The organism is Streptomyces sp. YPW6 (genome assembly GCF_018866325.1).
Taxonomy (GTDB): Bacteria; Actinomycetota; Actinomycetes; order Streptomycetales; family Streptomycetaceae; genus Streptomyces.
The window spans coordinates 5,538,140-5,653,482 of sequence record NZ_CP076457.1 but is presented as its reverse complement, the minus strand read 5'-3'; the positions used below and the strand labels follow the sequence as shown (position 1 = coordinate 5,653,482).

Genomic DNA, 115,343 nt, shown 5'->3' with positions numbered 1-115,343 from the left:
GTCGCCGCGCACGGGGCCCCGCCCGGGATGGCCAGGACCCTGCACACGGCGGCCGGTCCGGGGACGGCCGTCGTCGCATGGGTCGGCTACACCACTCCGGTGGGCGTCGGCATCGACGCGGCCACCGGCAGCCTCGCGGAGGCGGGCGCCGGGCGGCTGACCCGGTTCGCGCAGGGGCTGAGGGCGGACGGGCTGCCCGAGCCCGCCGTGTTCTGCCACAGCTACGGCTCCGTCGTCTGCGGGATCGCCGCACACCGCCTCCCCGCCACCGACCTGGTGGTCCTCGGCTCCCCCGGCATGCGGGCGGACGATGCCGCGGGGCTGCGGACGAAGGCCCGGGTGTGGGCGGCCAAGGACCCGACCGACTGGATCGACCACGTGCCGAACGTGCGCTTCGCGGGGCTGGGCCACGGCACGGACCCGACCGACCCGGCGTTCGGCGCCCGCCGCGTACCGGCGGACGAGGCCCGGGGGCATGCCGGCTACTTCGCGCCGGGGACGGATTCGCTGCGGACCTTCGCCGCCATCGCCCGGGGCACGGCCCCACCGGAAGGCGCCCGGTCCCCGGCGGACGCACAGGCTCCGGCGAACGCGCAGCCCCCGGCCGGCGCACAGGTTTCAGCGAACGCGACGGTCCCGGCCGGCGCACTGGCTTCAGCGAACGCGACGGTCCCGGCCGGCGCACAGGCTTCCGCGAACGCGACGGTCCCGGAAGGGGCGGCCCGATGAACGCCGTACGGGAGAACGCGCGGCGGCTCGCCGCCCGTATCGACACCGCCACCCCCGCCCACCGTGACCGTGCCGTCGACGGCCTGCGCGCCCTGGCCCTGCTCGCCGTGCCGCTCGGTCACTGGATGCTGGGCGGGTTCCGGCTGGACGCCGACGGCCTGCACAACGCGAGCCCGCTGGCCGCGTTCGGCGCGCTCGCCCCCGCGAGCTGGGTGCTCCAGATGCTGGGGATCTTCTTCCTGGTCGGCGGGTACGCCTCGGTCCTCTCCTACCGCCGCCGGGCCTCGACGACGGCAGCCTGGCTGGGCGGCCGGCTGGCCCGCCTCGGCCGGCCGGTCCTCGGGGTGAGCGCCGTGTGGGCGGTGCTGCTCGCGGCGCTCTCCGCGCTGGGCGTCCCGGGTGACACGCTGCGTACGGGGGCGACGCTGGTGATCCAGCCGCTCTGGTTCGTCGGCGTGTACACCGTGGTCACCGCTCTCACCCCGGTCTGCGTCACGTCGGCGCGCGGACTCGGCGGCTGGGCGGCGCTCCCGCTGACGGCCTTCGTCGCCGTCGTGGACTTCCTGCGCTACGGGCCGTACGCGGAGGCGATGCCCTCCTGGCTCGGCGTGCTCAACGTCCTGCCCGGCTGGCTGTTCGCGTATCAGCTCGGCGTGTCCTGGGGCGAGGGCCGGATCGGGAGGCGCGGGGCCCGGCTGCTGCTGACCGGTGGCGCCGTGCTGTTCGCCGTGCTGCTGCTGGTCTTCCACTACCCGGCGTCGATGGTCGGGGTGCCGGGTGAGGCACGGACGAACTCGCATCCGCCGTCGCTGCTGGTCGTGGCGTTGGCGGCGGCCCAGAGCGGGGCGGCGATCCTGCTGCGCGACCGGCTCGGGCGGCTGCTGCGCAGGCCGCTGCTCTGGGCTCCGGTGGTGGTGATCAACCTGTCGGCGATGACGATCCTGTGCTGGCACCAGAGCGCGATGCTGGCCGCCGCCGTACCGGCCTCGCTCGCGGGGGCCGGTGGCACGGCGGTGGCGGGGCTGACGACGGCGCCGGACACGGTGGGCTGGATTCTCGCCCGGACGGCGTGGCTGCCGGTGTTCACCGGGCTGCTGGTGCTGACCGCCCGGTACGCGCGCCGCTTCGAGGCCCCGTGGGAATCGGGCACCCGCGCCGCGAACGCCCGCCGCGCGCTGGCCGGGGTGCTCGCGGCGGGGTTCGCGGTGTTCGCGCTGGGGCTGGCGTGAGGGGACGGCGGTGTGGCCCGGGGAGGATCGCTCGGTCGTGCTCAGCCACCACGGCCCTCGTGAACCCCGCGAACCCCGTGATTCCCATGAGCTCATGAACGGTATGGACTTCATGAGCCAGGCGATCACCGCGTACGCCTCCGGGCTACTCCTCCCGCGCCGCCGACGTACTGCTCATGTCCGGGTAGCGGTCCCCCGCCACCCGGCCCGCGATCGGCTCCAGCGCGGCCAGTTCGTCCGCCGTGAGGGTCAGCCGGGTCGCCGCGACGTTCTCCAGGAGGCGGCCGCGCTTACGGGTGCCGGGGATCGGGACCACGTTCAGGCCGTGGACCCCGGCGCGCTGCTGGACCCAGGCGAGGGCCACCTGTGCGGCCGTCGCCCCGTGCGCGGCGGCGATCGTGTGGACGGGCTCCAGCAGGGCCGCGTTCGTCCGGGCGTTGTCGCCGGTGAACCGGGGCTGGTGCTTGCGGAAGTCGCCCTCGGACAGGTCCTTGCCCGCGTCGGTGAACGCCCCGGTGAGGAAGCCCCGGCCGAGCGGGGAGTACGGGACGAGGGTGACGCCCAGGTCGGCCGCCGCGCCGACGGCGCTCTTCTCGACGTCCCGGCTGAAGAGGGACCACTCCGACTGGAGGGCGGCGATCGGGTGCACCGCGTGCGCCTCGCGCAGTTCGGGGCCGGTCACCTCGCTCAGCCCGAGCTGCCTGACCTTGCCCTGCTGGACCAGCTCCGCCAGTGCGCCGACCGATTCGGCGAACGGGACGGCCGGGTCGCGGCGGTGCATGTAGTAGAGGTCGATGACGTCGGTGTTCAGCCGGCGCAGGCTCGCCTCGACGGCGGTACGGATGTACGCGGGGTCGTTGCTGATGCCCCGGTAGTGGGGGTCGTCGGTGCGGACGAGGGCGAACTTGGTGGCGAGGGTGATCTCGTCCCGGTGGGCCCCGACGAACGGGGCGAGGAACTCCTCGTTGGCCCCGCGCCCGTAGGCGTCGGCGGTGTCGAAGAGCGTGACTCCGGCCTCCAGGGCGGCGTCGAGGGTGTCGCGGGCGGCGCGTTCGTCGGTGTCGCCGTAGAACTCGCTCATGCCCATGCAGCCGAGGCCCTGGACGCCGACCTGCGGTCCGCCCGCTCCCAGCTCGACGGTGGCGATCGTGTCAACAGTCATCAGGCACTGTGCCTCTCCGGCGCCCGGCGGGCGCCCGCATAGAAATCGATCTTGTGGTCGAGGACGGCGAGGGTGTCGTGGAGCTCCGCGATCCGCGAGATCACATCGCGGCGGGTCGCCTCCAGCAGTTCCTGCCGTGCCTCGAAGGTGGACTCCCCCTCGCGCAGCAGCTCGGCGTACCGCACCATGTCGGCGACGGGCATTCCGGTCAGCCGCAGCTTGCCGACGAAGGCCAACCAGTCGAGGTCGCGGTTGCTGAAGCGGCGCTGGCCGGTGTGCGACCGGTCGACGTGCGGCATCAGGCCGATGCGCTCGTACCAGCGCAGGGTGTGCGCGGTGAGTCCGGTGAAGGCGACGACCTCGCTGATCGAGTAGCTGTCCTGGCCCGCGGGGCGGGGGTGCTCCGTCATGTGTTCCACGCTAGATCCTTGGAGTGCACTCGAAGCAAGCGGAACGGGGGCCGACGCCCCGGACCCCACCGACCGGACGCGCCCTGCCCCTATGTCTCCTTTGTCCAAGATGAAGGAATGTTCATCCTCGCTTCATGTTCGTACCGCCCGGGACCGTCAGGGTGAACGCATGGCTTTCTCACCTCGTCTGGCGGCCCTGGCAGCCGTCGTCGCCGTGCCGCTGGGCATAGCGGCCACCAGCTATGCCATGACCGACACCTCGGAAGCACCGAAGGTGCCGCCCACCGTCCACCTGGAGGAGAGCCCTCGCCCCACACCGTCGCCGGACGGTGCCGCCTCCCCGGGCGGCTTCCCGGCGCCGAGCGGCTCCGCCGCCCCGACCCGTACCCCGGACAGCTCCGTCGTCCCGGGCCCCTCCGCGGCCGACGACGACGATGACGACGACTTCGGTGATGACGGTTAGCCGGTCGCCCCTGGGGTTCTGGAGGATCTCCGCCCGGGTGAGGATCCTGCTGTGGCTGCTGGTCGTGATGGCTCTCGCGCTGGGCGCGGTCGCCGTCACCGTCCGCTCGATCCTCCAGCGGGACGTGGACCACCGCATCAGCCAACTGCTCACGCAGGAGACCGGCGAGTTCGCGAACTTCGTTCCGCAGGGGGTGGACCCGGACACCGGCGGCCGGTTCGCCACCGCCGACCGGCTGCTTCGCGTCTATCTGCAACGCCAGTACGCCGACCCGGACGAGGAGCTGCTGGGGCTGACCGGCCCGGCCGGCGACCGGCCCGACGTCATCCGGCAGCGCCGCGATCTGCCCCGGGGCATCGCCCTGTGGCAGGACACCGGCTCCCTCACCCGCATCCGCGCCTCCGAGGACTCCTTCGGCACTCTGGAGCGCCCTCAGGGCGACGTGCGCTGGGCGAAGGTCGAGATCGGGCCGTCCGCGGGCGGGCGGCCCGGGGCGTTCGTCGTCGCCTTCCACCCGGAGCGCGAACGGGCCGTCGCGGACAGGACGTTCTGGATGCTGCTCGCCCTGTCCGGGGTCGCCCTGCTGATGACGACCGGGATCGGCTGGGCCGTCGCCGGGCGTATCCTCGCGCCCGTCCGGCTCGTGCGGACGACGGCGGCGGAGCTGACCGAGCAGGACCTGACCCGGCGGATTCCCGTGGAGGGCCGGGACGACATCGCGGCCCTCGCCGAGACGTTCAACGCGATGCTGGACCGGCTGGAGCGGGCGTTCGCCGCGCAGCGGGTCTTCGTCGACGACGCCGGGCACGAACTGCGCACCCCGATCACCATCGTCCGGGGCCACCTGGAGCTGATGGGCGACGATCCGGCGGACCGGGAGGAGACGGTGCGGCTGGTCACGGACGAGCTGGACCGGATGAGCCGGATCGTGGAGGACCTGCTGCTGCTCGCGGGGGCCGAGCGCCCCGACTTCGTCACCCCCGAGCCCGTCCAGCTCGCGGAGCTGACCGCCGACGTGTTCGTGAAGGTGCGGACGCTCGGCGAGCGGGAGTGGGTGCTCGACGGGGTCGCGGACCGCGAAGTGCGCCTGGACGCGCAGCGGATGACGCAGGCGATGGTCCAGCTGGCGCAGAACGCCGTCCAGCACACCGCGCCCGGCGGGCGCATCCGGATCGGCTCGCGGGCCGTCGGCTCCCGGGCCGAGGCGGGACGGGACCGGGCGGGCCGGGCCGAGGCCGACCTCGTCGAGCTGTACGTCGCCGACCACGGGCCCGGCATTCCGCCCCAGGACGCCGAGGTCATCTTCGAGCGGTTCCGCCGGGGCACGTCGCGGCGCGGCACCCGCACCAGCGGGGCCGGTCTCGGCCTCGCCATCGTCAGAGCCATCGCGGAGGGCCACCACGGCCACGTCGAACTCCGCCCGACCGAGGGCGGCGGAGCCACCTTCGTACTCACCCTGGAGACCGGCTGATGAACCGCGTCCTGATCGCGGAGGACGAGGAGCGCATCGCCTCGTTCGTCCAGAAGGGCCTGCGCGCCAACGGCTTCACCACGGTCGTCGCCGAGGACGGCGACCTGGCGCTCGGTCACGCGCTGACCGGCGGGTTCGACCTGATGGTGCTCGACATCGGACTGCCGGGCCGGGACGGGTTCACCGTGCTGCGTGAACTGCGCGAGGCACGCGTCACGCTGCCGGTGATCGTGCTCACCGCCCGCGACTCGGTCCGGGACACGGTGGCGGGCCTGGAGGGCGGGGCCGACGACTGGATGACGAAGCCGTTCCGCTTCGAGGAGCTGCTCGCCCGGGTACGGCTGCGGCAACGCACCGCCGCCCGCGCCCCGGAGGTCACCCTGCTGCGCAGCGGCAGCCTCGCCCTGGACCTGCGGACGCGCCGGGCCCGCGCGGAGGACCGGACGGTGGACCTGACCGCGCGCGAGTTCGTGCTGCTGGAGATGTTCCTGCGCCACCCGGGCCAGGTGCTGTCGCGCGAGCAGATCCTGTCGCACGTGTGGGGGTACGACTTCGACCCCGGCTCCAACATCGTGGACGTGTATGTCCGGTCACTGCGCCGGAAGTTGGGGGCCGAACGGCTGGAGACGGTACGGGGCATGGGGTACCGGCTGCCGTAACGGACCGGGCCCCGGCGTGCGCGTGCGGGGCCGCCCCGGTCGTCCGGCGGCGGTCCGGCCGGAGGAAGGGAACACCGGCGAGCGGTCCGGGCCCCGGCGTCCGTGTGCGGGGCTGCTCCGCCCCCGGCGGCGGTCCGCCCCGAGGGCCCGAGCACCGGAGCACCGGAGATGAAGGGTCCTTCACGGGCGGCTCATCGAGCGCTCACCCCGCCTTCCGAGGCTGTACAGCGTGCCTCTCCCTCTCCGGCAGACCGTCGGCCTCTGCGCCGTCCTCGGGCTCTGCGCTCTCCTCGCCGTCCCCGGCGCCACCCCCGGCCTCGGCGCCGACGGGCGGCTCTCGCTCGCCGTCTTCGCCCTGGCCACCGCCGCCTGGATCGCCACCCCGGTGGACGACGCCTACATCGCGCTCGGCGCGGGCCTGGCGCTGACGGTGACGGGGGTGATCAGCAGCGAGACCCTGTTCGCCACCCTGGGAGACGAGACGGTCTGGCTGCTGATCTGCGCTTTCGTCCTCGCCGCCGCCGTGACCCGGACCGGTCTCGCGGGCCGGGCCGCCGTCTTCCTCGTCGGCGGGGCCAGGACCGTACGCCAACTGGTGCACCTCACCACGGCCGGTCTCGTCGTCACCGCGTTCGCCGTGCCGGCCACGTCGGGGCGGGCCGCGCTCGCCCTTCCGGTGTTCCTGGCCCTGGCGGCCGCACTCCGTGAGCGCGGGCGTCTCGTCGTCATGCTGGCGCTGCTCTTCCCCACCGTCATCCTGCTGTCCGCCGTCGCGACGCTGATCGGGGCGGGCGCGCACCTGATCACGGTCGGGGTGCTGTGGGAGCAGACCGGGGAGCGGCTGGGCTTCGTCCCTTGGCTGGTCCTCGGGCTGCCGCTGGCCGTCGTCTCGTCCCATCTCGCCGCCGAGCTTGTGCTGTTGACGACGACCCGGCGGGCCGACCGCAAGGGTCCGGTCACGATCACGGCGGGACAGATCCAGGAGCACTCCGGGACGGCCGTCGAGGGCCCGTTCACGCTGGCGGAGTCCCGGTGCCTGCTGCTCCTGGCGACCGTCGTCCTGCTGTGGTGCAGCGAGCCGCTGCACGGGGTGTCACCCGCCGTGGTCGCGCTGATCGGCGCGCTGGTGGCGACCTCTCCGGCGCTGGGCACGGTCCGCTTCAAGGACGGCCTGCGATCGGTTCCCTGGCCGCTGCTGCTGTTCATGGCCGCCACGATGGCGATGGGCGTCGCGCTCTCCGACTCGGGTGCGGCCGGCTGGCTGGTGGGGTGGATCCCCCTGGGGGCGTCCACGCCCCCGTGGCTGTTCCTGGCCGGCGTGGTCGTCGTCAGCACGGCCGCCCATCTGGCGCTCCAGTCGCGCTCCGCCCGCTCCTCCGTCCTCGTCCCGCTGGTGGTCGCGGCGGCGGTCGGGGCCGGGGTCAACCCGGTGACGGCGGCGCTTGCGTCGACGGCCGCCGCCGGTTTCTGCCACACCCTGCCGTCCTCGGCGAAGCCGGTCGCGCTCTTCGCGGACGTGCCCGGCACCCCCACGTACACCCCGCGCGACCTGCTGCGGCTGTCCGCCCTCCTCGCGCCGCTCACGGCGGCCCTCGTCCTCGCCTTCGCGCTCGTCGTCTGGCCGCTGCTCGGCGTGCCCGTCCTCCTGGAGACCCAGCCATGACCCGTCCCGTCCGTCCCGCTCACCGCATCGCCATCGCCCCCAGCGGGTTCAAGGAGTCCCTGTCGGCCGCCCGGGTCGCGGAGGCCATCGCCACCGGGGTACGCCGGGTGCTCCCCGACGCCGATCTCGACCTCATCCCTCTCGTGGACGGCGGCGAGGGGACGGCGGAGGCGCTGGCCCTGGCCGGCGGCGGCCGCCTGGTGCCGTGCACGGCGACGGGCCCCGTGGGCGAGCCGGTCGCCTCGCACTTCGCGCTGCTGGGCGGACCCGGCCCGCTGACCGCCGTCGTGGAGATGGCGGCCGTCGCGGGCCTCGCCCTGGTCCCGCCGGACCGCCGCCATCCGGGCGCGACGACGACGTACGGTGTCGGCGAGCTGATCCGGGCGGCCCTGGATACCGGGGCGCGGCGCATCCTCGTCGGCTGCGGCGACTCCGGTACGTCGGACGGGGGCGCGGGCGCGCTCCGGGCGCTCGGGGCCCGGCTGACCGACCGGCACGGCCGTGAACTCCGGCCGGGTGGAGGTGCGTTGCACGAACTGGAGCGCATCGATCCGTCCGGCCTCGACCCCAGGCTGGCCGACGCCGGACTGCTGGTCGCCTGCAACCCGTACAACGTGCTGTGCGGGAAGCGCGGCGTGGCCCGGGTGTTCGGGCCGCAGAAGGGGGCGACCCCGGCGGAGGTGGAGCTGCTCTCGGCGGGCCTGGAGCGGCTGGCCGCCGTCCTCACCCGGGATGTGTCCCCGGCTTTCGCCCCGCCGCCCGGGGCCCCGGCCCCCGATCTGCGTACGGCACCCGGTACGGGCGCTTCCGGCGGCCTCGGGGCCGGGCTGGCGGCCGTGGGCGCCCGCCTCCTCCCCCGTTACGACGTCCTGCTCGACGGTCTCGACCTGGACGCCCGCCTGGCCCGCGCCGACTTCGTGATCACGGCGGAGGGGGCGCTGGACCACCAGACCGTGCGCGGGAAGATCCCGGCGGAGGTGGCGCGGCGGGCCAGGGCGGCGGGGGTGCCGGTCCTGGTGCTGGCGGGGACGATCGGGCCGGGGGCGCAGGACGTGCGGGCGGTGGGCGTGGACGCGTACAGCGCGATCCTGCCCGCGCCGATGACGCTGGTGGAGGCGATCGGCCGGAGCGGCGAGTTCCTGGCGGACGCGACGGAACGGGCGATGCGGATCATGGCGCTGGGAACCCGGCTGGCACCACTGGAGCCGCTGGCCGCGTGATGCCCCGCGGCCCGGGGGGCGCGGCGCAGGCCGCCCCGGGGCCTCGGCTCCCCGCAGGCCGCCCCGGGGCAGGCACAGAGCCGCGCCCCCGGCCACCCGGGGCCCCGACCGGACCGCCCGGCCCCTGGGCACCCCGGGACCCCGACCCGACCGCCCTCCCCCGGGCACCCCGGGACCTCCGCCGGACCACTCTGCCCCGGGCGCCCAGGGGCCCGGGGCGGGCTGCCGGGTGCGGCCGTTAGGCTCGGACGCATGGAGAGCCTGCGCATCATCGACACCTGGCCGGTCACGACGGCGGCGGCCGCCGTCGTCCGGGCGGACGGCACGGTCCTCGGCACGCACGGGCCGACCGGACACCGCTTCCCCCTCGCCTCGGTCACCAAGCCGCTCGCGGCCTACGCGGCGCTGGTGGCGTACGAGGAGGGGGCCGTCGAGCTGGACGAGCCGGCCGGGCCCGAGGGCTCCACGGTCCGCCACCTGCTCGCCCACACCAGCGGCCTCGCCTTCGACGAACACCGGGTGACGGCCCCGCCCGGCAACCGGCGCCTGTACTCCAACGCGGGCTTCGAGGTGCTGGGCGACCACATCGCGAAGGCGTCCGGCATCCCGTTCGCGGAGTACCTGCGCCAGGCGGTCCTGGAACCCCTGGCCATGACCTCCACGACCCTGGACGGCTCCCCGGCCCGCGACGGCGTCTCGACGGTGGACGACCTGGTCCGCTTCGCCGCCGAGGTGCAGGCCCCGCGCCTCCTCGACCCGCGTACGGTCCTGGAGGCCCAGAGCGTCGTGCACCCGGGCCTCAAGGGCGTCCTGCCCGGCTACGGCCACCAGAACCCGAACGACTGGGGCCTCGGCTTCGAGATCCGCGACTCCAAGTCCCCGCACTGGACGGGGAACACGTCCTCCCCCGCCACCTTCGGGCACTTCGGCCAGTCGGGCACGTTCCTGTGGATCGACCCGGTGGCGGGCGTCGCCTGCGTCGCCCTGACCGACCGCGCCTTCGGCCCGTGGGCGGCGGAGGCGTGGACCCCGTTCACGGACGCGGTTCTGGCCGAGCTGCCCTGAACCCGGCGGCCGCCCCGCTCGGGCGTGGTCAGGCACGCGAACCAGACGGTCTCCCGGCCAGATCGAGACGACGAAGAAGATCCCCACCCACGACTCCTCCGGGACGGGACGTTCTCCCGCCCGGTTGGCCTGGTGCAGGGGAGCCAACTGCCCACACGGTTCGAGCCGTACGCGGAGATGGAGGCGAAGGCCGCGTTCGGCGGGTCGCTCCTGGACCACTTCACCGGATCGTCGGACCGGGCCGTCGCACGGATCGAAGAGATCGTCCGGCAGCGCAGGGGCCCGCGCACCGAAGAGCAGTCACGGCGGACCATCACCGTCTCCTGGATTGCCGACTTCTGTCTCCTCGCCACCATCGGCGTCGCCGTTGCGGCTCTCCTGGCGTCCGGCTGACCCGACCCCACGCAGCGAGCCCCGTCTCGCCTGCCCCCGTGCCGAGTTCACGCCAGTATCCGGTTGCCCGCGCTTCGGCCCTGACTCAACTTCTCTCCTGGCCCCGGGGTGGTGGTCCACCACCATGAACCTCGGGCAGGCCGTGGTCCTCGCGTTCACCACCGCCGTCCTCAACGCCGGTCCGGCGGCCCGGGCGGGCCGGCTCGGCGGTTGCGCGATCGCCTTCACGCTCCTGCTTTGCCGGCCCTGCTGGTCGCCGTCCTGGCCGTCCGTGCCCGGATGGACTGAGCCGCGCGGTGCGCTGCTAGATTCGTCCGCCATGCGATCACGAGAGTACGACCTCGAATTCCGGGCGCGATCAACCCGTATACGTGACGCGGGAACCGGCCTGCTGATCCTGGCCGGCCTGCTCTGGGGCTGGTGCGCGATTCTGCTGACGACCGAGTACTCGATCGAGACACGCACCGGCTTCGAGAGGGAGTGCTCGGCGCGCCTGTTCACCGACGGCGGCACCGCCAACGAGGGGGTTCAAGCGGGGGATTACTGCGCGAACGAACGCGACTGGCCCGAGGCCTTGGCCGTCCTCGGGCTCTCGGTCCCGGTGGCGCTCGTGGGAACGGCGCTGTTCACGACCGGCAGTGTGAGTCTGCGTCTGAGCGGGCACGCCCAGGCGATGCGTGAGCTGGACCGGCTGGCGGAGAAGTACAAGCGGGAGTCCCAGCAGTCCGAGGGGTGACCTGACGCCCCGGGGGCCTCCGGGAATTCGGTCGCGTCGCACGGAGCGAGCCGTTACCTTCCCTCCGGACGCCGGGGACCGCCCGCGGCTTCACGACGAGGGAGCTGCTGATGAGCGGCCAGGGTCCGCGGACCGACCGACTGGGCATCCTGATCGACCAGTTCGATCAGGCACGGGAGATGGCGGACGTCCGGCTGCGGGGCCTCGGGGACGAGGAGTACCTGTGGGAGCCCGCGCCCGGAAGCTGGTCGATCCGGCGCCGGGAGGAGGCGGTCACGCCCCGGGCGTACGGGCCCGGCGACTGGGTCATGGACAAGGGCGCACCGGAGATTCCCGCGAGCGAGTACGCGGAGGTCGCGCGGCAGGCGGCGGACGGGATGTCCGTCGCGAAGATCGCCGAGGACTGGAGCGTCAGCGTCGCACGGGTCGAGGAGGTCCTCGCCTTCACCGGTGAGCCGGAGCCCGACGTCGTACCGGTCACCACCATCGCGTGGCGGCTGGGGCATCTGCACTCCGACTTCGCGGGCCGCTGGGAGTGGACCTTCGGCGAACGGCGGCAGGACCCGCACCTGCTGGTCGACTTCACCCCGTCCGCCTCGCTCGCGCTGGAGCGGTTCCGGGCGACGCTCGACCGCCATCGCGCGAGCATGGGCACGCTGACCGAGGAGCAGCTCGACACGGTCGGCCTCTCGCAGTATCCGTACGGCTCCGACCCCGACGACGCGTACGTCGGCACCCTGGCCAACGCCAATCTGGAGCTCATTCATCACATGGCCGAGATCGCGCTCCTCCGCGACCTGTGGCGGGCCCGTCGCGCCGGTCGGCCGAGCCCGTACGCGTAAAAGGGACATGGTTGTAGTGACATAGTCCACACGGTCCGCCGTGAAATTTGCCCGTTGTTCCTGATCTTGGCCGGACGGAGCCGGTCAAGCCGTGTTTGAATCCGGTCACTTACGGGCTTTCGTCCTCAGTCGGCGAGGGCCCCGGACATTCATTCCATGGGGGTAAACGTCGTGCCTCGTTCGCACAGACGCACATTCTGGACCGTCGGCGCAGCTGTCGCCGCAACCGTGGCGGGGAGTTTCGTCTCCTCGCCCGCCATGGCCCTGCAGGGGGCGCCGGCCGACGCGGCCGTCTTCGGGCACACCGCGAGGATCGTCGTCGGACCCTCCGACCGCTCCTGCACGGGAACGCTCGTGGATCCGCGGTGGGTGCTCTCCGCCGCGAGCTGCTTCACCGACGCCACGGGCGTGGTCCAGCCGGGCAAGCCCAAGGTCACGACCACCGTGACGGTCGGGCGCACCGACCTGACGCAGACCACGGGCGGGGCCGTCCGTACCGCCGTCGAGCTCGTCCCGCACGCCGACCGTGACCTGGTCCTGGTGAAGCTGGGCGTGGGCGTCGCGGGTGTGCAGCCGATCGCCCTGGCCGCCACCCCGGCGACGGCCGACGAGAACGTGACCGCGGCCGGGTTCGGCCGGACGAGGACGACCTGGATGCCCGACCGGCTGCACACCGGGTCGTTCACCGCGAACGGCGACGCCTCGGCGGACATCGCGCTGACGGCGGTCGGCGACGCGGTCATCTGCCAGGGGGACGCCGGCGGCCCGGTCCTGCGCGAGAGCGGCGGCCGGCAGGAACTGCTCGCCGTCACCAGCAGGTCCTGGATGGGCGGTTGCACCGGTACGCCGGCCACCGAGACCCGTACGGGCGCCGTCGCGACCCGCGTGGACGACGTACGCGCCTGGATCACGGACACCACCGCCGCCGTCCCGGGCGACCTGACCGGCGACAACAAGCCCGACCTGGTCGCGGTGGACAACACCGGCAAGCTGTACCTCTACCCGGGCACCGGCACCGGCGCCCTCGGCTCGCGGATCCAGATCGGCACCGGCGGCTGGTCGGGTGCCGCGGTGACGCACCGCGGCGACTGGACCGGGGACGCCATGGAGGACGTCGTCGCCATCGTGGGCGGCGAACTGCGCGTCTACCCCAACCGGGGCACCGGCACGCTGGGTTCCCCGGTCAAGCTACTCACCGGGCTGCCCACCGACTCGAAGCTGGTGAGCGCCGGGGACGTCGACCGGGACGGGCACCCCGACCTGGTCGTCCAGCACAGCAACAAGCTGTACCTGTACAAGGGGAAGTCCGCGCCCACGCCGACCGTCGCCGCCCCGGTGGTCATCGGCACGAGCGGCTGGGACGTGATGGACCTGTCGGCTCCCGGCGACGCCGACAAGGACGGCCGGGTCGACCTGCTGGCCCGGGACAGGCGTGACGGCATCCTGTACATCTACCTCGGCCTGTCGAACAACACGTTCGGCAGCCGGACCGAGTACGGCCACGGCTACACCGTCTCCCACCGCCCCCTGATCGCGGGCGCGGCCGACGCGGACCGCAACGGCGTCGCCGACATGTGGACCACCGCGGGCGACGGCACCCTGAAGTTCTACAAGGGCGCGAGCTCGATCCACGGCCCGGTGGACGGCCCGAGCATCCAGGTCGGCACCGGCGGCTGGGGCAGCATCAAGTCCATCAGCTGACCCCGGCCGACCCTGGAGCAACTGAGGCCCCGCCCCCGCCCCCGGGCGGCCGGGGGCGGGGCCTCAGCCCGCCAGCTCCCACACCAGCAGCTCCGCGGGGCCCGCGGCCGCGACCGCCTCCAGGCCCTCCGCGCCGGTGATCCGGGCGGCGTCGCCGGGGCCGAGATCCTCGCCGTCCAGGGCGACCCGGCCCCGCACCACGTGCACGTACAGGCGCACCGCGTCCGGGACCGCGGTGCGTTCGCTCTCGGCCAGGCGGCGGACATGGAGCATCGCGCCCGCGCCGGGCAGGGCGTACGGGGTGGAATCGGCGATGCCGGGCACCACCGTGTACGCGGGTTCACCGCCCGGCTCCAGGGGGGCCAGCCACATCTGGAGGAAGGTCAACGGGTCCGTGCCGTCGTTGCGTTCGACGTGGCGGACCCCGGAGGCGGCGCTCAGGTGGGCCACGTCCCCGGCGCGGACGACGGTGGAGTGGCCGGCCGAGTCGCGGTGGGTCAGTTCGCCCTCGACCACCCAGGTGACGATCTCCGTATGGCTGTGCGGATGCTCCTCGAAGCCCGCGCCCGGCAGGAGGCGCTCCTCGTTGCAGGCCAGGATCGGTCCGAAGCGGAGGTTGTCCGGGTCGTAGAAGGGGCCGAAGGACAGGGCGTGCCGGGTGTCGATCCCGGCGGCCTCGTCCCCGCCCCGGTAGCGGTCGTCGGACCGGTGCACGGAAATCACCCGGCCACGGTAGCCGTGCGGACGCGCGTTCGGCGGGGGTGGCCGCCAGGAGTTCGACTACCCGCCGGTACGGGGCACCGTCGCCCCGGCCCACCGGACCACCGGCCCGATAAGGCAGTCTTGTCCTCGTGCCCCGACCCGATCCTGAGCAGCCCGCCGCCCACGACGCCCACCTGCATGCCGCGACCCTGAAACGGCTGGAGCAGTCCTCCGGCCGGCTGGCCGCGAACGCGATTGCCCGCATGGACGAATCGCTGCCGTGGTACCGGGCGATGCCGCCGGAGAACCGGTCCTGGATCGGCCTGGTCGCCCAGGCCGGCATCGCCGCGTTCACCGAGTGGTTCCGGCATCCCGAGACCCCGCAGGCGATCTCGACCGATGTGTTCGGCACCGCCCCGCGCGAACTGACCCGGGCCATCACCCTGCGGCAGACCGTGGAGATGGTGCGGACCACGATCGAGGTCATGGAGGCCGCGATCGACGAGGTGGCCGCCCCCGGCGACGAGTCGGTGCTGCGGGAGGCGCTGCTCGTCTACGCGCGCGAGATCGCCTTCGCCACCGCCCAGGTCTACGCCCAGGCCGCCGAGGCCCGGGGCGCCTGGGACGCCCGGCTGGAGTCGCTGGTGGTGAACGCGGTGCTCTCCGGCGAGGCCGACGAGGGTGCCGTCTCGCGGGCCGCCGCGCTCGGCTGGAACTCCCCCGAGCACGTCTGCGTCGTCCTCGGCACCGCGCCCGACGGCGACAGCGAACTGACCGTGGAGGCGATCCGGCGGGCCGCCCGGCACGCCAAGCTCCAGGTCCTCACCGGGGTCCTGGGCAACCGGCTCGTCGTCATCGCGGGCGGCAGCGACAATCCGCTCCAGGTCGCGAAGGGCCTGATCGGGCCGTACGCGGCCGGCCCGGTCGTCGCCGGGCCCGTCGTCCCCGACCTGCTGGCCGCGACCCGGTCCGCACAGGCGGCGGCGGCCGGGCTGAAGGCGTGCTCGGCATGGCAGGACGCGCCGCGCCCGGTGCTGGCGGACGATCTCCTCCCGGAACGCGCGATGGCCGGAGACCCGGCCGCGCGGGAGCAGTTGGTGGAGGAGATCTACAGACCGCTGGAGGAGGCCGGTTCGGCGCTCCTGGAAACACTGAGTGTCTATCTGGAGCAGGCGAGCAGTCTGGAAGGCGCCGCCCGGATGCTTTTTGTGCACCCCAACACCGTGCGCTACCGGCTGCGACGTGTGACCGACGTCACCGGATGGTCACCCTCCGACGTGCGCTCCGCGTTCACGCTGCGGATCGCCCTGATCCTGGGGCGCTTGGCCGCAGCCGATCCTCAGTCCTAGACTTTTGTTGGACTTCAACAATTCCCCCGACGGTTCTTCGTCCCTGTCCCCACGGGCGTGCGGAGCCGTCCACAAGAGAGAGTGTGAGGGTGCTCGTACTCGTCGCTCCCGGCCAAGGCGCTCAGACGCCCGGCTTCCTGACTCCCTGGCTCGACCTCCCCGGTGCCGCCGACCGCATCGCGGCCTGGTCCGACGCCATCGGGCTCGACCTTGCCCACTACGGCACGAAGGCCGACGCGGACGAGATCCGCGACACGGCCGTGGCCCAGCCGCTCCTGGTGGCGGCCGGGCTGCTGTCCGCGACCGCCCTGGACGCCGCGTCCCCCGACGTCGTCGCGGGCCACAGCGTCGGTGAGATCACCGCCGCCGCGCTCGCCGGTGTCATCGAGGACGAGGCCGCCCTGCGCTTCGTCCGGACCCGCGGGCTCGGCATGGCCGAGGCCGCAGCGGTCACCGAGACCGGTATGGCGGCCCTCCTCGGCGGCGACCCCGCCGTCTCGGTCCCGCACCTGGAGAAGCTCGGGCTCACCCCGGCCAACGTCAACGGCGGCGGCCAGATCGTCGCCGCCGGCACCGCCGCCCAGCTCGCCGCCCTGGAGGCCGACAAGCCCGAGGGCGTGCGCCGGGTGGTCGCGCTGAAGGTGGCCGGCGCGTTCCACACGCACCACATGGCCCCGGCCGTGGAGAAGCTGCGCGCGGCGGTCGGCGACCTCACGGTCTCCGACCCGACCGTGCGCTACGTTTCCAACGCCGACGGCCACACCGTGGCCACCGGTACCGAGGTCATCGCCCGGCTGGTCGGGCAGGTCGCCAACCCGGTCCGCTGGGACCTGTGCATGGAGACCTTCCAGTCCCTGGGCGTCACCGCACTCGTCGAGCTGTGCCCCGGCGGCACCCTGACCGGGATCGCCAAGCGCGCGCTGCCCGGTGTCAGGACGCTGGCGCTCAAGACCCCCGACGACCTCGACGCGGCCCGCGCGCTCATCTCCGAGCACGCGGGCGTCTAAGGAGCGAGCATGTCGAAGATCAAGCCCAGCAAGGGCGCCCCGTACGCACGGATCCTCGGGGTCGGCGGCTACCGCCCGACCCGGGTCGTGCCGAACGAGGTGATCCTCGAGACGATCGACTCGTCCGACGAGTGGATCCGCTCCCGCTCCGGCATCGTCACCCGCCACTGGGCCTCCGAGGAGGAGACCGTGGCCGCGATGTCGATCGAGGCCTCCGGCAAGGCCATCGCCGACGCGGGCATCGACCCCGAGCAGATCGGCGCGGTCGTCGTCTCGACCGTCTCGCACTTCAAGCAGACCCCGGCCGTCGCCACCGAGATCGCCCACCGGATCGGCGCGGGCAAGCCCGCCGCCTTCGACATCTCGGCCGGCTGCGCGGGCTTCGGCTACGGCCTCACCCTGGCCAAGGGCATGGTCGCCGAGGGCTCGGCGGAGTACGTCCTGGTGATCGGCGTGGAGCGGCTCAGCGACCTGACCGACCTGGAGGACCGCGCGACGGCCTTCCTGTTCGGCGACGGCGCGGGCGCGGTCGTCGTCGGCCCCTCCCAGGAGCCGGCCATCGGCCCGACCGTGTGGGGTTCCGAGGGCGACAAGTCCGAGACCATCAAGCAGACGGTCGGCTGGAACGAGTTCCGTCTCGGCGACGTCTCGCAGCTGCCGCTCGACTCCCAGGGCGAGGTCAAGTTCCCCGCCATCACGCAGGAGGGGCAGGCGGTCTTCCGCTGGGCCGTCTTCGAGATGGCGAAGGTCGCCCAGCAGGCGCTGGACGCGGCCGGGATCGCCCCGGAGGACCTGGACGTCTTCATCCCGCACCAGGCCAACATGCGGATCATCGACTCGATGGTGAAGACCCTGAAGCTGCCGGAGCACGTCACGGTCGCCCGTGACATCGAGTCAACCGGCAACACGTCCGCCGCCTCGATCCCGCTCGCGATGGAGCGGCTTCTGGCGACCGGTCAGGCGAAGAGCGGCGACACCGCGCTCGTCATCGGCTTCGGGGCGGGTCTCGTCTACGCCGCGACGGTCGTTACCCTCCCCTAGGCACACCGGACCTTTTGGGTCCGTAGCTACGAACACCGAAGAAAACCACCGAAGGAGCGCCAAGATGGCCGCCACGCAGGAAGAGATCGTCAAGGGTCTCGCCGAGATCGTCAACGAGATCGCCGGTATCCCGGAGGAGGACGTCCAGCTGGACAAGTCCTTCACCGACGACCTGGACGTCGACTCGCTGTCCATGGTCGAGGTCGTCGTCGCCGCCGAGGAGCGCTTCGACGTGAAGATCCCCGACGAGGACGTCAAGAACCTCAAGACGGTCGGCGACGCTGCCGACTACATCCTGAAGCACCAGGGCTGATCCCAGCCCGGCTGTGTCGCCACCCGGCGGTGGCGCCGCTGATTCACGACCCTCTACACGTGGAGAAGATTTTCCAGTGAACTCGACCAATCGCACCGTGGTCGTCACCGGTATCGGCGCAACCACTCCGCTGGGTGGCGACTCCGCATCGACCTGGGAAGGTCTGATGGCCGGCCGGTCCGGCGTCAAGCCTCTCGAAGGCGAGCGCTTCGCCGAACTGCCCGTCCGGATCGCCGCCCTCGCGGCCGTCGACCCGGGCGACGTCCTTCCCCGCCCGCTGGCCCGCAAGCTGGACCGCTCGGCGCAGTTCGCGCTGATCGCGGCCCGCGAGGCGTGGGCGGACGCGGGCTACACCGGCAAGGCCGGCGAGGAGGACGAGACCGTCCGCCCCGAGCGTCTCGGCTCGGTCATCGCCTCCGGCATCGGCGGTGTGACCACCCTGCTCGACCAGTACGACGTGCTGAAGGAGAAGGGCGTACGCCGCGTCTCCCCGCACACCGTGCCCATGCTCATGCCCAACAGCCCGGCGGCCAACGTCGGCCTGGAGGTCAACGCCCAGTCCGGTGTCCACACCCCGGTCTCGGCCTGCGCGTCCGGCGCCGAGGCCATCGGGTACGCCGTCGAGATGATCCGTACCGGCCGTGCCGACGTGGTCGTCGCCGGTGGTACCGAGGCGGCCATCCACCCGCTGCCGATCGCCGCGTTCGCCAACATGATGGCGATGTCCAAGAACAACGACGAGCCCGAGAAGGCCTCGCGTCCGTACGACACCGGCCGGGACGGATTCGTCCTCGGCGAGGGTGCGGGCGTCGTCGTCCTGGAGTCCGCCGAGCACGCCGCCCGCCGTGGTGCGAAGGTCTACTGCGAGGTGCTGGGCCAGGGCCTGTCGGCCGACTCCCACCACATCGCGCAGCCCGAGCCCACCGGCCGGGGCATCGCCGCCGCCATGCAGAACCTGCTGGACTCCAGCGACCTCAAGCCGTCCGAGGTGGTCCACCTCAACGCGCACGCCACCTCGACGCCGCAGGGTGACATCGCGGAGATCAAGGCGCTGCGGAGGGTCCTGGGCGACGACCTGGACCACGTCGCGATCTCGGCGACGAAGTCGATGACGGGGCACCTGCTCGGTGGCGCGGGCGGTATCGAGACGGTGGCCACCGTGCTCGCGCTGCACCACCGCATCGCACCGCCGACCATCAACGTCGACGACCTCGACGAGGCGGTCGAGGCGGACATCGTGCGCGGCGAGCCCCGGGCGCTGCCCGAGGGGCCGATCGCGGCGGTGAACAACTCGTTCGGGTTCGGTGGGCACAACGTGGTGCTGGCGTTCCGGTCCGTGTGACACGAAGGCGTTCACGGGTGAAGCCCGCTTCCCGGTTCCCGGGAGGCGGGCTTCGCTGCTCTCGGAGGGGGCGGGTTTCGCTGTTCTCGGGGTCCCGCCCCGGGCCCCGCCCCTCACATCGCCGGTGGGGCTCGACGGCCCCGGTCACCGCGAGGTCAGGAGCGCCGGAGGGGCTTGGTCGCGCCCCCGGCGGCTAGACGACCTGGTGGAGCCAGCGGACCGGGGCGCCCTCGCCCGCGTGGCGGAAGGACTCCAGCTCGTCGTCCCACGGTTTGCCGAGCAGGGAGGCGATCTCGGCCTCCAGGTCGCTCTCGCCGCGCACCGACCGCGCCAGGGCGGCCCGCAGCCGGTCCTCGGGGACCAGGATGTCGCCGTGCATGCCGGTCACGGCGTGGAAGATGCCGAGGCCGGGGGTGGAGCTGTACCGCTCGCCCTCCGCGGTGGGGCACGGCTCGGCGGTCACCTCGAAGCGCAGCAGGTCCCAGCCGCGCAGGGCGGAGGCGAGCTGCGAGGCGGTGCCGGCACGGCCCTTCCAGGAGAATTCGGACCGCCAGGTGCCGGGCGCGGCCGGCTGTCTGATCCAGTCCAGCTGGACCCGCACACCGAGGACGCCCGCCACTGCCCACTCGACATGTGGGCACAGCGCGCGCGGTGCGGAGTGAACGTACAGGACTCCACGTGTCGTCACCGGAACCTCCCGTATGGGACGAGGTACGCCTTCCCCAGCGGCCTCGCGTCCGTACCGCCTCTTTCCGGCCAGGGCCCGAGGTTGTCATCAGTAAACAGCATCGGGAGTTAATCTCCTGAAAGGGAACAGTATGTGACGTGACGTAATGTACCGGAGCCGTCCGTGTGCGCGCGGGCGGGCGGAACGCCGCTGGTTCGACGGGGAAAAGCTACCGTGCGCCGGGGCCGTCCGTGTGACGTACCGTCGGTCTCAGGCCCTTGATTCGCCGGGTTTCACCCGGCAGGGCGCGCACGGCCCCGACCTGGGGATCATGTGCTTGCCGGGGGCATGTCCAGAGGCATACGCCACAGGGTGACCGGAGGGGATCCGACCGATGCCGGAGCGTGCGACACGCCCACGGATGCGTACCGCTGCCGCCACGCTGACGGCGCTCTCGTCCCTCGGCGTCGCGGCGCTGGCCGGATGTTCCGGCGGCGGCCCGGAGGGCGGCGTGTCGCAGAACGCGCCGGCCGCCTCGCGCAGCGCCTCGCCGTCCCCCTCCCCCGCTCCGGACTGGAACCCCCGGCCCCGGTCGATCGCGGCGGTCGGGGACTCGATCACCCGGGGCTTCGACGCGTGCTCGGTACTGGCCGACTGCCCCGAGGTGTCGTGGGCGACCGGCACGGACGAGGCGGTGCGCAGTCTCGCGGTCCGGCTGCTCGGCCCGTCGAAGGCGGCGGACCGCAGCTGGAACCTCGCGGTGTCGGGGTCGCGGATGGTGCAGTTGCCCGAGCAGATGGCGAGGGCGGCGAAGGAGCGGCCGGAGCTGGTGACGGTGATGACGGGCGCGAACGACGCGTGCCGGGACTCGGTGCGGCTGATGACGCCGGTGGCGGACTTCCGGGCGTCGTTCGAGGCGTCGATGCGGCAGCTGCGGGCGGGGGCCCCGAAGGCGCAGGTGTACGTCTCCAGCGTGCCGGATCTGAAGCGGCTCTGGTCGACGGGGCGGGTGAACGAGCTGGGCAAGAAGATCTGGGACCTAGGGATCTGCCGGTCCATGCTCGCCGACGCGGACGACCTCGGGCCCGCCGCGGTGGCCCGGCGGGACGCGGTGCGGGACCGGGTGGTGGCGTACAACGAGGTCCTGCGGGACGTGTGCGCGAAGGACCGCCACTGCCGCTACGACGGCGGGGCGGTGTTCGACTTCCGGTTCACCGGGGCGCAGCTCAGCCCGTGGGACTGGTTCCACCCGAGCCGCGACGGCCAGGCCCGGCTGGCGGAGATCGCCTACCGCACGATCACGGCGGACGGACCTCCGTCCTAGGCTCGGTCACCGGGTCCGGGCGGCTGCGTCACACGGACCGGGTCCGGGGCGCCGGAGCGGCGCCGCCGTCGGCGGCGCCGGGACCGGGCCGCGCGTCCGGGGCCGGGTCGGCCAGGTCGCGGGCGAGCAGGGTGGCCCCGGCGACGGCTCCCGGCATCAGGAACACCGCGACGAGCGGGACCAGGAAGGACAGGACCAGCGGGACACCGAAGCCGAGCGCCAGCATCCGGCGGCCGCGGAGCAGGACGAGGCGGTCCTTGAGGACCAGGCCCCGGCGCTGGAGGGCGACGGCGGTCAGCTCCTCGGCCAGGAAGAAGCCGGAGACGCAGAAGCCGATCACGGGGACCACGGTCTGCCCGGCGACGGGGATGAAACCGCAGGCGAAGAGGATGATCCCGTACAGGGCGACGCGCAGCAGGATGCGTACGGAGTCGCGGGCGGAGATCCACAGCTCCCGCCAGAGCGGCAGTCCGGACTCGGGGACCTCGCCGCCCTCGCCGCGCTCGACCTCCTCGGAGAGCGACTCGTAGAAGGGCTGGCCGACCAGGAGGGTCACGGCGGTGAACGTGATGACCGCGAGGAACAGGCCGAGGACGAAGACGAGCGCGGTCAGTCCGGTGCGCAGCAGCCCCTGCCAGGGCGAGGACCAGTCGTCGGCGAACGGGGTCGCCCAGCCGACGAGGTCGTCGGCCCCGTAGCCCAGTCCGATCAGCGCTCCGGCGTAGACGACGAGGGTGACGAGTCCGGGCAGCAGCCCGAAGCCGAACCATCGTCCGTGCTGGGCAACCCAGCGCTGCCCCTTCATCACGTAGCCGAAACCCGCCCCGAGATCGCTCATGGGCGTCAGCGTACGGCGTGCGGAAACCGGGCGAGGACCGCACCCCGGGGCGGGGTGCGGTCCTCGCGGGCGGCTTCGGCGGTCAGGCGGCCGAGAGCTCGACCTTGATGTTGCCGCGGGTGGCGTTCGAGTACGGGCAGACCTGGTGGGCCTTCTCGATGAGCGCCTGCGCGGTGGCGGCGTCGACGTTCGGTATGGAGGCGCTGATCGCGACCTCCAGGCCGAAGCCGCCGGCCTCGGTCTTGCCGAGGGAGACCGACGCGGTCACGGTCGAGCCGGAGACGTCGGCCTTCTCCTGGCGGGCGACGACGCCCAGAGCACCCTGGAAGCAGGCGCTGTAGCCCGCCGCGAAGAGCTGCTCGGGGTTGGTGCCCGTGCCGCTGCCGCCCATGGCCTTCGGCGGGTTCACGACGACGTCGAGCTGACCGTCGTCGGAGGAGACCCGGCCGTCGCGGCCGTTCTCGGCGGTGGCGACGGCGGTGTAGGCGACGTCGATCTTCTGGATGGTCATGGTGTGACGTTTCCTCCGGTTGGTGCGCCGCGACTCGCGCCCACGATCGCGACGGCCTGCGGACGAGCCTAACGCGTGGCCGGTGGGGCCAGGAGGCGGGTCAGACCAGGGAGACGATCATCTTGCCGGTGTTCTCGCCGCGCAGCAGACCGACGAAGGCGTCGTACCCCTTCTCGATGCCCTCGACCTCGGTCTCCTGGTACTTCAGCTCGCCCGAGGCCAGCCAGCCGGCGACCTCCTGGACGAACTGCGGCTGGAGGTCGGAGTGGTCGCTCACGAGGATGCCCTGGAGGCGCAGCCGCTTGCCGATGATCATCGCCATGTTGTTCGGGCCGGGCGTCGGCTCGGTGGCGTTGTACTGGGCGATCATGCCGCAGAGGGTGGCGCGGCCGTGCAGGTTGAGCGAGGTGATGGCGGCTTCGAGGTGCTCGCCGCCGACGTTGTCGAAGTAGACGTCGATGCCGTCGGGGGCGGCCGCCTTGAGCTGGTCGCGGACCGGCCCGTTCCTGTAGTTGAAGGCGGCGTCGAAGCCGTACTCCTCGACGAGGAGCTTGACCTTCTCGTCGGAGCCCGCGGAGCCGATGACCCGGGAGGCGCCCCTGAGCTTCGCCATCTGGCCGACCTGGCTGCCGACGGCACCCGCCGCGCCGGAGACGAAGACCGCGTCGCCCTCCTTGAAGGAGGCGACCTCGAACAGGCCCGCGTAGGCGGTGAGTCCGGGCATGCCGAGCACGCCGAGGTAGGCGGAGAGCGGGGCGATGCCCGCGTCGACCTTCACCGCGTGCCGGGCGGGCAGGTCGGCGATCTCGCGCCAGCCGAGACCGTGCAGGACGTGGTCGCCGACGGCGAAGCCCTCCGCGTTCGAGGCGATGACCTCGCCGACCGCGCCGCCGTCCATGGGGTGGTCGAGCTTGAAGGGCGGGGTGTAGGACTTCACGTCGTTCATCCGGCCGCGCATGTACGGGTCGACGGAGAAGTAGTGGTTGCGGACGAGGATGCGGCCTTCGGCCGGAGCGGCCACCGCGGCCTCACGCAGCGCGAAGTCCTCGGCCTTGGGCCAGCCGTGCGGGCGGGCGACGAGGTGCCATTCACGGCTGGACGCGGGAAGTGCTGCAGACATGGGCTCGGGTTCTCCTCAATGTCCTACGGGGGGGGGTGAGCCTCCGCGCCGGACGGCACGAAAAGCTTCATGACATGAAACAACCATGCTCCTGAATATTTCATGATGTCAAGTAAATCGGTACGCTGTCGTCCATGGCCACTCGTACAGACACCCTGACCCTTGAGGTCGTCGAGCTCATCGGCACCGTCGTGGCGCGCTACCACGAGGAGTACGACCGGGCCGCCGCCGAGCACTCCCTCACGGGCGCGCAGGCCCGGGTGCTCGGGCTGCTCTCGCTGGAGCCCCTGCCGATGCGGAAGATCGCCGTCAGGCTGAAGTGCGAGCCGTCGAACATCACCGGGATCGTCGACCGGCTGGAGACCCGGGGGCTGGTCGAGCGCAGGCCCGATCCGGCCGACCGCCGGGTGAAGCTGGCCGCCGCGACGGAGGAGGGCCGGCGTACGGCCCGGGAGCTGCGGGACGCGCTGGACTTCGCCCGGGAACCGCTGGCCGGACTCTCCGAGGCCGAGCGCACGGTCCTGCGGGACCTGCTGCGCCGGATGCTGGGCGAGGACAGCCCGTAGGCGCCGGGCCCTCCTGCTCACGGGCGCCGACCGCGGATGTGGGCCGCCCGCCGGTGCGCTCCGGCAGCTGACGGACCACCCGCTGACGTGGGCCGCCCGCTGACCTGGACCGACCGCTACGTGCACCACCAGAGGAAGCGGGTGCAGGTCGGGGACGGGCTCGGGCTCGGGCTGGGCGTCGGGTCCGCCGGGGGCGGTGACGCGGGCGCGGTCGTCGGCTCCTGCGGGTCGCCCTGCCCCGGCGGTTCGGCGGGGGCGCCGGGATGGTCCCCTCACCGGGGCCCGGGGAGAGGGGCGGCCCGACCGGGGCGGAGGCGCCGGGATCCGGCGGCCCGGACGGCTCCGGAGTGCCGCTGCCGGCGTCCGCCGGTTCCGCGTCCGGGCGGGGCCCGCGGTCGACGGGGCCCGGGAGCCGGCCGGGCCGGGGTCGCGCGGCTCCTCGGCGGAGGGCTGCGGAGGCGCGGGGTCGGCCGGGTCGCGCGGCGCCTCGCTGACGAAGTCGGCCGCGGTGTCGTCCCGCCCGGGTTCCAGGGCCAGTTCCGCCAGGCTCAGGGCGCCCGCGGCCAGGAGCAGCCCGAGGGCCCCGAGCAGCAGGGTCCGGCCGCGCCGCCGGTGACTGCCGCGAGCCCGTCGCCGGGAGCCGGGGCGGGGCCCGCGTGCGGCCTCGCTCCGAGACGTCCGGGCGGCCTCGCGCCGGGCGTCCCGGCGGGTCCGGCGGTGGCGGTCGGCCCGGTCGGCCGGGGCCGCCGGACCGTGGAGCCCCTCCGGGGCGGGGCCGGTGGCCGCGGGCATCGCGCAGGGGCCCAGCGCCTCGGCGGGCGTACCGCACCCGGCGCAGGCCAGGGCTCCGTTGAGATGCCGTCGGCACGGGTGGCAGTAATCCATGGCGCCCGCAGGTTAGGCGGGCTCGGAACGGCCGGGGAACCCGCCCAGGTGAGGATCGTGTGACGAAGCCGGGATTCCGGGGACACCCGGTCCGATACGCCGGACACGCGGGAGGATGGGCGGCATGAGTACCCCCGCCCCCTTCGGCCCCCTCCAGTTCCAGCTCGTCCTGCTGCGCCGGATGGCCGACTTCCAGCCCGGCCTGGTCGAGGATGCCCGGCACGAGCTGAGCGCCTCCCTCGCCGACATGCGGGAGGCCAACCGCCGCTGGCAGGCCATGGTGCGGGCGCCCCGGGGCCGGGGATCGCTGCGGCGCTACCGCTCGGTCCTCGGGGAACCGGAGCTGGTCCTGCCGCGCCGGGTCGGCGACCTGGAGTGCGAGGCGCTGCTGTGGCCGGTGCCCCTCTGGCCGGATCTGCGGTTCGAGGTGATGGCCGGGCCCGGCGGCGCCGTCTGGAACGAGTGGCTGGTCCGGGCCCCGGGCGCGGCGGGCCCGGAGCTCACCTCCGTAACGGATCTGCTCCCCTGGTCGTGCACCGTGGAGGAGGCGGCCCGCGCCTTTCCCCCGGCCCGGCCGATGGAGGGCAGCGCCCCGACCCGGTGGTCACTGGCCGTCACGGATCCCGGGTCCGGCCGGGAGAGGGTCGCGGAGTTCACCTGGGGACTGTTCCAGCGGCTGCTGCCGGGCCCGCGAGCTGAGGAGTCGTCAGCTCCCACTTCTCTTACGGCGCATCTCAACGCGCGCGAAGGACCGGGCAGCGCCACCATGGCAAGGAGAGACCGGCCGCCCGCCGGTGCCCCCCATCCGCGCGCTCGGGAGAATCGCCGTGACCGTCAGCCTTGAGCAGTTGCAGCGTTGCCATGTCGCCGTCGACCTGGGGGCCGCGAGGACCCGGGTGTACGTGAAGGGGCTCGGGCTCGTCGTCGACGAACCGAGCGTCGCCGCCGTCAACACCCGTACCGGCTCCCTCATCGCCGTCGGCGCGCTCGCCGAGCAGATGGCCGGCCGCACCCCGGAGTACATCCGGGTGGCCCGCCCGGTCTCCGGCGGGACCGTCGTCGACATCGAGATGGCCCAGCGGATGCTGCGTCATCTGCTGGGCGACAAGCTCCGCCGCCAGCTGCGCCGCAAGCCCCGGCTGCGTGCCGCCGCCTGCACCCCGCACGAGGCCGATCCACTGGCGCAGCGGGCGACGGTCGAGACCCTCGTCGGGCTCGGCGCCCGCCGCGTCGAGCTGGTCGACACCCTGATCGCGGCGGCCGTGGGCTGCGGGCTGCCGGTCGAGCAGCCGACCGCCACCATGATCATGGCGTGCGGGGCCGCCACCACCCAGATCGCGGTGCTCTCGCTCGGCTCGATCGTGACCGCCGTACGGATTCCGGTGGGCGGCAACGCGATCGACGAGGCGATCATCCAGCACCTGCGGCAGCACCACGAGCTGCTGCTGCCGAGCCAGTCCGTGCGCCCGCTGCAGCTGGCGCTGCACGGCAACGGCCTCCAGCTCACCGGCCCCGCCCTCACGGAGATCCACGGCCGCGACGTGGCGACGGGGCTGGCCCGCTCGGTCCAGGTCGACACCGCCGCCGTGCGGCAGGCCATCCACACCCCGCTCACCGCGGTGCTCGACGGCGTGGGCAAGGTCCTCCGCGACTGTCCGCCGGACCTGGTGGCCGACCTCGCGGACCGCGGGATCATGATGGTCGGCGGCAGCGCACTGCTGCCGGGCCTCGACCAGATGCTGCGGGACGCGACCGGGATGCCGGTGCACATCGCGGAGCGCCCCGACGTCTGCTCGGTGCTCGGCCTGGGCGCGATGCTGGACGGCAAGATCCAGCCGATGGTCCTCAACCCGCTGGCGGGGTGAGCGCGTCGGCGCGGACGCGCGGGCCCGTGGACTCCGGACCGGCCCGGAACGGATCGGCCCGGAACGGATCGACTGAGCCCGGACCGGCCGACGCCGAACCCGCCGGAACAGGACCGGCCCGGAACGGCCCTTCCGGGAACGGGCCGCCCGGAACAGGACCCGCCGGGAGCGGACCGGCCGGAACAGGACCCGCCGGGAGCGGACCGGCCGGAACGGGACCCGCCGGGAGCGGATCCGGCGGGACCGACGCCGCCGTCGAGCGGCTGCCGATGCTTCTGGAAGCCGTCCTCAGCGTGGGCAGTGATCTGGATCTGGGCTCCACCCTCCAGCAGATCGTGGAGACCGCCACCGCGCTCACCGAAGCACGCCGCGGTGCGCTCGCGGTGCTGGAACCCGACCGGGACCGGATCGACGCCCTCTACACCACCGGAGCGGCGGAGGCCGAGCCGGGTTTCCTCCGGGCGCCGATCGTGGTGCAGACCGAGGAGTTCGGCCACCTGTACGTCGCCGGGAAGCGGCCGGGGCCGTTCACGGAGACGGACCTGGGTCTGCTGCGGGTCCTGGCCGCCCAGGCGGGTATCGCGATCGCCAACGCCCGGCTGTACGGGACGGCCCGGCAGCGCGAGCGCTGGATCGCGGGCGCGGCGGCCGTCACGACGGCCCTGCTGACCGGTACCGATGCGGCGGACGCCCTGATGACGGTGGCCGAGCAGGCCCGGGTGCTGGCCGATGCGTCGGCCGGGGTGATCCTCCAGCCGACGGAGGAGGGCGGGATGGAGATCGTCACCGCCTCGACACCGGACGACCCGGCAGGCATCGTCGGCACGGTGATCGAGCCCGGTTCGCCGGTGCTCGTGCAGTTGCTCGGCGGCGAACCGGTCTTCATCGACGATTCGGCCACCGATCCCCGGATGACGACCGGCGTACGCTCCCGCTTCGGGCCCAGCATGATGCTGCCGTTGCAGAGCGGCGGGCGGCTCATCGGAACCCTCGCGCTGCCGCGGCGGCGCGGCGAGCGCCCCTACACGGAGGTGGACCGGCTGCTGGCGACCCAGTTCGCCTCGCAGGCGGCCCTCGCCCTGGTGCTGGCGGACGCGCAGGCCGACCGGGAGCAGCTCGCGGTGTACGAGGACCGTGACCGGATCGCCCGTGACCTGCACGATCTGGTGGTCCAGCGGCTCTTCGCCACCGAGATGATGCTGGAGTCGACCCGGCGGCGAGCGGCGTCGGAGGAGCCCGCGGGCCCCGTGGAGGACGGCAGCGGCGGAGGGACGGGCGCCGGGGACGCCAGGGAGGCGCGGGCCGGAGGCGGCGGAGAGGGCGGTGCCGGAGACGGCGAAGGGACGGGTGCCGGGGCGGGCGCAGAGCCCGAGGCCCGGAACAGCGGAAAGAGCGGCGCAGGGGACAGCGGAGAGGCAGAGGTCCGGGACGGCGGAGAGGCGGGCGCCGGGGCGGGCGGAGAGCCGGAGGCCCGGAATGGCGGAAAGAGCGGTGCAGGAGACGGCGGTGAGGCGGGCGGGGAGACCGAGGCCGGTGTGCTGCTGGGGCGGGCCGTGGACGAGCTGGACTCCACCATCCAGGAGGTCCGCACCGCCATCTTCGCCCTCCAGCAGCCGCCCGCCGCGGCCCCGAGCACCTTCCGGGGACGGGTGCTGCGGGAGACCGGGGGCGCGGCGGCCCTGCTGGGCTTTCCGCCGTCGGTGCAGTTCACCGGGGCCGTGGACGCGCTGGTGGACGAGGTGACGGGCCGGGAGCTGCTGGCCGCCCTGCGCGGGGCGCTGGCCGCCGCGCACCGCAGGCCCGGGGTCTCGGCGATCGAGGTCGAGGTGGACGCCACGGTCCGGCTCCCGGACGGGCGGGCCGGGGTACGCCTGGTGGTCGCGGACGACGGGCGCGGCGAGGACGACGGCAGGCCGACGACGGTGACCTGGCAGGCCCCGGTCTGATCCCGGGCCCGGCGGTCCGGCCTCAGTGCTTCGGGGCCGCCCGCAGCGCGATCCGGGTGTTCGAGTGGGCGACACCGGCCTCCCGTTTCAGCCGGCGCAGCAGGCTGTCCAGGGCCCCCGGGTCCGCGGCCGTGGCCCGCAGCAGGTAGTCGTGGCCACCGGTCACGTGCACCACCTCCGTGATCCCGGGCAGCATCAGCACCGACCGTTCGAACTCCTCGTTCGTCGTGTCGAGGCGCAAGGTCACATCGATGAAGACGACCAGGCCCGAACGGGTGTCGGCGGCCGGGTCGACGATGACGGTGAAGCCCCGGATGACCCCGTCGCGGCGCATCCGGCGGACCCGGTCGCCCGCCGCGTTGGCGCTGAGCCCCACGCGTACGCCCAGATCCCGGTACGAGATCCGGGCGTCCTCCTGGAGAATGCCGAGGATTTCTCTGTCCAGCCGATCCATACGGCGATTGTCCCAGCTTGTGACGATATTGGCTGAGGGAGTCGGGAGCGGGCCGGCCCTCGCCCGGTCGTCACGCTCCGGAGACCCGAGCGCCGCGGAAACCCCTGCCATGCCCCACGTAAGGTCCATGCCCCACGTAAGGTCCGTGCCCGACGTGAGATCCGCGCCGTGCGTGACATCCGCGCCGTGCGTGGTACCCGTGCCACGTGTGGCGCCCGCGCTACGCATGACGTCCGTGGCACCCGCGCCATACGTGACGTCCGTGGCACCTGTGCCACGCGTGACAGCCGTGGCGCCCATGACGTCCGTGGGCCGAGAAGAACGCCCGCGTTCCCGCCGGAACGCGGACGTTCGTCCGTGGGTCCGGCAGGCCTACCCGCGCTGCCGGAGCTGCTGCTCGAACCGGTCGGCCCAGTACGCGGTCCGGTCGAGGTAGGCCGTCTCGGAGGCCTCGCCACGCGTGCCGTATGCCCCCTCGAAGGTCTCGTACCCGTGGCCCGGGGGCGGGGTGGAGGTGGCCGGTTCGATGGAGCTGCCCTCGTGCCACTCGTTGAACGAGGTGACGGAGACCCAGGCGGGCTCACCGCTGATGGCCGGGTCGAGGGCGTTGCTCCACTCCAGGTCGTACGATGCGCCGTCCTCGCGGCCCAGGGTCGGGGTGGTGTTGCCGGGCACGGCCCGGTCGTCGATGTAGCCGGGGGCGACCGAGGGGGCCCAGACGAGGCCGTTGGCCCGGGCGTAGTCGCCCGCGTTCTTCCAGCCGGGGGCGGTGGCTCCGGCGATGCCGTCGTAGGTGTAGATCCCCCCGAAGTGGTCGACCTTGCTGGTGTCGGTGGTCTGGGCGAGGACGATGGCGGTGTCCTTGACCGCCTCCAGTGCCGACCAGTCCTGGATCCTCAGGCTCTCGAAGACGTAGTAGGCGTTGCGGTCGCCGTGTGCCGGGTCCCGGAAGAACGCGGGATGGTCGCCGAACCTCTCCTCCAGATGTCCGATGTCGTCGACGACGGACGCGGCGGTGCGGCCGCTGTACGGCTCGATGTGCCAGGCGACCTCGATGCCGTGGCGGGCGGCGGCGTCCAGCACGTCAGCGGCGAGGCCGTCCTCGTACCCCCCTTGTCCCCACCAGCTGTAGACGATGACGCCCGCGCCGGACCGTTTGACCCACACCATGTGCTGGTCGACCGCTCCGGCGATGTCCCCGGAGTCGTACGGGCCGAGCTTCGGGTAGAGGTCGGCGCCGATGGAGTCGGGCGGGGTGTGGCCGCCCTGCTGCCAGTGCCGCCAGCCGCCTCCCGGACCCTCGGGCGTCCCGTACCAGGGGTAGTAGAAGAGGTGCACGTTGGACGAGCCCTCGTCCTCGGTGGCCGGGGCGCGGGTCAGGGTGAAGCGGTCGACGTCGAACAGGGCGCCCGCTCCCCCGGTGAACCGCAGGAAGAGCGGGCCCGTTCCGGCGCTCAGCGTGGTGGTGACCTCGGTGAAGGTCTCCCAGCCGCCGGTCGGGGCGACGTCCACGGAGCCGAGGAGCGGTCCGGTGGCGGAGCCGGAGCGGATCTCGATCGTGCCGCCCGCGCCGGCCGACGAGACGGTGGCGGTGAAGGCGGTGGCCCCGGCGGTGTCGAGGGAGGAGTAGCCCGCCCAGTCGCCGTCGTCGATGTAGCCGAGGGTGGCTCCGCCGCTCGCGGGTCCGTGCGCGGCGGTCTGGACGCCGGAGGAGGAGGTGTACGCCTCCGCCTCCGCGCTGTCGCCGCCCGGGTCCGGTCCTGGGTCACCCGGGGAGCAGTCGGCTTCGACGGCTCCGGCCGCGTACTGGACGCCGCCGAGCAGGAGCCGGCGGAAGTCCGGGTCGGCGAAGGACTCGGCGGTGTGGCCGAGTCCGGTGTAGAAGGAGCGGCCCTCCTGCTCTTCGTGGCACCAGGTGATGGGGTGGTCGCCGCCCATCTCGCCGCCGCTGTAGCTGGATTCGTCCAGGGACTGCAGGACGCGGACGCTGTCGCGGGGGTTGGAGCGGTAGTTGTACCACTCGTCGGTCCGCGTCCAGGTGTCGTCCAGGTGCGCGGTCGCCGGGTGGTCGTGGTCCTCGGTGGTGAGGCGGGCCTCCTGGATCGCCGGATGGCTCCGGAACCACGCCCCGACCAGGTCCTCGTACTCCGGCCAGTCGTACTCGGTGTCGGCCGCCGCGTGGACGCCGACGAATCCGCCGCCCCCGTCGACGTACCCCTTCAGGGCGCTCTGCTGGGTGTCGTCCAGGACGTCGCCGGTGGTGGAGAGGAAGACGACGGCCTCGTACTCGGCGAGGTTCCGCGTGGTGAAGGCGGTCGCGTCCTCGGTGGCGGTGACGGTGAAGTCATGCTCCACGCCTAGCTGTTGGAGGGCGGCGATGCCCGCCGGGATGGAGTCGTGGCGGAATCCGGCGGTCTTGGAGAAGACGAGGACCTGGTAGGGGTCGGCGGCTGCCGCACTCGGCACACCGGGGCCCAGGAAGGCGGCCCCGAGGGCGAGGGCGGCGGCGCAGGCGAGCCGTCGGGTACGGGACCGTCTCATCGCTCGTTCACCTGCGCTCCCCGGGTGGTGAAGGTGAAGGCGTCCAGGTCGAAGAGGCTGCCCCGGCCCGTCGGGCCCGTGAAGACGAAGAACAGCTCGGTCGGTCCGGCGGGGGCGTCGGTCACGTCCGCCGTGACGTCCACGTAGTTCTCCCAGCCGCCGGTCGGGGCGACGGGCAGGGAGGAGAGCAGGGTGCCCGTCGGGGACCCTGCCCGTACCTCCAGGGTGCCGCCCGCGCCGCCGGACGCGACGCGGGCCGTGATGGAGGTGGCGTCGGCCAGTGCGTAGGGCTTGAAGGAGACCCAGTCGCCGTCATCCGTGTAGCCGACCGCCGCGCCGCCCTCGGCCGGTCCGTGCGGGGCGAGCTGGATGCCCTGCTGCGCGGTGAAGTGCTCGCCCTGGCGGTGGCGGGGCTGGAGGACCGCGTCGCTGTGCGTGGTGAGCCCGCCCGCGTCGGTGTACTCGGCGTCGAAGACCCCGTAGATGTCAGCGGCGCTGTCGTGCTCCCCGTCGACGGGGACGTCGATGGTGCCGGAGCAGCCGTTCTTCGAGGTGATCTGGTGGCGGTGGCTGTCGTGGCCGAGGAGGTAGGTGACCTTGACCTGCGAGCAGTCGACCGCGCCGTCCTCGGGGTCGCTGACGGTCACGGTGAAGGGGACGGAGTCACCGAAGGAGAAGAGGCCGCCGTCCGCCGGGGTGGTCAGGGTGACCGTGGGCGCGGTGTTGCCCGCCGTCACGACGAGGCTGGCGGAGCCGGTGAGCCCTTCGGGGTCGGTGACGGTCAGGGTCGGGGTGTAGGTCCCGGCGGTGGTGTAGGTGTGGCTGGGGTCCGGGTCGGTGGAGGTGGCTCCGTCACCGAAGTCCCAGGCGTAGGTGAGGTGTCCGCCCTCGGGGTCGGCGCTGCCCGCAGAGGAGAAGGAGACGGCGAGGGGGGTGGCCCCGGACGTCCTGTCGGCGGCGGCACGGGCGACCGGGGAGCGGTTGCTGCCCGCGAGGTACTCGATGCGGTACAGGGCCTGGTTGTCGGCGCCGGTTCCGTAGTCGAGGACGTAGAGCGCGCCGTCGGGGCCGAAGGCGGAGTCCATCACCTGGGTGCCGGTCCACGGGAAGGTGTCGATGGCGCCCGGCGATCCGTCGGCCCCGACCTCGACCGGCTTGATCCACTTGCGACCGTACTCGGTGGCGAAGAAGCGGCCGTCGAGGGAGGCGGGGAACTTCACGGCGGAGTCGAGGTCCGGGTCGAAGTTGTACACGGGTCCGGCCATCGGGGATTCGGAGCCGCCGCCGAACTCCGGCGGGGAGCCCGCGTCACCGGCGTACCGGATCCAGGCGGGCTGGGCGGGCGGCAGGGTGGCGAGGCCGGTGTTGCGGAAGGAGTTGTTGGCGGGGCCGGAGGCGCAGTCGTACGTCGCACCGGAGGGGCCGCTGGGGAAGGTGTACTCGCGGTACGTCTCCGTGGGCGTGTTGGTGCCCGTGCAGTAGGGCCAGCCGAAGTTGCCGGGCCGGGTGACGCGGTTGAACTCGACCTGGCCGCTGGGCCCCCGGTTCGGGTCGGTGGTTCCGGCGTCGGGGCCGTAGTCGCCGATGTAGACGGCTCCGGTCCTCTGGTCGACGGACATCCGGAACGGGTTGCGGAAGCCCATCGCGTAGATCTCGGGGCGGGTGTTCGCGGTGCCGGGCGCGAAGAGGTTGCCCGCCGGAACGGTGTAGCCGCCGTCCGCCGTGGGCGTGATCCGCAGCAGCTTGCCGCGCAGGTCGTTCGTGTTGCCGGAGGACCGCTGGGCGTCGAACTGCGGGTTGCGGTCGGTGCGTTCGTCGATGGGGGCGTAGCCGCTCGACTCGAAGGGGTTGGTGTCGTCCCCGGTGGTCAGGTACAGGTTCCCGGCGGCGTCGAAGTCGATGTCGCCGCCGACGTGACAGCACTGGCCCCGGTCGCTCTCGACCTCCAGGACGACCTTCTCGCTGCCGAGGTCGAGCGTGCCGTCGGCCCTGAGGACGAAGCGGGAGAGGTTGAGGTGCCCCTTCCACGGTGCGAAGTCGGCGGCCGTGCCGGTGGTGGGGGCGTCGCCGGGCGGAGTGTCCAGGAGCGGGGAGTAGTAGAGGTAGACGTAGCGGTTGGCCGCGAAGTCCGGGTCGACGGCGATGCCTTGGAGGCCCTCTTCGTCGTGGGTGTAGACGTCGAGCTTGCCCGCCGTCCTCGTGGCCCCGGCGGCGTCGGTCAGCCGGACCGTACCGTCGCGGGCGGTGTGCAGCACGGACCGGTCGGGCAGCACGGCGAGCGACATGGCCTCGCCCAGCTCGGCCGCCCCGAGGGCGAGTTGGACCTGCTGGTAGTCGGCGGCGGGGATGTCGGCCGCGATGCGTGGGGCTCGCGCCTCGGGGTCGGCGGCGAGGGCCGGGCCGGCGGCGGGAATGGCGAGCGTGGCCGCGAGGAGGGCGGCGAGGGCGGTGGCGCATCTGGACCACCGTGCGGGTGCGGGTGACATGGTCGGGTGGTTCCTTCCTGACGGTACGTGGGGTCTGTCAGGCAAGGCGCTGTCGCGCTTTGCGACGTACGGGTCCCGGCGGCGGGGCGGTACGACGTGCGGGGCGTGCGCGAAGTGCAGGTGTGCGGGGTGCGCTGTGCGGTGTGCAGGGCGTGCCGTGCGGTGCGCGGTTGCGTGCGTACGACGTGCGGCGACCGCTCCTGCGCACGGGCACAGGCGGCTTCTTTCTCCTGGAGAGCGCTCCAACACTGCGTTCCGGGAGGCTTTTTGCATGCTGGCAACGCAAAATTAATTTGTCAAGGTCGTGTCAAAATTGCGGTGGGGGCTCCGCACGGCACCTCCGGCCGACCGGCCCGGGGCGGGGGCGGGGGCGGGCCGAGGTCGGGGCCGGGGCGGGGGGCAGGGTGGCCGAAGCCGGGGTCGGAACCAAGGACCGAGCCGGGACGAGGTGGGGCCGGGGCGGAGCCGGGACCGGGGCCGGGGCGGGGCCGAGGCCAGGGCTGGGACCAGGGCTGAGCCGGGCCGGGGGCAGGGCTGAGCCGGGCCGGGGGCAGGGCTGAGCCGGAGCCGGGGCGGGGCCGGGGCCGGGCCGGGGCGGGACCAAGGCGAGGTGGGACCGGGGCCAGCGTGATGCTCCCCTCATCGGCGGCAGGATCCAGGGCCGGGCGCCCGCCAAGCCCTAGGCTTCGCCGCGTGACCCTCCTCCTTCCCGCGCTCCAGTCCCCCACCGGCCCGGCGGCCTCCCGGGAGGCCGTCCGCTTCGGTGACCTCTCCCTGACCTACGGCCTGCTCGCCGGGGCAGCCGACTCCCTCGCCGCCCGGATCGCGGACGCGGGCCGGGTCGCCGTCTGGGCCACCCCGACACCGGAGACGGTGATCGCGGTGGTGGCGGCGCTGCGGGCCGGGGTGCCGGCGGTGCCGCTGAACCCCCGTACGGGCGAACGCGAGTTGACGCACATCCTGGGGGACAGCGAGCCCACGGCCGTGCTGGCGGGCCCGGACGACGAACTGCCCCCGGCCCTGGAGAAGCTGCGCCGGGTGACGGTGGACGCGCGGACGGCGTACGAGGCCCCGGAGGGATACGGGCCGGACGAGGCCGACGCCGAGGCCCCGGCCCTGATCGTCTACACCTCCGGCACCACCGGCCCGCCCAAGGGCGCCGTCCTGCCCCGCCGGGCCCTCGCCGCGTCCCTGGACGCACTGGAGGACGCCTGGGGGTGGACCGGTGACGACGTGCTGGTCCACGCGCTGCCGCTGTTCCACGTCCACGGGCTGATCCTGGGCGTCCTCGGCCCGCTGCGGCGCGGCGGCTCCGTACGCCACCTGGGGAAGTTCTCACCTGGAGGCGTGGCCCGGGAGCTGGGGTCCGGGGGCACGATGCTGTTCGGCGTACCGACGATGTACCACCGGCTGGCGGAGGTGCTGGACGGGTCGGCAGGCGACGCCGAACGCGAGTCGCTGAGAAGGGCGTTGAGCGGGGCACGGCTCCTGGTCTCCGGCTCGGCGGCGCTGCCCGTGCACGACCACGAGCGCATCGAGGCGGCGACGGGGCGGCGGGTGATCGAGCGGTACGGCATGACGGAGACCCTGATGAACACGGGAATCCGGGCGGACGGCGTACCGCGCCCCGGCACGGTGGGGCCGCCGCTCGCCGGAGTGGAGCTGCGCCTGGCGGAGGACGACGGTGCGGTGCTCGACGAGCCCGGGGCGATCGGCGAGATCCAGGTGCGCGGACCGAACCTGTTCACCGGCTATCTGAACCGGCCCGACGCCACCGCCGCCGCGCACACGCCGGACGGCTGGTTCCGTACGGGGGACGTGGGCACGGTGGGCACGGACGGGTACGTCACCATCGTCGGGCGCAAGGCCACCGACCTCATCAAGAGCGGCGGCTACAAGATCGGCGCGGGCGAGATCGAGAACGTCCTCCTCGCGCACCCCGGAGTCCGGGAGGTGGCGGTGACGGGTGAGGCCGATCCGGACCTCGGCGAGCGGGTCGTGGCCTGGGTGGTCGCGACGGACCCCGGCTCTCCGCCGTCAGCCGAAGAGCTGGCGGACCGGGTGGCGGCCCAACTGGCTCCGCACAAGCGCCCGCGCACCGTGCGCTACCTGGACACGCTGCCCCGCAACGACCTGGGCAAGATCATGAAGAGGTCGCTCCGTGCCTGACGAGAACCCCGCCCGCGCGACGGCCCGGGAGGCGATCACCCTGCTCACCGGCGCGGCGGGCTTCACCGAGCACCGCCCGCCGCCGCACCCCCTGCCGCCGGACGGTCCGCTCGGCTGGGCGGGATACGACGCGGCACGGGAACGTGCCTCGGCCCGGACCGGCGAGGAAGAGTCCGTGCTCTACGGCACCGGGGTCGTCGGAGACCGCGCGTGCGTCCTGCTCTCCTTCGAATTCGGCTTCCTGGGAGGCTCGTTGGGCTGCCGGACCGGGGACCGGCTGGCGGCCGCGTACGCGTTGGCGCTGACCCGCCGCCTCCCGCTGGTCGCCCTGGTCGCCACGGGCGGCAGCCGGATGCAGGAGGGCATGGTCGCGCTCACCCAGCTCCAACGGGTGGCGGCCGCGTCCACCCGGCTGCGCGCGGCCGGGCTCCCGCAGATCGCGGTGGTCCGCGACCCCACGACCGGCGGCGGCTGGGCCACGGTGGGGGCGGGCGCGGACGTGGTGCTGGCGCTGCCGGGCGCGCAGGTGGGCTTCGCCGGTTCCCGGGTACGGCCGCCGGACGCCGACCCGTACGCGTACAGCGCCGAGGGCCAGTTGGCGGCGGGCCAGGTGGACGCGGTGGTCCCGGCAGGTGAGCTGGCCCGCACGGTGACGCACTGGCTGCGCGCGCTGGGGCCGCACGACGACCTGCCCGCAGCGCCGGTGCCGCGCGCGCTGCCGGGGGCGGGGGCGAAGGCCGGGGCAGGGGCCGGTGTCGAACCGGCGGCCGGCACAGCCCCGGGGACCGGCACGGACCCGGAGACCGGAACGGACCCGGGGGTCGGCATGGTCCCGGGGACCGGCACTGCCCCCGGGACCGGAACGAGCCCCGGGACCGGAACGGAGGCGGCGGCCGGTACGAGGCCGGGAGCCGGCACGGCGCCGGGAGCCCGCACGGCGCCGACGGCCGATGGAAACCGAGCGGCTCGGCTCCCGGAGACCGGGCGGGAGGCGGTGGAGCGGGCTCGCGATCCGCGACGGCCGCGCGCGGAGGCGTACCTGGCCGACTACTTCGCCGTACGGCTCCCCCTCCACGGGGACCGCTCCGGCGCCACGGACCCCGGGCTGCTCTGCGGCCTCGGCCTGCGCGCGGACGGGCAGCCCGTGGCGTACGTCGCCCAGTGCGGGACCCCGACACGCCCGGCCGGTTACCGGGCGGCGGCCCGGACGATCCGGCTGGCGGACCGGCTCGGCCTCCCCGTCCTGACCCTGGTCGACACCCCGGGCGCGGCCAACGACGCCGAGGCGGAACGGGCGGGCGCGGGCGCGGCCATCGCGGACACCTTCGCGGCGATCGCGGCGGCCCGGGTCCCGGTGACGACGCTGGTGATCGGCGAGGGCGGCTCGGGCGGGGCACTGGCGCTCGCGGCACCGGACCACACCCATGTCACGGTGGACAGCTACTTCTCCGTCATCGCCCCGGAGTTGGCGGCGGCGATCCTCAAGCGGCCCACGGAGGAGACGGGCGCCACCGCCGACCAGCTGCGGCTGAGGCCGCAGGACCTGGTGGAGCTGGGGATCGCGCGCTCGATCGTCACCTAGAACGCGCTCACGGCTGCGGGTCGCGGGCGTCGTAGCGGGCGAAGGCGCGCCACTTCAGCGCGAGCAGGGTCACGGCCGCCACGCAGAGGACGCCGCCGCCGGTGACGGCGAGGGTGGGTGAGGCCAGGTCCGCCACCGAGCCGGCCAGGAAGTCGCCGAGGCGGGGCCCGCCCGCCACCACAACGATGAAGACGCCCTGGAGCCGGCCGCGCATCTCGTCCGGGACCGCCGCCTGGAGCATGGTGGTGCGGAAGACCATGGAGACGGTGTCGGCGCAGCCGGCGAGGGCCAGGAACAGCAGCCCGAGCCAGAGGTTGCGGGTGAGCCCGAAGACGGCGATGGCGGTGCCCCAGGAGCCGACGGCCAGCAGGATCGCGAGCCCGTGCCGCCGGATGCGGCCGAGCCGGCCGGAGAACACCCCGCCGAGCAGGGCGCCGAGGGCCGGGGCGGCGACGAGCAGGCCGGTGGTCCGCGCGTCGCCCCCGTACCAGAGGACGGCGACGGCCGGGAAGAGGGCGCGGGGGTGGGCCAGGACCATGGCGCACAGGTCGGTGAAGAAGGTCATCCGCAGGTTCGGCCGGGTTCCGAGGAACCGCAGCCCGTCCAGGACGGAGGCCCGCTTGCCCGCCTCGCCGTCCTTGCGGTCGGGCAGCATCGAGGGCATGCGCCACATCGCGTACAGGGAGGCGGTGAAGCAGAGGGCGTCCACGGTGTAGGCGGCCCGGTAGCCCCACCAGCCGACGATCAGGCCGCCCAGCATCGGGCCGACGAGGGTGCCCGTCGTACTGGTCATGCTCGTCAACGCGTTCGCGGCGGGCAGTTGTCCGGCCGGCAGCAGCCGGGCGATCATCGAGGAGCGGGCCGGGGCGTTGAGGGCGAAGCAGACAGCCTGGAGTGCCACGATCGCGTACAGCAGCCCGACCTGCTCGATGCCGACGACGGTCGCCGCCACCAGGACGAGGGAGAGCCCGAACGACCCAACGGCACTGAACAGTCCGAGCTTGCGCCGGTCGACGGTGTCGGCGACGGCCCCGCCGTAGAGCCCGAAGACGACGAGCGGCACGAACGAGCAGAAGCCGATGAGCCCGACGGAGAACGCGGACCCGGTGATGTCGTAGACCTGGAGCGAGACCGCCAGCGCCGTCATGCCCTGGCCGATCCAGGAGACGGTGTTCCCGACCCAGAGCCGCCGGTAGTCGGGCGAGGTCCGCAGGGGTGTGAGGTCGGCGAGTATATGGGTGCGTCGCGCACGCGGTTCGGCTGACTCGGTCACAGGGGATGGTAGCCCCGCACCTTCCCGACGGATCCAGGGGCCGGGTCAGCACCGCGACTGGCTGGGACAACCGAACGGATTGCCGACTGGTCAGACCGTTTCGTCCTGCGAGGTGTCGGAGCACCCGGAGCAGGACCTCTACATCGTGGTCGAGACGCGCGACACGGGCATCGGCGACCCTGAGGCCATCGAGAAGCTCCTCACGGCCTACACCAAGGCGGTCGAGGGGGCAGCGGCCTGCCGGTGAGGCGTCGACCCCGCGCCAGGGCTTCACACGACGCAAAGGCGAGCTAAACGCTCGAATACGGAACACTTCGGAGTGGCGTTCCCGAACCCTCCACACGATGGTCACAACGGCCCTCCAGGGATCCGACTTCGCCCCGCGTGAACACCCGGTCGAGTTGCTAGCTTGGCTCGAAGCAGAGGCGCCACCGGGCGCGACCAACCACAACGGGTGAGCTGGGGGAAGGGTTCTTCATGGCGTGGGACGAGTGGGAACAGCTGAAGGCGGATGCCGTTCAGCGTCAGTCCACCGGAATGCAGTTGAACCAGCTCGACCCCGGGGGCGGCGGCTCCGCGCCCCTGCCCGGACAGACCGGCGATCTCAAGGTGAGCAACGGCGATCTGGTGAAGATCGGCAGTCAGGCGCACGAACTCTACGATCAGCTCTGGAGAAAGGCCCGGGTGGCCGTCCCCAGCAGCGACAAGGCGGCCGGTGACCTCAGCGGCCAGGGCTTCGCACTGGGCGGTGGACTCAAGCACGTGGCGAACCGGTGGGACGAACAGCTGAAGTCACTCATGGACGCGTGCGCCCACATCGCCAACCACATGCAGGTCACCAAGAAGGTGCACGCCGGTGACCACCACTACATCCAACGCCAGATGAGCAGCATCGACACCCTGGACGCCGGGTTCGACGAGCGGGTCGGCGAGCCGGGCAAGAAGAACCCGGCATACGAGCAGAAGAAGTAGCGGCGCGACCCCCGAGACGTACAGGAGAAACAACCACTCATGGATCTCGACGCGCTGCGCTTCGGAAACTTCGCCACGCTCGACGAGGCGGTCACGGACTGGGGTCTGCTCGTGCGCAACCTCGCGCAACTGAAGAAGCAGGCCCAGGACGGGTTGCGCAAGGCGGCCAACTCGGCCGACTGGGCCGGCCTGAACGCCCAGGTCACCAAGGAGTTCGTCGGCAAGACCGCGGGTGAGTTCGCCGACGCCCACACCCAGGCCAACACCATCCACAAGATCCTCACCGACACCCGCGACGAGTTGCGGCAGTACAAGAAGGATCTGGATGAAGCCATCAGCCGCGGGGCCCGGAAGAACCTGACCGTCACCAGTACCGGCGGCGGCGGTTTCACCGTCACGATGAACATCCACCCGGACCGCGCGGCGAAGGGCACGTCCGTTCCGGAGCACGACGAGAGCGATGTCACCGCGCTGCGGGACGAGGTGCAGGGCATCCTCAAGAAGGCCACGGAGAGCGACAACTCGGCGAGCAAGGTCCTGACCGCGATCGCCGACCAGGCCAAGATGGGCTTCTCGGACGCCTCCTACAAGGACCGTGACTCCGCCGTCGAAGCCGTCGAGGCGGCCGAGAGCCTCGCCAGGATCGCGGCGAAGAGCCCCGAGGACCTCACGCCCGCCGACTTCGACAAGATCAACAACGGTCTGGACAAGTACAAGAACGACCCGCTGTTCGCCGAGCGGTTCGCCACTCAGCTCGGGCCCAAGAAGACCCTGGAGCTCTGGGAGGGCATCAGCGACTACGCCGTGAACCCGCATGTCGGCGGCGAACGGCTCGACGAGTTGGACGACTTCCAGCGCAATCTCGGCCTCACGCTCGCCACCGCCACCCAGAGCGACTCCGCCGACATGACGAGCTGGAAGGGCAACATGATCAAGCTCGGCGACCAGCCCATCGGCCGGGACGGCGCGGGCCCCATGGGGTTCCAGGTCATGAGCAATCTGATGCGGACCGGCGACTACGACGATCAGTTCCTCAAGAGCTACGGCACCAAGCTCATGGAGACGGAACGCAGGCTCACCGGCAACGGCGAGCACCAGAACATGGCGTGGCAGCGCATGGGATCGGACCCGTGGCTCAACAGGATCGGCGGGGACAGCGGCAACGACCCGCTGACCGGCTACCTCAAGGGGCTGTCCAACAGCCCGGACGCGGCGACCGACTTCTTCAACCAGGAGTACGTCTCCAAGGAAGACTCCCCCTTCGAACGCGACACGGACGGCAACGGCAAGAACGGAAAGATCCCGCTCTCCAACTTCCAGTACCTCTTCGAGGAGCGGGAGTGGCCGCAGGAGACCGACCTCAAGGGCGACGACGACATCACCGGCCGCAACACTCTCGCCCTCGCCCTGGAGGCCGCCACGACCGGGCACCCCGCGGGCGAGTTGCCGACGAGGGACACACCCGCCCACAACGAGGGGCAGACCAAGCTCTTCGAGTCGCTCGTGGCCTCCGTCGCGGACGACAACGAACGACTCACCAAGCACAACTACATGACCGACAGCATCGGGCAGATCACCTCGGAGTACCTGCCGGACATCAACCGGGCCATGACGAACGACTCCGACGGGGAGACGGACAGACTGTTCCCCGTCGCCGGCAGCTCCGCCCAGCTCAACCACCGAGATGTGAACGCCCTGTTGCTCACCGTGGGCCAGAACGCCGAGGGGTACGCGGCCGTGGAGGTGGCCAACAAGCAGTACATGGCGAACCTCATGGACTACCACATGAACCCGGACCTGCCGGCCGACAAGGTCTACTCGAAGGACACAGAGTTCGCCATCCGTGAGATCGCCCATGGTTCGGGCGAGGTGTCCGGCACGCTGGCCATGGGCCGCCAGGAGGCAGTCGCCGGCGAAGCCGAGGAAGCCGACAAGAAGTACGAACAGTCCGTGGCTCAGTGGAAGAACGCCATCTCCGGGGGGATCGGTACGGGCATCGGCGTCGGCACGTCGTTCGTCGCCAGCCCCGTCGGCGGCGCGGTGGCCGGCGGTGCGGCGGAGACGGTGAGCAGCATGGTCCTCGAATCCCTCTTCAAGGACGCCGAGGGGAAGGCCAAGGACAACGCCGGCCCCGTCATGGGCGAACTGTGGGAGAGCGGCGTCGAAAAGAACTCGGAGTACACCGAGCAAGCTGTGGAGGCAGCGGCGAAGTCGCACGGCCGTGACGACCTGATGGACATCAGCATCGATGAGAAGGCGCGCAGGTCCACGCAGGACGGGTTCATGGCCGCCAGTACGAGCACCGAGCAAATGAACCCCCATTTGAAGACGGACATCTGATCAGATGCTCGGGCCGGCGCCTGCCGCGTCTCCCCACTCCCGTATCGAAAGGCTTCTCGCGTTGTCTGCCCATGAAACACTTCGGCGTCGTCGGTTCAGCGGCAGGGTCAGCTCCCTGTCGGCCGCTGTCGCCCTCGCCGCCACCCTGTCGGCGTGCTCCGGCGACGAACCGCCCGAGAAGGCGTACACCGTGCCCAGCTCCTTGTGCGGCATCGCTGTGCAACCCGCCCTGGTGAAAGCCGCGCTGCCCGGCGGCGACTCCCTCACCTCCGCCACTCAGAAGCCGAACGGCGGAACGATCCGCTGCAACCTGTACGTGGACGACAAGCTGGTTCTCAGCCTCGCTCAGGCGTGGTGGAGTGAGGGGAAGGCCACGGCAGCGGTCGCGCCGGCGTACCCCGGCACGAAGGACGGAACGATGTCCGACGACGAACGGTTCATCTACAGCGGGCAGGCGGGCGTCGGCAGAACCGTCCCTTCCTGCAAGACATCGGAACACCCGGAGCAGGACCTCTACATAGCGGTCGAGACCCGCGACACCGGCATCGACGACCCCGAGGCCATCGAGAAGCTCCTCACCGCCTACACCAAGGCGGTCGAGGCATCAGCGGCCTGCCGGGAGCCCGCCGCCGGATCGTGACCCGAACGGATGAACGGGGCCGCCACTGTGGAGTGGCGGCCCCGTTCTCGCGTTCCCGCGGGTAGAAACGGTTCTCCACGAGATCGAACGGTGGGGCGGGTGGGACTCGAACCCATAAGCGTGACGCCTCTCACCTGCGATGATGCCGAAACACCGGGCATAGTCACCCGTTTCCATCCGACTGGGTCCGGCTCGATCCCGCACGGGTGGCTATCGGTTAGGTGTTCGCCACACCGCAGTTCATCGCGGGCCTTCGGCCGCACGGGACCGCTGCAGGCAACCCTCCCCTTCCTGCCGCTGAGGCACCCCGAGCCCCTGTGAAGCGGTCCAGTCCTCACGGCCTGGGCTCCCTGCGGTAGTCACGTTCCGTGGTGGAGGACCATCCCTCCTGCGGGAAAGCGACGCTTGTCTCCCGGCAAGACCGCGACAGCCCGCACGCGGCCCGTGCCGTCACCTGCGAGACGCCCGCCCGGTCATGCGGGCGGACGTCTCGCGTCGGAACGTCTGGCGCACGGCGCCCCGGCCCGGCCCGGCCCCCTGGTCGTGCCGCCGCCATGATGCGCGCGAATCTCTGTCGTCAGCTCGAACGGCATGCTTCGCGCCTCTCGCGGGCCCGCCGTGCGGTCCAGGCGCTGCGGCCCGGCGGCTGGCTGCTCCTGGAGGACGCCGACCCCGCCCTGCAGCCGCTGCTGTGCCCGGACGAGTCGGGTCCCGAACAGCGTCTCGCCAACCGGCTGCGGTCCGGCTTCCGCACCCTGATGGCGGCGCGCGGCGCGGACCTCGCGTACGGGCGGACCCTGCCGAGGAGGGTGCTCCGCGAAGCCGGTCTGGACGATGTGCAGGCGGACGCGTACTTCCCGATCACCTCGCCGGCGTGCGCGGTACTCGAGGATGCGACGGTGCGACAGATCCGCCACCGTCTGGTGGGAAACGGAATCGCCACCGACGAGGAGATCGACCGCCATCTGGCGAACGTTGCCACTGGCCGTCTCGACCTGGCCACCGCCCCGATGATCTCCGCGTGGGGCCGCCGTCGCCCGTAACCGCCCCCGACCGCTGCTCAGGTGTCGCGGCGCCGCCGACGCCCGCCGGCCGCGAGCTGTGATTCGGGCGTACCAACGCTCCGGCGAGTGCCGCCGCCCTTTCACGTGGCGACGATCGAGTGGGGCGGCAAAGGTTTCCGGACCGGCATCCGTGATCCCCTGCAGCCGTGTCCACGCCACTCCCCAAGTCGCTCAGCGCGATCAGAGGATCGACGCGCCGGTCCAGCGCTTCCTGCGCTGGTGAGGTGGCGGCTGCGAATCCGACTTCTTGTGGAGTGATCTCACGCTTCAAGCAACGGGCCAGCGCCTGCCACAAGATAACCGGAGCGATCCCTGAAGGCTGGACGCCTCCGACCCACTGGCCGTCCCGCCCTGTCAGGCAGCGCGGGACGAGCACTAGTTCAGTGTAGTGCTCAACTATCGCCTGGCGCAGGGAAGATGCCCCACAGCCACCCAGATCGAAGCTTCGGCTTCCGTGCCAAGACCTCGCAACGCGATCACGGTCGGTCCTCCCGAGACGGCTCCAGCAGACAAGGCTGCCTTTGAGGAAGACGAAGACGCCGTACCGACCAACCGACCGGTGACGATCTTTGACCACCTTGACCACCCCCCGGCCCTTGACCCCATTCCGGGCGCTGCGGATTGGCAGTTCCCTCTTGTAGGCCAACTACTCGACAAGCGGGAGCACCCCACATGAACGCCTTCGCCAGCACGGACGACGCCATGAACGCCGAACGCCTGGCCAGCATCGGTCTGCCACGGAACCACGTCCCTCTGGAAAGGCCGCTCGTGATGCCGGAGGGCGTGAGAGTTGAGCGCCCTCCCCGTGATCTCTCCCACGGCGTGCCAAGGGGAGGAGCGCGGTGAGCGCTGCAACTTCCGCCGTCGTCGTGACCGCGTGCGAGTACGGCATGAACAAAAGAGCCGTGCCAGCGTATTTCTACACATCCTTATGCGCAGAACTACACTCGAACCATGCAGAAGGATGCGACATCACCACTTGAGGACGAGGGCCAGCTCCGTGAGCTGGAAAGTCTCGGCACCCCGGTCACCTTCCAGGCCGGGCAGACGATTTTCACGGAGGGCCATCCGTCCCATACCGTTCTCCTCCTCAAGAAGGGGCACGTGATTGTGAGCAAGGCCGGAGACGGCTCGGAGATCCTCCTCGCGACCCGAGGCCCGGGCGTCGTCTTGGGCGACGAAGGCGTCCTCATGTCCGAGGTTCGGTCCGCCAGCATTCGCGCCCTGACCGAGGTGTCCGGCGTGGACGTTTCGGCCGAGACCCTCCTCCGCTTCATTAACGAGAAGAAGCTGTGGTCCGAGATGTACCGCAGCGCTGTCATCCGCCGCCGCGAGTCCGACGAGGAACGAGCTCTCCTCGCGCGGCACAGCGTCAAGGTCCGCCTGGCCCGATGGCTGGTGGCGATGGCCGAGGAGATGGGCGAGCAGACGGGAGGCGACTGGCTGATCGACGTCGCCTTTTCCCAGCAGGACATCGCGAGCCGGATCGGCTCCTCGCGGGAAGGAGTCGCTGCGGCACTCCGCCACCTTCGGGAAGAAGGGCTGGTCAGCACGGGGCGCCAGACGCTCATCCTGCACGATGTCCACGCTCTGCGCGCTACAGCACAGCTGAAGGAGTAGACGTACGCACCTCTATGTGTAATTCTACACACACGAGAGTGAACTCCTTCCAGCGGAGTCCACGCGTGAACACATGGGGGAGTTTTGACTCTTCAGGTGATCGGAGCCCTGTGCATTCTCGTCTCCCTGATCGGCGAGGGACTGAAGATCAGCGAGGTGGAGGTCCGCCGGCTCTCTCGAGCCCGCGCGATCACACTGGCCGCGCTGGGCGTTCTCTTCATCGCCTTGCCACTGGTGACAGGAGGCCTCGGCTCCTGACCTTCAACCCGTCCGACGAATCCGTGGTGAACCGTGTCAGAGCAACTGGGCCCCTTCCAAGGCATATGGGATGCATGGATCGAGGTCGAACAAGAGATCGCCCAAAAGCCGCTGGAGCACTTCGAGCGAGCGACTCAAATTCAGTTCGAGGAGCTGAAGGAGCACCTCGCCCGAGGTGACCGTGAAGCGGCGGCCCGCGAGCTCGTCGACGTCGTGAGCATCGCTCTGAACCATCTCCGGAACCTCGGGTTCACTGCGCAAGAGATCGCGGAGGTAGCACAGGACCGGGCGGATCGGCGGATGAAGGGCCAGGCGAAGGAGATCCTCGAGAAGTACAGGAAGACCTACGGGATCTAATGCTGTGACCGCACAGCTTCGCCGGGATGGTCCTTGTGGCGGGTTGGACGTGGGTGACGTCCGATCCGACCGATGGACGCGTGGTGGCCGAGCCCGTTCGTATGCGAAGACTGACCGATCAGGAGGATCAGAAGTCGCGCGCCGGGGCAGCATGTCGGCCACCGCGAGCCCCACACCGCATCTGCTGCTGACATCGAGTTCGGCACCCCTGCCGACGCTCCCCTGTCCCGCACCGAATCTGGCTCGAAACGTCCGCGGACCTGTGCCTACGGTGCGCACGATGAGCAGCGTTTTCGGAGAATTGAGAGCACGAGTGAGCACGACTCCAGCAGCATCGGTGAGCGGAGCAGAGCTACGACGGCGAGTTCGCGCTGTCGAAGCGCTCCAGGCGAAAACCCGGGAGATGGCTGCGGCCAATGTGCTGACCACCCGCGAGGGGGCGGTGAAGGCCGCACGGGCAAAGGACGAGGCCGACGTCGCGACGCGGGAAGCCGCCGCCGTAGCTCTGCGGCTGTTCGACAACAACGCCGAGTTGGTCTCGGAGCTTCTGGGTGTGCCGGCGGAAGAACTGGAACGCGAAGCAAAGCCTGTTACCGCCGCTCGCGCGAAAAAGATCATCGAATCGCTGCGGGCCCGCGCCACGCGGCCCAGTCCCACCCGGGCCCGCAAGCCTTCGGGCGGATGTGGCGGATGCGGTTTCCTTGACCTCGGGCATCCCGGTCCCGGTCGGCACAGCGGACGGTAGCCGGGCTAATGCCGTCTGAGAACGACCGCGGACTCGGGCTCTTCCCGCTTGCCGCTGTGAACGGGCTCGGGCCCGGGCCCGTTCGTGTTGATAAGCAGCTTGCCCTCATCGGTGAGCCAACACCTGTGCCCTTACCGACCGTTGAGTGGTCGGTCTGGCTGACCAAGGAGTCCGTTCAAGCCCGGTACTGGGCAAAGGTCTACCGAACCTCGTCAACCGAGGACTGCTGGTTCTTCTTCGGCGGGATCTCTAGCACCGGCCATGACAGCTTCAGGGCCGCCTCGCGGCCGGGCAGGACGCGGCGCGGCACGGTGCCGGGCCATCTTCATGGGTACCAGCTCGCGCACGGTGTCATCCCTCGGCTCGGCTGAAGTATCGACAGCCCGACCGTCTGCCATACCTGCGACAACCACTCCTGCCAGCAACCAGCACACCTGCGACTGGGAACAGCGGCTGAGAACCGTGCAGAGTGGCTAGTGCCATGTTGGTGCGGGGTCTGGCATGTCGCGGTGACAGGTGGGGCAGGCGCCGGTCCAGATCACGAGGAGGATCTGCAGCTCGCGGACGACTTGGTAGAGGCTCAGGCCGGCGCCGTCTCTTTTTTGGGGATCGGCTCAGTCGCTGCAGGGTGCAGAAGGCGTGGGCGACCGAGACGAGGGTGACGTGGTGGTGCCAGCCTGGCCAGGTCCGGCCTTCGAAGTGAGCCAGGCCGAGGGCCTGCTTCATCTCGCGGTAGTCGTTCTCGATGCCTCGATGCCCCAGGACCGCGTCTCGTCGATCATGTCGAGGGCCAGCTGCCACTTCTCGACATGCCCCACCTCGGCCGGGATGGCGCACTTGTCACGGCGGGCACCTTGGCCCGGTCGGCCTTCGGGGAGGCAGGATCCCAGCTTCCGGGCAGGAACAGCCGCCAGTTCACCGCCGCCGAGGCGCCGTTGGAAGCCAGATGAAGCGAAACTAGTTGGTGACCTTGCCCGCGGTGCCGGTGTACTGCCGGGTCACGCACGCCGACGCGTCCCCGTCCTTGAGGAACCCGGTGTCATCGATGACCAGCGCGGTGGGTTTGATGACCGGCTGCATGCGCCAGGCCAGCCGGGCCCGCACATGCGCCGCGTCCCACGGGCTGGAGGTGACGAAGTGGGCCAGCGCCTGCCGGTTACCGTCCTCGCCCAGACGGGCGGCCATCGGCTCCACCGACTTTCACGCACCGTCCAGCAGCAGGCCCCGCAGATAGACCCTGCCCCACCGACGCTGATCCGCTCGCGCGAACGGCTCGAACATCTCCGCCGCGAAGTCCTCCAGATCACACCGGGCCGCAGCCAACTCCTCACCCAGCAGACCCAGTCAACGACACGACCGATCAAGAAGACACGCCATCACAGACCGCACATGACCAAGCCCTACTAGGCCCTGTCGGAAGGTTCGCTCCCAGCCTCTCCGCTGTCTCTGGTCTGCCACAGGCTGCCCCCTTCGTACTTGCTCCGGAGCAGGGGAATCACAGCGCTGGGAATGCGGAATCCCTTCGCCCAGGAAGGGTCGACGGCGTGACCGTAGACGGTGGTCAGCAGGAAGGGCTCTCCACCCGTCAGCGCTCCTACCGCCTGCAAATCCCTCGACAGGGTGCCGATCGGTTGGGTGAAGCCGCGGAGTCTGCGTGTCTCGTCATAGCCGGCAAGCTCGTACACCGCCTCCCTGTCCACAAACCCGCCGTTCGCCGCAGCTGCAACGATCGCTTTGACTCGGGATGGGTAGCGCCTCATCAACTCGTCCATGAACACCGTTAGCGACTCCGCCGTCCAGGCCCCCTCTTCGAAGTCTTCGGCGGCCGATGCCTCACCCAGTTGCTCCAGGTCGCGGACCGAGCCTTCGTCCACGTTCAGTTCGAGGAGTTCCTCGGCCCAGCGGAGCAGTTCGCTTGGAGTGAGCATGTAGAGGTCTACCCGGGCGTGCTCCCGCAGTTCCAGGAGGAGTTCGGCACGGGGGCGTGGCGGGATGTCGTATCCGCGACTGGTCCACCAGTCCTTCTTCACGTCCCCGGTGACCAGCAGAACGTCGCGCCCACGGTGCCGGGCCTCCGCCATGAGCTGGACCCACAGAAGGTAATCACCGGCAGCCAGCTCAGGTTCCTTGGTGCGGAAGTCCTCGTGTCCCGGCGGTATCCCCTCATCGGCGCGCTCCTGTGCCTCTTTCACGGCCTTGTCGTACTCGTCCGGCGGCAGCGGCTCGCCGATCCGCCCGTGCAAAAGCGGTTCAAGGACGTTGAGCACCGGGTCGGTGTGCGTGGTGGCAGTTTCCTTGAGCGCGTCGCACTCCGCCTGTGCCCGGATGAACATTTTGAGGCTGTCGGCCGCTTTGGTGAGTTCGGTCAGGTCTTGGTCAGTCCGCTGCGCAGCCTCTTCGTCATCCTTGAGTTGAACGGCGGTCAGCCAGGTGGTCACTGCTGTCCGGGCCGCCTTGACCGCCTTGTCGAGTGCGGTGCCCGCCTCATTGGCCTTGGTCGCGTGGTGATGGCGTACGGTCGCCGACTCGCGGTTGCGCCAGAACTCCGTGAGCACCTGGTGTGGGATCCACAGTCGCTCGCGGAGCCTGGCGAGGGCGGCAAGCATGTCCCGGCGGGTACTCTCGTTCGAGCGGTAGAGATTGAGCAGCACATTGGTGTCGAGCACCACCAGACCGGAATCGAAGATCCGCTCATAGTCAGAGCGAAGTGGGCTCCGGTGGGCCTCGTCACAGTCAAAAATGCCCCGGTCCTGCGGCTGGTCGGATGTGGTGTGCGGTGCCGCCATGAAACGCCCCCTGGAATCGCGATGCGTACCAGCATCCCCGGCTGGGTGCGCGGGGAAAGTCTTACAGGGCCGCGCTCTGGGGCGCAGGTACTTTCGTCTCACGCGGGCAACAGGCTGAGGGCAATGAGCCAGCCTTTCACGGCGACCCACTTGGACATCGTCAGGCGCGCACGTCCCGCTGCTGCACTTCCTTGAGGACCGCCGCCACCGTGGCGAAGTCGTTGTCGACATGGAGCACGGTGTGGCCGTGATGAACCGCGGTCGCACACACCAGAAGATCGATGGGCCCGGCGGCCCGGTGCTGTCCCTGCTGGGTGAGCTTGTACTGCGCGGTATCGACCCAGCGCCATGCGTTCTTGGGAACTGGCGAGGACTGGCAGAGAGCATCCACCTCTTCGGCCAACTCGTCGCGGTGGGCCGGACTGGTGGCCGAGTAGAGGAACTCCGCCCTCGTGGGCTCGCAGATGTGGAACACGCCCGCGGCGATGTGCCCTTCCCAGGGCAGCAACGCCCCCGGCGTGCGAAAGAGGTGCCAGAGCGCGGAGGTGTCGAGGAGGTACGTGATCACTCGAAGGCTGCCCGCCGGGCGCGCTTGGAAGCCGCATGCGCCGCAGCCGCGGCCTCGAACTCGCCCCGCTCACCCCGCGCGACCAGCTTTTCGGCAGCCTCCAACCGCTTGATGCGCGCCACGTAGTCCCGCAGAGCCCCGTTGACCGTCTCTTTCTTCGTCGAGACACCCATGAGCCGCATCGCCTCGGCCAGCGCCTCGTCATCGAGATCGACTTGGGTAACAGACATGCCAGCCACCTTTCACCGAGAGTCCGTGATGTACATAAGCACGATACATCACCAACATTGCCTTGCGCGGGCCATCACGCACGAGGAAGACGCGACCCGATCGCCGACAGACACCCGCAAGACACAGTCACGGCGACCACACCCCTGGCCTGGCCGCAACCCGAAAAGCAGGACCACTTCGCCGGGGAACCACGGGTACGGATGCTAGGTGCAGGTGAACCCCTCACGGGAGGGCCGTGGGACCGCTGTTAACCATCCCGCGGCGCCGAGACCGGAAAGGTCCAGGTCACAGCCACGCAGGAAGCCCTCTCGACACATGAAGACCCTCGTCCGCCACACCACCGTGAGGCGAACACCTAACGCAATATGACCGTGAAAAACGCGTTTACCCAGGTCAGAACGATTCTGCCTGGGGACGCTCGGTGGGGCGGGTGGGACTCGAACCCACGGCCGACGGATTATGAGTCCGCTGCTCTAACCGGCTGAGCTACCGCCCCGTTTCGGCGTGGCGCGTACAAGTGTGCGCACCGTCTGCCGCAGCATAGCCGGTCATACGATCTCTCGCTCAGGTTGGCCGGCTTCTCCTGATCTTGAGGACGTCGCTGCGTGCTGCCCGGTTGCGGTCAAGGCCGGGGAGACCCGAAAGAGTCACCCCGAGGCCCCGGGCACCACCCTGGAGGGGTGCGGGCGGGCACGCGAAAGAGGACCCCGAAGGGTCCTCTCCCGTTCCGCTCCCCCGACTGGACTCGAACCAGTAACCCTCCGGTTAACAGCCGAATGCTCTGCCAATTGAGCTACAGGGGATCGCGCTCCCCCGACTGGACTCGAACCAGTAACCTGCCGGTTAACAGCCGGCTGCTCTGCCAATTGAGCTACAGGGGATTGCTGCGTTGCCTCGAAATCGTACCTGCCTGGCGGCTGCCGGGCGGCGCGCGTTCGCTGCGACACATACATTAGCGCAAGCAGGGGGGTGCTCCGCCAATCGGTATCGCCCGGGGTGATCTCGGGTGCTCGCGGGTAGGCGGGCTGCACACGTCGCACCAAGCGTAGGAAGGGTGGCAGCCATGCGGTACCGGCTCACGTTCATCGCCGGAGTGGCCCTCGGTTACGTGCTCGGCACGCGAGCCGGGCGCGAGCGTTACGAGCAGTTGAAGAAGTCGGCCCGGCAGTTCGCGGAGAACCCCGCCGTGCGCAACGCCGCCGAGAGCGCCGCCCACAGCGGGCGGGACATCGCCGGCAAGGCGTACCACTCGGTCAGCGACAAGGTCGGGGACAAGGTGCCCGCGTCGGTCGCCGAGCGGGTCCGGTCGCTGCGCGACCGCAGCAGCCAGAACGGCTTCGAGGACGACTGGGGGACGACCAACACCTAGGGTCGCCGTTCGGATCAGGCCGGATCCCGCGAGCCCGGCCTGATCGGAGCGGGAGGTCCGGCGGGGCCCGTGGGGCGCGGGGCGGTTCCGGGTTGGTCCCGTGGTGCGGCAGAATCTTCGTATGGGCATAGTCGCGGGGCTGGACAGTTCTTCCGCCTTCTCTCACATCGTCGTCTGCGACACGGACTCGGGCGCCGTGCTCCGGGAGGGGTACGCCGCCCATCCGGTCGAGGCCAAGGCCGCCGAGGTCGATCCGCAGGCCTGGCTGCTCTCGCTCGGCGAGGCGGCCTCCGGCGGGCTGCTCGAAGGTGTGCAGGCCATCGGGGTCTCCGCCCAGCAGCACGGGCTCGTCCCCCTGGACCAGCAGGGCAATCTCGTCCGCCCGGCCCTGGTCGGCAACGACCGGCGGGCGCAGGTCGCCGCGGCCGATCTCGTCGACGGGCTGGGCGGTCGGCAGGCCTGGGCCGAGGCCGTCGGGGCGGTGCCGAGCGCCGCGCAGCCGGTGGCGAAGCTGCGGTGGCTGGCCCGGACCGAGCCGGACAACGCCCAGCGGGTGGCCGCCGTGCTCCAGCCGCACGACTGGCTCGTGTGGCAGTTGCTGGGCCGCCCCGCCCGTCGGACCACGGACCGGGGCGCGGCCTCGGGCACCGGGTACTGGTCGGCCGGGTCCGCCTCCTACCGGCCCGATCTGGTCGAGCTGGCGCTCGGGCACTCGGCCGCGCTGCCCGAGGTGCTCGGGCCCGCGGACTCCGCCGGGATGACGCCGGAGGGCCTGCTGATCTCGGCGGGCACCGGCGAGACCATGGCCGCCGCCTTCGGGCTCGGGGTGGGCGTGGGTGACGCGGTGGTGTCGCTGGGGGCCTCCGGTTCCGTGATGGCGGTGCACCACGAGGCCCTTGCCGATTCGAGCGGGATGATCACCTCGTTCGCCGACGCCACCGGCATGCACCTGCCGGTCGTCCACCTCTCCAACGCCGTGCGGGCGCTGCGCGGCACCGCCGAGATGCTGGGTCTCGACGGGCTGGAGGAGTTGTCCTCGCTCGCCCTGAAGTCGACGCCCGGCGCCTCGGGACTCGTCCTGCTCCCCTATCTGGAAGGGGAGCGCACCCCTCAGCTTCCCCACACCGCCGGCACCCTCTGCGGGCTCCGGCGTGAGTCGATGAAGCCGGAGCACCTGGCGCGCGCCTCGTTCGAGGGCATGCTGTGCTCGCTCGCCGACGCCTTGGACGTGCTGCGCGGGCGCGGTGTGGAGGTGCGGCGGGTGTTCCTGCTGGGGGCCGCCGCCGAGCTCCCCGCCGTACAGGCGCTGGCTCCGGCGGTGTTCGGCAGCCAGGTCGTGGTGCCGCAGCCCGCCCAGTACGCGGCGATCGGCGCGGCCCGGCAGGCGGCCTGGGCCCTCGGGGTCTCGCAGGGCTCCCTCGACCCGCACACTCCCCCGCCCTGGCAGGGCGCCGCCGCCCAGGTGCTGGAGCCCGGCGACGAGCTGGCGGTGGGCGGCGCGGTGCGGCAGCAGTACACGGCGACCCGGGACCAGATCCACCCCGGGGCCTTCGGTGGGCAGCACCCCGCGTAGGGCCCGTTTCCCGGCCGGGGGCGCACACCCGCCGCACCCCGCGCAGGGCCCTCCTCGCTGGCGTCCTGCTCCTCCAGCGCCCGCACGGGTCGGTCGGATCCGCCTGGCCGCGGGGCCACTTCCGGTGCCCCGGCGCCCGCCGTACGCCGGTCGGGCCGGGTCCGTCTCCGGCGTACGAGCGTGCCCGGTGCCGGGGCCGTTCGCGCGCCCGTGCGGCCCGAGCGCGCGGACTCCCGCCCGCGCACCAGGTTTGACCCGGGCTTGGGGAAAACGGTTCGCCCGTGACGTACGGCGTACGCGAAACTGGCTCGGCCTCTGCCTGCCGCCGATTCCGAGAGACGCGCGTGCTCATACAACTCCTGCGGGCCCATCTGGGCCCGTACAAGAAACCCATCGTGCTGCTGGTCCTCCTCCAGCTGCTCCAGACCTGCGCCACCCTGTACCTGCCCAGCCTGAACGCCGACATCATCGACAACGGTGTCGTCACGGGCGACACCGGCTACATCCTGGAGTTCGGCGGTCTCATGATCGCCGTCAGCGTCGTGCAGGTGCTGTGCAACGTGGGGGCCGTGTACTTCGGGGCCCGCACCGCCGCCGCCCTCGGGCGTGATGTGCGGGCCGCCGTCTTCGACCGGGTGCAGTCCTTCTCGGCCAGGGAGCTGGGGCGTTTCGGGGCTCCCTCGCTGATCACCCGGACCACCAACGACGTCCAGCAGGTCCAGATGCTGGTGCTGCTGGCGTTCACGCTGATGGTGTCGGCCCCGATCATGTGCGTCGGCGGGATCATCATGGCGCTCGGCCTCGACGTGCCGCTCTCCGCCGTGCTGCTGGCGGTCGTGCCGGTGCTCGGTGTCTCGGTCGGCCTCATCGTGCGGAGGATGGGTCCGCTGTTCCGCACCATGCAGGAGCGGCTGGACGGCGTGAACCGGGTGCTGCGCGAGCAGATCACCGGCAACCGGGTGATCCGGGCGTTCGTCCGGGACGGGTACGAGGAGAAGCGCTTCCGGGGCGCGAACACCGAGCTGACCGATGTGTCGGTGGCGACCGGGCGGCTGATGGCGCTGATGTTCCCGACCGTGATGACGGTGGTCAACCTGTCGTCGATCGCCGTGGTGTGGTTCGGCGCGCACCGCATTGACAGCGGCGGGATGCAGATCGGTGCGCTGACCGCGTTCCTCGCCTATCTGATGCAGATCGTGATGGCCGTGATGATGGCCACCTTCATGTTCATGATGGTGCCGCGCGCCGAGGTGTGCGCCGAGCGCATCGAGGAGGTCCTCGGGACCGGGTCGAGCGTCACTCCGCCCGTCGCGCCCGTCACCGAGCTGCGGCGGCACGGGCACCTGGAGGTGCGGGGCGCGGAGTTCCGGTACCCGGGAGCGGAGGAACCGGTGCTGCGGAACATCGATCTGGTGGCGCGGCCCGGGGAGACCACCGCGGTCATCGGGTCCACGGGCAGCGGGAAGTCCACGCTGCTCGGGCTCGTACCCCGGCTGTTCGACGTGACGGACGGCGAGGTGCTGGTCGACGGCGAGGACGTGCGGACGCTGGATCCGGCGCTGCTGGCGAGGACGGTGTCCCTGGTGCCGCAGAAGCCGTACCTCTTCTCGGGGACGGTGGCGACGAATCTGCGGTACGGGAATCCGGACGCGAGCGACGAGGAGCTGTGGCACGCGTTGGAGGTGGCGCAGGCGAAGGAGTTCGTCCAGGCGCTGGAGCACGGGCTCGACGCGCCGATCGCGCAGGGCGGCACCAATGTGTCCGGCGGCCAGCGGCAGCGGCTCGCGATCGCGCGGACGCTGGTGCAGCGGCCGGAGATCTATCTGTTCGACGACTCGTTCTCGGCGCTGGACTACGCGACCGACGCGGCGCTGCGGGCGGCGCTGGGCCGGGAGACGGCCGGGGCGACCGTGGTGATCGTGGCGCAGCGGGTGTCCACCATCCGTGACGCGGACCGGATCCTGGTGTTGGACGAGGGTCGGCTCGTGGGCGCCGGCACCCATCACGAGCTGATGGACGGCAATGAAACGTACCGGGAGATCGTGCTCTCCCAGCTGACGGAAGCGGAGGCCGCGTAATGGCCGGTCCGGGCGGACGGATGATGGCCGGGGGCGCGCCCACCGACCGGTCGATGGATTTCAAGGGGTCGAGCAAGCGGCTGCTGAAGCGGTTCGGCCGGGAGAAGGCCTCGCTGTGGCTGATGCTGGGCGCGGTGGCGGTGAGCGTCGCGCTGTCGGTGGCCGGGCCGAAGATCCTGGGGAAGGCGACCGACCTGGTCTTCGCCGGTGTGGTCGGCCGGGAGATGGCCGAGGGCACGACGAAGGCGCAGGTGATCGAGGGGCTGCGGGAGGACGGCCGGGGGTCGATGGCCGACATGCTGTCGGGTGTGGACTTCACCCCGGGCGAGGGCATCGACTTCGGCGCGGTGGGGAACGTCCTGCTGATGGCCCTGGTGGTCTACGTCGGGGCCGGGCTGCTGATGCTGGTGGCGACGCGGGTGTCGATCCGGGTGATCAACCGGATCGTGTTCCAGCTGCGCGAGGACCTGCAGACGAAGCTGGCGCGGCTGCCGCTGTCGTACTTCGACCGTGCCAAGCGCGGTGAGGTGCTGAGCCGGGCGACGAACGACATCGACAACATCTCGCAGACGCTCCAGCAGACGATGGGCCAGCTCATCAACTCCCTGCTGACGATCGTCGGCGTGCTCATCGTGATGTTCTGGATCTCGCCGCTGCTGGCGCTGGTGGCGCTGGTGACGGTCCCGCTGTCGGTGGTCGTGGCCACCCAGGTCGGCAAGCGGTCGCAGCCGCAGTTCGTGCGGCAGTGGCAGGTGACGGGGAAGCTCAACGCCCATATCGAGGAGATGTACACCGGGCACACCCTGGTGAAGGTGTTCGGCCGGCAGGAGGAGTCGGCGCGGGACTTCGCCGAGCAGAACGACGCCTTGTACGAGGCGGGCTTCAGGGCCCAGTTCGCCAGCGGGATCATGCAGCCGCTGATGCTCTTCATCTCGAACCTCAACTATGTGCTGGTCGCGGTGGTCGGCGGGCTCCGGGTCGCGTCGGGCGCGCTGTCGATCGGTGACGTCCAGGCGTTCATCCAGTACTCGCGGCAGTTCTCGATGCCGCTGACGCAGGTCGCCTCGATGGCCAACCTGGTGCAGTCCGGTGTCGCGTCGGCGGAGCGGGTCTTCGAGCTGCTGGACGCCGAGGAGCAGGACGCGGACCCGCAGGACGGCGAGCGCCCGGAGCGGCTGGACGGGCGGGTCTCGCTGGAGAAGGTGTCCTTCCGCTACGAGCCCGACAGGCCGCTGATCGAGGACCTGTCGCTGAGCGTGGAGCCGGGGCAGACCGTCGCGATCGTCGGTCCGACGGGCGCCGGCAAGACCACGCTGGTCAATCTGCTGATGCGGTTCTACGAGGTGACGGGCGGGCGGATCGCGCTCGACGGGGTGGACGTGGCGAGGATGTCCCGGGACGACCTGCGGTCGTCCATCGGGATGGTGCTCCAGGACACCTGGCTGTTCGGGGGGACGATCGCGGAGAACATCGCGTACGGCGCTTCGCGCGAGGTCACCCGCGAGGAGATCGAGGAGGCGGCGAGGGCGGCCCACGCGGACCGGTTCATCCGGACGCTGCCCGACGGGTACGACTCGGTGATCGACGACGAGGGGACCGGGGTCAGCGCGGGCGAGAAGCAGCTGATCACGATCGCGCGGGCGTTCCTCTCCGACCCGGTGATCCTGGTCCTCGACGAGGCGACCAGCTCGGTGGACACCCGGACCGAGGTGCTGATCCAGAAGGCGATGGCGCGTCTGGCTCACGGGCGGACGTCGTTCGTGATCGCCCACCGGCTCTCCACGATCCGGGACGCGGACGTGATCCTGGTGATGGAGAACGGATCGATCGTCGAACAGGGCACGCACGAGGAGCTGTTGGCGGCCGGTGGAGCCTATGCCCGGCTGTATGCGGCCCAGTTCGCGGAGGCACTGGCCGAGGTGGACTGATGTCACCCCGCGCGGATCGGCCGCCCCCCTCGTAGGCGGGGGCGGGCTGATGCGTCCCGTGCGGTTCGGCCGCCGTCCGTTCGCGGAGGCGTCGGCCGGGACGGCCGGTTCCCCGGCAGGGGTCAGTCGAGGTAGCCGCGGAGCTGGTCGGCGAAGGCGTGGTCCCGCAGTCTGCTGAGGGTCTTGGACTCGATCTGGCGGATACGTTCGCGTGTCACGCCGAAGATCCGTCCTATCTCCTCCAGGGTGCGAGGCCGCCCGTCGTCCAGGCCGTAGCGCAGCTGGACGACCTTGCGTTCGCGCTCGCCGAGCGTGGAGAGCACCGCCTCCAGGTGCTGGCGCAGCAGCAGGAAGGCGGCGGACTCGACGGGGGACGCGGCGTCGCCGTCCTCGATGAGGTCGCCGAAGGAGACGTCGTCCTCCTCCCCGACGGGGGCGTGCAGGGAGACCGGCTCCTGGGCCAGGCGGAGGACTTCGGTGACCCGCTCGGGGGTCAGGTCCAGCTCGACGGCGATGTCCTCGGCGGTCGGTTCGACGCCGCGCTCCTGAAGGAGGCGGCGCTGCACACGGACCACGCGGTTGATCAGTTCCACGACGTGGACGGGGACGCGGATGGTGCGGGCCTGGTCGGCCAGGGCGCGGGACATCGCCTGGCGGATCCACCAGGTGGCGTACGTGGAGAACTTGTAGCCCCGGGCGTAGTCGAACTTCTCCACGGCCCGGATCAGACCGAGGTTCCCCTCCTGGACGAGGTCGAGCATGGTCAGCCCGCGGCCCACGTAGCGTTTGGCGACGGAGACGACGAGGCGCAGGTTGGCCTCGATGAGGCGGCGCTTGGCGGTGCGGCCCATCACCACCAGCCGGTCCAGGTCCACGGCGAGGCGGGAGTCGAGGTCCGGGGTGCCGGCGAGGCGTTCCTCGGCGAAGAGCCCGGCCTCGACGCGGCGGGCGAGCTCGACCTCCTCGGCGGCGGAGAGCAGCGGGATGCGGCCGATCTCGCGCAGATACTGCCGGAACAGGTCGGAGGTGGGGCCGCCGGAGTCCGCCCGGTTCCTGGGGTCCGGCGGTTCGGGGAGGTGCGTCGCTTCCACCATGACCGCCTCGGGTGCGGGTCCGGGCGGGCCGGCTGCGGTCTCCGGGTGGTGCAGGGCCCTGTTCTGCGCGGGGATGGCCGCCACGGGCGCGGTCGTGGTCGTCACGGTCCGGGTCTGCACGGGGGCGACCTCCAGGTGATCGCTGCCGGATGACGGGGTGGAGGCCGGTCCGGACCCGGGTGTTCCCCTGCGGACCGGCGTGCTCCGATGCCTCAGACATTCCCCAGTGTGGGGTACGGCACACGGCCGCCACGAGGGGCGTGCGGGCACTTTCTGATTCCGGTCCGTCACCGGGCGGTTACCGTCCCGCCGGGCCGGTGGGAGGGCTCAGAGGGCGGCGGCGCCGTGGGCGCGCAGGGTCTGGGCGTACTGCTGGAGCACCCACACCTCGTTCTGCGCGGCGGCCAGGTCCTGGGGGGCGACGTGGTTGCCGAGGCGGGCGAGGCTGCTCTGTACGTCGGCGATGCGGCGGTCCACCGCGCGCAGCCGGACGTGGACGAGGTGCATGCCCGCGTAGGTCTCGTCGATGGTCCGGCCGTGGAAGACCTCGACGGCCAGCTCGGTGACGAGGTTGCGGACGGTGTTGTCGGGGGCGGCGTCCAGGACCGCGCCCAGATACGCCCGGTCGTCGGTGATGCCCTGCTCGGCGCCGCCCGCCTCCTCGATGCAGCGGCGCACGGCGGCGTAGGGCGGGGCGGTGAACTCGTCCACGCCGTACGCGTCGAAGGCCGGGGAGACCAGGGCGGGCCGCTGGAGGGCGAGCTTGAGCAGTTCGCGCTCGGTGCGGTGGGCGGGGCTGCGGAGGTTGAGCGCGGGGCCGGAGAAGGCGGGGGCCGGGGCGGGGGCGGTCTGCTGCGGGGGGCCGCCGCGCGGGCCCCGGCCCTGGGGTCCGCCCCGGCCGCCCCGGTCCTGGTGGTCGCCGCCCTTGTCGCGGGCCCAGCGGGCGAGCTGGGCGACGCGGCGGACGACGAACTCCTGGTCGAGGATGCCGACGAGACCGGCGAGCTGGACGGCGACCTCGCGCTGCACGCTGCTCGTCTTGATCTTGGCGACGACGGCGGCGGCCTCGTCGAGGGCGGCGGCGCGCCCGGCCGGGGTCTCCAGGTCGTAGCGGCCGACGATCTGGCGCAGCGCGAACTCGAAGAGCGGGGTGCGCGGCTCGGCGAGATCGCGCACGGCGTCGTCGCCCTTGACGAGCCGCAGGTCGCAGGGGTCCATGCCGTCCGGGGCGATGGCGATGTAGGTCTCGGCGGCGAACTTCTGATCGTCCTCGAAAGCGCGCAGGGCGGCCTTCTGGCCGGCCGAGTCGCCGTCGAAGGTGAAGATCACGCGGGCGCTGCCGTTGTCCATGAGGAGGCGGCGCAGGATCTTGATGTGGTCGTTGCCGAAGGCGGTGCCACAGGTGGCGATGGCGGTGGTGACCCCGGCGAGGTGGCAGGCCATGACGTCGGTGTAGCCCTCGACGACGACGGCGCGGCTGGCCTTGGCGATGTCCTTCTTCGCCAGGTCGATGCCGTACAGCACCTGGGACTTCTTGTAGACCGGGGTCTCGGGGGTGTTCAGGTACTTCGGGCCGTTGTCGTCGTCGCGGAGCTTGCGGGCGCCGAAGCCGACGATGTCGCCCGCGGTGTCGCTGATCGGCCACATGAGGCGGCCGCGGAAGCGGTCGATGGGGCCGCGCCGGCCGTCCTGGGAGAGGCCGGAGGTGATCAGCTCCTTGTCGCTGAAGCCCTTGCCGCGCAGATAGCGGGTGAGGTGGTCCCAGCCGGCCGGGCTGTAGCCGACCCGGAAGTGGGTGGCGGCCTCCTGGTCGAAGCCGCGTTCGGCGAGGAACGTGCGGGCGATCTCGGCCTCGGGGCTCTCCAGGGCGCGGACGTAGAACTCGGCGGCGGCCTGGTGGGCCTCGATCAGCCGGATGCGTTCGCCGCGCTGGTGGGAGGGGTTGTAGCCGCCCTCCTCGTACCGCAGGGTGATGCCCGCCTTGGCGGCGAGGCGCTCGACCGTCTCCGAGAAGGAGAGGTGGTCGATCTTCATCACGAAGGCGATCGTGTCGCCGCCCTCCTGGCAGCCGAAGCAGTGGAACAGGCCCTTGGAGGGGCTGACCTGGAAGGAGGGGGACTTCTCGTCGTGGAAGGGGCAGAGGCCCTTGAGATTCCCGCCGCCCGCGTTGCGCAGCTGGAGGTACTCGGACACGACGGCGTCGATCGGGACCGCGTCCCGTACCGCCTTCACGTCGTCGTCATTGATCCTTCCGGCCACGCATGAAGTCTACGGGTGACCTCGGACAGCCCGGGTCCCGGCGGGCGGGCGGCCGGGACCCGGGCGGTGGGCCGGGGTGCGGGCGGCGCGGCCCGCGCCCCCGGCCGTACGTCTCAGAGCAGGGAGTCCAGCGGGACCGACGGGTCGGCGAGGGCCTCGGGGTCGTGCTGCTGACGGGCCCGGATCAGCTCCTGGATCGTCTCGGTGACATCCCACACGTTGACGTTCATCCCGGCGAGGACGCGGCGGTCCTTCAGCCAGAACGCGATGAACTCCCGCTTCCCGGCGTCGCCCCGGATGATCACCTCGTCGTAGGAGCCGGGCGGGGCCCAGCCGGAGTATTCGAGGCCCAGGTCGTACTGGTCGGAGAAGAAGTACGGGATCCGGTCGTACGTGACGTCCTGGCCGAGCATGGCGCGGGCGGCGGCCGGTCCGCCGTTCAGGGCGTTGGCCCAGTGCTCGACGCGCAGCCGGGTGCCGAGCAGCGGGTGGGCGGCCGCCGCGACGTCCCCGGCGGCGTAGATGTGCGGGTCGGAGGTGCGCAGCGAGGCGTCCACGGCGATGCCGCCGCCGTGGGCGCGCTCGGCCAGTTCCAGACCCGCGGCCTCGGCGAGGGCGGAGCGCGGGGCGGCGCCGATCGCGGCGAGCACGTCGTGGGCGGGGTGCTCCTCGCCGTCGTCGGTGCGGGCGGTGAGCACCATGCCGTCCTGGCCGGTGATCTCGGTGAGGCGGGCTCCGAAGTGGAAGCGGACGCCGTGCGAGCTGTGCAGCTCGGTGAAGATCTGGCCCAGCTCGGGGCCGATGACCTGGTGCAGCGGGGTCGGCTCGGCCTCGACGACGGTCACCTCGGCGCCGTAGCCGCGGGCTGCGGCGGCGACCTCCAGGCCGATCCAGCCGGCTCCGGCGATGACCAGGTGGCCGTTGTCGCGGCCGAGGGCGGCGAGCACGTTGCGCAGCCGGTCGGCGTGGGCGAGGCGGCGCAGGTGGTGGACGCCGGCCAGGTCGGTGCCGGGGATGTCGAGGCGGCGTGGTTCGGAGCCGGTGGCCAGCAGCAGCTTGTCGTAGTGGATGACGGTGTTGTCGCCGAGCTGCACGGTCTTCGCGTACCGGTCGAGCGCGGTGACCGGCTGGCCGAGGTGCAGCTCGATGTCGGCGCCCGCGTACCAGGGGCGTTCGTGGGTGAAGACGCTGTCCCGGTCGGCCTTGCCGTCCAGGTATCCCTTGGAGAGCGGCGGGCGTTCGTAGGGGTGGTCGCGCTCGTCGCCGATGAGGATCACCCGGCCGGTGAACCCTTCGGCCCGCAGTGTCTCGGCCGCCTTCGCCCCTGCGAGTCCCGCTCCGACGATGACGAATGTCTGGTGTGCGTCGACCACTTGATGCCTCCTCAGTGCTGTGCTGCGCGGCGCCCCCACAGCTGCGAGCGTCCCGCACACAGTGTGATGGCGAAAGAGGGTGTGCCCCGGACAGGTCACACCCCGTGGTCAGAAGTCCGGCCCCTCCCAGTCTGCCGGTCAGCCGCGACGGGCGGTGAGCGCGGCGTGCAGGGATCGTGCGGAGGCGTCGGTGAGGGCGGCGATCTGGTCGATCAGCACCCGCTTGCGGGCGTGGTCGTCGGGGGCCTGGTCGAACAGGGCGCGGAAGTGCGGCTCCAGGCCCTCGGGGGCGCGGGCGGTGAGGGCGGCGGCCAGCTCGGCGATGACGATGCGCTGGTCGGCGCGGAGGGTCTCCTGCTCCGCACGCTGCATCACGTAACGGTCGGCGACCGCCTTGAGGACGGCGCACTCGTTGCGGACGGCGCGCGGGACGACCAGCTCCGCGCCGTACCGGCCGAGGCGTCCTGGACCGTACACCGCGCGGGTCGCGGTCTCGGCCTCGAGGCAGAAGCGGCCGATGAGCTGGCTGGTGGCGTCCTTCAGGCGGGCCTGGGCCACGGCGGAGCCGTCGTAGCCGTGCGGCCACCAGTCCTGGTCGATCAGCCGGTCCAGGGCCTCGGCCAGCTCCTGCGGGTCGGTGTCGGCGGGGACGTAGCGGCCGATGGCGACCGCCCAGATCTCCTCCCGCTCCGGCTCGGCGTAGAGGCAGTTGGGGTCGATGTGCCCGGCGTGCAGGCCGTCCTCGAAGTCGTGCACCGAATACGCCACGTCGTCGGACCAGTCCATCACCTGCGCCTCGAAGCAGGTGCGGTCCGCGGGGGCGCCTTCGCGGGCCCAGGCGAAGACCGGGAGGTCGTCGGCGTACACCCCGAACTTCGCCGAGTGCGGGTCGGTGGGGTGCGCGCCGCGCGGCCAGGGGTACTTGGTGGCGGCATCCAGGGCGGCCCGGGTGAGGTTGAGGCCGACGCTGACCAGCTCGCCGGTGCGCGGGTCGCGGACGAAGCGCTTGGGCTCCAGGCGGGTCAGCAGGCGCAGCGACTGGGCGTTGCCCTCGAAGCCGCCGCAGTCGGAGGCGAAGTCGTCGATCGCCTGCTCGCCGTTGTGGCCGAACGGGGGGTGGCCCATGTCGTGCGCGAGGCACGCCGTCTCCACCAGGTCGGGGTCGCAGCCGAGGACCGCACCGAGCTCCCGGCCGACCTGGGCGCACTCCAGGGAGTGGGTGAGCCGGGTGCGCGGGCTGGCGTCCCACTGATGGGACCGGGTGCCGGGGGTGACGACCTGGGTCTTCCCGGCGAGCCGGCGCAGGGCAGCGGAGTGCAGCACCCGGGCGCGGTCGCGCTGGAAGGCGGTACGGCCGGGCCGCTTGTCCTCCTCGGTGTCGAAGCGCTCGGTGTCCGCGGGACCGTAGGGGCTCGCCCCCGGACCGCTCTGCGCGCTTCGTGCGCCGCGCGTGCCGTGTACCGTTTCCGCCTCGTGTGCGCCCTGTGTGCCCTGTGTGCCGTCCATGGTCCCGACAGTAGCGACCGGAACGGACAACGGGCGTGAGCGGGCCGGGATGTCAGGCGGGGGCGAGCAGGCTCACGGCGTCGGAGCAGGCGTAGGCGGGGGCGAGCAGGCTCACAGCGTCGGCGGGGCGAGGGGGCGTCAGGCCGGTCGGGCCGGTCAGGCCGGATCGGGGACGGGACTGGTGCCGTGCATCGCCGGGGCGGAGGGGGAATCGGACGGGGTCTCCCCTGCTCGAACGGAGTGGAGAGCTCGGGAAGGGGCCGTGGCGGGTGACGGCTACGCGGCCAGGTGCGCTGCCAGAGCACGCGCGTCCGGCCTGGCCGGCCGGGCGCACCCTGGGGATGTCCGTGCCTGGTCGTAGCGGTGCAGGACGAGGCGGGCCATCGCCGGGTGGGCGCCGAGCGGGGCGGCGGCCCGGTGCGGTACGGCGTCGGCGCAGGCGCTCGCGAAGCGGCCGGGGGCGGTGAAGTACGAGGCGACGAAGGTCCGGTGGCGTCCCCGGGCGGCGAGGGCGCGCAGGGCGGCCGGGACGGTGGGCGTGGCGGCGGAGGCGTACGCGGGGACGACGGGCACGCCGAGGCGCATCGAGAGCAGGCGGGCGGTGCGCCGGGTGTCCTGGGCGGAGTCGGGGTCGCGGGACCCGGCGGCGGCGAGGACCACACCCGCGTGTCGGCCGTCCCGGTCGGCGGGGTCCCAGCCGGCCTCCACGAGCCGCCCGTACAGCGCCTCGACGAGCAGGGGGTGCGGGCCGAGGGGCGCGGCGATCCGGGTCCGTACGCCCGGGGCGGCGGCCGTCGCGGCGGGCAGGTCGCGCTTGACGTGGTGGCCGCGCCCCAGGAGCAGCGGTACGAGGACGGCTTCGGCCCCGCGCAGGCCGTCCAGGGTGTCCGGGAGCAGTGGCGCGTTCAGCTCGATGTGGCCGAGCCGGACGTCGAGAGCGGGGCGCAGCTCGCGGACCCGGTCCAGGAGGGCTTCCACGGTGCGCAGGGCCTGCGGGTCGCGGCTGCCGTGCGCCACGGCGACCAGGGCCGGGGCAGCCGGGGGCCGGGCGGAGGCGGCGCCGTCCTCGGTGGGGCGGTCGGGGTGCCGGGTGCGGTGCATGGGTCTGCGGGTTCCGTTCCGGGAGACGAGGCTGAGCTGTGCGCCGAGCTGGTCGGTGATGCGGGCGAGGAGGTGCGCGGTGCTGTCGGTCAGCGGGGGTGACTGCTGGGGCTGTTCCGGGGCCGGCTCCGTCATGGACCGATGATGCCGGGCGGAGGTTGCCGGGCCGTTGCGTGAGGGTCACCGGTGTTTTCCGCCGCCTCACGGCGGGGGCGGGGACGATGTGCGGGGCCGGGGAGGGGCGGTGTGCGCCAGGTGTCGGATGCCACATCCGGGGCGGCGGGCGAACCTTTGCCTTGCCCAGGTCGTCAGGTGGGGTGGCGGCAGGAGTGCGCGTACGGCACGGCCGACGGACGACGTTGAAGATCGGGGGTTGCGATGCGCGGGAAGAGCGGGGAGAGACGGAAGCGGCTCGGGCGACGGCTGAGGGAGGTCCGGTGGCCGGCCCTGCTGCGGCTGCCGCGTACCCGACGGGGGCAACGGCGGCTGGTGCAGGGGCTGATGGCCGTCTGTGTGCTGGCGCTGGTGCCCGCGACCTGGATGCGCCTGGCGGCCGGTGACCGGGTGGGCACGACGGCCGAGGCTCCGGCCCGGGAGGTCGCCGTGGTGTTCGGGGCCGGGTTGTGGAACGGCCGGCCGACCCCGTATCTCGCGCACCGGCTGGACGCGGCGGCCGAGCTGTACCGGACCGGGAAGGCCAAGGTCGTCCTCGTCACCGGGGACAACAGCCGGGTGGAGTACGACGAGCCGGACGCGATGCGCACGTATCTCACCGAACGCGGGGTGCCCGACGAGCGGATCGTGAGCGACTACGCCGGATTCGACTCCTGGGACTCCTGTGTCCGGGCCAAGAAGATCTTCGGGGTCGACCGGGCGGTGCTGGTGAGTCAGGGGTTCCACATCCACCGGGCGGTCGCGCTGTGCCGGTCCGCCGGGATCGACGCGTACGGCGTCGGGGTCGACGAACCCCGGGACGCCACCTGGTACTACGGCGGCGTCCGGGAGCTGGCCGCCTCGGGGAAGGCGGCCCTGGACACCGTGTTCCGGCCCGACCCGCGCTTCCTGGGGCCCGAGGAGGCAGGCGTGGCCGAGGCGCTGGCGGCCGGGGCGCGCTGACGGGCCGGGGTGCCCTGACGGGCCCGGGGGGTGCGCTGGCAGGCCCGGAGGGTGCGACGGAGCGGCTTGCGCCGGGCGGGGGACGTCCGGCGCAAGCGCTCCGCCGCACCCCCGGGGAATCCCGGCGCGGAGCCCCGTGAGCCCGAGGGAATCCCGACGCGGGCCCCCGCGCGTCCCGGTGAGTCCGGCGCGGGGCCCCGGCGCGGCCCCCAAGAGCCCGACGCCCGCCCATACGAGTCCGGCGGGAGCCGGGACGGCCGCAGGACCGGGTCCCGCGGCCGGAGGCGCGTCCTCTCAGGAGCCGTCCCTGGTGCGTCCGGTGATCCACCGCCCCTCGGGGATGAGGACGCCGCCGGTCCGCAGGGAACGGGTGACGGCGGCCGCGGCGAGGTAGACCCAGGCCCGCACGGAGCCCCCGTCGCCGGAGTCCCGCGGCTCGACCTCGCGGACGACACGTTCGTACAGGTTGCGCGGGTGGCCGGGGCCGAGGAACTCCTCCAGGTGGTCCAGCAGCCCGAGCAGCTCCCCGTACACCCCGGGCGCGGCGACGAGCAGGGTGCCGTGGACGCGGCCGTGGCCCTCGATGGCGTACGGGTAGCCGGGGCCGTCGTAGAGGAGGGCCCGGGGCAGCACGGCCGGGCGCTCCTCCGCCGTACGGCCCCGCAGGAACAGGTCGTGGTTGGGTTCACCCGGCAGCAGCGTCCCGTACACGAAGAAGGGCAGCTCGGCATCGGCGGCGCCGGCGCCCGGGGCGGGGGTGGTCATGTCCGCCGCCGTCACAGGGCCGCCGGAGGGGCCGTCTCCGCCGTCACCCAGCCGAGGTAGCGGGCGCTTCCCCGGATCACCGGCAGGGCGATGATCTCCGGCGTGTCGTAGTCGTGCTCCCGCTGGAGGTGCTCCTCCAGTTCGTCGTAGCGCTCCGCCGTCGTCTTGAAGAGCACCTGCCACTCCTCACTCGTCTCGATGGCGTTCTGCCACCGGTAGACGGAGGTGACGGGGGCGGAGATCTGCGCGCAGGCCACCAGCCTGGCCTCCACCGCCGACTGCGCCAGGGCGTGGGCCTTGTCCTCGCTGTCGGTCGTGGTCAGTACGGTCAGCCATGCGGCCGGCGCTGTCATCGTCGGTCTCCTCGGGATACGGACTACGGCGGGCGCTCTGCCCGCGGGCCTTCGGTCCGATTGTCGGCCCATCGGGCGTCAGGCGCCGTACGGACGGGCGCTCCTGGCGTCGCGCAGGGCGGTGCCCCACCACACCACCTGGTCGAGCAGCACCTTGGCGGCCGCGTCGGCGGGGCCGGGGTCCCGGTGGCGCCCTTCGTCGTCGAAGAGGGCGCCCGCGTTGTGGAAGGACACGGTGTCGCGGACGGTGACGGTGTGCAGTTCGGCGAAGACCTGCCGGAGCTGTTCGACGGCGCGCAGCCCGCCGGAGATGCCGCCGTACGACACGAAGGCGACGGGTTTGGCCTGCCATTCGGCGCCGTGCCAGTCGATGAGCGTCTTCAGCGGTGCGGGGAACGAGTGGTTGTACTCGGGGGTGAGGACGACGAAGGCGTCGGCCGCGGCGAGCCGTTCGGAGACCGCGGCGAGACGCGCCGCCTCCTGTGGGCCCGGACTGAAGGTGATCGCGGTCGGCAGGCCGGCCTCGGCGACGTCGATCAGGTCGGTCTCGATGCCGGGGTGTCCGGCCGCTCGGCCCATAAACCAGTCGGCGATGACGGGGCCGAAGCGGCCGTCCCGGTTGCTGCCGAGGATGACGGCGGCCTTGAGGGGAGCCGCATCGGCCGATGCGGCCGCTGCGCTCTGCGAAGCGGATGAGGTCTGCGGGGCAGGCGCCGCCTTCGAGGCAGCTGAGCCTGATGAGCTCTGCGGGGCGGACGTCGTGGGCGGGATGGGTGACGTGGATGCGGCTGTGGTGTCCATGCGATCGACCCTTCCGCCTCAACCATGGTTGAGGTCAAGCCCCGCCCGTGTCGACGCGCTCCCTCTACGGTGGCCGCATGACGACACCGCCGCCCGCCCTCCACATCGAGCTCGACGGCCACCCTGCCACCGAGGAGACCCTGCGGATCCCCGCGCTGTACGGCTTCGGCCACTTCACCGCGCTCCAGGTGCGGGACGGCCGGGCGCGGGGGCTGGGCCTGCACCTCGCACGGCTGGACGCCGCGAACCGGGAGCTGTTCGGCCTGCCGGTGCGCGGCGACCGGGTGCGGGAGCTGATCCGGCACGCCCTGGGCGGGGCGGGGCGGCGGGACGCCTCGGTGCGGGTGAACGCCTACCTGCCGCCCGGGGCGACGCACACGACGCTGATGGTGACGGTCCGGGAGCCCGCCGCCATGCCGTCCGGGGCACGGAGCCTGATGTCGGTGCCGTACGCGCGTACCGCCCCGCACATCAAGCGGCCCGGCGAGTTCGGGCAGACGTACTACGGGATGCTGGCCGGGCGGGCGGGGTTCGACGACGCGCTGCTGACCGCGCCGGGCGGCGTGGTGACCGAGGGGGCCATCACCAACATCGGCTTCCGGGACGGGACTTCCGGCTCGGTGGTGTGGCCCGACGCCCCGGCTCTGACCGGCATCACCATGACGCTGCTGGAACAGGGGCTGGAGCGGGCGGGACGGCCCTCGGTGCGCCGCCCGGTGACACTGGCCGGGCCGGACGGGGTCGGCCGCTTCTCCGCCGCCTTCGTCTGCAACTCGCAGGGCATCGCGCCGGTGGGGCGGATCGACGACACCGTGTTCCCGGTGGACGAGGACCTGATGAGGGACCTGGGCGCGGTGTACGACGGCACCCCGGAGGACGCCGTGTGAGACTCCCGGCGGGAGGGCCGGGCTCCGCGCCGAGGGGCGGGGGCACGGCGGCCCCGGCCGTGGCGGACCATGGGGGCATGCAGATCCACATCGAGGCGTCGGCCCTCCCCGGCCGCGCCTGCGTCCCGGACGGCGACCTTCCCGGCTACGAGAACATCCACGTCGGTGTGCAGCGCAAGGACCGGCCGGGCGAGCTGCTCGGCCTGCACCCCGGGGACGCCCCCTCCGCGTCGTGGGTGCTCGACTGCACGGCCACCGTGACGGAGGACGGGGTCGAGGTGTCGGGCCCGTACGTCCAGAACCGGCTGGGCGGGCGGTTCGTCTATCTGTCGTGGGGCACGGTGGACGACGCCGGGGTCTTCACCATGTTCCGGCGCGCGAAGCTCATGTTCAGCGACATCGAGCCGGACGTCCTCGCCGCCGCCGCGCGCTCCGGGCAGCTCACGGGGCGGCTCGGGCTCACCGACCCCCGGGGCCGACCGCTGTGCGCCCGGGTGCGCCCGCCGCAGATCACCTGGAGCGCCACAGGCGCAGCGTGACCCGCGGGTGACGGCCGGCCGGAGGAGGGCCGACGCCGTTCCCACCGGTCCAGGGGGGAGTGGACCGGTGGGAACGGGTCCGTGGGGGGCGGGGGTCCGTCCCGTGGGGGGTGCTGTGCGTGTGCCCGCGACCCACCGGGCCACACGTGTGACCCGCGTCACATCGCACGTACGCCTCACCCGATCGGCACCCGGCGCGCCGGCACGGACCGAACGGCGCAGCCGCACCGCCGCGACCTGCGGTGATCCATCCGGGCAAGAGTGCCGCGCCGGTCCGTACGGGTGAATGCTGACCCGGCGTCAGGAGGCGTGGCGGGCCGCACCCCCGTTGGCTCGGGGTCAGGACACACCCGTTCGCGCCGTCTGCCCGGAGGATCCCCATGCGCAGTCCTGCCCGCCTCGTGACCGGCACCGTCGGTGCCGCGTTCACCGTCATCGCGTTCGGTCTCACCGCCGCCGCTCCGTCCGCGTACGCGGGCGACTTCGGCCGTCTGGAGATCACCCCGGCGACCGCTCCGCCCGGCGCCACCATCACCGTGAACACCACCGCCTGCGGCAAGAAGGGCTCGGGCATCGGCGACGCGAACGCCCTGGACGCCGGGGACTTCGAGGTGCGTCCCGGGACCCACAAGGAGGTCGTGGTCGGCCGGTTCACCGTGCCGCACGACACCCGGCCCGGCGTCTACGAGATCGTCGTCTCGTGCGACAACGGCAAGGACGCGGTCGGCGACCTGGAGGTGATCGGCGGCGGCAAGCACGAGAAGCCCGTCCACGACCGACCGTCCGGCCATGTGCGGACCGGGGTCGGCGGCAGCGTCGAACCGAACTCCACGCAGGTCGCCCTCGGCGTCGGCGTGATCGGTCTGGCCGCCGTCGGCGGGCTGTGGCTGCTGCGCCGCCGCTCCGAGGGCGCCGAAGGAAGCTGAACCGAGGGCGCCGCGGGAATGACCTCCCGAAGGCGCCGTCGGAACCGAGGGCGCCGCGGGAATGACGCCCCGCAGGCGCCATGGGAAGCCGAACCGCCGCTTCCCCCCTTGACCGGGCGGGGCGCGTCCCCGAGCGCGTCCCGCCCGCCCCGGACCACCGACCGAGGACGACGCCGTGTCACCGAGCGCGCAGAAGGCCAAGGGCTGGCTGGTGGGCATCGCCGTGCTGTGCGGCATCTGGCTCATCCAGAACGGGCCCGGCGGCCAGGTGATGCCGCCGCAGCCCTCCAGCGCCCAGGCCTTCGCCGCCGGGCCCCAGCTCCAGCCCGGCTCCCCGGTCGCCGAGCCGCTGGACCCCTCCGACCCGGTCCGCATCCGCATCCCGGCCATCGAGGTGGACGCGCCGATGACGCCGCTCGGGCTGACCGCCGACGGCAGTCTCGACGTACCGCCGGACGAGGACCGCAATCTCGCGGGCTGGTACGAGGACGGTGTCCCGCCCGGCGCGCGGGGCACCGCGATCGTGGCCGGGCACGTGGACAACGCCCAGGGCCCGTCCGTCTTCTACGCCCTGGGCGCCCTGGCCAAGGGGACCCGGGTCGAGGTGGACCGCAGGGACGGGCACACGGCCGTGTTCTCGATCGACGCCATCGAGGTCTACGACAACGACGACTTCCCCGACCAGCGCGTCTACGGCGACGCGCCGCACGCCGCGCTGCGGCTGATCACCTGCGGCGGCGGCTTCTCGAAGGAGACCGGCTACCAGGGCAACGTGGTGGCGTACGCGCACCTCACGGACGTGCGCTGACCACCTGGGGCCCTACGCGTTCCACTGGTCGAAGCCCAGCTTGGCGACCAGCGAGAACACCACCGTCAGCAGCACCGCCCGGACGAAGCCGCTCCCCCGGCTCAGCGCCATCCTCGCCCCGATCATCCCGCCCGCCAGGTTGAACACGGCCATCACGGCCGCGAGCTGCCACAGCACGGTGCCCTGGTAGGCGAACATCGCGAGCGCCCCCGCGTTGGTGCACACGTTGACGATCTTCGCGGTGGCCGACGCGGTCACCAGGTCCAGGTGGAGCACGGCGGTGAGGCCCAGCACCAGGAACGTGCCGGTGCCCGGCCCGAACAGCCCGTCGTAGAAGCCGATCCCGCCACCGACCAGCACGATCGCGGTGATGATCCGGGTTCGGGCGACCGGCCGGTCCGTGCCGTCGCCCGCCGCCGCCGTACCGAAGGACGGGCGCAGCAGGACGAAGGCCGCGACCCCCAGCAGCACCACCATGATCACCGGGCGGAGCACCTCGCTGCTGATCCCGGCGGCGAAGAACGCCCCCGTCATCGACCCGGCGAGCGCCATCAGTCCGATCCGCACCGCCAGCCCGACCCGTACCGGGGCTTTCCGCAGGAAGGTCACCGCCGCGCCCGAGGTGCCCACGATCGCGACGGCCTTGTTCGTGCCGAGGACCTGGGCCGCCGGTACGTGCGGCAGGCCGAGCAGCAGGGCGGGCAGGAGCAGCAGTCCGCCGCCGCCCACCACCGCGTCGATCCAGCCCGCGGCGGCCGCGGCGAGGCAGAGGAGGATCAGGGTCGTCAGTGTTATGTCAGGCACGAACCGACCTTAGACGCCTGTCGCCGGGCCTCCGCTCCCCCGCCCTGCCTCTCGCCCCGAAAGTCCTCGCATGCCCTCGCATGTCCTCGCATGTCCTCGCATGTCCTCGGCACGGTCGCCCTCACATGCCCCCGGCGCGGTCGCTGAGCGCACGGTTCCGCCCGGGTAACAGCCGGGATGCGGCCGGGAAACACCTCCCGCCCAGGCTCGGGGCATGAGGACAACCGACGGAGGCCACTGAGATGCCGGAGCCCACCTTCGAGCCGCGCACCACCGCCCCCGAAGCCGCCCCGAACGCCCCGGCGCACACCGCCGTTCCGACGATCGTGGTCGTCGGGCACGGCATGGTCGGCCAGCGGTTCCTGGAGTCCCTGGCCGAGCGCGGGCTGACCCCGGCGGCCGGCCGCTCCCGCGTCGTCGTGCTCGGCGAGGAGCCCCGGCCCGCCTACGACCGGGTGCGGCTCAGCTCGTACTTCGCCGGGCGGAGTCCCGGGGAACTCTCGCTGGTGGAGCCGGACTTCATGGCCCGGCACGGCATCGAGCTCTACGTCGGCGACCCGGCGACCGCCGTCGACCGGGCGGGGCGGACGGTGACCACGCGGTCCGGGGCGGTGTTCCCGTACGACACGCTGGTGCTGGCGACCGGCTCGTACCCCTTCGTCCCGCCGGTGCCGGGGAAGGACGCCCGGGGCTGCTTCGTGTACCGGACGATCGAGGACCTGCTCGCGATCGAGGAGTACGCGAAGGGCGCCGGGACCGGTGCGGTGGTGGGCGGCGGGCTGCTGGGCCTGGAGGCGGCCGGGGCGCTGAAGGGGCTCGGGCTCGCCACGCATGTGGTGGAGTTCGCGCCCCGGCTGATGCCGGTCCAGGTGGACGAGGGCGGGGGCGCGGCGCTGCTGCGGACGATCCAGGACATGGGCCTGAGCGTGCACACGGGGGTCGGTACGCGGGAGGTCACCGTGGGCGGGGACGGGGCGGTGACCGGGATGTCCCTCTCCGACGGGTCCTCGCTCGCCGTGGATCTGGTCGTCTTCTCGGCGGGCGTACGGCCCCGGGACCAGCTGGCCCGGGAGTGCGGCCTCGCGGTCGGGGAGCGCGGCGGGATCGTCGTGGACGAGGAGTGCCGGACCTCGGACCCGGCGGTGTTCGCGATCGGCGAGTGCGCGCTGGCCGCCGACGGCCGGGTGTACGGGCTGGTCGCGCCGGGCTACGAGATGGCCCGGACGGCGGCCGAGGTGATCGCGGGCGGGCGGTCCGCGTTCACCGGGGCGGACCTGTCCACGAAGCTGAAGCTGCTCGGGGTGGACGTGGCCTCGTTCGGCGACGCGCACGGGGCGGCCGAAGGATCGCTCGACGTCGTGTACTCCGACGCCAGGGCGGGGGTCTACAAGAAGCTGGTGATGGGCCCGGACGGAACCCTGCTGGGCGGAGTGCTGGTCGGGGACGCGGAGGGTTACGGCACGCTGCGCCCGCTGACGGGCACCGTACTGCCCGTCGCCCCGGAGCAGTTGGTGCTGCCGGCCGGGCCGGGCGGCGGGCCGGTGTCGCTCGGCCCCGGCGCGCTGCCGGACGAGGCGGTGATCTGCTCCTGCCACAACGTGACCAAGGGCGCGGTCTGCGGGCACACCACCCTGCCCGAGGTGAAGAGGTGCACCAAGGCCGGTACGGGATGCGGCAGTTGTCTCAAGGTGATCGGGCAGCTGATGCCGCCGCCGGAGGACGCGGGGCTGTGCGGCTGCTTCCCGTACAGCCGCGGCGAGCTGTACGAGATCGTCCGCACCCTGGGGGTCACGTCGTTCGTGGAACTGCTCGACTCGCACGGCCGCGAGGAGGCGCGGGGCGGCGACGGCTGCGAAGTCTGCAAGCCGGCGGTCGGCTCGGTCATCGCCTCGCTGGCGCCCACGGTCGGGGCGAGCGGCTATGTGCTGGACGGCGAGCAGGCGGCGCTCCAGGACACCAACGACCACTTCCTGGCCAACCTCCAGCGCAACGGTTCGTACTCGGTCGTGCCGCGCATCCCGGGCGGCGAGATCACCCCGGAGAAGCTCATCGTCATCGGCGAGGTGGCCCGCGACTTCGGCCTCTACACGAAGATCACGGGCGGTCAGCGCATCGACCTCTTCGGCGCCCGGGTCGACCAGCTCCCGCTGATCTGGACCCGGCTGGTGGACGCGGGCTTCGAGTCCGGGCACGCGTACGGGAAGTCGCTGCGCACGGTCAAGTCCTGTGTGGGGCAGACCTGGTGCCGCTACGGGGTGCAGGACTCGGTGAGGATGGCGATCGACCTGGAGCTGCGCTACCGGGGGCTGCGCTCCCCGCACAAGCTGAAGTCGGCGGTCTCGGGCTGCGCCCGCGAGTGCGCGGAGGCCCGGGGCAAGGACTTCGGGATCATCGCCACCGCCCAGGGCTGGAATCTGTACGTCGGCGGCAACGGCGGGGCCACCCCGCGCCACGCGGACCTGCTGGCCCAGGACCTCTCGGACGCCGAACTGGTGCGGCTGATCGACCGGTTCCTGATGTTCTACATCCGTACCGCCGACCGGCTGGAGCGCACCTCCGCCTGGCTGGAGCGGATCGACGGCGGCCTGGAGCACGTCCGGGACGTGGTCGTGCACGACGCGCTGGGGCTCTGCGAGGAGCTGGAGCGGCTGATGGCCGACCATGTGGCGGGCTACCGCGACGAGTGGGCGGCGACCATCGAGGACCCGGACCGGCTGCGCCGGTTCGTCACCTTCGTCAACGCCCCCGACGCCCCCGACCCCTCGGTGAGGTTCCTTCCGGAGAGGGACCAGATCAAGCCGGATCTGGAACTCCTCGCGGGACCCGTCCTCGCCGTCCGCACCCTCGAAGGGACCGCGTCCTGATGGCCACGGCGACGAGCACGACAGCGCGGGGCACCGGATCCGTCCGGCTCGCCCACGGCGGGGACTGGCTGACGGTCTGCGAGCGAGGGATGCTGATCCCCGGCCGGGGGGTGGCGGTGCTGCTGCCCGACGGGGACCAGGCGGCCGTCTTCATGGACCGGGCCGGCCGGGTGTACGCGGTCGGCAACCGGGACCCGTTCACCGGGGCGTACGTCCTCTCGCGCGGGCTGCTCGGCTCGGCGGACGGGCGGGCGTTCGTGGCCTCGCCGCTCCTGAAGCAGCGCTTCGACCTGGCGTCCGGGGCATGCCTGGACGACGAGGAGGTGTCGGTGCCGGTGTTCGCCGTACGAGCGGACTGAACCGGCCCCGGGGGCGGTCGGGGTGCCCTGCGCACCCTCTCCGTCACCCGTTCATCTCCCCTTGCCGTTCCGTCAACTCCGCACTCCTACAGTGCTGACGCGCGACCCGCCGGTCCGTCCGGAGCAGCGGGCCACACTCATGCGTGGAGTGATCGTGGAACGTCGGAACTTCTTGCGCACCGCGGTGATCGGCAGTTCGGCGGCCGCCTTCGGCGGCACTCTGTGGCGGGGCGCCGCCTTCGCCGACCCGGCCCAGCCGGCCCCCGGCCCGTACGGCGCGCTCCAGGCGGCCAACGGGGACGGGATCCGGTTGCCGAGCGGCTTCACCAGCCGCGTGATCGCCCGCTCCGGGCAGACCGTGCCCGGCACCTCCTACCGCTGGCACCGGGCGCCGGACGGCGGCGCGACGTACGCCGACGGCTCGGGCTGGATCTACGTCTCGAACGCCGAGGTGTCCCCCGGCAGCGGGGGCGGGGCGAGCGCGGTGCGGTTCAACTCCTCGGGGACGGTGACCTCCGCGTACCGCATCCTGGGGAACACGAACAACAACTGCGCGGGCGGCGCCACCCCGTGGAAGACCTGGCTCTCCTGCGAGGAGGTCACCCGGGGGTACGTCTACGAGACCGACCCGTGGGGCGTGAACGCGGCGGTGCGGCGCCCGGCGATGGGCCGCTTCAAGCACGAGGCGGCGGCGGCCGACCCGGACCACGGCTACATCTATCTCACCGAGGACGAGAGCGACGGCCGCTTCTACCGCTTCCGGCCCTCCACCTGGGGGAATCTGTCGAGCGGCACCCTTCAGGTGCTGGTCGCCGGCTCGGGCACGTCCGGTCCGGTGACCTGGTCGAACGTGCCGGATCCGGCCGCCTCCTCCACGCAGACGCGGTACCAGGTGTCCGGGGCGAAGGTGTTCAACGGCGGCGAGGGCTGCTTCTACGCGGCGGGCACCTGCTGGTTCACCACCAAGGGCGACAACCGGGTGTGGGCGTACGACGCGACCACCTCGTCGATCTCCCTCGCCTACGACGACTCCCTGGTGACGGGCGGCTCCGCCCCGCTGACCGGGGTGGACAACGTCACCCGCTCCGGGTCCGGCGACCTCTACATCGCGGAGGACGGCGGCAACATGGAGATCTGCCTGATCACGCCGGACGACACGGTGGCCCCGTTCCTGCGGATCACCGGCCAGTCCGGCTCGGAGATCACCGGGCCGGCGTTCTCGCCGGACGGCAGCCGCCTCTACTTCTCCTCGCAGCGCGGGACGAGCGGCAGCTCGTCCGGCGGCATCACGTACGAGGTGAAGGGGCCGTTCCGCAGCTGACGCGGACGCTCCGCACGCGCCGGGTGGCCCGCAGGGGGCGTCCACGCCCCCTGCGCGGCCCCCGCGCACTCCCACGGCCCCGGCGCACCCCCGCGACACCGGCACCCGCCATCACGGCTCAGGCCTGGCCCTCGGCGGCGGCCGGGTCCATCCAGACGACCTCCCAGATGTGGTGGTCGGGGTCCTGGAACGACCGGCCGTACATGAAGCCCAGGTCCTGCGTCTCGCCCGCCGGGGAGCCGCCGGAGGCCAGCGCCGCGTCGGCGAGCTCGTCGACCTTCTCGCGGCTGTCGGCGCTGAGGGCGAGGATGACCTCGGTCGCCGTCGAGGCGTCGACCACGTCCTTCTTGGTGAACTCCTTGAAGCGCTCCTCCGTCATCAGCATCGCGAAGATCGTGTCGCTGATCACCAGACACGCGGTCTTGTCGTCGCTGAACGCGGGGTTCGTCGTGTAGCCGAGCTTCCCGAAGAAGCCCACCGTCGTCTCCAGGTTCTTCACCGGCAGGTTCACGAAGATCATCTGAGTCATGGCCGTTTCCTCTTCCTCTGTCCCGTGGCGCCCGCGGTGCTCCGTCCGGCGCTTTCGATGGGTAGACGGCGGGGCCGCGCGGAACTCATCGCCGTTCGGCGGAGAAATTTCCCGGACGGCGGACGGCAGGCGGCGGACGGCACACGGCACACGGCACACGGCAGGCAGCGGAGGGCGGACGGCCGGCAGCGGTGTGACCATCGGCCCCTAGTGAAGGGTGAGCGGGGCCCCGCCGCGCAGCAGGGAGCCGCCGAGCGGGGTCAGGGTGTGCAGGACCGAGCTGCCGTGGCGCAGCGTCAGGACCAGGCCCGCCTCGCGCAGCACGGAGGCGTGCTGGCTCGCGGACGCCAGCGACACCCCGGCCCTGCGGGCGAGTTCGCTGGTGGTGCAGCCCGTCCCTATCGAGGAGAGGACGGCCGAGCGGGTGTGGCCGACGAGACGGCCGAGCCAGGGGCCCGGCTCGGCGAAGACCGGGGCGCCGGGGTTGGTCACCGGATAGACGAGGACCGGCGGCAGCGAGGGGTCCCGGTAGACGACGGGCGTGCCCCGGCAGAAGAAGGAGGGCTGGAGCAGCAGCCCGCGCCCGTCCAGATGCAGGTCGCGGTCGACCGGGTAGTCCGCCTCCAGCACGGGTGAGCGCCACCGGATCGTCGGGGGCAGGGTGGCCAGCAGCTCGTCCGTGCCGCCGTCCAGCAGGGCCCGGCCGCGTACGGCCCGGTCCGCCTCGATGCTGGCCCGGATGTGCGGCCAGTAGGGCTCGACGGCCGCTTGGTGGTAGCTGCGGAGCGCGCCGATGAGCCGGGTGAGCGGCTCGGCACGGCCTTCCATGAGCGCGGCGGGCAGCGCCGTGGCCGCGCGGCCCGCCCCGGCCGCGCGCTGACCGACCGACCGGTCTGTACGGTGCCGTGTGCGGTCGGCGGCCAGCAGCTCCAGCTCCGCGTGGACCCGGTCGGCGGGGGTGTCGCGCAGGGCCTCCATGCCGACGTCGAGCCCGAAGGGCTCGGCGCCTTCCTGAGAGGGCGTCAGGAAATCCGGGAAATAGCCCCGGGGCGGAACGACCGCCGCCAGCAGCTGCGCTTCACCATTCAACCGTGCCCGGGATTCCGTACGCCATTTCCCGAACACCGTCGAAGCGCGCCGGTCCCTGAGCCGGTGAAAACTCAGAATGGTTTCCCACAACGCGTCCGGTCTCGTGGCCATCCGCACCCGCGAAAGGTCCAGCCTGGACACATGGATCCGCAGCACTACTCCCCCACCTGTTGCATCCGCAATTCCCCCCACCGAAGGGTATGCGGACCGTCACAGGAGGTCACCACGGGGTTTCGGCCAGAAGTGAAAGGCCTCGCCCCGTTCCGCTTCACCGAAGAGGCTGTACGACGTCGGGTACGCATCCGGTGCCCACCGGATGAGCACGTGAAGGCCGTGGGGGGCTTTGCGTGTTCGGCGGCGGTGGGCGACGGTGCGGCTCCGTACCCGACGGGGGTAAGCCGGGTGCGGTCCATGGGTGGGGATCCATGGACCGCACCCCGGTCCGGCTTCCCGACCGTCACCCGAATTTCTTTGCGCATTAAACGAAGCAATGTGCTCTGCGCCACATTCTTCGTTGACATTCGGTGCGCGCTCCTGACGGCTTCTCCGTACCGCCGGTCATTTCCGCGCACACCTCTCCCGTACCGCCGGTCGCATCCGGCCGCACCGGGCCCCTTACCGCCGGTCACTTCGGTCGGCGCAAAGCGAAGCGGCGGCACCCCCGCACAGGGTGCCGCCGCTTCTCGGTGCTCCGGGGCCGCCGCCGGGCCGGGGCGCCCGGTGAGGGCCGGGCTCGGCTGCCGGGGCGGTCCCGGAGGGGCAGGCCGCTCAGCGGCCGTGGTCGGTGGGCAGGGCTGTTCGTGCAGCCCTGCCCCTGAGGTCCGGGGTGTTCGTGCACCCCGGACCATGAGTCCGGGTCAGCGGCTGTCACTGCCCCGGGACTCGGCTGCGGCCCGGCCCGCCTCCAGGCGGGCGACGGGGATGCGGAACGGCGAGCAGGAGACGTAGTCCAGGCCCACCTGGTGGAAGAAGTGCACCGACTCCGGGTCTCCGCCGTGCTCACCGCAGACGCCGAGCTTGAGGTCCGGGCGGGTGGCCCGGCCGGCCTCGACGGCGCTGCGGACCAGCGAGCCGACGCCGTCCTTGTCGATCGTCTCGAACGGGGAGACCCCGAAGATGCCCTTCTCCAGGTACGCGGTGAAGAACGAGGCCTCCACGTCGTCGCGGGAGAAGCCCCACACCGTCTGGGTCAGGTCGTTCGTGCCGAAGGAGAAGAACTGCGCGGCCTCGGCGATCTGGCCGGCCGTCAGCGCGGCGCGCGGCAGCTCGATCATGGTGCCGATGGTCAGCTTGAGGTCGGTGCCGGTGGCCGCCTGGACCTCCTCGATGACCCGGTCGGCCTCCTCGCGGACGATCTCCAGCTCCTGGACCGTGCCGACCAGCGGGATCATGATCTCGGCGCGCGGGTCGCCCTTGGCGTTCTTGCGGTGCGCGGCGGCCTCCGCGATCGCCCGGACCTGCATGGCGAACAGGCCGGGGATGACGAGCCCGAGGCGCACGCCGCGCAGGCCGAGCATCGGGTTCTGCTCGTGCAGCTTGTGCACGGCCTGGAGGAGACGCAGGTCGTTCTCGTTGGCGTCCTTGCGGGACTCGGCGAGCGCGACGCGCACCGACAGCTCGGTGATGTCGGGCAGGAACTCGTGCAGCGGCGGGTCCAGGAGGCGGACCGTGACGGGCAGTCCGTCCATCGACTCGAACAGCTCGATGAAGTCGGCCTTCTGGAGCGGCAGGAGTGCCGCCAGCGCGGTCTCGCGCTCCTCGTCGGTGTCCGCGAGGATCAGCTTCTCGACCATCTCGCGGCGCTCGCCGAGGAACATGTGCTCGGTCCGGCACAGGCCGATGCCCTGGGCGCCGAAGCGGCGGGCCCGCAGGGCGTCCTCGGCGTTGTCGGCGTTGGCCCGTACGCGCAGCCGGCGTACCCGGTCCGCGTACGCCATGATCCGGTGCACGGCGGCGACCAGTTCGTCGGCGTCGTCGGCGCCCGCGTGCATGCGGCCCTCGAAGTACTCGACGACCGGGGACGGCACGACGGGCACCTCGCCCCGGTAGACCTTGCCGGTGGAGCCGTCGATCGAGACGAGGTCGCCCTCCTCGATCACGATGCCGCCGACCGTCATCCGGCGGCGCTTGGTGTCGACCTCCAGGTCCTCGGCGCCGCAGACACAGGTCTTGCCCATGCCGCGCGCCACGACCGCCGCGTGCGAGGTCTTGCCGCCGCGCGAGGTGAGGATGCCCTCGGCGGCGATCATGCCTTCGAGGTCGTCGGGGTTGGTCTCGCGGCGGATCAGGATGACCTTCTCGCCGGAGCGGGACCACTTGATCGCGGTGTACGAGTCGAAGACAGCCTTGCCGACGGCGGCGCCCGGGGACGCGGCGATGCCCCGGCCGAGCAGCTCGGTCTTCGCCTCGATGTCGAAGCGCGGGAACATCAGCTGGGCGAGCTGCGCGCCGTTCACCCGCTGGAGGGCCTCGGCCTCGTCGATCAGGCCCTGGTCGACGAGCTGGGTGGCGATGCGGAAGGCGGCGCCGGCGGTGCGCTTGCCGACCCGGGTCTGGAGCATCCAGAGCTGGCCGCGCTCGATGGTGAACTCGATGTCGCAGAGATCCTTGTAGTGGTTCTCCAGGGTCTCCATGATCTGCATGAGCTGGTCGTACGACTTCTTGTCGATCGACTCCAGGTCGGCGAGCGGCACCGTGTTGCGGATACCGGCGACGACGTCCTCGCCCTGCGCGTTCTGGAGGTAGTCGCCGTAGACGCCCTGGTGGCCGCTGGCCGGGTCGCGGGTGAAGGCGACGCCCGTACCGGAGTCGGGGCCCAGGTTGCCGAAGACCATCGAGCAGACGTTGACGGCGGTGCCGAGGTCGCCGGGGATGCGCTCCTGGCGGCGGTAGAGCTTGGCCCGGTCGGTGTTCCACGAGTCGAAGACCGCGTTTATGGCGAGGTCCATCTGCTCGCGCGCGTCCTGCGGGAACTCGCGCCCGGCCTCGGACTCGACGATCTTCTTGAACTGCTTGACCAGCTTCTTCAGGTCGGCCGCGGCGAGGTCCGTGTCGACCGTGACCTTCTTCGCGTGCTTGGCGGCCTCCAGGGCCTCCTCGAAGAGCTCGCCGTCGACCCCGAGGACGGTCTTGCCGAACATCTGGATGAGGCGGCGGTAGGAGTCCCAGGCGAAGCGCTCGTCACCGGACTGGGTGGCGAGACCCGCCACGGAGGCGTCGGAGAGCCCGATGTTGAGGACCGTGTCCATCATGCCCGGCATGGAGAACTTGGCACCCGAGCGGACGGAGACCAGGAGCGGGTCGTCGGCCTGGCCGAGCTGCTTGCCCATGCGCTCTTCCAGCGCCGTGAGGTGCGCACTCACCTCGTCGCGCAGCGCGGTCGGCGCGTCACCGCTCTCCAGGTAGACCTGACAGGCCTCGGTGGTGATCGTGAAGCCCGGAGGGACGGGCAACCCGAGGTTGGTCATCTCGGCGAGGTTGGCGCCCTTGCCGCCCAGAAGATCCTTCAGATCCTTGTTGCCCTCGGTGAAGTCGTAGACGAACTTCTGGGGATCGTTGTTTTCCGACACGGGTCTCGACTCCTCGAGGACGCGGTGGCTGCCCTGACGGCGAGGAACATACCCAGATCGAAGGTGTATGGGTACGTCCACTTGGTCGTCATACGGCCGCAACCACCCGTCCGCCAGCAGATCGAAAGGGTCGCCCGGCCGAAGCGCAGGAATCCTTGAGTTCACCTCCTGAAGGCGACATGGCCGAATCTTGACCATAGCCGCTCATCCGAGCGGAGAGCGGAGCAGGTGAGTCCACTTCTCGAAGGGAAGAGGGTGGCACTCAGTGCCACGTCTTCCAGAAGTGCAGCCAGCCGTTTTCCGCTCATCTGAGCGCAACCCCGATCAAGGGTGGCGTGAATCACGCCCGATTCGGACCCCGGATTTCAGGATCCGGACTCCTCGGGACGCCTCAGGCAGTCGCCGAGCACCCCGGGATCCACCTCTTCCAGGCTACGGGCGAAGGTCCTGCCCCGCGCGGGATCGACCGGCAGCAGCGAGGGCACCACGAGCACGGCACACCCCGCGGCGTGCGCGGACGCGGTGCCGTCCGGGGAATCCTCGACGGCCACACAGGCCGACGCCGGGACCCCGAACCGGGTCGCCGCCGCCATGTACGGATCGGGGTGCGGCTTGGTCCGTACGGTGTCGTCGGCGGAGAGCGTGAAGGCGAAGGGCACCTTCGCCAGCGACCCGGCCACCACCGCGTCCACGACGCTGCGCGGGGACGCGCTGACGAGGGCGAACGGCACCCGGTGCCGCTCCAGGGCCGCCAGCAGCGCGGCGGCCCCGGGGCGCAGCGGGGCGCCCGCGTCGACCTTGCGGTGGAAGGAGCCGGTCAGCTCCGCGACGACCCCGGGCAGCCCGGCCGCCGTGCCTCCCGTCACCGCGATCAGATGAGCGGCGGTGTCCGCGACGGCCCGGCCGACGACCTCCGGGGCGTCCGCTTCGGTGAGCCGGTGGCCCAGTCCGGCGGCGACCTCGTGGGCCGTCTCCCACCAGAGCACCTCGGTGTCGACGAGGGTGCCGTCCATGTCGAACAGCACGGCGGCGGGCATGCTCATGCCGCCGCCTTCCCGGCCCGGCCGTCCGTCCGCGAACCGGCGGCGGGACCCGCGGGAACGACGAGCACCGGACGCGGTACGGGCGTGACGCGGGCCCGTACGCCGGGCAGCAGGTCCGCCGCGTCCCGGGACGCCAGGTCGGCCTTGACCGCGACACCGTCCGGGAGGTCGAGCAGGACCCGGGTGACCGAGCCGAGGAACGACGCGGAGACGACGGTGGCCGGCCCCCCGGGCTCGGCCTCGACGCGAACGCCCTCGGGCCGGATCAGCACGTCCACGGGCCCGCTGCCGCCGAGGACCTCGCCGTCGGCCGGCAGAACCGGCAGGGTGCAGCCGGCGACCTCGACCGAACCGGTGCCGGTCAGACGGCCGGGCAGCCGGTTCATGGTGCCGACGAACTCCGCGACGAAGGCCGTGGCGGGCCGTTCGTACAGCTCGGCCGGGGGCGCGCACTGCTCCAGGCGGCCCGCGTTGAGGACGGCGACCCGGTCGGCCATGGAGAGGGCCTCCTCCTGGTCGTGGGTGACGAAGATGGTGGTGATCCCGAGCGAGAGCTGCAGGCGGCGGATCTCCTCGCGGAGGGTGAGCCGGACCTTGGCGTCGAGCGCCGAGAGCGGTTCGTCCAGCAGCAGCACCCGGGGGCGCAGGGCGAGCGCGCGGGCCAGGGCGACCCGCTGCTGCTGGCCGCCGGACATCTGGTGCGGGAAGCGGCCGCCGTGGTCGGGCAGCCCGACCAGGTCGAGGAGTTCGGCGGCGGTGGCGTGCCGTTCGGCGGCGGGCGCCTTCCGCACGCGCAGGCCGAAGGCGACGTTGTCGCGGGCGTTCAGGTGGGGGAAGAGGCTGTAGGACTGGAAGACCATTCCGGCGTCGCGCCGGTTGGCGGGGACGCGGGTGATGTCCTCGCCATCGACCAGGACCTCACCGGAATCCGGCTGCTCGAACCCGGCGAGCACCCGCAGCGCGGTGGTCTTGCCGCAGCCGGAGGGGCCGAGGAGGGCGAGCAGTTCGCCGGGTTCGGCGGTGAGGTCGAGCCCGTCGAGGGCCACGGTCGGGCCGAACGCCCGGCGCAGCGAGCGGAACTCCACCCGGGCTCCGGTGGCGGGCGGCGCATCCCCGGCGAGCCGGGCCGCGTCGGGGCGGCGGCCGGCTGCGGCGGTGGGCTGGACTGGCAGGGCTGACATGGTCGGCTACTCCTTGCCGGGTACGGGAGTGGGGGCGGCGGCCGGGGTGGTGGCGACGGGTCCGGCGGCGGCCGGGGCCGGGGCGGACCCGGAGGCCGGTGCGGCGGCCACGGCCGCGGGGGCGGAATCGGGGGCCGGGGCGGACGGACCGCTTCCGGCCCGGGAGAGGGCGAGCAGCAGGACCCAGGTGATGAGCAGGGAGAGCAGGGACACCGCGACCGACATCCGCGCCTCGGCGCCGGAGACGGAGACGATCCACACCGCGAACGGGCGGAAGCCCAGCAGCGAGGCGACGGTGTACTCCCCGAGCACCAGCGCCAGAGTGAGGAAGGAGGCCGCGGCGAGCGAGGAGCGCAGGTTGGGCAGGATGACGCGGAGGATCACGTACAGCCGCCCCGCCCCGCAGTTCCGGGCCGCCTCCACCAGCGTCGGCACGTCGACCGCGCGCAGTCCGGCGTCCAGCGAGCGGTGCACGAACGGCAGCGCCAGCACGGTGTACGCGAGGACGAGCACCACCGGGAACGACTCGTTCTGCACGGCGAGGAAGGTCTGGTAGAGCGGGGTGCGGGAGAAGTGGTCGGGCCCCCAGCGCAGCACGGTGGCGATCCCGGTGACCAGCGCGATCGGCGGCACCACCAGCGGCAGCATGCAGACGATCTCGACGACGGCGCGCAGCCGGGGCGGCCCGAGCCGGACGGCGACCAGGGCCGGCACGACGAGCAGCAGGGCGAGCGCGATGGTGGCGGCGGCCAGCGAGAGCGAGAGGAACAGGCTCTCGGTGAAGCCGTCGGCCGACAGGATTCCGCTGTACGCGGCGACGGTGAGGCCCTGCCCCGGAACCTGGACGGTGAAGACGAACGAGGAGACCAGCGGGGTGAGGAAGTAGAGCCCGGCGACGGTGAGGACGGCGCCGCGCCAGTAGCGGGGGCGGCGGGCCGTCCTCACCGGGGCGGAGACGGGAGCGGTGGAGACGGGGGTCAGCGCAGCCATCGGGAACTCCGTCGCTGGAGGGGCAGGTAGACCGCCATCACCAGTCCGGCGATCACGATCATGTCGAGGCTCAGCGCCAGGGCCACGTTCTCCTGGCCGACCAGGACGTTGCCCGAGAGGGCGTCGGCGATCTTCAGCGTGACCAGCGGTACGGAGCCGCCGACCAGGGCGGCGGCCGTGGCGTGCGCGGCGAAGGCGCTGCCGAAGAGCAGGACGAACCCGCCGAGCAGCGAGGGCGCGAGGACGGGCAGGCCGACGTGGCGCCAGAACTGCGGGACGGAGGCCCCGGTGCTGAGCGCGGCCTCCCGCCACTGGGGGCGGAGCCCGTCCAGCGCGGGGACGACGACGAGGACCATGAGCGGGACGAGGAAGTAGAGGTAGATGACGGTGAGCCCGGTGAAGGAGTAGAGGTTCCAGCCGAGGGCGTCCAGGTGTCCGAGTTCCGTGACGACGCCGGAGATCCCGAGGGTCGCGACGAAGGCGAAGGCGAGCGGGATCCCGCCGAAGTTGGCGAGCACCCCGGAGGCGGTGAGGACCGCGCCGCGCAGGGCGCCGCGCCGGGAGGTGACGACGGCCTGGGCGATCAGCACCCCGAGCACGGTGGCGAGGGCCGCGGTCAGCGCGGAGAGCTGGACGCTGCCGAGGAGCGAGGTGAGGTACGGGCCCTGGAGTGAGCGCGACAGGTGCTCGCCGGTGAACGCGGTGGTCCCGGCGACCGGATCGGTGCGGGTGAGCGCCCCGTACAGCAGGGCCCCGGCGGGCAGTCCGAAGCAGAGCCCGGCGAACACGAGCAGCGGGAGCGCGCCGAGCCAGACACGGGACGGGCGGCGGCGGATGCGGCCGCCGCCCCTCACGGCGGCCGCCCCGGGTCCCGGGGCGGCGGACGGGTGCGGGACGGTCATCAGGAGACGGCCTTGTCCCAGTTCTCGGCGAGGGTGGCGTTGGCCCGGTCCAGTTCCTCGGAGGAGGGGAAGGCCGGGGTGCCCTCGACCTTCGGCAGCTTGGCGACGAAGGCCTTGTCGGCGGTGCCGTCCTCGGTCATGGCGGGCAGCAGCACGGGGCGGGCGTATCCCTTGAGCCAGAGGTTCTGGCCCTCGGCGCTGTACAGGTACTCCATCCAGAGCCGGGCGGCGGCCGGGTGGGGTGCGTCCTTGTTGACGGCCTGCGAGTAGAACTGGGCGTACACGCCGTCGGACGGCACCGAGACCTGCCAGTCGACGCCCTTGCTCTTGAACTGGTCGGCGTACCCGGCGTTCAGGTAGTCCCAGTCGATGCTGATCGGCGTCTCGCCCTTCTCGACGGTGGCCGGGGTGGACTCGACGGGGATGAAGTTGCCGCTCTTCTTCAGCTTGCCGAAGAAGTCGATGCCGGGCTGGATGTCGCCGAACGAGCCCTTGTTGGCGAGGGAGGCCGCGTACACGCCGCCGAACGCGGAGCCGGACTTGGTCGGGTTGCCGTTGAGGGCGACCTTCCCCTTGTACTCGGGCTTCAGCAGGTCCGCGAAGGTCTCGGGGCAGGTGGTGATGCGGGCGGCGTCGCAGCCGATGGAGACGTACCCGCCGTAGTCGTTGTACCAGCGGCCGTCCGCCTCCTTCTGGCTGTCGGGGATCTTGTCCCAGGAGGCGACCTTGTACGGGGCGAAGAGGTCCTCGGCGGCGCCGCTGCGGGCGAAGGCGATGCCGAGGTCGAGGACGTCGGGGGCGCGCTTCTGTCCCTTGCGGGACTTGACGGCGGCTATCTCGTCGGAGCTGGAGGCGTCCGGGGTCTCGCTCTTGATCTTCACCTTGTACTTGGCCTGGAAGGCCTCGATGATCTCGCCGTAGTTCGCCCAGTCCGGCGGCAGGGCGATCACGTTCAGCTCGCCCTCCTTCTCGGCGGCGGCGACGAGTTCCTCCATCCCGCCGAAGTCGGCGGCCGAGGTCGCCTCCGTCGACTTCACCCCGTTCACCCCGGTGGCGGCCTCTTCCTCGGGTGCGGCGCCGCACGCGGTGAGGGCGGTGAGGGCGGCGGTGGAGAGGGCGAGTGCGGCCACGGCACGGCCGGTGGCGCGAGGACGGGGGCGGGGTCGGGCTCTGTGCACGGTGTGTCTCCCGGGGAGCGAGGATGGCCACTTGTTCATACAAGCTGGCATCAGTTCGCCCGGCTCAGGTGTCCGAGGAGTTAACGTCCGATGACCGGTGCCGCAAGAGGCGAGGAAGAGGAAGGCCCGTCGTTTCGGGGTTGTGGTAGGTACGGAATCCGTGCACGGCGGCACCGGGAGGGAGGGATAGAGTGGGATCCACCCTCAGGCCCGGACCCGTACCTGTGCACAGCTGGGGGACACCGACCGACGGGGGGCGCGTGGGCCGTTCACGCTACGAGGAGATCGCCGAGTCTCTGCGGCAGGCGATCCGCAGCGGCGTCCGTCCGCCGGGCTCCCGGCTGCCGTCGGAGAGTGACCTGGCCGCGACGTGGGAGGTCTCGCGCGGCACGGTCCGCCAGGCGGTGGCGCTGCTGGCCTCGGAGGGCCTGATCGGCTCCCGGCAGGGGGCGCGCCGGGTGGTCCTGTGCCAGGAGCGCCGGCAGAGTTTCGAGCAGCTCAACAGCTTCGCCCAGTGGGCGCGGGCGATGGGCTACGAGGCCTCCAGCCGCATCCTCGCCCGCACGACGCGCCCCGCGACCGACGAGGAGGCGGCCCGCCTGGGCGCCGAGCCGGGCAGCGGCATCCTGGACGTCCTGCGGCTGCGGCATCTGGACGGCGAGCCGGTGATGGTGGAGCGCACGGTGTACGCGGACTGGGTCGCCCCGGTGGTCCGCGCGCTGCCCGAGGACTGCGTCTCGGTCATGGACAGCATCGCGGAGCGCGCGGACATCGTGGCGCACCACGGTGAGCACCTGATCGACGCGGTGGCGGCGGGCAGCGAGGACGCCCGGCTGCTGCGGGTCCGCCGGGCCAGCCCGCTGCTGCGCCAGCGTCACCTGACGTACACGGCGGCGGGCCGGGCCATCGAGTGGACCGACGACCGCTACCGGGCGGGCAGTGTCGTCTTCAACGTGATGAACAGCGCGGCGGCGGCGCCGCTGGAGCGGCGGGCGGGGCCGGGCGTGGCGGGCTGAGCCACACCCGTACCGCTTCAGCCGCCGGAGGTGTCCAGCTCGGCGTCGGCGCTGACACCAGCGCAGTCGTAGGGGTCCTTGAGCCAGCCGTCCGGGAGGACGACCCGGTTGTTGCCGGAGGTCCGCCCGCGGGGCCCGTCGGCGCCGTCCGGCCAGGGCTGGTCGAGGTCCAGCTCGTGCAGCTGGCCCGCCAGCTCCTCCAGCGAGGAGGTGACGGCGAGCCTCCTGCGCATCTCGGAGCCGACGGCGAAGCCCTTGAGGTACCAGGCCACGTGCTTGCGGAAGTCGATGACGCCGCGCGCCTCGTCGCCGATCCACTCCCCCAGCAGCGTCGCGTGGCGCACCATGACGTCCGCGACCTCGCGCAGGGTGGGCGCGTGCCGTTCGGCGCGCCCCTCCATGGCGCTGACCAGATCGGCGAAGAGCCAGGGCCGCCCGAGGCACCCGCGCCCCACGACGACCCCGTCGCACCCGGTCTCGCGCATCATCCGCAGCGCGTCGTCGGCGCACCAGATGTCGCCGTTGCCGAGCACGGGGATCTCCGGGACGTGCTCCTTGAGCCGGGCGATGGCGTCCCAGTCGGCGGTGCCGCCGTAGTGCTGGGCGGTGGTGCGCCCGTGCAGGGCGACGGCGGTCACGCCCTCCTCGACGGCGATGCGTCCGGCGTCGAGGAAGGTGAGGTGGTCGTCGTCGATGCCCTTGCGCATCTTGATGGTGACGGGGAGGTCCCCGGCGCCCGAGACGGCTTCCCGGAGGATGGCCCGCAGCAGGGGCCGCTTGTACGGAAGCGCGGAGCCGCCGCCCTTGCGGGTGACCTTGGGGACGGGGCAGCCGAAGTTCAGGTCGATGTGATCGGCGAGGTCCTCCTCCACGATCATGCGGACGGCCTTGCCGACGGTGACCGGGTCCACTCCGTAGAGCTGGATCGAGCGGGGTGTCTCGGTCGCGTCGAAGTGGACGAGCTGCAGGGTCTTCTCGTTGCGCTCGACCAGCGCCCGCGTCGTGATCATCTCGCTGACGAACAGCCCCTTGCCCCCGGAGAACTCCCGGCACAGGGTGCGGAAGGGGGCGTTGGTGATGCCGGCCATCGGGGCCAGCACGACCGGCGGCTGCACGGTGTGCGGGCCGATGCGGAGCTGCGGGAGGGCGGGGGCGAGCGTGGTCATGGCTCCATTGTCGCGTACGCCGGACGGGGCGGGCCGGGCCAGGTCCGCGGTGCCGTCGGCGGAGCCCGCACCGCGACGGCGGGACGATCTCCACCTGGGGTTTCGCCCCCGACGCCGGGTGCACCCCTGATCGACGCCTTCGCCTTCGACTTCGGCAGCCCGGAGCCGACGGGTGGAGCGCGGGCCGAAAGGAGCCGGCGGGCGAAGCGCGGGTCGGGCGAATCCGTGCCGGCTCCGCGACCCCCGCGGCCCGCCGCGGATCGTCGTCACGCCGGCCGGGCGGCTCGGCCGGCCGGGGCCTCCTGATCCCGTTGCCGGTCACGGTCCACCGCGATGCGGTGGAGCCGTTCCAGCCGGTCCCGGGTCTTCTCGTCCACCGGCGGATAGCTCACCAGGCGCGGCCCGCTGGACGGACCGAGCCAGAGACTGGTGTGCTCGACGTGCAGCAGTCCCACGTGCGCGTTGCGGAGGTACTTGCTGCGCCCGCGCTGGTCGACCACCTCGTGGCGCCCCCACACCTCGCGGAACTCCGGCGATCGCGCCTCCAGCCGGTGGATCAGCGCCTTCCAGGCCGGTTCGGCGAGGTGCCCGGCCGTCGAGGCACGGAAATTCGCCGCCATCACGCGGGTGACCTCGGGCAGATCGACGATCGAGGCCCGCCAGTCGGCGTGGGTGAAGGCCAGGAGCAGGCAGTTGCGGTCCTCGGGCGGGACCGAGTCCAGGTCGCAGAGCATCCGGGCGTAGGTGCGGTTGTAGGCGAGGATGTCGTACCGGCTGTTCTGGACGCACGCCGGAATGGGGTCCAGCTGCTCCAGCAGCGTCCGCAGTGCCGGGGTGACGGCGGGGCATTCCGTGCCGGGGGCCGGGTCCGGGGCCGCGGCGAGGGCGAAGAGGTGGGCGCGCTCGCTCGGGTCGAGGAGCAGGGCGCGGGCGAGGGCGTCCAGCACCTGGGCGGAGACCTGGATGTCCCGGGCCTGTTCGAGCCAGGTGTACCAGGTGACCCCGACCGCCGAGAGCTGGGCGACCTCCTCGCGACGCAGCCCCGGCGTACGGCGGCGCCGGCCCCTGACCAGTCCGACCTGCTCGGGGGTGATGCGCTCGCGGCGGCTGCGCAGGAAGGCGGCCAGCTCGTGCCGCCGGATGTCGGAGGGGGACTCCGTGCCGTCCGGTGCGAGCGGCGGGTGGGCTGTCACGGTCGTCATGCCTCCAGCGTGCTGGGCCTCCCGGCCTGTTGCCGGGTACTCCGGATACCAGGATAAGAAGACTCTGGTACCAGGCTGGGTTCGGCGAGATCGTCGTCGGCGTGAGTGAATCTTCCGTGCACCCGTCCGCACCCGCATCCCGTCGTACGGCTTCCGCACCGGTACGGACGGCCCCCGCCGGTCCGGAACCCGTCCGCCGCCACGACCACCCCGCCCCCGCGCTCGGCTCCCTGGGCCTCTTCACCGTCCTGCTGGGCGCGGCGCTCCCGCTGGTCGACTTCTTCGTCGTGAACGTCGCGCTGCCCACGATCGACCGCGATCTGGACGCGGGCCCGGCCATGCTCGAACTCGTCGTCGCGGGCTACGGTCTCGCGTACGCCGTCCTGCTGGTCCTCGGCGGACGGCTCGGCGACATGGCGGGCCGCAGGCGGCTGTTCCTCGTCGGCATGGCCGCCTTCGGGATCACCTCGCTGGCCTGCGGGCTCGCCCCGGACGCCTGGACGCTGGTCGGCGCCAGGGTGGCGCAGGGCGCGGCCGCCGCGCTGATGCTGCCGCAGGTGCTGGCCACGATCCAGGCGGCGACGCGGGGCCCGCGCCGGGCGCGGGCGATGAGCCTGTACGGGGCGACGGCGGGGCTGTCGATGGTCACGGGCCAGGTCCTCGGCGGGGTGCTGGTCGCCGCCGCCCCGATGTCCTCGGTGTTCGGCGAGAGCGCGGGCTGGCGGTCGGTCTTCCTGGTGAACGTGCCGGTGGTCATGGTGGGCCTGGTCCTGGCGGCCCGTGCGGTGCCGGAGACCCGTGCGGACCGGCCGGCCCCCGTGGACGTTCCCGGAACCCTGCTCCTGGCGCTGGCCCTGGTCACGCTGCTGGCTCCGCTGACGGAGGGCCGGGCGGCGGGATGGCCGCTGTGGACCTGGGTCTCGCTGGCGCTGTGCCCCCTCTCCGCGTACGCCTTCTACCGGGTGGAGCGCCGGGCCGACCGGCTGGGCCGGGTGCCGCTGGTCCCCGCGAGCCTGATGCGGCTGGACTCGTTGCGGCGGGGCCTCGCGCTGGTCGTGCCGTTCTCGGTCGGGTACGGCGGCTTCCTGTTCGTGATCGCGGTGGCGCTCCAGCAGGGTCTGCGGCTCGGCCCGGCGGCGGCCGGTCTCTCGCTGGCTCCGATGGCGCTGGCGTTCTTCGGCGCCTCGCTGGCCGGTCCCCGCCTGGTCCGCCGGTACGGCGCCCGGGTGGTCACGGCGGGCGGCCTGATCCAGGCGGTCGGCGTGGTGGTCCTGGTGCTGACCGTGCACCGCTCCTGGGCGGGCCTGGGCCCGTGGGGCCTGCTGCCGGGGGTGGCGGTCGCGGGCCTCGGCCAGGGGTTCCAGCTGCCCGTCCTGTTCCGGATCGTGCTCTCCGACGTACCCCCGGAGCAGGCGGGGGTCGGGGGCGGCGTGCTGACGACCACACAGCAGGCGGCACTGGCCCTCGGGGTGGCCACGCTGGGCACCCTGTTCCTGGCGCTGGTGCCGGCCCTGGGCATGCGGGACGCGCTGGTCGTGACCTTGCTGGCGCAGTTGGCGGCGGTGGCGCTGACGGTGGGGCTGAGCCTGCGGCTGCCGCGCACGGTGGGGTGAGCGGGCTGCCTTCCGGCCGCCGGGACCGCCCGGCCGGGGGCGCCCCGCCGACGGTCAGGCGAGGCGCGAGGCGCCCCAGGCCGCCTCGATCATGCGGAAGACCTCGTCCACCGCGTCCCCCGGCTCGGGCGCCTCGCAGGCCAGCGCGTAGGCGTCGATCACGAACCGCGCGACGGTCCGGCAGGCCGTCGACGTCTCCGGAACGCCGAGGTCGGCGGCGATGGCGGCGGCCAGCGTGTCCGCGTGGCGCATCCGCATCGACTCCTCGTACTCCCGCAGCGCCGGGGAGGACTCGATCAGACGCCGGACCGGGGCGGCCTCGGGCGCCGTGCAGTGGCGCACCAGGGCGTGGATCTCCCGGCGCAGCGACGGGATCAGCGGCTCGCCCTGCGCCCGGTCGGTGACCGCCCGCACGAGGCCGCGCTCGAAGCCCTGATCGCGCTCGAAGACCAGCGCCTCCTTCGCGGCGAAATGCGAGAAGAGCGTGGTGACGGCCACATCGGCCTCGGCGGCCACGTCCCGGATCCCCACGTCGTCGTAGCCGCGTTCCAGGAAGAGGCGCAGAGCGGTGTCGGCGATCTTCTGGCGGGTCGCGGCCTTCTTGCAGGACTACCTGCGCGGCCTGGGCGCACTCGCCACGACGTGGCGAGGGCTGGGCCGAGCGGGTGCGGGGCCTCGGCCGCGTCGACGGGGCGCTCGATCTGGCGGGCTCCGGCGTGATTGGCGAACTCGACGAACTGAGCCTCTTTCATTCTGCGCTGGAGGGTGAAATGGGCTGGTCAGCGGGTGTGGTGACGAGGCAGGACCCCTGGTCGTTGGCGTGGTGATCTCACTCAACACACCCGCGACCGAAGGGGCCCTGTTGGTTCCGTATCGAGCCACGCTCGACGTCCCGCACGAGCTCGTCGAGCATGTCGCCTGACTGCTGTACGACCGCCGCCGGGCCCGCAACACCCGGTGGCGCAAGCTCGGCTGCTTCCAGCAAGCTCTTCTCACGCTGGTTCACCTGCGGAAGAACGAGACGTTCTCGCAGCTCGGAGCCGGTTTCGGGATATCCCAGGCGACAGCCTGGCGGTACGTCGACAAGACCCTCGACATCCTCGCGGCCTGGGCACCCGGACTACACGAAGCCCTCATCGGCCCCGGTGAAGGCGACCACGTCACCGTTGACGGCACCCTGATCCCCACCGACCGCGTCGCCGCCGACGAACCGTACTACTCGCAAAAGCACCGCAAGCACGGCATGAACGTGCAGGTCATCGCCCGCCCCGGAAGAGCAGGCCGATGACAGTGACGACCTGGACGAGACACTGTTCGTGGCGGCCGTGGCCGCGGGCGTCGTCACAGTGGATGACGGGGATCTCCTTCCAGGGCAGGGCGTGGAGTTGACGGGCTTGGTTGCGCTGGTTGTTCTTGATGGTCAGCAGGTAGTGGGCGCCGCGTTCGCGCAGGTAGGCGGCGGCGCCGGGAGCGCACCGGTTCGGCGCGGGCGGCCGCCCGGTGGGCGCGGCGCTGTTCGCGTTCGATGCCGCCGTCAGGCATGAGCGGCTCGGGAGAGTGGGCCACCGTGGACAGCAGGGGCCGCAGCTGGTCGTAGCTGGCCGCGTGATCTCACCGGGATCGAGCCGCCCCAGAACGGTGCGCAACGTCTTCTCGCTCGGGATCCGGTACCGGCCGAGCAACGGATGGTGGGGCGGACCGAAAGCGGCCAGTTCCTCCGGCATCGCACGTCGGCACCACTCCGCCGCCGCGGTGATGGAGTCATGGCCCGCCGGGGTCTTCGTACAGACCACCCGGGGCCAACAGCGAGGAGACCTGGTAGCGCACCCCGCACGCCCCGCGAGGATCGGTGACCGAATCGAACTCGGCAACGAAGCCGCGGACTTGGCCTCGCGCAGCATCCGAGCCGAGGGCCTCCAGGCGGGGCGCCGAAGAGACGGAAACGACGGCAGGGGATGATGAAGGAACGAACACGGCACCTTCGTGGATCTTGCAGCGTAGAGAACTCCATGATCCACAGGTGCCGTGTTCATCTGCTTCCGGGGCCCGCCAGCATGATCAACAGGCCCAGGCGGGGGCGATCCGGGCAAACGCCGGGGCCCTGCATCAACGACCCGGTGGCGGTCAACGCCGTCAGAGCGGATATCCGCGCTCCGCGCGGACGGGGATTTCTGAGTTTCTTGTTATGCACACCGGCCAACGTAACAGTCAGCCACACCAGGGCTATTCACCCGGAGAAAGGTCTCCGGAAACAGCACAATCATTCCGGGAAGCCGGTCGAGAAATTATGGAAAACACCCAGGAACTCAGCACGCTCGGGCCCGTGAAGGCATCTACGAACACGGAGAGAAGGCCATCACGGCCACTTTCACCGAGCAGCTGACCCGGCTCCCGAGTCACCCCCGTCCCTACTACTCCGACACCCAGGACAGACCTTGACACACCGCGCATCAAATTTCTGAGTAGACGGTGGCCGGATCGCTAGCCGGTGATACGCAGCTCGACCAGGACCGAGGGCTTGCGGCCGGTGTTGCTGTCGGATTCCCCGACGGGCTTGAACCCGTTCTTGGGCACGTCAACCGTGATCGTCTCGCCCTCGGCGGTGAGCTTGGCCCGCACCGGGTGCCCCTCGGTCCAGATGTGGTAAGCACCGGGCAGCTCCATCGTCAGGAACCCCTGCTTCCCGGTCGCCTTGAAGCAGTACCCGGCCCGATCGACGCGCGACTCCACCAAGACGTCGTACCCGACCGAGCAGTCGACGAACAGGAGCTTCCCATCGCCGCTCTTCAGCTTGATACCCCGCTCCTCGGAGATCCGGTCGGCCCCGGGGTAGGAGAAGTCCTCAACAGCCGAAGGCATCGCGTCGTCGACGGCCGCCACGGACTGCACCTCGGCAACCGCCGACGGCGACCCCGCGATGAACGCGACACCGGTAAACGTAGCGGCCGCTCCGACAACACCAGCGAAGAACGCTTTTCGCGCATAACGCATGCGCAGCCCCCCTTTCGTTCCGAAGCCCATAACCTACACGGGCTTCATTTATGCAAATCATATGTATCCTACCAGCGACCATGATCCCACTCACACCAGGGTCGGGATGCACCACATGCCCGAGATATAGATGGGTTGGCTTGTTGATAAGGCAGCCGCGCTCGGCAAGAGCGACCAGTACCAGAGCCATTCGAACCGGAGAGGAGAGAGCTGACGAGAGAGGGGGGAGAAGAGTCAGCCGAGTCAGACACTTCCCAGGGCTGAGAACACTCTGCACTGCTCTGTTGCCCGCGAGCATGCTCGCGGGACTCCTGGGGGCGACACCAGCCCTCGCGGTCACCGAGGCGTCGGACACGGCCGCGGACCGCGCACGCGTCGTGCAGCTGTGGACGCACGGCGGCACCGGCGTGAAGGAGGCCGCCGAGGCGGCCCTCATCGGCAGCAACGAGGACGTCCGTCGCTTCCTCGACGTGGAGCTGGAGCAGGCCCGCCACCACGACGACCGCATCGACGCGGGCCGGGTCTTCAGCGTCGGCGGGCCCGGGGTACAGGAGGCCGCCCAGGCCGCGCTGTCCCCCTCGGCCCCCCACGAGGACCTACGGGCCTTCCTGCTGGACGGCTGGCAGGCGCCGCTGGAACAGGACCGCAGGGTGGAGACCGGACAGGTCATCAGCACCGGTGGACCGGGGGTGAAGGAAGCCGGCATCGCGGCCCTTAACGGGACTCCCGAGGATGTGCGCGAGTTCCTGGAGAACGGCCAGTACGAAGCCCGGATAACGGACGACCGCATCCGAGTCGGCCAGATCTACAGCGAAGGCGGTCCGGCGGTACGGGAGGCCGCCAAGGTCGCCCTCCGAGGCACCCCGGCGGACGTGACCGAGTTCCTGGAAGTGGGCCAGTTCGTGGCACGCGACCGGGACGAGGAGCGGGCCACCATCGAGCAGTTGGTCGAGCAGGCCACTCACGCCGGGGTCCAGGCACAACAAGCCACCGACGCAGCCAAGACCGCTTCGACGCGAGCGGTGAACGCTTCCCGACTGGCCAAGGAGGCCGCGAAGACCGCGGCGGAGGAGACAGCGGCCGCAGGGAAGGACTCGGTACGTGCCGCCAACGCGGCCGGCCGGGCCGCCGACGCCGCTCGTGGCGCGGCCGCTGCCGCACGCCAGGCCATCGGGGCCGCGAACGCCGCCAACCGGGCGGCCCGGGTGGCAGCCACCGCCGCAGCACGCGCCGCCAGCGCGGCGTCCTCGGCCGCCAACGCGGCCTCGCGGGCCGCGGCGCCGCCGCGGCGGCGGCGGCGGACGCGAGTCTCGCCGACGAGGCGAACAAGCTCGCCAAGGAGGCGCGGGTAGCGGCGCGGGGCGCCGAGAAGGCGGCGGATGCAGCTGCCTACGCCGGCGCGGCCTCAAAGGCGGCGGGAGCCGCAGCCGACGCTTCGCGAAGCGCCGCCAGCAATGCCGCGGCGGCCGCGACCGCGGCCGAGGAGGCCAGCGACTACGCGACCTCCGCTGGTGCCAACGCCAGTGACGCCCGCTACGCGGCCGCCCAGGCCCGTCGCCACGCCAACGAGGCCAACCGCGCCGCTGGTATGTCCGGCGCCCTCGCCCGCAAGTCCGCCGCGGCGGCCTTCGAGGCCCGGGACGCCGCGAAGTCCGCCGCCGGCCACGCCTACCGGGCCGCGGACGCAGCGGAGGAGGCCGCCAAGCACGCCGGGGACTCCTCCAAGGCCGCGGCTGAGTCCAGCAAACATGCCAGCGAGGCGAAACGTGCCGCCGACGCGGCCGACGCGGCGGTGACGGCCGCCAAGAAGGTCTTCGACGTCGCCCGAGAGACGGAGAGCGAGGACCTGGCCTCACGTACCGCCGCCGCCGTCGAACGGGCACGTGACCAGAAGCGGGCTGCCGAGGAGTTCACCGTCCAGGTGGGCTCCTTCCTCCGGGACGACCGTGAGTTGGACAAGGAGGCCGACCGGCTCGCGACCGAGGCGGCCAAGCCCAACGTCGATGTGCCCGCGATGGCCGTCAAGGGGCGCGAGCTCGCCCTGAAGGTTCTCAAGAGCAAGGGGCCGTGGAGTCAGGAGGCCGCCGCACGCGCGCTGAGCGGATCCGAGCAGGACGTGCTGGCCTATGTTCGCCATGGTCTGACGAAGGCCTCACAGGATGACCTCCGCCAGCGCGTCACGCGGCTCACCTACGACAGCCCGTTCGAGGCCGTTCGGAAGGCCGCCACCGGGGTTCTGGAAGACGACGACGCCGGGAAGTTCCGCGAATTCCTGACGGTTGGCCAGTACCAGGCAGCTGTCACCGACTACCGGATCCAGGTGGGCCAGATCCACAGTTCCGGTGACTCGGGGGTGAAGGAGGCCGCGGAAACCGCGCTGCGGGACGGCTCGCCCAAGGCGCTCATCGCCTTCATCAACAACGGTCAGTACCTCGCCAGAAACACGGACGAGCGGGTGCGCGCCGGGCAGCTCCACAGTGCCGGTGGTCCCGAGGTGAAGTCCGCGGCGAAGATCGCGCTGGCCGGGCCTCCCGACCTGCTGCACTACTTCGTCCAGGCCGGCCAGTACATGGCCGACCGCCAGGACCAGCTCGCCGCCACCCACATCGCCCAGATGCAACGGCTGATCGCCGGCTCCTCCCAGACCGCGGCGAAGGCACGCCAGAACGCCTGGGAAGCCGCCCGGGCCGCGGCGATAGCCAACAAGGCCGCCGCCGAGGCGAACGAGGCTGCGGGTGAGGCGAAGAAGTCCTCCGACCAGGCGGCGAAGTTCGCGGCGGATGCCAAGAAGTCCGCTCAGGCCGCCGCCATCTCCGCCAACGCCGCGGCGAAGTCCGCGACGACCGCCCGCAACGCGGCAGCCGCCGCCAACCGGGACGCCAGCGCGGCGGAGGCCTCCGCCACCCGCGCCGAGTTCTCCGCCTCCTACGCCCGCGATTCGGCCCGAGAGGCAAACGCGGCTTCCAATGCGGCTCGCGCTTCCGCAGCTGCCGCTGGGAAGAGCGCCGAGGACGCGGAGAAGGAGGCTTCGGCTGCCTGGAAGGCGACGTATGAACTGCGCCGAAAGGAAGAAGCCGAGGCCGCCCGACTCGCCGAAGAGGCAAGAAAGAAGAAGGAAGAGGCGGAGGCGGCGAAAGAAAAGGAGAAGGGGACACCCTGCCTTCCGCCCATCACTGGAAAGGCTCCGCCAAACTGGGTCTGCCTACTGAAGGACGATGCCTACGTAGACGTCGAAGGCGCGGAAGAAGCCCGCAAGGCTTATACCGATGCCATGAAGGATTTCCTTTTCAGCGTCGACGAGTTGAAAGAGTGCATAGACGACCCCGGAATCTCCAAGTGTGGCCAGTATGCCGCATCCATGACCCCGTCAGGAAAGCTAAAGAAGCTAGCAAAGATCAACAAAAAGATCGACGAGATTGCCGAGTCGACACGCCTCAGAAAACTCAAGAGAAGCATTGAGAAGCTCTGCAAAACAAAGAAGAAGCCAGAATATAGCTCTCTTCAGCAGAACACTCAGCTGCTCCCGCGTGAAGCGCGTAGCGCTTTTTACGCAACTAGCTCAACGACGCTGACGGTAGCGCGCGCCAACGACGCGGGCGATCTTGGCATAAAGCGCGAGGAGTACGTCGCGAGCCTGGTCGGCGGAACCGTGCCGAAGGACTCCAGGGGGCAGGACATCAAGCTGGTCATGCCGAACGTAGGGTCAACCGGCCTCGACGTCCTGGGGCCAAACGGTGAGTTCATCTTCGTGGGTGGCGGCGCCAAGGCCAAGGATCCGGCAAAATTTGGTAAACTCCTCAAGATCTCCAAGTTCGTCGCAGACCAGGCCGGCGTCAATGCCGTCTACTATCTGGCCGACAACACGCCAGACACCGCAATCAAGCAAGCGAAAAAGGCATTCGGGGAAGAGAACGTGCACATCTTCACACTTCCGGAGTGCTAACACATGCCAAAAGGATTCATTCGCTGGTATCAGGAATCAACATCCGCTTCGAAGCTCGACAAACAGGTGGATTTCTTCAGGAGGCGCGGAATCCATCTGACCCACCCAGTGCTGGGCACTACTCTGGTACTGGACGTGGAGGGGAACGACATCCCCGTAGAGCGCAGGGAACTGGACCGTCTACTTTCGATCCGAATCGCGTCAATCAATGTGAACTGGTGGCTCTCAGCCAACGTGAACTTGGTCGATGAGTATTCGTTTAACCCACTGGGGTTCGACATTCAGACGATCTGGCTCGATGGTCTCGACCCACAGGAAACACGACTCTCAGAAACAACCCTCCAAGATATCGCCCTGGACCCCCAGATTCCCACTCGATCCCTGGTTGTCGACCGACACGGCGTCTCTGATCCCGAACAGTGGGATTCGATCATGCTGTACGACGGCGAGACGGTACCAACCGTCCCGGATATCGTGATCACACAACCGGAGGTTGCGGAAAAAATCCTGCGGGCTACGCCCGTACCCAGAAGAGAGGAAATGGACAACGGCATGTGCCTCCTTGCCCGTTAGAGAGAAGGCGCATATTCAAATCCAGGGCAAGTGAGTGCACTGGCTCAGGCAACCACCAAGGATCTTCAGAGTGGTCACCGATCGGGTGACGGCCAGGGGCGGATAGCAGGCGAGGCCTTCGGGCAGTGGTTCGAGATGTCTGACGTCTCAACCGCTGTGACCGGAGGCCTCGTTGGTCCCCTATCCTGCCGCACTTGACCTGCCGCACGCGCTCGTGGAGTGGGTGACCATGCTGATCGTCACCCGCGAGGGTGACCGTCGATGCAAGCTGCGGCCCTCGCAACGCGCGATCATCACTCTGGTCTACCTGCGCGAGCACACGACTTACGCGAAACTCGCCGCGGGTTTCCGGATCAGCGAGGGCACCGCCCACGCCTACGTACAGAGCGTGATCAAACTCCTCGCCTCAAAGGCACCGTCCCTGACACAGGCCCTTCGCCGGCGATGGTGCCGTCCTTGTGGACGGCACCATCGCCGAGTGCGACCGGGTCGGCGACCACGAACGGGACTACTCGGGCAAGGCCCGACGGCACGGAGTGAACATCCAGGCCGTCACCGACCCCGCCGGCGACCTGATCTGGTACTCGTCGGCGCTGCCCGGCCGCACGGTCGACATCACCGCGGCCCGCACCCACCGAATTATCACCGTCTGTGAACGCCTGCGGATCCCCGTGCTTGCCGACAAGGCCTATGCCGGGGCCGGCGGCACGTTCCAGGTGCCGTTCAAACGCCACCTCGGACGCCCCCTCACCACCGGACAAGCAGCCGTCAACCGAGCGCACGCCCGACTCCGCGTCCCCGTCGAGCGCGCCTTCGCCCGCCCCAAGGCCTGGCGGATCTTCCGCAGAGCCCGGATCAGCCCCAACCGGCTCCCGTCAGTCACCAAGGCCGTCCTCACCCTCGAGAGGCGACCCTGAAGATCCCTATTCATTTAGCACTACCAGCAGTTCAACCAGGACCATGCCCGGCTGAGAGCTCCGGGCGAACGCGCCTTCGCTCAGCTGAAGTCCTGGCGGCTATTCCGGCGAGCCAGATGCTCCACCCGCCACATCGGCACCATATCCAGGCCGTCCACACCCTCCTGATCTGCAGCTATGCAGGACGAAAGAGGCTCACTGACCGGAGACCCGGGGAAGGTGGTCACCATCGCCGACCTGGACGCGCCGCGGTCCGGCGTCCGCTTCTCCGGCGTGGCGGGCAGCGTGCCGGACGCGCTGGCCGAGGCCGCCTCGCTCATCTCGCGCGGCAGGCTGCACATCCCGGTCGAGAAGTCCTACGCACTGACGGAGGCCGCGGCCGCGCACGCCGACAGCCGGGCGGGCCACGCGCGGGGCCGCCGCGTCATCGTCGTCCGGCGCGGCGAGGAGTCGCGGCCGGGGCCCTCGGACGGCGTCAGAAGACGGACAGCCCGGTGAGCGTGGTGAACCGGTCGAGCGCCGCCACGCCCGCCACCGAGTTGCCGCGCCGGTCGAGCCCCGGGCTCCACACGCACAGGGTGCACTCCCCGGGCACGATGGCGATGATCCCGCCGCCGACGCCGCTCTTGCCCGGCAGCCCCACCCGGTAGGCGAACTCCCCGGCCGCGTCGTACGTCCCGCAGGTCAGCATGACCGCGTTGACCTGCTTCGCCTGGCTGCGGGTGAGCAGCGCGGACCCGTCGGCCCGGACCCCGTGCCGGGCGAGGAACCCGGCGGAGAGCGCCAGGTCCGCGCAGGACGCCTCGATCGAGCACTGGCGGAAATAGGCGGCGAGCAGGTCGGGGACCGGGAGGGTGACGTTGCCGTAGGAGACCATGAAGTGGGCCAGCGCCGCGTTGCGGTCGCCGTGGGCCGCCTCGGAGGCGGCGACGTCCGGGACGAAGTCGATGGCGGCGTTGCCGCTCTCCGTACGCAGCAGCTCCCGCACCTGCCCCGCGGCGTCCCCGGTCAGCGCCTGCAACCGGTCGGTCACCACCAGAGCGCCCGCGTTGATGAACGGGTTGCGGGGGATGCCGTTCTCGTACTCCAGCTGGACCAGGGAGTTGAAGGGGTTGCCCGAGGGCTCGCGGCCCACGCCCCGCCAGATCCGCTCGCCGTCCAGGGAGAGCGCGAGGGCCAGGGCGAAGACCTTGGAGATGGACTGCGTCGAGAACGGCTGCCGCCAGTCCCCGACCCCGTACACGGTCCCGTCCGGCTCGGCGACCGCCATACCGAAGCGGCGGGGGTCGACACCCGCGAGCATCGGTATGTAGTCGGCCGGGGTGCCGTGGTCGGCACGCGCGGCCATCTCCTCGGCTATGCGGCTGATGACGGCGCTGAAGCGGTGCGCACCGGCACGCGGGGCGGCACTGCCGGCCGGGACGGCGGCGGAGGCGTGGGACACGGCGGTTCCTGACGGGGAGCGGAGCGGGCCCGGCGGCCGGAGCCGGGCCGGGGAGAGCGCACACAGTCTGCACGCCCGCCGGAGACAACCCAAACGCCCCCCGTTCCGCGCCGCCGGTCCCCCGCACCGCGTCCCGCGCGTCCCGCCTCGGGACTCCCCGTGCAGGCCGGGGCGCAGCAGCCCTTACATGCTCGCCACGATCGCGCCCAGGACCATCCCGCCGACCAGTCCGACCGCGCTGACCACGATGGCGATCGTGGCGAGCCGCTCGTGCCGGACGGTCTTGGCGATGATGGCCATGATGAGCCCGCCCAGCGCGAAGACGATCGGCAGGAAGATGAACCCGATCACGCCCAGGACGATCGCGATGATGCTGAAGACGTTTCCGGAGGCACCGGCCTCGGGCGCGCCGTAGTGCTGCTGTCCGGTCGGCCGGTTGCCGTACGGCGTGGTCATCTCTCGCTCCTTCGGGTCGGGTCGGTCGCTCCGGGATCCCGTCGCGAAGTGACCGGCGTGAGGTTCGGGTGCCCCCAAGTCCCCTGCGCACACGCCTCCTTGTCGGCGGAAGAGATCACGAGGCGGTTGATAGCCTGCCGTGATGAGTGAGCGACGGCCGCCGGACGGCCGACCGGGGCGGACGCCACTCGCCGGTGATCAGCTTCCCGAGGGTGGTCCGGAAGCGTCGCCCCACGAGATCGAGGCCCTCGACTCCCGGTGGGCCTCCTGCTGGACTCCGGACGAGGTGGCACGGCGGATGGCCGGGGTCCGGACCCCCTGGTACGTGGCCGCGGGCTGGGCGCTGGACCTGTTCCGCGGCAGGCAGACCCGGGCACACGGGGACATCGAGATCGCGGTCCCGGCCGGGCGGTTCCCCGAGGTGCGCCGCCGCTTCCCCGGCTACGTCTTCGACGCGGTGGGCGGCGGCCGGATCTGGGAGGACGCCGGGCCGGACATGCCGGCCGGCGTGCATCAGACGTGGCTCCGCGATCCGGCCACCGGCACCTATCTGCTGGACGTGTTCCGCGAGCCGCACGACGGCGGCACCTGGATCTGCCGCCGCGACGGAAGCATCCGGCGCCCCTACGACGAGATCGTCCACCACACCCGGGACGGCATCCCGTACCTGGTGCCCGAACTGGTCCTGCTCTTCAAGGCCAAGCACACCCGCCCGAAGGACCAAGCGGACTTCGACACGACGGTCCCGTACCTGAACCCGGAGCAACGCGCGAACCTGGCACAGCTGTTGGACCGCGTCCACCCGGGGCACCCTTGGTCGGCGGGCCTGTAGTCCACCGACCGGCGCCCATGCATCCCCTCCCCCTCCCCCTCCCCGTCCCCGTCCCCGTCCCCGTCCCCGTCCCCGTCCCCGTCCCCGTCAGCCCAGGATCTCGACGTACCCGTCCGTTCCGTGCACGCGGATGCGCTGTCCGTCCCGGATCAGCCCGGTGGCCCCGTCCACGCCGACGACGGCGGGCAGTCCGTACTCGCGGGCGATCACCGCGCCGTGGGTCATCAGGCCGCCCACCTCCGTCACCAGCCCCGCGACACCGAGGAACAGCGGGGACCAGCTGGGGTCGGTGAACCGTGTGACCAGGATGTCGCCCTCCTCCAGCTCGGCGTCGGCCAGGTCGAGAATCACGCGCGCCCGCCCCTCGACGCTCCCGGCGGATACCGCGAGACCGGCCAGCGCTCCCGCCGGTACGTCGTCACGCCGGTACGCGCCCGTGACGGCCTCGCCGTCCGAGGTCAGCACGCGGGGCGGGGTAAGCGCCTCGTACGACCGGAACGCCTCCTTGCGCCGCTCGATGAGCCGGCCGTCGGCCCGGCGCGAACGTACGGCGTCCTCCAGCTCCTGGAAGGTGAGGTGGAAGACGTCCTCCCGCTCGGCGAGCACTCCGTCCCGCACGAGTCGCCCGGCCTCCTCCAGCAGGGCCTGCTTGTAGAGGAAGGAGCGGCAGACGATGCCGTACTTCGGGTACTCCCGGTATCCGGCGAAGGCCCGCACCTGGTCGATCATCCGCTTCGTTTCGTCGGCCTTCCGCTCCCCGTCCGGCAGGGCCCGCAGCCGGGTCAGCACGTCCCGCTCCGCCCGGAGCGCGCGCTGCCTGCCCTGCTCGAAGCGGTGCTCGGCGGCGCCGGGACCGAAGTTCCGGACGTTGTCGAGGATCAGCGGGACCAGCGTGGCCGGACGCTCACTCCACCGGGGCCGCGTGATGTCGATCTCGGCGACGCAGCGCATGCCGTAGCGGCGCAGGTACGTCTCGATCGCCGCGCGTGCCGCGCTGCCGCCGGGCAGCCGCACGAGGCCGTCCAGGAAGTCGTCGCCGTGCGCGTCGTCCCGGACGTCGTTCAGGAACGCCACCACCCGGGGGTGCGGGCGGATCACGTCGGCCACGTCGAGGAGGTCGAGTCCCATCTCGGACGTGATGTTGCCGGGAGCGGAGAGCGTGAGCGCGTCAGCCGCGTTCTTCTCTCCCAGCCACTCCCCCAGCTTGTCGTTGAGCCACCAGGTGGCCTCCATCCCCGCCATGATCGCCCGGATGCTCAGCGGGTCGCCGAGCACGCGCTGGTGCTCCTCGAAGGCCTCCGCCAGAAAGTCGAACAGCTCCGGGCCGGTCTTCGTCCGGATGTCGCGTTCCAGGGCGGCGAGGGACGCCTCGCTGCGTGCGACCAGCTCCGCGACGATGGCCGGGTCGGCCTCGGTCACCGACCCTTCGGGGGCGCCGCCCGCCGGAGGGCCGGCGCGGCCCGCGTCACCCGCGTCACCGCCCGCGTCCGGAACCGGCGGATCTGCCTCGTCCCGCCCCAGGACCGTCTCCAGAGCGTCCCGGACCAGCGGATCGCCCTTCCCCATGACGTCCAGGAGGGCGGCACGGGACGTCGGTGAGGCGAGCCGCGGAGTGACGTCGACGAACAGCCGCCCGCCGGCCTCGTGCATCGGCACCATGGCGGTGCGCTGCCACATCGACCAGCCCAACGCCTTCATGGCGTCGGTCATCATCTGCTGATGGCCGACGGAGACGTAGACGCGCGGGGTCCGGCCCTGCACGGCCTCCGGTACGGAGTCGGGGTCGGGAACGGGGTCGGGGACGGGGACGGGGAACAGCGTCGTGATCGGCCGGCTCTGCACGATCCGGAAGCCGTCGTCGGCCAGGCACCACTCGATGTCCTGCGGGCACCCGAAGTGGGCCTCGATCCGCCGCCCGAGCCGTACGAGCTCCACGACCTGCGCATCGGTCAGCGCCGGCCGCTCCTGCTGCCGCGGTTCGACGTCCACCTCCCGCGTACCGCCACCCGGCAGAGCGTGAACGGCGCGCTGATTGACTGCGATCGTCCGGGCGACGACCTCGCCGTCCCGCACGCTGAAGACGTCGGGGTTCACCAGCCCGGAGACCAGCGCCTCGCCGAGCCCGAACCCGGCGTCCACGGTGGCGGTCCGCCGGTGGCCCGTGACGGGGTCGGCGGTGAACAGCACTCCCGACGCGTCCGGGAGGACCATGCGCTGGACGACCACGGCCATGCGGACCGTACGGTCGTCGATGCCGTTGCGCCGCCGGTAGACCACCGCCCGCTCGGTGAACAGCGACGCCCAGCAGCGGCTGATGTGCCGGAGGACCGCCGCGGGCCCCACGACGTTCAGGTACGTGTCCTGCTGCCCGGCGAACGAGGCCGTCGGCAGGTCCTCCGCCGTGGCGCTGGACCGCACGGCGTACGCGGCCCCCTCGCCGTACCGGGCGACCGCCCCGGTGATCTCGGCCGCGAGGTCGTCGGGGATCACCGCGGCTTCGACGGCCCGCCGGACCTCCGCGCAGAGCGCCCGGACCGCCCGCACATCGTCCGGGTCGGCGCCCGCCAGCCGGTCCAGCAGCGCGTCGGCCTCCGGCGCGGCCGCCACGACCCGGCGGAAGGCCTCCGTCGTCACGCAGAAGCCGTCCGGCACCCGGACCCCGTCGACCCGGGAGAGCGCACCGAGATGGGCCCCCTTCCCGCCGACGAGCCCGGCCTGCTCCTCGTCGGCCTCGCCGAGACCCAGCACGTACCGTCCGCTCACACCGCCCCCTTCGCGATGGCCGGGGCCGCCGCGCTCACCGGCGGCACCCGAGCCGCCCGGTCCCTCGTGTCCTTCGTCGAACCTCTGATCGCGCACGACGTCATTCCAGGTTTCTTCCGCAGGCTGTGGCATAGGCGGACATTCTGCGCCCCACCCGGGGCCTTGCGGCAAGACCCCCTGTGCGCTATACGTTGAGAGTGGCGAGGAGAGGTATCTCCTCGCCTTCGTGCTGTGTACCGGCCGCCCCTTGATTGCCGCGAGGAGGCTTCGCGGCACGTGGTACGGGCCAGTTGAAGTTCGGGCCGCGGCAGAGCTGCGGGCGCACCGGATCACGCTTCGACGACGCCGCCGCGGAGCGCTTCTGGGCCCTGCTCAAAGAAGAGTTGGACACCCGCATCCGGCCCGACGCACCACCGCCCGCGCGGAGATGTTCAACTTCATCGAGCTCTTCCGCAACCGCCGCCGCCTGCGCAAGCACAAGGCCTTCGGCTACCTCACTCCGGCCGAGACCAGGCAGCGGCATCAGCACGCCCTCGCGGCGTAACGATCACGTATCCGCGGCCACGGGGAACTTCAGACCTCGGCAACTCCAGGATTCCCTAAAGGGTCAGGCTCAGAGAACTCCCCCAGGGGCAGGCTCAGGAGGCTCCCCTCTTGCGCAGCACTCCGAACACGAGCATCGCCATTCCCAGAAGTCCCAAGCCGCCCAAGACCAGGTACACCACATCACCGGCCCGCAGTCCCACCACAACACAGACGATCGACACCACGAAACACACGACTGCGAATACCTGCAGTTTGACCTTGTCGTTCATCGCTTCTCTCCTCACTCGGGATCTGTCGGGATTCGCTGCGGGAAACAGCTGCTGCTGTTGCCTTGTCGTGCGGACCTCTGTCGCGGGGCGGATGCGATCCGCCCCGCGACAGAGGTTGTGGCCGATCAGTTGTCGATGTCCGCCGGCACTCATCCGTAACTGATGATGTCCATGCCCGCGTAGCCCATGGCGCCACCCACCGCGCAGCTGCCGACTGCCGCGCCCACCGCGCCGATCCCGCCTCCGAAGACGCCCGCGGCCTGGATGATCCCTGTCTCGGATGCGGCGCCCAGGCCGGCGATGCAGCCCGTGGCAACCCCCACGATGCTTTCGCTGTCGCTGATCACGTCTCCCACCTTCTGGAGCCAGGCGAGCCCCTCGGGGTCGATGCGGTCGTACTGGAGCGGGACGCGAGGATCTCCCACTCCCCCGCATCCTGGCCCGGGGGCCGGGGAGTGTGCTGCTCGCCGGGGCCGGCCGGGGAGCGCCGCTCCGGACCAGGCACAGCGGGCCGGCGACGCCGTCGGTCTGGCCGTCCTGGCCACCGTGGCCGACTCCTCGGCCAACATCCGCGGGCTGCGAACAGGCCACCCCCGAGAGCGCCTGACCACCGCAGCCGCAGCACCACATACGCAGCTCATGCCCCGTCCGACGCCTCTTCGTGATCTACGGGCGCGCAACCCTGGATGGATCCCGGGTGTCTGTAAAGCGCCGGAGGGACGAGCCTCCGGCGTCTTTCCGTACGGAGAATCGGGGATCAGGTGGGGAAGCAGGTCTGGAGAGCCGTCGTGGCCGGTGGTGCGGCGGCGGTGTTCACGGCCGTGGCCGCGGTGCCGGCCGGGGCGGCCGAGGGCGGGGCCGCGTTCAGCCGTATCCAGGTGAACGGCGGCAAGCCGATCGTGATCGGGACGACGAAGCAGGTCGCGGCGCCCGCGTCCTTCCGCATGACGACCACGAAGAAGTGGAAGGCACCGGGGCTGGTGTTCCTGCACCGCGACAAGGGCAGGGAGCAGCTGTGGCACTCGATCGAGACGAACGACTGCCCCACAGCGGGCCCGGGTGTCTGCGACATCGACGAGACGATGTATTTCAACCCGAGCGTGTGGGAGATGCGCAACAGTGAGGCCGGGGCCTGGCGGGTCGGGGCCGAGGTGCGTTTCAAGGGCGGCGGCGGTGACGTCGACGACAAGGGCATGGCGGTGTACGTACAGCGCAACTCCCGCCTGACCGTCAACGCTTCGCCGGAACCGGTGGCCAAGGGCAGGACCATCACGGTGACGGGCAAGGTCACGCGGGCCAACTGGGAGACCAGGAAGTACGCCTCCTACGGTGGCCGCCACGTCAGCCTTCAGTTCAAGCCTTCCGGCTCCGCCTCCTACTCCACGGTGAAGAAGGTGTACGCGGACGGCTCGGGCAACCTCAGGACGACCGTGAAGGCGGCCAGGACGGGTACGTGGCGCTGGGTGTACTACGGCAACACGACCACCGGGGCGTCGAAGTCGTCCGGGGACAACGTCGTGGTGAAGTGACGTCCGCCGTGCCGACGGGCGGGCGGAGGCCGGTCCGTCGGTGACGGCTGCGGCGGTCACGGCGCCGGGTCCGCCACGGTCCCGGCAGGCCCGGCACGCCGGGCGCCCCGCCGGGCCGGTCACCGCCCCGGCGGGCGGCCCGGGGCGAAGGTGAAACGGGCGGCGGCTCCGGCGGGCGTGACCGCCTCGCGGCGCCCCGGCACGTCGTGGACGGCGGCCGCCCCCTCGGCCCGGAGCCGGTCGGCACCGGCGTCCCGGCTCATCACGGCCGCGTAGGCGCGGACGTCCGCCGCGGAGAGGTCCGTACGGCCGCGCTCGGCGTACTGCTGGAGCAGGCCGGCGACATCCGGAGCGAACCGCAGGACGGTCACCGGGGCACCGAAGCGCCGGGCCAGGACTATGAGCCGTTCCCGTGCCTGCGGCGTGACGTTCGTCGACTCGGCGATCACGCTGCGCCCGGCGGCGAGCCGGGCAGCGATCCGGCGGTCGCGCTCCTCGAAGATGCGGGCGTCGGCCGCGTCCGCCGCGTCGGAGTCCGCCGGCTCGGAGACAGCACCGAACAGTTCCAGACGCATCTCGTCGCTGGACACCACGGCCTCCGCCTCGATCTGCCGCCGCTCGACCAACGCCCGGACGAAGCTCGTCTTGCCGGAAGCGGGCGGACCGACGAGGACGACGAGCCCGGCCGGAATCGGGGTCGGCGGGGCGAGGTCGTGGGGGCTGGGGCGGGCCCCTGCGCGGTCCGCTGAGTTCTCCGGCATGCGCGCCATCCTGCCGGGTGCGGGGACGATGCCCGACACCGGCCGGAGCGCAGCCATCGTCACCGCGTTCGCCGCCGTCGGCGATCCGGGCCCACGGCGACGGGAAAGCCGGCCGAGGCGAACACGCCACCCGGACCGAGCGCTGCCGCGCCGGACGCCGGGCCGACGGGATCATCCAGCGTTTCGCCCCGCCGCACCCTGCGGGCCACCCTCAGATACCGACTCGGGCTGATTTCGAACCGCGGCGCCCGTGCCGAGTGCCGCGCGGGGCTCCTCAGACCTCCTGGGGATGGCCGCCGTCGCCCTCAAGAACGAGCCGGTCCGTGCCGGGCTGCTCCGCTCCCTCGACCACCGTCACGTCGACCGTGCCGTCGCCGGTGGTGTCGAACTGGTAGAGATCCGCCGTGCCGTCGCCGCTCGTGTCCGTCATCCACACGTCCGGCTTGCCGTCGCCGTTGGTGTCGGCGCTGAGAAGAAGGTGGTTCTCCTCGCCCTGGGTCGGAGCGACCTCTTCGGTACTCGTGGTGGTGCCCGTGTTGGTTTCCATGGCGGCCGGTTGCCCCCGGGCAACCGTTCAAAACCGCAACCGCGCGCCGCCTCCGGGCCGGGACGCCTGCCCGGTCCTGCCTGACCATGGATCCTGGGTGGGTTCGCCGGAGGCGGAGGATGAGTGAGGCGCGGTGGACTCCGGCGCGGTAGGGCTCAGCGAGTTCGGTGAGCCGTGACGGCGGGAACGGCCCCGGAGAGGCGTGATGGCGGAGTGCCGGCACCGTTCCCGCGCCCGAGCTGATTTACGGGGCTGGGCAGGCTTCAGAGGCAGACGGTGACGGGCCAGTTCTTCCTGGTGCCGGACGCCGAATAGGTGATCAGGGTCTCCTGCGACAACTGCGCCTCGTTCTGGTGCTCCGACACGTGCGGCCACACCGAGAAGGTGAGGGTGTACGTGCCCCTGGCGTTGGCCAGGCCCAGCTTCTGCCGGTACTTCAGCACGTAGAGCTGGCAGAAGGCGGTCACCACGTGGGTCCCGGCAGGCAGCAGGTTGTACATGGCCCGGAACTCCGGCGTGTTCATGATCCGGACCATCTCGTCCTGCTTCTCGGACATCACCGGTTCGAGCCTGCCGAAGCTCCCCAGCGTGGTACCGATCTGCTTGACTTCCCCGTCGCCGAAGACGATGGCCGAGGAGGTGGCATGAACCCCCTGCGAGGCCCGGTAGTCCCAGAAACGCTGAGCGCAGGACTCGAAGTACTGCCTGAAGTCCTCGAAGCCCGGCCACGTGGCGTCGCTCAACTTCCGCTCGATGGCCCCTGCGGGAAGCGTGATCTCGCCGGAGGGCTGCGGCCGGGTCGCGCCGGTATCGGATCCCCCCTCGCCCGCGGCCGGCGGGGCCGCTGCGTCCCACTCCCTCAACTGCTCCACCAGGTGCGGCCACTTCTCCGAGATCGGGCGCGGCCCCTCGAGAATTCCGGAGTCGTCGAAGAGAACGACTTCGCTCCCCTTGGTGCAGAGGTACCTCCACCGCGGTGATCCGACGATGATGGCCGCGGAGTCGATGTCGGCGTGGAACCGGGAAGGGAGAAACCTCCACTTGTCGGCGATCACGCCGTTCTCGACGAGCTTGCCGTCGCCGAGGAAGAAGCAGTAACGATCCCCCGCCAGGGCGAGGAACTTCTCGCCGGAATCCCTGAGCGTCGGAGCGAGGGCCTGCAACGAGGCCCCGGCGAGCCAGGAACTCACCCCCGCCCACTTCTTGGCGACCGTGGTCTGCTCCAGGAGTTCGAGGTCCCGGAAGATGACCAGCTCCTCGCCCTTCACGAGGGTGTACGTGTTGAACTGCGGATCCCCGTACGGCACGGACGTCGCGTTGACGACGCCGGCACCGGTGTTGTCCTGCCAGAACGTCTCCGGGACGACGGAGCCCCAGCGCCCGCCACCGCCACCGATCTCTCCGGAATCCAGCACGCGGGTCTCGTCGAACTCCACGTAGTGGTCCCCGACGAAGGCGAAGTGCTTCCATCCGTCGGCGGTCTGGACGACGGTCAGAGCGGGGATGCGGTCGGCCATACGAATCCTCCACGGTTCCTCGGGAGCGGGGACGCTCCGGGCGCCGCACGTGAGGGGCACCCGGCTGTGAACACCCCTCTGCCTACCCTCCGCTCTCCGGCCGGCACGCCCCGCGATCAGCACTTGGCTTGTTCTCGTGCCGGGAGCCCGGCCCGGATCAGTGCCGCCCGGAACACTCGGGACGGGGTCGAGCCCGGGGCCGAACCGGGGAGCACCGCCTACTTCTTGTGCCACTCGGCGACCGGCAGACCGTCGGGGACCTTGAGCTCGAACGCGCCGCCGATGGCGGTGTCCAGAGCGGAAGCCGGGTCGTTGCCGGCGCCGAAGGCACTGATCGCCAGCAGTTCCTTGAGCTGGGCGCCGGTGCCGCGGAACGCCTTGGCCCCCTGCATCGCGGTCCGCGCCCCGTCCGCGTCCATCGGTTTGTTCATCCGCTCCAGCAGGTCCGGGGAGACCCAGCACTCCGGAATCCGGTCGAGGTCCCACTCGGCGTACCAGTGCGTGTTGTTGAGCCAGTTGCGCGGAGGGACCTGGCCGTCCACGGCCACCAGGTAGAACGAGAACTTGATGTTGCCGAGGGAGCGCCAGTCCGCGACGTTGGTGTGCTCGCTCGCCCTTCCCGCAGCCGCGTTGTCGTAGGTCGACGCGATCTCCTGGAACCCCGGAGGGGTGTTCGGGTCGGCGCCGGTGTAGTGGCGGATCGTCCACCGCTTGGCCATGAGCGGCGCGGCCATCTTCCGGCGTACCGCCTTGACCTTCTGCAGTTGCTCGGAGGCGTCCTTGATGCTGCCGAGCATGTCGAAGTTGGCCTGTCCCTCACCGGCCGGGAACTGCTGGGACGTCATGTACCGCATGAGCTCCCAGGCGTCGTCCTCGGAGTGCCCCGACTTCTGGAGAGCGGCGACGATCTGCTCCGGTGTCCTCGCCTCACGCAGTTCCTCGTCCGCGGTCCGCTGGATGTGCACGGCCCCGGAGCCCTGGTGCGTACCGGCGGTGGGCGCGGCTTCGTTCCGGGGCTCTGCGGGCGCATCCTGCCGCCCCCGGGCGATCGCGCGTGCGACGGCCGCGTTGCCCGCCGCCGCCCGTGGCAGGTGGTGCGGCCCGGCGAAGGGCTCGGTGTCCGCGAAGCCCACCGCCCGCCTCTGCGGGGACCGCTGCTCGGCCTCGTCCTTCTCCCTGCTGTGTGCGCGCACGGGCACTCTTCCCTGGTCGTGGACTACAGCTCGGACGACAGTGTGCAGAGGATCGCCACTCCGGTGGAAGGGACATGGGGGCAGTCCGCGGGTAGCCCGAGTGCCCTCGGAGCCATGGCGCGTGGTCGGCCGCCGTTCATCGCGAGAGGCCTGGGCGGAGCAGACGCCAGGGCGATGGGAAAGACCGGTGTCGCGAACTGCGGGGCTGTCCGAGGTCCGGTCGGTGCAGTCGACGGCCGCCCCGCGCTCGACTGGCGGCACGACCTCGTGGGATCAGCGGGATACCCCGCCGTGCGCGGCACGGCGGGGCATCCTGTGGCTCGGTTTCTCAGACGGTGTCGAACGTTCCGCCCTGAACGCCCGCGACGAACGCCGAGAAGGCGGTGGCGGGGACGGTGACCACGGGGCCGTCGACGACCTTGGAGTCACGGACCGGGACGATGCCGCGCGTGGCGGCGAGGTTCGCGGCGACCTCGATGCAGTTGCCGCCGTTCGAGCTGTACGAGGACTTGAACCAACGAGGGGATTCGGTCGTCACGGGGTGCCCTTTCGCAACTGGCTGATCTTGGCCACAGACGCCGCCTTCGACAGCGCCTCGCTCTGGAACTGATGGTAGGACGTGAGTAGGGGCACCACGAACGAGGTTTCGCGCTCGACGTGCCCCTGCGCCTGTGATTCGGCATACGCCACGATGGACCTGTCCGCCATGGTCAGCAGATTGACCGGCAGATCGAACGCCCTGCGTGCGCCCAGGCTGAACGGTGACACCTGGATGATCCAGTTGTACAACGTGGCCATCTCCTCCAGGCGTTGAAGCTGAGCGTCCATGACCTCAGGACCGCCGACAGCTTGGTGCAGACAGCTCTCGTCCATGACGACGAACACCATGGGCGGCCGGGGCCGCACGAGGGCCGCCTGCCGCTGTGCCAGGAACGCGACGCGTTCGTCGGCCTGTTCAGGGGTGATGGACCCACGCTGTACGTCTCCGTAGGCAACGGCCCGCGCGTACTCCGGTGTCTGCAACAAACCCGGAATAAGGCCGACCTCGAACAGCCTGATCTCCACCGCCCGGCCCTCGTACCCCACGTACTCCGGGAAGCCCTCCAGCAGGTTCCCGTGCTTCATCTCCTGCCACTGGCGCTCGAACGACTCGCTCGAACCGATGAGATCAAATAACCGGTCCGCTTTCCTCGCGAAAGGCAGAGTCGCCGGTTTGCGGCCAGTTTCGATCGCCGAGATGTGCCTGCCCGAGCAGCCGACCATGTCAGCCACCTGATCCTGGATCCAGCCACGCTCCTCCCGCATGCTGCGCAGACGCGCACCGAAGGCCGCCTGCGGGCTCGCTTCCGGGTTCAGCTGCTTGATGTTGACCAACGTGCCCTCCCAGATCCCCACGTTGAAGACGTATCGACCCTAGGTCACGCTGAATCGCCCCGGTAGCCGAACAGCTACGGAGAGGAGCGATCGATGGACGGCGAGAACGTGTGCCCGAATATCCAGGAACCTTCTGGTCTCCCCGCCCCCGGAACCCTCATGGTCGACACCAGCCGCGCCGACCGTGTGGGCGAGTTCCGGGGTCCGCCGGCCCCTACTGGTCGCTGAGGCCCGTCGGGGGCGGCACGGAGTGGGAGGCCGAGCCCCGCCACCTGCGCCCGGCGCTCCTGATGGAGCAGCTCCGCGCCCGTACCGCACGGCTCAACGCCCGCAGCCGGGGCGAGGTCCTGTGAACCCGCAGCAGGCCTCACAGCCCCTCGCCGAACTCGTCCGCATCGAGTCCGCCCCGGCCTACCGAGCGCTGTTCTGCGCCGAGTTGGACGCGGCCATCCTGGACCGCTTCGCCAACCGCGCCGCCGTCGTCGCTGAGGTCCAGGCGGCGGCCGACCGGCTGCGGGCGCTGATCCTGCACGGCGAACCCGGGCCGTCCACATGACGCGGCGCGTCACCGGGTACACCGCCGAGGTCACCGTCTCCGACGGTCAGCGGTCCGCCACCCTCGGCGGGGTCACCGTACGCAACCGGCGGCTTGCCCTCCTCTGGCTCCGGCGCCAGGCCCTGCGCCTGGCCAACAGCCACGGGCTGCCCCTCGCACCCGAGCCCGTACGGCTGCCGGCCGGCGACGTACGGACGGTCCGCTTCCACGGGGCGCACGCCCCCGAAGCGCTGCGCCGCTGGGCCACCCACGGCCCGTGCCAGGACCACGCGATACGGGCCCTGGAGGCGGGGTTCCCCGCCCTGTTCACCGTGCTCGACCCCGCCGTCGGACTGAGCCTGACTCTCGCCGGGTGGCGCGGCCGCCCCGACGACGGGTAGTGCGAGGAGTCCCGCCGGACCGCCCCCTTCCGCCGCACGTCCTGCTCCGGTGGAACGACCAGGACAACCACGACCGGCAGGCGGCCCTGGATCTGCATCTGTGACAGCACGGCTCAACGGCACAGCTGTGGGCCCGGATCACGGA

At 71.6% G+C, this 115,343-nt stretch carries 97 protein-coding genes, 3 tRNA genes and 11 pseudogenes (1 of these 111 cut by a window edge); 60 read left to right on the top strand and 51 right to left on the bottom strand.

Going from position 1 to position 115,343, the window contains the following annotated elements:
• Both KME66_RS24885 and KME66_RS24880 read left to right on the top strand, forming a co-directional pair.
• Positions 1-729, top strand: partial view of an alpha/beta hydrolase gene (locus tag KME66_RS24885; protein WP_253208474.1) — the 3' portion only. Its footprint begins 495 nt before the window's first position; the window shows 729 of its 1,224 coding nt (coding positions 496-1,224); its start codon lies beyond the left edge, outside the window; it ends in the stop codon at positions 727-729.
• Positions 726-1,958 carry an acyltransferase gene (locus KME66_RS24880; protein WP_216326077.1) on the top strand — a complete coding sequence of 411 codons (1,233 nt, stop codon included), beginning with the start codon at positions 726-728 and terminating at the stop codon, positions 1,956-1,958. Before KME66_RS24885 ends, KME66_RS24880 begins: the two co-directional genes overlap by 4 nt.
• 145 nt (positions 1,959-2,103) lie before the next feature.
• Here KME66_RS24880 and KME66_RS24875 read toward each other — a convergent pair whose 3' ends face one another.
• Positions 2,104-3,120 carry an aldo/keto reductase gene (locus KME66_RS24875; RefSeq protein ID WP_216326063.1) on the bottom strand — a complete coding sequence of 339 codons (1,017 nt, stop codon included), beginning with the start codon at positions 3,118-3,120 and terminating at the stop codon, positions 2,104-2,106.
• The gene (locus tag KME66_RS24870) at positions 3,120-3,530 is read right to left on the bottom strand and encodes a MerR family transcriptional regulator (protein ID WP_030708023.1); all 411 of its coding nucleotides are present in this window, start codon (positions 3,528-3,530) and stop codon (positions 3,120-3,122) included. Before KME66_RS24870 ends, KME66_RS24875 begins: the two co-directional genes overlap by 1 nt.
• 169 nt (positions 3,531-3,699) lie before the next feature.
• Here KME66_RS24870 and KME66_RS24865 point away from each other — a divergent pair, with 169 nt between their 5' ends.
• The 10 genes and pseudogenes from KME66_RS24865 to KME66_RS24815 all read left to right on the top strand — a co-directional run bounded on the left by KME66_RS24865 (position 3,700) and on the right by KME66_RS24815 (position 13,743).
• The gene (locus tag KME66_RS24865) at positions 3,700-3,993 is read left to right on the top strand and encodes a small hydrophilic protein (protein ID WP_073218641.1); all 294 of its coding nucleotides are present in this window, start codon (positions 3,700-3,702) and stop codon (positions 3,991-3,993) included.
• Positions 3,983-5,464 (top strand): cell wall metabolism sensor histidine kinase WalK, encoded by a 1,482-nt coding sequence (locus tag KME66_RS24860; RefSeq protein WP_216326060.1) that lies wholly within the window; start codon positions 3,983-3,985, stop codon positions 5,462-5,464. Before KME66_RS24865 ends, KME66_RS24860 begins: the two co-directional genes overlap by 11 nt.
• Positions 5,464-6,123: a response regulator transcription factor gene (locus KME66_RS24855; protein WP_216326056.1), complete on the top strand. Its 660-nt coding sequence runs from the start codon at positions 5,464-5,466 to the stop codon at positions 6,121-6,123. Before KME66_RS24860 ends, KME66_RS24855 begins: the two co-directional genes overlap by 1 nt.
• A 229-nt stretch (positions 6,124-6,352) precedes the next feature.
• Entirely contained in the window at positions 6,353-7,786 is a 1,434-nt protein-coding gene (locus tag KME66_RS24850; protein WP_216326053.1) for an SLC13 family permease, read from the top strand.
• Positions 7,783-9,006 (top strand): glycerate kinase, encoded by a 1,224-nt coding sequence (locus KME66_RS24845; RefSeq protein ID WP_216326050.1) that lies wholly within the window; start codon positions 7,783-7,785, stop codon positions 9,004-9,006. The genes KME66_RS24850 and KME66_RS24845 overlap by 4 nt, the downstream gene beginning before the upstream one ends.
• Before the next feature lie 252 nt (positions 9,007-9,258).
• Entirely contained in the window at positions 9,259-10,071 is an 813-nt protein-coding gene (locus KME66_RS24840) for a serine hydrolase (protein ID WP_073218651.1), read from the top strand.
• A 55-nt stretch (positions 10,072-10,126) separates the two neighbouring features.
• Positions 10,127-10,269 (top strand): annotated as a pseudogene (locus tag KME66_RS24835) (XRE family transcriptional regulator); the annotation flags it as partial.
• Between the two features lie 514 nt (positions 10,270-10,783).
• The gene (locus KME66_RS24825; protein WP_216326048.1) at positions 10,784-11,200 is read left to right on the top strand and encodes a hypothetical protein; all 417 of its coding nucleotides are present in this window, start codon (positions 10,784-10,786) and stop codon (positions 11,198-11,200) included.
• Between the two features lie 110 nt (positions 11,201-11,310).
• Entirely contained in the window at positions 11,311-12,042 is a 732-nt protein-coding gene (locus KME66_RS24820) for a DinB family protein (protein ID WP_216326046.1), read from the top strand.
• A 258-nt stretch (positions 12,043-12,300) separates the two neighbouring features.
• A complete protein-coding gene (locus KME66_RS24815) occupies positions 12,301-13,743 on the top strand; it encodes an FG-GAP-like repeat-containing protein (protein WP_178378947.1) in 1,443 nt (480 codons plus the stop codon).
• A 63-nt stretch (positions 13,744-13,806) separates the two neighbouring features.
• On the opposite strand, the gene KME66_RS24810 is transcribed toward KME66_RS24815, so the two are convergent.
• Positions 13,807-14,466, bottom strand: coding sequence for a pirin family protein (locus KME66_RS24810; protein ID WP_216326044.1), 660 nt, complete (start codon positions 14,464-14,466; stop codon positions 13,807-13,809).
• Between the two features lie 128 nt (positions 14,467-14,594).
• Here KME66_RS24810 and KME66_RS24805 point away from each other — a divergent pair, with 128 nt between their 5' ends.
• The 5 genes from KME66_RS24805 to fabF all read left to right on the top strand — a co-directional run bounded on the left by KME66_RS24805 (position 14,595) and on the right by fabF (position 19,497).
• Entirely contained in the window at positions 14,595-15,794 is a 1,200-nt protein-coding gene (locus KME66_RS24805) for a CdaR family transcriptional regulator (protein ID WP_073218664.1), read from the top strand.
• An 89-nt stretch (positions 15,795-15,883) separates the two neighbouring features.
• Entirely contained in the window at positions 15,884-16,801 is a 918-nt protein-coding gene (locus KME66_RS24800; protein ID WP_073218667.1) for an ACP S-malonyltransferase, read from the top strand.
• Positions 16,802-16,810: 9 nt separating this feature from the next.
• On the top strand, positions 16,811-17,842 hold the full coding sequence (locus KME66_RS24795) for a ketoacyl-ACP synthase III (protein WP_216326042.1): 1,032 nt from the start codon (positions 16,811-16,813) through the stop codon (positions 17,840-17,842).
• A gap of 64 nt (positions 17,843-17,906) precedes the next feature.
• Positions 17,907-18,155, top strand: a complete 249-nt coding sequence (locus KME66_RS24790) for an acyl carrier protein (RefSeq protein WP_003969376.1) — start codon at positions 17,907-17,909, stop codon at positions 18,153-18,155.
• Between the two features lie 76 nt (positions 18,156-18,231).
• Positions 18,232-19,497: a beta-ketoacyl-ACP synthase II gene (gene fabF / locus KME66_RS24785; RefSeq protein ID WP_073218675.1), complete on the top strand. Its 1,266-nt coding sequence runs from the start codon at positions 18,232-18,234 to the stop codon at positions 19,495-19,497.
• Positions 19,498-19,690: 193 nt separating this feature from the next.
• Here fabF and KME66_RS24780 read toward each other — a convergent pair whose 3' ends face one another.
• Entirely contained in the window at positions 19,691-20,185 is a 495-nt protein-coding gene (locus KME66_RS24780) for a DUF3145 domain-containing protein (RefSeq protein ID WP_032761950.1), read from the bottom strand.
• A 400-nt stretch (positions 20,186-20,585) separates the two neighbouring features.
• On the opposite strand from KME66_RS24780, the gene KME66_RS24775 reads away from it, so the two are divergent.
• Entirely contained in the window at positions 20,586-21,488 is a 903-nt protein-coding gene (locus tag KME66_RS24775) for an SGNH/GDSL hydrolase family protein (protein ID WP_216326040.1), read from the top strand.
• A 28-nt stretch (positions 21,489-21,516) separates the two neighbouring features.
• Here KME66_RS24775 and KME66_RS24770 read toward each other — a convergent pair whose 3' ends face one another.
• The 3 genes from KME66_RS24770 to KME66_RS24760 all read right to left on the bottom strand — a co-directional run bounded on the left by KME66_RS24770 (position 21,517) and on the right by KME66_RS24760 (position 23,957).
• Positions 21,517-22,326: an EI24 domain-containing protein gene (locus KME66_RS24770; RefSeq protein ID WP_216326038.1), complete on the bottom strand. Its 810-nt coding sequence runs from the start codon at positions 22,324-22,326 to the stop codon at positions 21,517-21,519.
• Between the two features lie 82 nt (positions 22,327-22,408).
• The gene (locus KME66_RS24765; RefSeq protein WP_216326036.1) at positions 22,409-22,837 is read right to left on the bottom strand and encodes an organic hydroperoxide resistance protein; all 429 of its coding nucleotides are present in this window, start codon (positions 22,835-22,837) and stop codon (positions 22,409-22,411) included.
• Positions 22,838-22,937: 100 nt separating this feature from the next.
• Complete coding sequence (locus KME66_RS24760) at positions 22,938-23,957, bottom strand: NADP-dependent oxidoreductase (RefSeq protein WP_073218689.1); 1,020 nt, start codon at positions 23,955-23,957, stop codon at positions 22,938-22,940.
• Between the two features lie 134 nt (positions 23,958-24,091).
• On the opposite strand from KME66_RS24760, the gene KME66_RS24755 reads away from it, so the two are divergent.
• The 4 genes and pseudogenes from KME66_RS24755 to KME66_RS24740 all read left to right on the top strand — a co-directional run bounded on the left by KME66_RS24755 (position 24,092) and on the right by KME66_RS24740 (position 29,219).
• Complete coding sequence (locus tag KME66_RS24755; protein ID WP_073218692.1) at positions 24,092-24,523, top strand: MarR family winged helix-turn-helix transcriptional regulator; 432 nt, start codon at positions 24,092-24,094, stop codon at positions 24,521-24,523.
• A gap of 1,009 nt (positions 24,524-25,532) precedes the next feature.
• Positions 25,533-26,096: pseudogene (locus KME66_RS24750) on the top strand (hypothetical protein); the annotation flags it as partial.
• Between the two features lie 139 nt (positions 26,097-26,235).
• Positions 26,236-27,273, top strand: coding sequence for a rod shape-determining protein (locus KME66_RS24745; protein WP_073218699.1), 1,038 nt, complete (start codon positions 26,236-26,238; stop codon positions 27,271-27,273).
• A 269-nt stretch (positions 27,274-27,542) separates the two neighbouring features.
• Positions 27,543-29,219, top strand: a complete 1,677-nt coding sequence (locus tag KME66_RS24740; protein ID WP_216326034.1) for a GAF domain-containing protein — start codon at positions 27,543-27,545, stop codon at positions 29,217-29,219.
• 22 nt (positions 29,220-29,241) lie between these two features.
• Here the strand turns inward: KME66_RS24740 and KME66_RS24735 are convergent, their stop codons facing one another.
• The 3 genes from KME66_RS24735 to KME66_RS24725 form a co-directional block, all read right to left on the bottom strand.
• Positions 29,242-29,673 carry an Lrp/AsnC family transcriptional regulator gene (locus KME66_RS24735; RefSeq protein WP_030577666.1) on the bottom strand — a complete coding sequence of 144 codons (432 nt, stop codon included), beginning with the start codon at positions 29,671-29,673 and terminating at the stop codon, positions 29,242-29,244.
• A gap of 372 nt (positions 29,674-30,045) precedes the next feature.
• Positions 30,046-32,214, bottom strand: a complete 2,169-nt coding sequence (locus tag KME66_RS24730; protein ID WP_216326032.1) for a ThuA domain-containing protein — start codon at positions 32,212-32,214, stop codon at positions 30,046-30,048.
• On the bottom strand, positions 32,211-34,700 hold the full coding sequence (locus KME66_RS24725; RefSeq protein WP_216326030.1) for a PQQ-dependent sugar dehydrogenase: 2,490 nt from the start codon (positions 34,698-34,700) through the stop codon (positions 32,211-32,213). Before KME66_RS24725 ends, KME66_RS24730 begins: the two co-directional genes overlap by 4 nt.
• A 693-nt stretch (positions 34,701-35,393) precedes the next feature.
• Between KME66_RS24725 and KME66_RS24720 the strand changes: the two genes are divergently transcribed.
• Entirely contained in the window at positions 35,394-36,869 is a 1,476-nt protein-coding gene (locus KME66_RS24720; protein ID WP_216326028.1) for an acyl-CoA synthetase, read from the top strand.
• Entirely contained in the window at positions 36,862-38,451 is a 1,590-nt protein-coding gene (locus KME66_RS24715) for a carboxyl transferase domain-containing protein (protein WP_216326026.1), read from the top strand. Before KME66_RS24720 ends, KME66_RS24715 begins: the two co-directional genes overlap by 8 nt.
• Positions 38,452-38,458: 7 nt before the next feature.
• On the opposite strand, the gene KME66_RS24710 is transcribed toward KME66_RS24715, so the two are convergent.
• Positions 38,459-39,724 (bottom strand): MFS transporter, encoded by a 1,266-nt coding sequence (locus KME66_RS24710; RefSeq protein ID WP_216326025.1) that lies wholly within the window; start codon positions 39,722-39,724, stop codon positions 38,459-38,461.
• 112 nt (positions 39,725-39,836) lie between these two features.
• Between KME66_RS24710 and KME66_RS34455 the strand changes: the two genes are divergently transcribed.
• From KME66_RS34455 to KME66_RS24670, 9 genes and pseudogenes are all read left to right on the top strand, one after another.
• On the top strand, positions 39,837-39,971 hold the full coding sequence (locus KME66_RS34455) for a hypothetical protein (protein WP_301184503.1): 135 nt from the start codon (positions 39,837-39,839) through the stop codon (positions 39,969-39,971).
• A 230-nt stretch (positions 39,972-40,201) separates the two neighbouring features.
• Positions 40,202-40,696: a hypothetical protein gene (locus tag KME66_RS24705; protein ID WP_216326023.1), complete on the top strand. Its 495-nt coding sequence runs from the start codon at positions 40,202-40,204 to the stop codon at positions 40,694-40,696.
• Positions 40,697-40,735: 39 nt separating this feature from the next.
• Complete coding sequence (locus KME66_RS24700; RefSeq protein WP_216326021.1) at positions 40,736-43,036, top strand: hypothetical protein; 2,301 nt, start codon at positions 40,736-40,738, stop codon at positions 43,034-43,036.
• A 61-nt stretch (positions 43,037-43,097) separates the two neighbouring features.
• Positions 43,098-43,676 carry a hypothetical protein gene (locus KME66_RS24695; RefSeq protein WP_216326019.1) on the top strand — a complete coding sequence of 193 codons (579 nt, stop codon included), beginning with the start codon at positions 43,098-43,100 and terminating at the stop codon, positions 43,674-43,676.
• A 623-nt stretch (positions 43,677-44,299) separates the two neighbouring features.
• A pseudogene (locus KME66_RS24690) lies at positions 44,300-44,719 on the top strand (SAM-dependent methyltransferase); the annotation flags it as partial.
• 975 nt (positions 44,720-45,694) lie between these two features.
• Positions 45,695-46,360 (top strand): Crp/Fnr family transcriptional regulator, encoded by a 666-nt coding sequence (locus KME66_RS24685; protein ID WP_216326016.1) that lies wholly within the window; start codon positions 45,695-45,697, stop codon positions 46,358-46,360.
• A 96-nt stretch (positions 46,361-46,456) separates the two neighbouring features.
• Positions 46,457-46,618 carry a hypothetical protein gene (locus KME66_RS24680; RefSeq protein ID WP_161500150.1) on the top strand — a complete coding sequence of 54 codons (162 nt, stop codon included), beginning with the start codon at positions 46,457-46,459 and terminating at the stop codon, positions 46,616-46,618.
• A gap of 33 nt (positions 46,619-46,651) precedes the next feature.
• On the top strand, positions 46,652-46,975 hold the full coding sequence (locus KME66_RS24675; protein WP_028428535.1) for a hypothetical protein: 324 nt from the start codon (positions 46,652-46,654) through the stop codon (positions 46,973-46,975).
• A 280-nt stretch (positions 46,976-47,255) separates the two neighbouring features.
• The gene (locus KME66_RS24670) at positions 47,256-47,720 is read left to right on the top strand and encodes a hypothetical protein (RefSeq protein ID WP_216326013.1); all 465 of its coding nucleotides are present in this window, start codon (positions 47,256-47,258) and stop codon (positions 47,718-47,720) included.
• Between the two features lie 600 nt (positions 47,721-48,320).
• Here KME66_RS24670 and KME66_RS24665 read toward each other — a convergent pair.
• The 7 genes and pseudogenes from KME66_RS24665 to KME66_RS24635 all read right to left on the bottom strand — a co-directional run.
• Positions 48,321-49,001, bottom strand: a pseudogene (locus tag KME66_RS24665) (IS701 family transposase); the annotation flags it as partial.
• A 122-nt stretch (positions 49,002-49,123) separates the two neighbouring features.
• On the bottom strand, positions 49,124-50,506 hold the full coding sequence (locus KME66_RS24660; RefSeq protein WP_216326010.1) for a PIN-like domain-containing protein: 1,383 nt from the start codon (positions 50,504-50,506) through the stop codon (positions 49,124-49,126).
• A gap of 160 nt (positions 50,507-50,666) precedes the next feature.
• Complete coding sequence (locus KME66_RS24655; RefSeq protein ID WP_124265741.1) at positions 50,667-51,074, bottom strand: PIN domain nuclease; 408 nt, start codon at positions 51,072-51,074, stop codon at positions 50,667-50,669.
• Entirely contained in the window at positions 51,071-51,304 is a 234-nt protein-coding gene (locus tag KME66_RS24650; RefSeq protein WP_028426397.1) for a type II toxin-antitoxin system VapB family antitoxin, read from the bottom strand. Before KME66_RS24650 ends, KME66_RS24655 begins: the two co-directional genes overlap by 4 nt.
• A gap of 423 nt (positions 51,305-51,727) precedes the next feature.
• Positions 51,728-51,801: transfer RNA gene (locus KME66_RS24645), tRNA-Ile, on the bottom strand.
• 234 nt (positions 51,802-52,035) lie between these two features.
• Positions 52,036-52,108: transfer RNA gene (locus KME66_RS24640), tRNA-Asn, on the bottom strand.
• A gap of 5 nt (positions 52,109-52,113) precedes the next feature.
• Positions 52,114-52,186 (bottom strand) — tRNA-Asn (locus KME66_RS24635).
• A gap of 182 nt (positions 52,187-52,368) precedes the next feature.
• Between KME66_RS24635 and KME66_RS24630 the strand changes: the two genes are divergently transcribed.
• The 4 genes from KME66_RS24630 (at position 52,369) to KME66_RS24615 (ending at position 58,253) form a co-directional block, all read left to right on the top strand.
• Positions 52,369-52,674 carry a hypothetical protein gene (locus tag KME66_RS24630; protein ID WP_006124242.1) on the top strand — a complete coding sequence of 102 codons (306 nt, stop codon included), beginning with the start codon at positions 52,369-52,371 and terminating at the stop codon, positions 52,672-52,674.
• 121 nt (positions 52,675-52,795) lie between these two features.
• The gene (locus KME66_RS24625) at positions 52,796-54,247 is read left to right on the top strand and encodes an FGGY family carbohydrate kinase (protein WP_073217023.1); all 1,452 of its coding nucleotides are present in this window, start codon (positions 52,796-52,798) and stop codon (positions 54,245-54,247) included.
• A 344-nt stretch (positions 54,248-54,591) separates the two neighbouring features.
• Positions 54,592-56,325 (top strand): ABC transporter ATP-binding protein, encoded by a 1,734-nt coding sequence (locus tag KME66_RS24620; RefSeq protein ID WP_216326007.1) that lies wholly within the window; start codon positions 54,592-54,594, stop codon positions 56,323-56,325.
• Positions 56,325-58,253, top strand: a complete 1,929-nt coding sequence (locus tag KME66_RS24615) for an ABC transporter ATP-binding protein (RefSeq protein WP_073217019.1) — start codon at positions 56,325-56,327, stop codon at positions 58,251-58,253. Before KME66_RS24620 ends, KME66_RS24615 begins: the two co-directional genes overlap by 1 nt.
• A 122-nt stretch (positions 58,254-58,375) precedes the next feature.
• Here KME66_RS24615 and KME66_RS24610 read toward each other — a convergent pair whose 3' ends face one another.
• The 5 genes from KME66_RS24610 to KME66_RS24590 form a co-directional block, all read right to left on the bottom strand.
• On the bottom strand, positions 58,376-59,467 hold the full coding sequence (locus KME66_RS24610; protein WP_073217017.1) for an RNA polymerase sigma factor: 1,092 nt from the start codon (positions 59,465-59,467) through the stop codon (positions 58,376-58,378).
• A 207-nt stretch (positions 59,468-59,674) separates the two neighbouring features.
• The gene (dnaG, locus tag KME66_RS24605) at positions 59,675-61,606 is read right to left on the bottom strand and encodes a DNA primase (RefSeq protein ID WP_073217015.1); all 1,932 of its coding nucleotides are present in this window, start codon (positions 61,604-61,606) and stop codon (positions 59,675-59,677) included.
• A 113-nt stretch (positions 61,607-61,719) separates the two neighbouring features.
• Complete coding sequence (locus KME66_RS24600; protein WP_216326004.1) at positions 61,720-62,979, bottom strand: NAD(P)/FAD-dependent oxidoreductase; 1,260 nt, start codon at positions 62,977-62,979, stop codon at positions 61,720-61,722.
• Between the two features lie 138 nt (positions 62,980-63,117).
• Positions 63,118-64,485 (bottom strand): deoxyguanosinetriphosphate triphosphohydrolase, encoded by a 1,368-nt coding sequence (locus KME66_RS24595; protein WP_216326002.1) that lies wholly within the window; start codon positions 64,483-64,485, stop codon positions 63,118-63,120.
• A 276-nt stretch (positions 64,486-64,761) separates the two neighbouring features.
• Positions 64,762-65,721: a sirohydrochlorin chelatase gene (locus KME66_RS24590; RefSeq protein WP_216325998.1), complete on the bottom strand. Its 960-nt coding sequence runs from the start codon at positions 65,719-65,721 to the stop codon at positions 64,762-64,764.
• 243 nt (positions 65,722-65,964) lie between these two features.
• Here KME66_RS24590 and KME66_RS24585 point away from each other — a divergent pair, with 243 nt between their 5' ends.
• A complete protein-coding gene (locus KME66_RS24585; RefSeq protein WP_253208473.1) occupies positions 65,965-66,702 on the top strand; it encodes an ElyC/SanA/YdcF family protein in 738 nt (245 codons plus the stop codon).
• A 294-nt stretch (positions 66,703-66,996) separates the two neighbouring features.
• Here the strand turns inward: KME66_RS24585 and KME66_RS24580 are convergent, their stop codons facing one another.
• The 3 genes from KME66_RS24580 to KME66_RS24570 all read right to left on the bottom strand — a co-directional run bounded on the left by KME66_RS24580 (position 66,997) and on the right by KME66_RS24570 (position 68,621).
• Positions 66,997-67,482: a gamma-glutamylcyclotransferase family protein gene (locus tag KME66_RS24580; protein ID WP_216325995.1), complete on the bottom strand. Its 486-nt coding sequence runs from the start codon at positions 67,480-67,482 to the stop codon at positions 66,997-66,999.
• The gene (gene cutA, locus KME66_RS24575) at positions 67,479-67,820 is read right to left on the bottom strand and encodes a divalent-cation tolerance protein CutA (RefSeq protein ID WP_073217002.1); all 342 of its coding nucleotides are present in this window, start codon (positions 67,818-67,820) and stop codon (positions 67,479-67,481) included. The genes KME66_RS24580 and cutA overlap by 4 nt, the downstream gene beginning before the upstream one ends.
• A gap of 78 nt (positions 67,821-67,898) precedes the next feature.
• Entirely contained in the window at positions 67,899-68,621 is a 723-nt protein-coding gene (locus tag KME66_RS24570) for an NADPH-dependent FMN reductase (protein WP_253208472.1), read from the bottom strand.
• Positions 68,622-68,698: 77 nt separating this feature from the next.
• Between KME66_RS24570 and KME66_RS24565 the strand changes: the two genes are divergently transcribed.
• The 4 genes from KME66_RS24565 (at position 68,699) to KME66_RS24550 (ending at position 71,781) form a co-directional block, all read left to right on the top strand.
• Positions 68,699-69,508: an aminotransferase class IV family protein gene (locus KME66_RS24565; protein ID WP_216325992.1), complete on the top strand. Its 810-nt coding sequence runs from the start codon at positions 68,699-68,701 to the stop codon at positions 69,506-69,508.
• Positions 69,509-69,585: 77 nt separating this feature from the next.
• Complete coding sequence (locus tag KME66_RS24560) at positions 69,586-70,047, top strand: DUF5990 family protein (RefSeq protein ID WP_216325989.1); 462 nt, start codon at positions 69,586-69,588, stop codon at positions 70,045-70,047.
• A 380-nt stretch (positions 70,048-70,427) separates the two neighbouring features.
• Positions 70,428-70,973 (top strand): hypothetical protein, encoded by a 546-nt coding sequence (locus KME66_RS24555; RefSeq protein WP_216325985.1) that lies wholly within the window; start codon positions 70,428-70,430, stop codon positions 70,971-70,973.
• Positions 70,974-71,148: 175 nt separating this feature from the next.
• Positions 71,149-71,781 carry a class F sortase gene (locus KME66_RS24550; protein WP_216325981.1) on the top strand — a complete coding sequence of 211 codons (633 nt, stop codon included), beginning with the start codon at positions 71,149-71,151 and terminating at the stop codon, positions 71,779-71,781.
• Between the two features lie 12 nt (positions 71,782-71,793).
• Here KME66_RS24550 and KME66_RS24545 read toward each other — a convergent pair whose 3' ends face one another.
• Positions 71,794-72,585 (bottom strand): TSUP family transporter, encoded by a 792-nt coding sequence (locus KME66_RS24545; protein ID WP_216325978.1) that lies wholly within the window; start codon positions 72,583-72,585, stop codon positions 71,794-71,796.
• A gap of 242 nt (positions 72,586-72,827) precedes the next feature.
• Between KME66_RS24545 and nirB the strand changes: the two genes are divergently transcribed.
• The 3 genes from nirB (at position 72,828) to KME66_RS24530 (ending at position 77,129) form a co-directional block, all read left to right on the top strand.
• Positions 72,828-75,449 (top strand): nitrite reductase large subunit NirB, encoded by a 2,622-nt coding sequence (gene nirB, locus KME66_RS24540; protein WP_216325959.1) that lies wholly within the window; start codon positions 72,828-72,830, stop codon positions 75,447-75,449.
• Entirely contained in the window at positions 75,449-75,808 is a 360-nt protein-coding gene (gene nirD / locus KME66_RS24535) for a nitrite reductase small subunit NirD (RefSeq protein WP_073216989.1), read from the top strand. The genes nirB and nirD overlap by 1 nt, the downstream gene beginning before the upstream one ends.
• Positions 75,809-75,962: 154 nt before the next feature.
• Positions 75,963-77,129: an alkaline phosphatase PhoX gene (locus KME66_RS24530; protein WP_073217144.1), complete on the top strand. Its 1,167-nt coding sequence runs from the start codon at positions 75,963-75,965 to the stop codon at positions 77,127-77,129.
• Between the two features lie 118 nt (positions 77,130-77,247).
• Here the strand turns inward: KME66_RS24530 and KME66_RS24525 are convergent, their stop codons facing one another.
• From KME66_RS24525 to KME66_RS24490, 8 genes are all read right to left on the bottom strand, one after another.
• The gene (locus KME66_RS24525; RefSeq protein ID WP_216325956.1) at positions 77,248-77,658 is read right to left on the bottom strand and encodes a VOC family protein; all 411 of its coding nucleotides are present in this window, start codon (positions 77,656-77,658) and stop codon (positions 77,248-77,250) included.
• Positions 77,659-77,865: 207 nt separating this feature from the next.
• Positions 77,866-78,903 carry a helix-turn-helix transcriptional regulator gene (locus tag KME66_RS24520; protein WP_073216986.1) on the bottom strand — a complete coding sequence of 346 codons (1,038 nt, stop codon included), beginning with the start codon at positions 78,901-78,903 and terminating at the stop codon, positions 77,866-77,868.
• Between the two features lie 701 nt (positions 78,904-79,604).
• On the bottom strand, positions 79,605-82,316 hold the full coding sequence (gene ppdK / locus KME66_RS24515; protein ID WP_073216984.1) for a pyruvate, phosphate dikinase: 2,712 nt from the start codon (positions 82,314-82,316) through the stop codon (positions 79,605-79,607).
• Between the two features lie 365 nt (positions 82,317-82,681).
• On the bottom strand, positions 82,682-83,359 hold the full coding sequence (locus tag KME66_RS24510) for an HAD family phosphatase (protein ID WP_073216983.1): 678 nt from the start codon (positions 83,357-83,359) through the stop codon (positions 82,682-82,684).
• Positions 83,356-84,540, bottom strand: a complete 1,185-nt coding sequence (locus tag KME66_RS24505) for an ABC transporter ATP-binding protein (protein ID WP_253208471.1) — start codon at positions 84,538-84,540, stop codon at positions 83,356-83,358. The genes KME66_RS24510 and KME66_RS24505 overlap by 4 nt, the downstream gene beginning before the upstream one ends.
• A 6-nt stretch (positions 84,541-84,546) precedes the next feature.
• On the bottom strand, positions 84,547-85,530 hold the full coding sequence (locus KME66_RS24500) for an ABC transporter permease (RefSeq protein ID WP_216325953.1): 984 nt from the start codon (positions 85,528-85,530) through the stop codon (positions 84,547-84,549).
• The gene (locus tag KME66_RS24495) at positions 85,518-86,432 is read right to left on the bottom strand and encodes an ABC transporter permease subunit (protein ID WP_216325949.1); all 915 of its coding nucleotides are present in this window, start codon (positions 86,430-86,432) and stop codon (positions 85,518-85,520) included. The genes KME66_RS24500 and KME66_RS24495 overlap by 13 nt, the downstream gene beginning before the upstream one ends.
• Positions 86,432-87,610, bottom strand: coding sequence for an ABC transporter substrate-binding protein (locus KME66_RS24490; RefSeq protein WP_073216978.1), 1,179 nt, complete (start codon positions 87,608-87,610; stop codon positions 86,432-86,434). Before KME66_RS24490 ends, KME66_RS24495 begins: the two co-directional genes overlap by 1 nt.
• Positions 87,611-87,870: 260 nt before the next feature.
• On the opposite strand from KME66_RS24490, the gene KME66_RS24485 reads away from it, so the two are divergent.
• Entirely contained in the window at positions 87,871-88,626 is a 756-nt protein-coding gene (locus KME66_RS24485) for a GntR family transcriptional regulator (protein WP_216325946.1), read from the top strand.
• A 17-nt stretch (positions 88,627-88,643) separates the two neighbouring features.
• Here KME66_RS24485 and dusB read toward each other — a convergent pair whose 3' ends face one another.
• On the bottom strand, positions 88,644-89,792 hold the full coding sequence (gene dusB / locus KME66_RS24480; protein ID WP_216325944.1) for a tRNA dihydrouridine synthase DusB: 1,149 nt from the start codon (positions 89,790-89,792) through the stop codon (positions 88,644-88,646).
• 266 nt (positions 89,793-90,058) lie between these two features.
• Positions 90,059-90,994, bottom strand: coding sequence for a helix-turn-helix domain-containing protein (locus KME66_RS24475; protein ID WP_216325928.1), 936 nt, complete (start codon positions 90,992-90,994; stop codon positions 90,059-90,061).
• A 230-nt stretch (positions 90,995-91,224) separates the two neighbouring features.
• On the opposite strand from KME66_RS24475, the gene KME66_RS24470 reads away from it, so the two are divergent.
• Entirely contained in the window at positions 91,225-92,607 is a 1,383-nt protein-coding gene (locus KME66_RS24470) for an MFS transporter (RefSeq protein WP_216329604.1), read from the top strand.
• A 54-nt stretch (positions 92,608-92,661) separates the two neighbouring features.
• Here KME66_RS24470 and KME66_RS24465 read toward each other — a convergent pair whose 3' ends face one another.
• Positions 92,662-93,186, bottom strand: coding sequence for a TetR/AcrR family transcriptional regulator (locus KME66_RS24465; RefSeq protein WP_216329602.1), 525 nt, complete (start codon positions 93,184-93,186; stop codon positions 92,662-92,664).
• Between the two features lie 25 nt (positions 93,187-93,211).
• Between KME66_RS24465 and KME66_RS34140 the strand changes: the two are divergent.
• Positions 93,212-93,350, top strand: a pseudogene (locus KME66_RS34140) (NADP-dependent oxidoreductase); the annotation flags it as partial.
• 77 nt (positions 93,351-93,427) lie between these two features.
• Positions 93,428-93,877, top strand: a pseudogene (locus KME66_RS24460) (transposase family protein); the annotation flags it as partial.
• A 1-nt stretch (position 93,878) separates the two neighbouring features.
• Here the strand turns inward: KME66_RS24460 and KME66_RS24455 are convergent.
• Together KME66_RS24455 and KME66_RS24450 are read right to left on the bottom strand one after the other, a co-directional pair.
• A pseudogene (locus tag KME66_RS24455) lies at positions 93,879-94,581 on the bottom strand (transposase family protein); the annotation flags it as partial.
• 507 nt (positions 94,582-95,088) lie between these two features.
• Positions 95,089-95,487: a hypothetical protein gene (locus tag KME66_RS24450; RefSeq protein WP_253208470.1), complete on the bottom strand. Its 399-nt coding sequence runs from the start codon at positions 95,485-95,487 to the stop codon at positions 95,089-95,091.
• Positions 95,488-95,882: 395 nt separating this feature from the next.
• Between KME66_RS24450 and KME66_RS24445 the strand changes: the two genes are divergently transcribed.
• From KME66_RS24445 to KME66_RS24420, 6 genes and pseudogenes are all read left to right on the top strand, one after another.
• Positions 95,883-96,950: an ALF repeat-containing protein gene (locus KME66_RS24445; protein WP_216325925.1), complete on the top strand. Its 1,068-nt coding sequence runs from the start codon at positions 95,883-95,885 to the stop codon at positions 96,948-96,950.
• Positions 96,951-97,186: 236 nt separating this feature from the next.
• Positions 97,187-99,541: an ALF repeat-containing protein gene (locus tag KME66_RS24440; protein WP_216325922.1), complete on the top strand. Its 2,355-nt coding sequence runs from the start codon at positions 97,187-97,189 to the stop codon at positions 99,539-99,541.
• A gap of 3 nt (positions 99,542-99,544) precedes the next feature.
• Complete coding sequence (locus KME66_RS24435) at positions 99,545-100,114, top strand: hypothetical protein (RefSeq protein WP_216325919.1); 570 nt, start codon at positions 99,545-99,547, stop codon at positions 100,112-100,114.
• A 172-nt stretch (positions 100,115-100,286) separates the two neighbouring features.
• Positions 100,287-101,031: pseudogene (locus tag KME66_RS24430) on the top strand (transposase family protein).
• Between the two features lie 18 nt (positions 101,032-101,049).
• Positions 101,050-101,216: pseudogene (locus KME66_RS24425) on the top strand (IS5/IS1182 family transposase); the annotation flags it as partial.
• A 13-nt stretch (positions 101,217-101,229) separates the two neighbouring features.
• A pseudogene (locus KME66_RS24420) lies at positions 101,230-101,529 on the top strand (zinc-binding dehydrogenase); the annotation flags it as partial.
• Here KME66_RS24420 and KME66_RS24415 read toward each other — a convergent pair.
• Together KME66_RS24415 and KME66_RS24410 are read right to left on the bottom strand one after the other, a co-directional pair.
• A complete protein-coding gene (locus KME66_RS24415) occupies positions 101,507-102,475 on the bottom strand; it encodes a glutaminase (RefSeq protein WP_216325915.1) in 969 nt (322 codons plus the stop codon). The pseudogene KME66_RS24420 and the gene KME66_RS24415 overlap by 23 nt on opposite strands.
• Positions 102,476-102,658: 183 nt before the next feature.
• Positions 102,659-102,931, bottom strand: a complete 273-nt coding sequence (locus KME66_RS24410) for a hypothetical protein (RefSeq protein WP_073216961.1) — start codon at positions 102,929-102,931, stop codon at positions 102,659-102,661.
• 142 nt (positions 102,932-103,073) lie between these two features.
• Between KME66_RS24410 and KME66_RS24405 the strand changes: the two genes are divergently transcribed.
• Positions 103,074-103,763 (top strand): hypothetical protein, encoded by a 690-nt coding sequence (locus KME66_RS24405; RefSeq protein WP_216325912.1) that lies wholly within the window; start codon positions 103,074-103,076, stop codon positions 103,761-103,763.
• An 87-nt stretch (positions 103,764-103,850) separates the two neighbouring features.
• Here KME66_RS24405 and rph read toward each other — a convergent pair whose 3' ends face one another.
• From rph to KME66_RS24390, 3 genes are all read right to left on the bottom strand, one after another.
• On the bottom strand, positions 103,851-106,526 hold the full coding sequence (gene rph, locus KME66_RS24400) for a rifamycin-inactivating phosphotransferase (RefSeq protein WP_253208469.1): 2,676 nt from the start codon (positions 106,524-106,526) through the stop codon (positions 103,851-103,853).
• A gap of 638 nt (positions 106,527-107,164) precedes the next feature.
• Complete coding sequence (locus tag KME66_RS24395) at positions 107,165-107,341, bottom strand: hypothetical protein (protein WP_178378926.1); 177 nt, start codon at positions 107,339-107,341, stop codon at positions 107,165-107,167.
• 149 nt (positions 107,342-107,490) lie between these two features.
• On the bottom strand, positions 107,491-107,766 hold the full coding sequence (locus KME66_RS24390) for a hypothetical protein (RefSeq protein WP_216325907.1): 276 nt from the start codon (positions 107,764-107,766) through the stop codon (positions 107,491-107,493).
• A gap of 336 nt (positions 107,767-108,102) precedes the next feature.
• Here KME66_RS24390 and KME66_RS24385 point away from each other — a divergent pair, with 336 nt between their 5' ends.
• Positions 108,103-108,870, top strand: coding sequence for a hypothetical protein (locus KME66_RS24385; RefSeq protein WP_073216956.1), 768 nt, complete (start codon positions 108,103-108,105; stop codon positions 108,868-108,870).
• Between the two features lie 119 nt (positions 108,871-108,989).
• Here the strand turns inward: KME66_RS24385 and KME66_RS24380 are convergent, their stop codons facing one another.
• From KME66_RS24380 to KME66_RS24355, 6 genes are all read right to left on the bottom strand, one after another.
• The gene (locus tag KME66_RS24380) at positions 108,990-109,631 is read right to left on the bottom strand and encodes an ATP-binding protein (protein WP_216325905.1); all 642 of its coding nucleotides are present in this window, start codon (positions 109,629-109,631) and stop codon (positions 108,990-108,992) included.
• Positions 109,632-109,905: 274 nt separating this feature from the next.
• Positions 109,906-110,178: a hypothetical protein gene (locus KME66_RS24375; protein WP_073216954.1), complete on the bottom strand. Its 273-nt coding sequence runs from the start codon at positions 110,176-110,178 to the stop codon at positions 109,906-109,908.
• A gap of 263 nt (positions 110,179-110,441) precedes the next feature.
• Positions 110,442-111,695, bottom strand: coding sequence for a hypothetical protein (locus KME66_RS24370; RefSeq protein ID WP_216325903.1), 1,254 nt, complete (start codon positions 111,693-111,695; stop codon positions 110,442-110,444).
• Positions 111,696-111,913: 218 nt separating this feature from the next.
• Positions 111,914-112,888 (bottom strand): hypothetical protein, encoded by a 975-nt coding sequence (locus KME66_RS24365; RefSeq protein ID WP_253208468.1) that lies wholly within the window; start codon positions 112,886-112,888, stop codon positions 111,914-111,916.
• 328 nt (positions 112,889-113,216) lie between these two features.
• Entirely contained in the window at positions 113,217-113,426 is a 210-nt protein-coding gene (locus KME66_RS24360) for a DUF397 domain-containing protein (RefSeq protein WP_073216952.1), read from the bottom strand.
• On the bottom strand, positions 113,423-114,262 hold the full coding sequence (locus KME66_RS24355; protein ID WP_216325900.1) for a helix-turn-helix transcriptional regulator: 840 nt from the start codon (positions 114,260-114,262) through the stop codon (positions 113,423-113,425). Before KME66_RS24355 ends, KME66_RS24360 begins: the two co-directional genes overlap by 4 nt.
• Positions 114,263-114,355: 93 nt before the next feature.
• Between KME66_RS24355 and KME66_RS34135 the strand changes: the two are divergent.
• The 3 genes and pseudogenes from KME66_RS34135 to KME66_RS24345 all read left to right on the top strand — a co-directional run bounded on the left by KME66_RS34135 (position 114,356) and on the right by KME66_RS24345 (position 115,198).
• Positions 114,356-114,615 (top strand): annotated as a pseudogene (locus KME66_RS34135) (hypothetical protein).
• On the top strand, positions 114,612-114,818 hold the full coding sequence (locus tag KME66_RS24350) for a hypothetical protein (protein WP_216325897.1): 207 nt from the start codon (positions 114,612-114,614) through the stop codon (positions 114,816-114,818). Before KME66_RS34135 ends, KME66_RS24350 begins: the two are co-directional and overlap by 4 nt.
• Positions 114,815-115,198, top strand: coding sequence for a hypothetical protein (locus KME66_RS24345; RefSeq protein ID WP_216325894.1), 384 nt, complete (start codon positions 114,815-114,817; stop codon positions 115,196-115,198). Before KME66_RS24350 ends, KME66_RS24345 begins: the two co-directional genes overlap by 4 nt.
• Positions 115,199-115,343: the final 145 nt, after the last annotated feature.

Excerpts from the sequence above, each read along its gene's own strand:
- KME66_RS24860 (WP_216326060.1), top strand. The coding sequence starts at position 3,983 with ATGACGGTTAGCCGGTCGCCCCTGGGGTTCTGGAGGATCTCCGCCCGG.
- KME66_RS24380 (WP_216325905.1), bottom strand. The coding sequence starts at position 109,631 with ATGCCGGAGAACTCAGCGGACCGCGCAGGGGCCCGCCCCAGCCCCCAC.
- KME66_RS24875 (WP_216326063.1), bottom strand. The coding sequence starts at position 3,120 with ATGACTGTTGACACGATCGCCACCGTCGAGCTGGGAGCGGGCGGACCG.
- KME66_RS24880 (WP_216326077.1), top strand. The coding sequence starts at position 726 with ATGAACGCCGTACGGGAGAACGCGCGGCGGCTCGCCGCCCGTATCGAC.
- KME66_RS24865 (WP_073218641.1), top strand. The coding sequence starts at position 3,700 with ATGGCTTTCTCACCTCGTCTGGCGGCCCTGGCAGCCGTCGTCGCCGTG.
- KME66_RS24775 (WP_216326040.1), top strand. The coding sequence starts at position 20,586 with ATGCGTACCGCTGCCGCCACGCTGACGGCGCTCTCGTCCCTCGGCGTC.
- KME66_RS24565 (WP_216325992.1), top strand. The coding sequence starts at position 68,699 with ATGACGACACCGCCGCCCGCCCTCCACATCGAGCTCGACGGCCACCCT.
- KME66_RS24795 (WP_216326042.1), top strand. The coding sequence starts at position 16,811 with ATGTCGAAGATCAAGCCCAGCAAGGGCGCCCCGTACGCACGGATCCTC.
- KME66_RS24395 (WP_178378926.1), bottom strand. The coding sequence starts at position 107,341 with ATGAACGACAAGGTCAAACTGCAGGTATTCGCAGTCGTGTGTTTCGTG.
- KME66_RS24825 (WP_216326048.1), top strand. The coding sequence starts at position 10,784 with ATGCGATCACGAGAGTACGACCTCGAATTCCGGGCGCGATCAACCCGT.
- KME66_RS24440 (WP_216325922.1), top strand. The coding sequence starts at position 97,187 with ATGTCCGGCGCCCTCGCCCGCAAGTCCGCCGCGGCGGCCTTCGAGGCC.
- KME66_RS24730 (WP_216326032.1), bottom strand. The coding sequence starts at position 32,214 with ATGAGACGGTCCCGTACCCGACGGCTCGCCTGCGCCGCCGCCCTCGCC.
- KME66_RS24585 (WP_253208473.1), top strand. The coding sequence starts at position 65,965 with ATGCGCGGGAAGAGCGGGGAGAGACGGAAGCGGCTCGGGCGACGGCTG.
- dusB (WP_216325944.1), bottom strand. The coding sequence starts at position 89,792 with ATGACCACGCTCGCCCCCGCCCTCCCGCAGCTCCGCATCGGCCCGCAC.
- KME66_RS24375 (WP_073216954.1), bottom strand. The coding sequence starts at position 110,178 with ATGGAAACCAACACGGGCACCACCACGAGTACCGAAGAGGTCGCTCCG.
- KME66_RS24765 (WP_216326036.1), bottom strand. The coding sequence starts at position 22,837 with ATGACCATCCAGAAGATCGACGTCGCCTACACCGCCGTCGCCACCGCC.
- KME66_RS24845 (WP_216326050.1), top strand. The coding sequence starts at position 7,783 with ATGACCCGTCCCGTCCGTCCCGCTCACCGCATCGCCATCGCCCCCAGC.
- KME66_RS24770 (WP_216326038.1), bottom strand. The coding sequence starts at position 22,326 with ATGAGCGATCTCGGGGCGGGTTTCGGCTACGTGATGAAGGGGCAGCGC.
- KME66_RS24405 (WP_216325912.1), top strand. The coding sequence starts at position 103,074 with ATGAGTGAGCGACGGCCGCCGGACGGCCGACCGGGGCGGACGCCACTC.
- KME66_RS24755 (WP_073218692.1), top strand. The coding sequence starts at position 24,092 with ATGGCCACTCGTACAGACACCCTGACCCTTGAGGTCGTCGAGCTCATC.
- KME66_RS24700 (WP_216326021.1), top strand. The coding sequence starts at position 40,736 with ATGGATCTCGACGCGCTGCGCTTCGGAAACTTCGCCACGCTCGACGAG.
- KME66_RS24790 (WP_003969376.1), top strand. The coding sequence starts at position 17,907 with ATGGCCGCCACGCAGGAAGAGATCGTCAAGGGTCTCGCCGAGATCGTC.
- KME66_RS24495 (WP_216325949.1), bottom strand. The coding sequence starts at position 86,432 with ATGACCGTCCCGCACCCGTCCGCCGCCCCGGGACCCGGGGCGGCCGCC.
- KME66_RS24840 (WP_073218651.1), top strand. The coding sequence starts at position 9,259 with ATGGAGAGCCTGCGCATCATCGACACCTGGCCGGTCACGACGGCGGCG.
- KME66_RS24740 (WP_216326034.1), top strand. The coding sequence starts at position 27,543 with ATGCTTCTGGAAGCCGTCCTCAGCGTGGGCAGTGATCTGGATCTGGGC.
- KME66_RS24410 (WP_073216961.1), bottom strand. The coding sequence starts at position 102,931 with ATGACCACGCCGTACGGCAACCGGCCGACCGGACAGCAGCACTACGGC.
- KME66_RS24650 (WP_028426397.1), bottom strand. The coding sequence starts at position 51,304 with ATGTCTGTTACCCAAGTCGATCTCGATGACGAGGCGCTGGCCGAGGCG.
- KME66_RS24735 (WP_030577666.1), bottom strand. The coding sequence starts at position 29,673 with ATGGATCGGCTGGACAGAGAAATCCTCGGCATTCTCCAGGAGGACGCC.
- KME66_RS24560 (WP_216325989.1), top strand. The coding sequence starts at position 69,586 with ATGCAGATCCACATCGAGGCGTCGGCCCTCCCCGGCCGCGCCTGCGTC.
- KME66_RS24555 (WP_216325985.1), top strand. The coding sequence starts at position 70,428 with ATGCGCAGTCCTGCCCGCCTCGTGACCGGCACCGTCGGTGCCGCGTTC.
- KME66_RS24505 (WP_253208471.1), bottom strand. The coding sequence starts at position 84,540 with ATGTCAGCCCTGCCAGTCCAGCCCACCGCCGCAGCCGGCCGCCGCCCC.
- nirB (WP_216325959.1), top strand. The coding sequence starts at position 72,828 with ATGCCGGAGCCCACCTTCGAGCCGCGCACCACCGCCCCCGAAGCCGCC.
- KME66_RS24725 (WP_216326030.1), bottom strand. The coding sequence starts at position 34,700 with ATGTCACCCGCACCCGCACGGTGGTCCAGATGCGCCACCGCCCTCGCC.
- KME66_RS24685 (WP_216326016.1), top strand. The coding sequence starts at position 45,695 with ATGCAGAAGGATGCGACATCACCACTTGAGGACGAGGGCCAGCTCCGT.
- KME66_RS24345 (WP_216325894.1), top strand. The coding sequence starts at position 114,815 with ATGACGCGGCGCGTCACCGGGTACACCGCCGAGGTCACCGTCTCCGAC.
- KME66_RS24705 (WP_216326023.1), top strand. The coding sequence starts at position 40,202 with ATGGCGTGGGACGAGTGGGAACAGCTGAAGGCGGATGCCGTTCAGCGT.
- KME66_RS24870 (WP_030708023.1), bottom strand. The coding sequence starts at position 3,530 with ATGACGGAGCACCCCCGCCCCGCGGGCCAGGACAGCTACTCGATCAGC.
- KME66_RS24660 (WP_216326010.1), bottom strand. The coding sequence starts at position 50,506 with ATGGCGGCACCGCACACCACATCCGACCAGCCGCAGGACCGGGGCATT.
- nirD (WP_073216989.1), top strand. The coding sequence starts at position 75,449 with ATGGCCACGGCGACGAGCACGACAGCGCGGGGCACCGGATCCGTCCGG.
- KME66_RS24525 (WP_216325956.1), bottom strand. The coding sequence starts at position 77,658 with ATGACTCAGATGATCTTCGTGAACCTGCCGGTGAAGAACCTGGAGACG.
- KME66_RS24370 (WP_216325903.1), bottom strand. The coding sequence starts at position 111,695 with ATGGCCGACCGCATCCCCGCTCTGACCGTCGTCCAGACCGCCGACGGA.
- KME66_RS24815 (WP_178378947.1), top strand. The coding sequence starts at position 12,301 with ATGGCCCTGCAGGGGGCGCCGGCCGACGCGGCCGTCTTCGGGCACACC.
- KME66_RS24820 (WP_216326046.1), top strand. The coding sequence starts at position 11,311 with ATGAGCGGCCAGGGTCCGCGGACCGACCGACTGGGCATCCTGATCGAC.
- KME66_RS24670 (WP_216326013.1), top strand. The coding sequence starts at position 47,256 with ATGAGCAGCGTTTTCGGAGAATTGAGAGCACGAGTGAGCACGACTCCA.
- KME66_RS24630 (WP_006124242.1), top strand. The coding sequence starts at position 52,369 with ATGCGGTACCGGCTCACGTTCATCGCCGGAGTGGCCCTCGGTTACGTG.
- KME66_RS24500 (WP_216325953.1), bottom strand. The coding sequence starts at position 85,530 with ATGGCTGCGCTGACCCCCGTCTCCACCGCTCCCGTCTCCGCCCCGGTG.
- KME66_RS24595 (WP_216326002.1), bottom strand. The coding sequence starts at position 64,485 with ATGGACGGCACACAGGGCACACAGGGCGCACACGAGGCGGAAACGGTA.
- KME66_RS24615 (WP_073217019.1), top strand. The coding sequence starts at position 56,325 with ATGGCCGGTCCGGGCGGACGGATGATGGCCGGGGGCGCGCCCACCGAC.
- KME66_RS24760 (WP_073218689.1), bottom strand. The coding sequence starts at position 23,957 with ATGTCTGCAGCACTTCCCGCGTCCAGCCGTGAATGGCACCTCGTCGCC.
- KME66_RS24510 (WP_073216983.1), bottom strand. The coding sequence starts at position 83,359 with ATGAGCATGCCCGCCGCCGTGCTGTTCGACATGGACGGCACCCTCGTC.
- cutA (WP_073217002.1), bottom strand. The coding sequence starts at position 67,820 with ATGACAGCGCCGGCCGCATGGCTGACCGTACTGACCACGACCGACAGC.
- KME66_RS24435 (WP_216325919.1), top strand. The coding sequence starts at position 99,545 with ATGCCAAAAGGATTCATTCGCTGGTATCAGGAATCAACATCCGCTTCG.
- KME66_RS24855 (WP_216326056.1), top strand. The coding sequence starts at position 5,464 with ATGAACCGCGTCCTGATCGCGGAGGACGAGGAGCGCATCGCCTCGTTC.
- KME66_RS24590 (WP_216325998.1), bottom strand. The coding sequence starts at position 65,721 with ATGACGGAGCCGGCCCCGGAACAGCCCCAGCAGTCACCCCCGCTGACC.
- KME66_RS24570 (WP_253208472.1), bottom strand. The coding sequence starts at position 68,621 with ATGGACACCACAGCCGCATCCACGTCACCCATCCCGCCCACGACGTCC.
- KME66_RS24475 (WP_216325928.1), bottom strand. The coding sequence starts at position 90,994 with ATGACGACCGTGACAGCCCACCCGCCGCTCGCACCGGACGGCACGGAG.
- KME66_RS24625 (WP_073217023.1), top strand. The coding sequence starts at position 52,796 with ATGGGCATAGTCGCGGGGCTGGACAGTTCTTCCGCCTTCTCTCACATC.